Origin of the sequence: Micromonospora peucetia (genome assembly GCF_900091625.1) — a bacterium.
Taxonomy (GTDB): Bacteria; Actinomycetota; Actinomycetes; order Mycobacteriales; family Micromonosporaceae; genus Micromonospora; species Micromonospora peucetia.
On sequence record NZ_FMIC01000002.1, the window covers coordinates 2,796,995 to 2,909,021 of the forward strand.

Here is a 112,027-nt window from a genome sequence, read left to right on the forward strand (position 1 = left end):
GCCGCTCTGGACCCGGGTCGGTGCGCGGGTCGGCAAGCTCGCCGCCCTGGTGGCCGCGTCGCTGATCTTCGCGGTGGGTGCGCTGGCCCTGGTCGCGGCCCCGGTGCTGCCCCCGCTCGCGGTCTACCCCCTGGTCGCGCTGATCGGCGTCGGCTATGCCGGGCAGCAGGTGTTCGCCCTCGCCATGCTTCCGGACTGCATCGCGTACGACACGGCGCGCACCGGCCGGCGGCAGGCGGGCGTCTTCACCGGGGTCTGGACAGCCGGCGAGACCTTCGGGCTGGCCCTCGGGCCGGGCATCTTCGGCCTGGTGCTCCAGCTCAGCGGCTACGTCTCCTCCGACACCGGCACGGCGGCGGCCCAGTCCGACACCGCCCGGCTCGGCATCCTGCTCGGCTTCACCGTCCTGCCCGCCCTCCTGGTGGGCCTGGCGGTCCTCTTCCTCCGCCCCTACGACCTCACTCCGGCCCGCCTCGCCGCCGCCGAGGCCGAGCCCGTTTCCCACCCCGCCGATCATCCGGTTGTGGTGGGGGACGAGGGCCGCTGAACCCCACCAGAAGGGCATCACGACGCCATGATCGACGAGGAAGCTGACCGGCGGGCGCTGCCCGGGAACGGGTTGCCCGCCGAGCGGGTGCTGGCGGAGGTGCGGGCGCTGCGGGCCGCCGACCGGCCCACCCACGGTGGGCGGCTGTTCGCCTACGTCTACGACCCGGCGGTGCCGGGGCTCGACGAGCTGGCCGCCGCCGCGTACGCCGGCAGCGCCCACGTCAACGGGCTCGACCCGACCGCCTTCCCGTCGCTGCTGGCGATGGAGAACGCACTGGTCGGCGCAGCCGCCCGGCTGCTCGGCGGCGGCCCCGGCAGCGCCGCCCCGGACGTCGTCGGCAGCGTCACCAGCGGCGGCACCGAGTCGCTGATCCTGGCCGTGAAGGCCGCCCGGGACGCCCACCCGGAGATCACCGAACCCCGGATCGTGGTGCCGGCCAGCGCGCACGCCGCGTTCGCCAAGGCGGCGCACTACCTGCGGGTCGCGGTGGACCCGGTGCCCGTGTCGGCGCGGACGCTGCGGCCGGCCGCAGCCGACGTGGCCGCCGCCATCGGCCCGGAGACCGTGCTGGTGGTCTGCTCCGCCCCCTCGTACGCGCACGGTGTCGTCGACCCCGTCGCCGAGATCGCTCGGGCGGCGGCCTCGGCCGGGGTGCGCTGTCACGTGGACGCCTGCTTCGGCGGCTGGACCCTGCCGTACCTGCGCCGGCTCGGGGTGGACGTGCCGCCCTTCGACTTCGCCCTCGCCGGGGTCACCTCGATCTCGGTGGACCTGCACAAGTACGCGTACGCCCCGAAGGGCGTGTCGGTCCTGCTGCACCGGGATCCGGCGCTGCGCGCCCCGCAGTACTTCGCATACGCGGACTGGCCCGGCTACACGATGGTGAACCCGGTCATCGCCTCCACCCGCTCCGGCGGCCCGATCGCCGCCGCGTACGCCACCCTGCGGCACCTCGGCGACGACGGGTACCTGCGGCTCGCGGCGGCCACCCGGGACGCCGTGGCCGGCCTGGCCGACGCCGTCCGTACGGTCGACGGGCTGCGGCTGATGGCCGAGCCGGAGTCGACCGTCGTCTGCTTCACCGCCACCGACCCGGGCCTCGACCTCTTCGTCCTGGTCGACGAGCTGGCCGCCCGGGGCTGGCACACCCAGCCCCAACAGTCGTACGCCGACCTGCCGCGCAGCGTGCACCTGACGGTGACGGCCGCGGTGGCGCCCCGGGTGGCCGAGTTCGGCCCGGACCTGGCCGACGCGGTGGCCGCCGCACGGGCGGCCGGGCCGGTCGCGCTCCCCGCCGAACTGCTCGCACTGGCCGGCACGCTGACTCCGGAGGCGCTCACCCCGGACCTGGTCGCCGGCCTCGCCGCCGGGCTGGGTCTGACCATCCCGACCGACGCCGACGCCGCCCCGGCCGACGCCACCGCCCCGGTTGACGCCGGCACCGCCCCGGCCGGGCCGCTGCCGGGGCGGACGGCGGTGGTCAACACGCTGCTCGACGCCGCGCCGCCCGCGCTGCGGGAACGGCTGCTGGTGGAGTTCGTCGGCCTGCTGCAACGCCCCACCTGGTGAGCGGCGGCGTCCACCCCGTCGGGTGGACGCCGCCGCCGGATCACCTGTCCACCCGGACGGCGACGCGGTTGTCCCCGGGGGTCAGGTCCGGCCAGTAGCGATAGTCGGTGCCGTAGTGGACCAGCCAGACCGACAGGCCCGCCTGGAGGCCCTCCGGCCCGAGGCGGAAGCGGAAGGTCCAGCTCCGGCGCTCCCCGGCCGGCACCCCCTCGGTCAGGCACGACGGCCACTCCGGCTGTACGCGGGCCGGCTCGCACCGGTTCCAGTCGCCGCCGTCGGGCGTGCCGAAGGCCTCCATATGTTGGAAGGCGACGCGGTCCGCGTCGAGGGGTCCTCGGTTGATCACGGTCAACGTCACCGTGCCCTGCAACCGGCCCCGCTCGTCCGCCGGTCCGAGGACGAACGGCCCGGCGGAGATCGCGAGGTCGGTGAGGCGGGAGTCCCGGCCCCAGGTGGTCGGACCGCCGGTCTGGGCGAACCGCTCGCCGTCCCAGCCGTACGTCCGCCACTGCTGTCGTGCCCAGTACGCCGGAATGCTGCAACAGGGCTGGATGTCGGCGACCTGGACGCGGACCTTCCCGTCGGCCACGGCGACGGCGCGGACGTTCTCGAAGCCGCCGTCACCCTCCTCGTGTGTCCGGGCCACCCGCCCCAGCGTGACGATCCGCCCGGCGGCGTCCCGGTCGAAGGCGACCACCTGCTTCGCCGACGCCTCGCCGATGCGGCAGCCGAGCAGGGCCAGCGTCTCGGTGGCGCCGTCGGCGTCGACGTCGCCGTGCGTGACGCTGATCAGGTACGGCCGGTCCACCTCCCCGGTGGTGGCCGGCAGCAGGGTGACCCGCGTGGTGTCGGCGCAGTTGCGGCCGGCCCAGGCCGGCAGGTCGAGCGCGGCGGCGCGCAGCTGTTGCTCGGTGATCCGGCCGTCCGGCGCGGCCGGTGACGACGGCGACCGCGACGTGTCGGGCGAGGGCCCGGGCGACGGGGACCAGGTCGGCTCGGCCGTCGGCGTCAGCGTCGACGGTCCCGGCGGCGGGGCGTCCCGCAGCGCCGCGACGGCGGCGATCGGGGCCACCACCAGCGCGACGGCGACCGCCCCGGTCACGACGGTGGCGCGGCGGCGACGCCGCAGCGTGCGCCGGGCCGCGTCCGGGCCCGGACCGTCGATCCGGTCCGTCACGTCTCCGCGGTACGCGGCGAAGCGCGCCCGCAGCGGGTCCTGCTCAGGCATGACCGACTTCCTCCGGGTTCTCGACGAGCAGGGTGGCCAGGACGACGCGGCCCCGGTGCAGCCACGACTTGACCGTTCCCTCGGCCACCCCCTCCTGGACGGCGATCTGGGCGACGGACATGTCGGCGAGGTAGTGCAGGACGACGGCCCGCCGGTGTTTCTCGGGCAGCGCCGCGAGCGCCCTGTCGATGGCCACCCGGTCCGGCGTCGGGCCCGGCACCTGCGTCTCCACCCGCCGCTGCCGCAGCAGGTGGCCGCGGGCGGTACGCAGCCGACGCCACCGGCTGCGGGCGAGGTTCCAGGCCACCTGTCGGATCCAGGCCACCGGGTCGTCGTAGCGGACCAGCCGGTCCCACCGGGCGAGCGCCCGGCAGAACGCCTCCTGCGCCAGGTCCTGGGCCTGGCCCAGGTCTCCGGTGTACGCGCAGAGCTGCGCGGTCACGCCGCGGAAGTGCGCGTGGTAGAAGTCGTCGAAGGTGATCACCGCCCCGCCCCCGCCGGCCCGTGCGTCGACCGTCGGAGGTGGTTCGTTGGCGCGGGCCCCCATCGTCACTGTCACTGTCCCTCCCCGTTCGAGCCCACCGTGGGTGTCTGACGGCGGTAACACTCCACCGGGCTGCGACCGGTTGCGGCCGGCGCGGTCGTGGATCCGACGGCGGAACGGGCCACCGACGGGTCGGCCGGTGCCGCCGAGGGCTGTGGTTGACTTGGGGCGGTGCTCGGGAAGGGGGCGGTCGTGCAGGTGCCGGGAGTGCTCGGCGAGCCGATCCGGTTCGTGCTGAACTGGGGCCGTCGCTACTCGCTCTGGGTCTTCAACTTCGGCCTGGCCTGCTGCGCGATCGAGTTCATCGCCACCAGCATGGGCCGGCACGACTTCATGCGCCTCGGCGTGATCCCGTTCGCGCACGGGCCCCGGCAGGCCGACCTGATGGTGGTCTCCGGGACGGTCACCGACAAGATGGCCCCCGCGATCAAGCGGCTCTACGACCAGATGCCCGAGCCGAAGTACGTCATCTCGTTCGGCGCGTGCTCCAACTGCGGCGGCCCCTACTGGGATTCGTACTCGGTGACCAAGGGCGTCGACCAGCTCATCCCGGTCGACGTCTACGTGCCCGGCTGCCCGCCCCGGCCCGAGGCGCTGCTGCACGGCATCCTGCGCCTCCAGGAGAAGATCGCCGCCGAGCAGTCCGGGATCGGTGGGGTTCCCCGGCCGGACGCGCTCGCCCCGCCGGTCGACGCCTCGCCGGCCGACGGCAGGTCCACCGGTGCGCTCGCACGCTCGGCGGAGTCGCTGACCGCCCCGCCGGTCCGCCCGCCCACCGCCTGAGCCGCACCGCCCGGTCGGATGACGCCCGGGGTTGGCCGGCGGGGGCTAGCCTGCGCACCATGAACCACTCCGCCGACCAGCGTTCCGCCCACATCGTCGACGTGCTCACCGAGGAGTTCGGTGCGTCGATGGCTCTCGACCCGGCAGCCTTCCGGCGCAAGTTCCGCAAGATGGCCGCGTCGCCGTTCGCCTTCTACCGGGGCAGCGCCTCGCTGTTCTACGCCGACCAGGTCGGCGACTTCGCCGACGACCGGTTCCTCGACGACCGGACCAGCCGGGTGTGGATCCACGGCGACCTGCACGCGGAGAACTTCGGCACCTACATGAACGCCTCCGGGCAGCTCGTGTTCAACGTCAACGACTTCGACGAGGCGTACGTGGGGCCGTTCAGCTGGGACCTGAAGCGGCTGGCGGCCAGCGTGGCGCTGCTCGGCTACGCCAAGGCGCTCTCCGACCGGGCGATCAGCGACCTGGTCGCCGGCTTCGCGCAGTCGTACCTGACCGAACTGCGCGCCATCGCCGCCGGTGGCGACGACGCGATCGGCTCGATCACCCTGGACAACGCCGACGGGGTGCTGCGCCGGGTGCTCCAGCAGGCGCGGCTCAACACCCGGGTCGACCTGCTCGCCCTACAGACCACCATCGACAACTACGAGCGCCGGTTCTCGCTGGGCGACGGCGTCTTCGAGGTCGACGCCGAGACCCGGCAGCGGGTGTGCGCCGCGTTCGAGGAGTACCTCGGCACGCTGCCGGTCTCCGGCGCCCAGGTGCGTCCGGTGGCCACGCACGTCAAGGACGTGGTGCTGCGCAAGGGGGTGGGCATCGGCTCGGCCGGGCTGCCGTCGTACAACCTGCTGCTGGAGGGGCACACCCAGGCGCTGGAGAACGACGTCGTCATCTACATGAAGCAGGCCCAGGTGCCGGCGGTGGCCCGGCACATCGCCGACGAGTCGATCGCGGGCTACTTCCAGCACCAGGGACACCGCACCGCCGAGTCGCAGCGGGCACTCCAGGCGCACGCCGACCCGTGGCTGGGCTTCACCGAGCTGGACGGCGCCGGCCAGCTCGTCGCCGAGGTCTCCCCGTACGCGGCCGACCTCGACTGGGCCGACGTGAACGAGCCCGAGGAGTTGGCCGGGGTGCTGGCCGACCTGGGCCGGGCGGTCGCCCGGATGCACTCGGTGGCCGACGACGAGTCCAGCCACGACCTGGTGGACTACTCCACCGAGGAGGCGATCGTGGCGGCGGTGGACGCTGACGAGGCGGGCTTCGTGGCGCACCTGGTCGACTTCGCCCACGCGTACGGCGTCCGGGCCCGGCAGGACCACCAGCTCTTCGTCGACCTGTTCCGCAACGGCCGGCTGCCCGGCATCTGAGCGGCGTCAGGAGTCGAACTCCAGCACCACCTTGATGTCGTCCGGCTCGGGGGCGTACGCCCTGGCGTACGCCCCCACCGGCACCCGGCGGGTGATCAGCGAGTCGAGCCACCCCCGGTCGGCGCGGGCCAGCGCCGCCGCGGCGAGATCCCAGTGCCGGCGGTTGGCGTTCACCGAGCCGAAGACCACGTTGTTCTCCAGCACGAGGGAGCGGTTGAGCGCGCCGGCGTCGAGGTCGATGGTCCGCCCGCCGCTGGAGACGCCGGTCAGACAGACGATGCCGGTCGGCGCGGCCTTGTACATCACGTCGAGGACGACGACCGGCGCCCCGGTGCACTCCAGCACCACGTCCGGTTCCAGGTCCAGCTCGCTGACCGGCACGGTGTGGTAGGTCGCCCCGAGCGCCCGGACCAGCTCCGGCTTCGGTCCGGTGGTGTTGCGGTCCAGCACGTGCACGGCGAGTCCGCGCTGCGTGGCGAGCAGCGCGGCCAGCAGGCCGATCGGCCCGGCCCCGGTGACCAGCACGGTCTGCGGCTGCCACTCGGCACGGGCGCCGATGCGCTCGATGTGCTCCCACGCCTTCGCCACCACGCTGGTCGGTTCGAGCAGCATGCCGACCGGGGCGAGGGCCTGGTCCAGCCCCACCGCGAACCGGGGGTGCAGCCGCCAGCGGTCCCGGGCGAAGCCGGGCAGGGCCTTGATGCCGTGCTCGGTGAACCGGCCGTTGCGGCACATGTCCCACTCGCCGACCGCGCAGTTCGGGCAGGGCACCGGGTCCGGATGCCGGACGACGCCCGCCACCAGGTCGCCGGGTTGCAGGGTGCCCGACGGGTCCTCCAACACCCGGCCCAGCGACTCGTGCCCCAGCACCAGCAGGTCCGCGCCGGGCGGCGCCTCGCCGTACCCGCCGGCAATGATCTCGTGGTCGGTGCCGCAGATCCCCACCGCCAGGGCCTCGACCAGGATCGGGCCCTCCTCGGGCGGCGGCTCCGGATGGTCCTCGACCAGCCGCAGGGAGTCGGCGACACCCGGGGTGACAGTCACAGCGCGCACTCCCCCATCCTTCCCCCTGACCCACCCCAGCCCTGACAAAACCGACTAGATCCCCCGGATCGGGCCCATCCCTGCCAGCCTCCCGCCGATCATGCGGTCGTGGTGGGGCCCGGGCTCCACAACTGCGTGATCGACCGGCCAGGGGCGGGGTGGTGTTCGCTTTCGGCGGGGGGTCCGGGGCAGGCCCTAGGATCAGCGGCATGACTCCGGAAGAGGTCGGCCAGCGGATGGTCGCGCTGCTCGCGCCCGCCGAGGTGACCCCGTCGGTCTCCGGCGGCCAGGCGCACGCCCGCGCCACCGTCGACGTACCGCCGGCGAACTGGCCGGACGCGCTCCGCGCCGCCCGCGACGACATCGAGCTGGCCTGCGACTACTTCGACTGGCTCTCCGCCGTCGACGAGCTCGCCGGTGGCTTCGACATCGTGGCGCACCTCTGGTCCACCACCCGCCGGCACGGGCTCCTGCTGCGCACCCGGGTGCCCCGGGAAGCCCCGGCGGTCGCCTCGGTGGTCGACGTCTACCCGGGCGCCGCGTGGCACGAGCGGGAGACGCACGAGATGTTCGGCATCGACTTTCCCGGCCACGGCGGGCTGGCGCCGCTGCTGCTGCCGCCCGAGTTCGAGGGCCACCCGCTGCGCAAGGAGTTCGTGCTCGCCTCCCGGGTGGCCAAGCCCTGGCCGGGCGCCAAGGAACCGGGCGAGTCCGAGGCCGGGGGCGGGCGCCGGCCGATCCGCCCGCCGGGCGTGCCCGCACCGGGGGAGTGGGGGACGACGCCGACGCCGGCCGGCGCGGGTGGGGTCGGCGAGGGGCCGCGCGGCGGCACCCCGGCCCGCCCGGCCCGGGAGCGGCCCGCCCGGTCGGCCCCGGGGGCCCGTCCATCCCGTACCGCCGAGTCCGCCGCCACCGCCGACGGCCCGCCGCCTGCCGGCCCGCCGGCCGACGGCCCGGCGCTGGCCCCTTCGCCGCCCGCCGACTCGCCGGCCGCCACCGCCGACGGCCCTCCGCCCGCCGCCCCGCCGCCCGCCGGCCCGGCATCGGCCCCTCCGTCGCCGGCCGACTCGCCGGCCGACGGCACGGGCCCGGCGCCGCGCGGATCGGCCGCCGACCGGCCGGCACCCGACGACCGCGCCGGCGACGACGGAGGTACGCCCTGATGCCACTGTGGTTGGAGCTGGTCATCCGGGTGGGTGGCGTGCTGGTCGCCTTCCTCACCCTGCCGCTGCTGGTCGGGCAGGCAGAGCACAAGGTGATGGCGCACATGCAGGGCCGGCTCGGCCCGATGTACGCGGGCGGCTTCCACGGCTGGGCCCAACTGGTCGCCGACGGCGTGAAGTTCGTGCAGAAGGAGGACATCACGCCCCGGGAGGCGGACCGGACGGTGTTCCGGCTCGCCCCGGCGGTCGCCCTCGTGCCCTACCTGCTGGTCCTGCTGGTGATCCCGCTCGGCCCGGACGACCTGGTCGGGCAGCCGCTCGACATCGGCCTGTTCTTCGTGCTGGCGGTGATGGGCGTGGGCGTCGTGGCGGTGCTGATGTCGGCGTGGGCGTCGGCCAACAAGTACAGCCTCCTCGGTGGCCTACGCGGGGCGGCCCAACTGCTCGGATACGAGCTGCCGCTGGTGCTGGCCGCCGCATCGGTGGCGATGGCAGCCGGCACACTCAGCCTCTCCGGCATCGTCGAGGCGTGGCAGCCGTGGTGGCTGCTCTGGCAGGCCCCCGCCATGGTCGTCTTCTTCCTCGCCGGGCTCGCCGAGATCCGCCGCCCGCCGTTCGACATGCCGGTCGCCGACTCGGAGCTGGTCTTCGGCTACATGACGGAGTACACGGGCCTACGGTTCGCGTTCTTCCTGCTCGCCGAGTACGTCGGCATCGTGGTGATCGCCGCGCTCACCACCGTGCTCTTCCTCGGCGGCTGGCAGGGCCCGTTCGCCGACGCGCAGCTGGGCTGGCTGTGGACCCTGCTGAAGGTCTTCGCCGTCTCGTTTCTGATCATCTGGATCCGGGTGTCCTACCCCCGCCTGCGCGAGGACCAGCTCCAGCGCCTCTGCTGGCTGGTCCTGGTCCCCGTCTCCCTGGCCCAACTGGTCCTCACCGCCGCCGTCCGCGTAGCCCTCTGAACCCCCCTCCCTCCCCGTCCCTCGCCCTCCCGTCCCCTTGCCCTCCCGTCCCTCACCCCGTCGATCTTGCACTTTCGGCCCCGGCATATCGGAACGAAGCACGCATCTGGTGGGCGCAAAGTGCAAGATCGCGGGGGTGCGGGGTGCGGGGTGTGGGTGCGGGGTGCGGGGTGCGCGGGGCGGGGTGTCAGGGGAGTGGGGTGTGGGTGGGGGCGACGCGTTCGGTGGGTGGGGGTGGCGGGGGCGGGGTGCCGTCGCCGAAGGGGTGGCCGCCGAGGGTCTCCCGGCCGTGCGGGGTGAGCCAGTTCGCCAGGTCGGGGCCGAGCGGGACCACCCCGGTCGGGTTGATGTCGCGGTGCACCTCGTAGTAGTGCCGCTTGATGTGGTCGAAGTCGACCGTGTCACCGAAGCCCGGCGTCTGGAACAGGTCCCGGGCGTACGCCCAGAGCACCGGCATCTCGGTCAGCTTGCTGCGGTTGCACTTGAAGTGGCCGTGGTAGACCGGGTCGAAGCGGACCAGTGTGGTGAACAGCCGTACGTCCGCCTCGGTGACGGTGTCCCCGACCAGGTAGCGCTGCCCGGCCAGCCGCTCGCTGAGCCAGTCCAACCGGTCGAACAGCCGGTGGTACGCCTTCTCGTACGCAGCCTGGTCGCCGGCGAAGCCGCACCGGTAGACGCCGTTGTTGACGTCCCGGAACAGCACCTCGCTCACCTCGTCGATCTCGTCGCGTAGCCGTTCCGGGTAGAGGTCGGGCGCGCCCTCACGGTGGTACGCCGTCCACTCGGTGGACAGGTCGAGGCTCATCCGTCCGAAGTCGTTGGTCACCACCTGCCCGGTCGGCACGTCCACGATCGCCGGCACGGTGATGCCCCGTTCGTAGCCGGGGAACCGGGCGAAGTACGCCTCGGCCAGCCGCTCGATGCCGAGCACCGGGTCGCGCCCGTCCGGGTCGAGGTCGAACGTCCAACTCCGCTTGTCGTGGGTCGGGCCGGCCACCGCCATCGAGATCGCGTCCTCCAGCCCGAGCAGCCGCCGGACGATGATCAGCCGATTCGCCCAGGGGCAGGCGCGGCTGACCGCCAGCCGGTACCGGCCGGGCTCGACCGGCCAGCCGTCGCGGGCGTCTGCGGTGATCCGGGTGGCGATGTAGCGCTGGTCCCGGGTGAACTCGCCGCCCGGTTCGACGTACCTGCCGCCGGTCCGCATCAGCACCTCGTCGCCGCTGGCCGCCGCACCGCTGATCGTGCCCCCGTCCGCCGTGCCGCCTGTCGTGCCGCCCTCGGTCGTGCCGTCCATACCCGCCCCTCCGCCGTCGCTCGTCACCCGTCGCTCGTCCCATCATGGCGGCTCCGCCGGCGTCGAGCGCGCCGAGCGCCGACCTCCGTCGCCCGTCGGAGCCCCTACGGCAGCGGCGGGCCGGGATCGGGCAGGGCGGCCCGGCCGGCGGTTAGGCTGCCGCGATGATCGATGTGGAGGCGGCGGCCCGGCGCTTCATCGCCGACGTGTGGAACGCCCGGCGGGAGGAGTCCGCGTACGAGCTGGTCGGGCCGGAGTGCCCGGGGCTGGGCGGCGAGGGCCCGGAGGCGACGCTGGCGTGGCACCGCGAACGCCGCGCCGCCTTCCCCGACCTGCGTTACAAGATCGTGGACGTGGTGGCCGCCGGGGATCGGGTCGCGGTGCACTGGCGGGCCGCCGGCACCCACGCCGGGCCGTTCGGGCCGGTGCCGCCGACCGGGCAGGTGGTCAGCTATTCGGGGGCGAGTTTCCTGCGCTTCGACGACGCGGGCCGGATCGTCGACGTGTGGAGCTGCAACGAGTTGTTCCAGCTTCTCCAGCAGCTCGGCGTCGAGATGCTCCCACCCGCGGCGGGTGGGATCAGCGGGACCGGAGGGTGATCCTGCTGAGCGGTCGGCCGTCCACTCGCCCGGCCGCGGATAGTCGTCGTGCGGCGCGGCGGTCATGGCGAGCCCTCTCCGGTGCGTCGTTCTACCGTCGCCGACCCCCGGGTGGTGGTCGCGCGCGCCGGGGCTACAGGGCAGGATGGTCGGCATGACCGACCGCAGCGAGCGCAGTGAGCCGGGCGGCGCCGGCGCAGACCGTGGCCTGCCGGGCGCGGGCCTGGTCAAGGGGCTCGCGGTCACGTTGAAGACGATGACCCGCCGCTCGACCACCCAGCAGTACCCGGACGTCGCCCCCGAGTTGCCGCCGCGCTCGCGCGGAGTGATCGCGCTGCTGGAGGAGAACTGCACGGTCTGCATGCTGTGCGCCCGGGAGTGTCCGGACTGGTGCATCTACATCGACTCGCACAAGGAGGAGGTGACGGTGCCCGGCGCCGCCCGCCCCCGCCAGCGCAACGTGCTCGACAAGTTCGACATCGACTTCTCGCTCTGCATGTACTGCGGCATCTGTGTGGAGGTCTGCCCCTTCGACGCGCTGCACTGGTCGCCGGAGTTCGAGTACGCCGAGTACGACCTCAAGGACCTGCTGCACGACAAGGACCACCTCGGGCAGTGGATGGGCACCGTACCGCCGCCGCCCGCGCACGACCCGCACGGTGAGCCGGCGAAGGAGGAGACCGCCGCCGCGCGCAAGGCCGCGGTCCCGGCCGCGCCCGCCGCCCGTCCCGCCGCCCCGCCCGTACGCCCCGAGCCTGAGGCCGGCGCATGACCGCTGCGGACGTGTTGCTGCTGGCCCTCGGCTCGGTGGCGGTCGGTTCGGGGGTGCTGGTGGTGGCGACCCGGCACCTGGTCCGGGCCGGCCTCTACCTGGTGGTCTGCCTCGGCGCGCTGGCCGGGATGTACCTGGTGCTCACGGCCGAGCTGGTGGCCTGGGTGCAGGTGCTGATCTACGTCGGCGCGGTGGTGGTGCTGCTGTTGTTCGCGGTGATGCTCACCCGTGCCCCGATCGGCGCCTCCGACGACCTGGACCGGCCCGGCTGGGCCGCGGCGCTGATCGGCGCCGGCACCGGGCTCGGGCTGGCCGCCCTGCTGGTCGACGCGTACCGCTGGACGGCCGTGGAGTTGCCCGACGCGGGCACCGCGGAACGCCTCGGCGACCAGATCTTCCGCAGCTGGGTGCTGCCCTTCGAGGTGCTCTCGGTGCTGCTGCTGTCCGCCCTGGTCGGTGCCATCGTGCTCTCCCGCCCCGACATCGGCCGGCCGAAGACCGACGGGCCCCACCCAGACGGGCCCCGCACTGACCGGTCCGGCACGGCGGTCGCCGGGGGCGGACCGGGCGACGACGGCGGGCGGTCGCGGTGAGGCCCGTCATCCCGTACGTCACCGCCGCCCTGCTGTTCGGCCTCGGCGTCTACGGCGTACTACGCCGGCGCAACGCGGTGCTGGTGCTGATGGCCGTCGAGTTGATGCTCAACGCGGTCAACCTGATCCTGGTCACCGCCGACACCACCGTGCGCGCGCAACTGCCGCACGGCGGGCAGGTCTTCGCGCTCTTCGTGATCGTGCTGGCCGCCGCCGAGATCGGGGTGGGCCTGGCGATCGTGCTTCAGCTCTACCGGCTGCGGGCCACCGTCGCCGTCGACGAGGTCCCGCTGACCGAGCCCTCGCCGACCGAGCGCCCGGCAGAGCCGGCCGTGGCCGGAGTCGCTTCCCGGGCCGACGCCCGGCCCGGTAACGACGCCCGGCCCGGGTCCGCCGACCGCCCGGAGGGGGAGCGGTGAGCACAACCACCCTGCTCGGCGCGCTGCTGCCGGCCGTACCGCTGGTGGCGGGTCTGCTCGGCCTGCTGCTGCCGCCGGCCCCGCGCTACGCCGACGGGGCCCGGCCCGGTGAAGGCCGGGCCCGGCGGGCGGCGATCACGCTCGGCGTGGCCGGGGCGGCCGGCGCGCTGGCGCTCGCGGTCGCCCTGCTGGTCACCCTCGACCGGCCCGCCGAGGCGTCCACCACCTGGGTGGACCTGGGCGGGCTCACCGTGAGCCTCGGGGTGCGGCTGGACTCCGCCGCCGCGCTGGTCGCCGTCGCGGTGGCCGCGGTGGCCCTGGCCGTTCAGGTCTACTCGGTCGGCTACCTGCGCCGGGGCCCGCACGACGACGTCGACACCGACCATCGCTACCCGCCGTACGCGGCCCAGATCAGCCTCTTCACCGCCGCCATGCTGCTGGTGGTGGTCGCCGGTGACCTGATCCTGCTGCTGGTCGGCTGGGAGGTGATGGGCATCTGCTCCTACCTGCTCATCGCCCACGACCGCCGGCTGCCGGAGGCGCCGGCCGCCGCGACGAAGGCGTTCCTGGTGACCCGGGTCGGCGACGTCGGCTTCCTGCTCGGCATCGCGCTGCTCGGTGTCTCGGCCGGCAGCTTCCGGATCGCCGACGTGCTCGCCCACGACCACGCCACCGGCACGCTGACCGCCGCCTGCCTGCTGCTGCTCGCCGGGGTGGCCGGCAAGAGCGCCCAGTTCCCGCTGCACACCTGGCTGCCGGACGCGATGGCCGGCCCGACGCCGATCTCGGCCCTGATCCACGCCGCCACGATGGTCGCCGCCGGCGTGTACGCGGTGACCCGGCTCTACCCGCTGTTCGAGGCGACCCCGGTGGCACTGGCCGTGCTCGGCGTGATGGCCTCGGTCACCCTGCTGCTCGGCGCGTTCGCCGCCACCGCCCAGGACGACCTCAAGCGCGTGCTGGCCTGGTCGACGGTCTCCCAGATCGGCTACATGACCGGCGCGCTCGCGGTCGGCTCGCCGCCGGCCGCGCTGTTCCACCTGCTCACCCACGCCGCCTTCAAAGCGCTGCTCTTCCTGGCGGCCGGCGCGGTGATCCACGCGGTCGGCACCACGCTGATGTCCAGGATGGGTGGGCTGCGCCGGGGCATGCCGGTCACCTTCTGGTGCACGGTCGTCGGCCTGGGGGCCCTGGCGGGGGTGCCACCGCTGTCGGGCTTCTGGAGCAAGGACGGCGTGCTCACCGTCGCCGGGGACGCCGCGCTGCACGGCACCGGTCCGGCCCCGGCCTGGGTCGGCTGGCTGGTCTGGCTGGCCGGGCTGGTCGGCGTCGCGGTCACCGCCTGGTACGCCACCCGGCTGCTGCTGCGTACCTTCTTCGGCGAGCCGCGGATGCCGCTGGCCCACCCGCACGACCCGCCTGCCGTGATGCGCTGGCCGGTGCTGCTGCTCGCCGTGCCGGCCGCGCTGCTCGGTCTGGCCGGCTTCGACTGGGCCTTCGCCCGCCGGCTGCTGCTCACGCCCACCGCGGGAGCGCCGGCTGGCGAGCACGTCCTGATCCACGTCGGTCCGGAACTGCTGCTGCCGCTGGCGCTGCTGGCCGTCGGGGCGGGGCTGGCCTGGCTCCGCTGGCGGCGGGATCCGGCCGCCGACCCGGCGACCGCGCTGGGTCCGCTACGGCCGGTCTTCGCCGCCGGGTTCCGGCTCGACGACGTCCAGCGTGCCCTGGTCGTACGCCCCACGGTGGCGTTGGCCCGGGTGGCGCGTACCGCCGACGAGGTGGTGGTGGACGGTGCGGTCGAGGGCAGCGGCCGGGCCGCGCTCGGCCTCGGCGGCGGCCTGGCGGCGCTGCACCGCGCGGCGCTGCCGCGCGCGGCCGTCGGCGTGCTGGCCGGGGCGCTGCTGATCGGCCTGGCCGCCGTGCTGATCGGAGGGGCACCGTGAGCGCGAGGAGTGAGCCGGGTTTGCGAGCCCCGCAGTCGCGAACCGAGGTGACGCCGTGAGCGCGAGGAGTGAGCCGGGTTTGCGAGCCCCGCAGTCGCGAACCGAGGTGACGCCGTGAGGTTCGGGGAGTTTCTGCTGGTGGCGGTGCTGGCGTTGCCGGCGCTCGGCGCGCTGGTGGTGGCGGCGACGCCCCGGGACCGGACGGCCCGGGCGGTCGGCACGGTCGTCGCCGCGCTGACCCTGGTGGCCGCCGCGCTGCTCTTCCTCGGCGACCGGTCCTGGTCCACCTACACGGCCGGCACACCGGCGGTACGACCGTGGCACCGGCTCGACCTGCCCTGGGTGCCCGGTCTCGACCTGCGCTTCCACCTCGGGGTGGACGGCATCTCCTGGCCGCTGGTCGTGCTGACCGCCCTGCTCACCCTGCTCTGCTGCGGCTACACGATGTGGAAGGTGCCCGACGGCGGCAGCGGGCGCGCGCTGGTGGCCCTGCTGCTGGTCGTCGAGGTCGGCATCCTCGGCACCTTCCTCGCCCTCGACCTTGTGCTCTTCTTCGTCTTCTTCGAGGTCGTCCTGCTCCCGATGTACGCGATCATCGCCGGCTGGGGCGGCGCGGACCGGCGGCGGGCGGCCCGCAAGTTCGCCCTCTACACGTTGCTCGGCTCGGTGCTGCTGCTGGTCGGCGTCTACGTGGTGGTGGCCGCCGCCGGGACGGCCGACGTGGTGGCGCTCACCGGCGGGACGGGACTGTCCCGGGGCACCCAGCTCGCGGCGTTCACGTTGCTCGCGTTGGCCTTCGCCGTGAAGAGCCCGCTCTGGCCGCTGCACTCCTGGCTGCCCGACGCGCACACCCAGGCGCCCACCGTCGGCAGCGTGGTCCTCGCCGGGGTGCTGCTCAAGATGGGCACGTACGGGCTGATCCGGATCGCGGTCGGGGTGGCCCCGGAGGGCGCCCGCTGGGCCGCCCCGGTGCTCGGCGTGCTGGCCGTGGCGGCGATCCTGGTCGGGTCGCTGGTCTGTCTGGCGCAGCGCGACCTGAAGCGGCTGATCGCGTACTCCAGCGTCGGGCACATGGGCTTCGTGCTGCTCGGGGTCGCCACGCTCACCGCCACCGGCATCCAGGCGGCCCTGATCGGCAACGTCGCGCACGGGGTGATCACCGGCCTGCTCTTCTTCCTCGCCGGCGCGATCAAGGACCGTACGCACACCGGGTCGCTGGACGAGCTGTCCGGGCTGCGGGAGACCGCTCCCCGCCTCGCCGGGCTGCTCGGCTTCGCCGCCGTCGCCTCGCTCGGCCTGCCCGGGCTGGCCGGCTTCTGGGGTGAGGCGTTCGCCGTGGTCGCCGCCGTCGAGGTCGGCGGAGCGCTCTGGACCACCCTGGGCGTGTTGGCCGCGATCGGCGGGGCGCTCACCGCGGCGTACCTCCTGCGGCTGCTGCGCAGGGTCACGCACGGGCGGCCCAGCCCGGCGGTCGGGCGACTCACCCCCGGCCTGGCCGGCGTGGAGCTGGTCGCGTGGGCGCCGCTGGTGCTGCTCGCCCTCGCGGTCGGGCTGGCCCCGACCCTGGTGCTCGGCGTCGCCGAGGCCCCCGTCGACGCACTGGTGGAGGTGCTGCGGTGAGTGAGCCGGGCCGGCGGTACGGACCTTACGGCGCGCAGCGAAGCGGAGTGCCGGCATGAGCGTGGTGCAGAGCGTCGACAACGTGGCGCTGCTCCCGGCGTACCTGGCCGCCGGCACGGCCGTGCTGGTGCTGCTGGCCGACCTGCTGGTGGCCCGTGCCCGGTTCACGCTGGCGGTGGCCGCCGTCGGCGCGACGGGCACGGCGCTCGGCGCGGCCCTGGTCGGCGCCGGGGACGAACGGCGGACGTTCTGCGTCGGCCCCGACTGCTCGTACGTCTTCGGTGGCCGGGCCGCCCTGGTCGCCGTCGTCGTCGCCCTGCTCACCCTCGGCGTGCTCGCGTTGTCCGGCCCGCTGCTGCGGGCGGGGCAGTCACCGACGGGGGAGTACTGCTTCCTGCTCGCCTGCTCGATGACGGGCGGGGTGGTGCTCGGCGCGGCCGGCGACCTGATCACCCTGATCGTGGCGTTGGAGACGCTGACCCTGCCGCTCTACGTCCTCGTCGGGCTGCGCCGGGGCAGCCTGGCCAGCGCCGAGGCGGCCGTCACGTTCTTCGTGGTCAGCGTGGTCGCCACCACGCTGACGCTGCTCGGGGCGGCGCTGCTCTACGCGGCCACCGGCGGGCTGCACCTGGGTCGGATCGGCGCGATCCTCGCCGACCGGCCGGATCTGCTGGACCTGCCGCTCACCACCGCCGCCGTGGCGCTGGTGGTGCTGGGGCTGGCGTTCAAGGTGGCGGCGGTGCCGTTCCACGCCTGGGCGCCGGCCACGTACGACGGAGCGCCGCTGCCGGTGGCGGCGTACCTGTCGACCGCCTCCAAGCTGGGCGGGGTGGTGGCCCTGCTCGCCGTCGTGCAGCACGCGCTGCCGGCCGACGTGACCGGCCCGGTGCTCGCCCTGCTCGCCGTGCTGACGATGACCGTCGGCAACCTGGTGGCGCTGCGCCAGCGGCGTACGGTCCGGCTGCTCGCCTGGTCCTCGGTGGCCCAGGCCGGCTACATCCTCGCCCCGCTCGGTGCGCTGGCGCTGGCCGCCGGACGCACCGCAGACGCCCGCACCGCCGCGTACGCGGCCGCCGTCGCGTACGCCGTCTTCTTCGTGGTGTTGGAGCTGGCGGCCTTCGCGGCCCTGGTGGCGCTGCGCCCGGCGGGCGCGGACGGCGGCACGATCGACGACCTGCGCGGGGCGGCCCGGCGGCACCCGTGGCGAGCGGCGGCGCTCGGGCTGGCGCTGGTCGGGCTCGCCGGCCTGCCGCCGGGCCTGGCCGGTCTCTTCGCCAAGGTGACCGTGGTCCGTTCGCTGCTGGACGGGGGCGCCGGCTGGCTGGCCGTGGTGGTGGCCGTGAACGCGGTGATCGGTCTCGCCTACTACTTGCGCCTCACCGTCACGCTGTGGGCCGCGCCGGCCGACATGTCGACCGGGGGCCTGGCCGAGGGGGCGGGCGGGGACTCCGTGCCGGGCGTCGGGGCCGGCGGCACCGTGGCCGTGGTCCCCGTGCGGGCCCGGACGGTCGGCGTGGTGCTGGCCGTGGCGACGGCGGTGGCGCTGGTGCTGGGCCTCGCCCCGCAGCTCGTGCTCGACGTCGCGGCCCGCTAGGCCGCCGTCCTCACAGCTTCCCGGTGCGCCGCTAGGCCGCCGTCTTCAGGGTTTCCCGGTTTCCGGGGTGACACTCCTAACGGGCACTACGGACATCTCAGGCAACTCTCAGCCATGAGGCGGATGGTTGGCGGGTACCGGGTTGTTGGACCGGTCAGCGGAGCCCGCGTGTATCCGTGCTGCACCGAAGGAGTGATCGTGCACCACAACCGTCTGAAGACCGCCGCGCTGCTCGGCCTGCTCACCTCGCTGATCCTGGCGGTGGGCTACTGGTTCGGCGGCAGTGGCGGCCTGGTCATCGCCGTCGTCATCTCGCTGGTGATGAACGGCGTCACCTATTTCTACTCCGACAAGCTCGCGCTGCGCTCGATGCGGGCGCAACCGGTCAGCGAGGCACAGTTCCCCGAGTTGTACCGGATGGTTCGCGAGCTGGCCACCGAGGCCGGGCAGCCGATGCCTCGTCTCTACGTGAGCCCGACGTCACAGCCCAACGCGTTCGCCACCGGGCGGAACCCGCAGAACGCGGCCGTCTGCGTCACCCAGGGGATCACCGAGATCCTCGACTACCGCGAGTTGCGGGGCGTGATCGGTCACGAGCTGTCGCACGTCTACAACCGGGACATCCTCATCTCCAGCGTGGCGGCCGGTCTGGCCGGCATCATCACCATGCTGGCGAACATCGCCTGGTTCATCCCGCTGGGCGGGGGCGACGACGAGGACCGCCCGAACCCGGCCGTGCTGCTGCTCACCCTCATCCTCGGCCCGATCGCGGCCACCATCATCCAGCTGGCGATCAGCCGTAGCCGGGAGTTCCAGGCGGACGCCTCCGGCGCCAAGCTCACCGGGGACCCGCTGGCCCTGGCCAGTGCCCTGCGGAAGATCCACATGGGTGCCCAGCGCCGGCCGCTGCCGGCCCAGGGACAGCTCACCAGCACCGCCCACCTGATGATCGCCAATCCGTTCAAGGGCGGCGGTGTGGCCGCGCTCTTCTCCACCCACCCCAAGATGGAGGAGCGGGTCGCCCGACTGGAGCGGATGGCCGCGAACAGCGGCCCCGTGCAGTTCCAGCGCTGAGACCCCGACCACGTTCCGCCCGTGCCCGGTCCACCGGGCACGGGCGGAACGCCGTGTGAGCGCGATAACCGTTCCTTCACCCGCCGCACGGCGTTAGGGTCGCAAGGTTCCCCACCCGTTACATCCCTGGAGGTCGACCGTGGCCGGACTGCGCCAGTACCTGGGCGTCTGGCGGATCCCCGGAGCGCCGATGCTGCTGCTCACCGGCATCGTCGGCCGGCTCGGGATCGGCATGACGCCGCTGGCGCTGCTGCTGGTCGTCGAGCAGGTCACCGGCCGTTACTCGCTGGCGGCCGTCGCCGGCGGCATCTACGCCCTCTCCGGCGCCGCGCTCAGCCCCGTGGCCGGCCGGATCGCCGACCGGATCGGCCCCACCCCGGTGCTCGTCGGCACCGCCATCGCCCACCCGTTCGCCCTGCTCGGCCTGCTCTGGTCCGCCCGCTCCGACGCCGGCAGCCTCACGATGATCTTCGTCGCCTCCGGAGTTGCCGGGGCCACCTACCCGCCGCTCACCGCCGCCATCCGGGGCGCCTGGAACGACCTCACCTCCGTGGCGTCCGGCCGGTGGCACCTGCGCAACACCGCTCTCGCCGCCGAGACCACGCTCTTCGAGATCGTCTTCGTGCTCGGTCCACTGCTGGTCGCCGGCTTCATCCTGTTCGCCGACGCCGGGGCCGCCCTGGTCGGTGCGGCCGTGGTGACCCTGTTCGGCACCCTGGCGGTGGCCTTCGGCCGGGTGATGCGCGGCTGGCAGCCGCACCCGACCGGGCACCAGACCCGAGGGCTCGGCCCGCTACGCGTACCCGGCTTCCCGGCGCTGCTGCTCTGCGTGGCCAGCATCGGCATCGCCTTCGGTGCGGCCGGCGTGACCGTGCCCGCCTTCGCGACCGCCTACACCTCCGACGACCCCGACAGCCTCGCCGGCGTGCTGCTGGCCGTCTGGGGCATCGGCAGCGCCGTGGGCGGGTTCTGGTTCGGTGTCCGAAAGCCGGCCCGGAACATGACCCGACAGTTCTCGCTGCTGCTCGGCACGGTGGCCGCCAGCTTCGCCGTCTTCGCGGTGATGCCCACTCCGCTGGCGCTGGGCACCGCCCTGGTGATCGGCGGCGCCACCATCGCGCCCGCGCTCACCCTGGAGAACACCCTGGTCGGCCGGATCTCCCCGACCAGCATGCTGAACGAGGCGTACACCTGGGTGGTGACCATGTCGGTCGGGGCCAGCGCCGCCGGCGGCGCGGTGGCCGGCCTGATCGTCGACCACGGCGGCGGGGTGCCCTGGGCGTTCGTCTTCGCCGGCGCCGCGGTCGCCGTCGGGGCCGGGGTCGCCGCCCTGCCCGCCGGGCCCATCGCCCGCGCGGAGGCCACAGCGGTACGCGCCGAAGAGTTGCTGCCGGCGTGACGTCCCGCTGGCGGGATACCACCCGGTCAGGTTCGTCTTCTTCTCCAACCGGCTGGGCTGCCTGGGCTCCCGGCTGATCAGCGCGATCCTGACGGTGGTCCTACTGCTCGTCTTCTCCCGCTGACCCGTTATCCCGTGCTGGTGTCGGTGTCGGTGTCGGTGTCGGACCGGCCCGGCGGCAGTCGCAGCGCTTCCGGTTGCCGCAGGTGCGCTTGCGGACGACGCGGACGTGGACCGGTCCGAAGGATGGGGCGGTGAAGGTGGCGAACACGGCTGGATGTGAGGCGACGGTTTCGGGGACGCCCTTGCCGCCGACGAGGCCGGCACGCGGGAGCTGGTAGGCGTCGCGTTGGTAGGTGTGGGCGCAGGACGGGCAGACTGTGGCCGCAGGCGGTGTAGACGGCGGCGTCGGGCATGGCGTCGGTATACCGCTGATCGAGAACCCGGCCGGTGTTCTGCTCGACGGTGAGGAGTTGGCCGGCGAGGGGCGGACGGGGCGGGTGCAGCCGGCGGCGGCTCGGACGTGTTCCAGCCAGCCGAAGTAGTCCGGCCGGGTGGCGCGGGTGAAGGCGGGCCGCCGGTTCAGGTCACCAGCCCGGCGATGGCGCCCCCTGCCGGCGGGCGGCCTCGACTAGCCGCACCAGGTACGCCGCCGCCGTCTTTACCTGTCTGGTGTCGCCGGGCAGGATCAGGCTGCCCACGTGGGCACCCCAACCGGGCGAGACGTTGTACTTTGTGCCGTTGATGGTCAGCGCGACGGCTTGGCCCCTCGTGAAGCGGACCGGCGCAACCGTGATGGCGGCCAGCGGCGCGTGGTCAATCAGTTGCCGGTTGCTTCCCAGCAGGCGGAGCACGCCTTGCTCGACAACCACGTAACCGTGTTGGGCCAACGGGAGCAGCCCTCGCCCGATTTGCACCTGATCGAAGACGATGGGTTCGTTCGTCGTCACCGTACTGCGCCCCCTCGGAATGCCATGCCCATGACACCGGCAATACTTGCGATCTTGCCTCATCTTCACAACGGTGCCACCCGACACAGGCGTCGCCACCAGCGCGAAGCATCTGGTGAGACGCGAGTGTCAAGCATCTTCCGTGACAGGACACCGCCGGCTGCCGGCAATGTCGGGCTTCACTTGATGGATTACGGATCGGTGTCAGATGCTGGGTGGACACGTCCGGCTAGACGATCTTCGGTTCAGTTGGTGATGGGCGTGGTAACCCACCAGCCGGGTCTCTCCTCGTGCCAGGTCAGTTGGCCTGTGTAGTTCCAGTGCCTGCGGAGGTGGTCGAGGAGGTCTTGTTGGGCGGTCTCGATGGGTGCGTCTGGTGGTGTGTCGGGTAGGTCGCCGCATCCGATGGCTTCTGGTGTTTCCCAGACCGAGATCCGCCACCGTTCGGGCGTCCGATGGAGCAGGACCTGTTGGACGACCCTGTTCATGACGGAACCCCTGTCTGTTGCCTGTCGCGGCGGTTCGGGTTTGCGGACTTTGAATCTAGCGACGCTCTTGGTGGTGGTGTGGGGCACCTCCATCAGTTCCTGGTCGTCGTCCTGGATGCAGAAGGTGGTGTCGGCGGCTTCGACGGTCAGCGTCGCTCCGGCGTAGCGAATGCCGGCGGCTTGGGAGCCGCGCAGAGCTAGGAAGTCCGCGAACCTGACTGGTGCGGCGACAGTTCGCTGGGGTGTTGACGGCGTTGGTGGGACAGGTCGGTGTGGTGGTGGGCGCCGGGGTGGCATTCCGGATCGGTGTGGACAGTGGCGCTGGTGAGTCGGGGTACGGCGTGGGTGAGTTGGTGTTCGGCGTCAGCGGCGATCTCGTGGGCGGCGACGAGGCTGAGGTGGGTGTCCACGACGAGTTCGGCTTCGGCGTGGAGGCGGTGGCCGATCCAGCGGAGCCGGACCGTGGTGACGTCGCGGACCCCATCGACGGCGCGCAGCGTGGTTTCGGCTTGGTCAACAAGGGCGGGGTCGATGGCGTCCATGAGTCGGCGGTAGACCTCGCGGGCGGCGTCCTTGAGGACGAACGTGATGGCGGCGGCGATGGCCAGGCCAACGACCGGGTCGGCCCAGCGCCAGCCGAGGGCGGCCCCGGTGGCGGCGAGAAGTACGGCGAGGGAGGTATAGCCGTCGGTGCGAGCGTGCAGACCGTCGGCGACCAGGGCGGCGGAGCCGATGCGTCGGCCGACGCGGATGCGGTAGCGGGCGACCAGCTCGTTGCCGATGAAGCCGACGAGGCCGGCGGCGGCCACCCAGGGTAGGTGGGTCACCTCGGCCGGGTGCAGCAGTCGGGCGACAGCGGTCCAGGCGGCGGCGACGGCGGACGCGGCGATGACGGCGACGATGATGATGCCGGCGATGTCTTCGGCGCGGCCGTAGCCGTAGGTGTAGGCGCGCGTAGCGGCACGGCGGCCGAGTATGAAGGCGATTGCCAGAGGTACGGCGGTGAGGGCGTCGGCGACGTTGTGCAGGGTGTCGCCGAGCAGGGCGACTGAGCCGGACAGCACGACGATGACGGCTTGGGCGACGGCGGTGATCCCTAGGCCGACGAGTGAGATCCACAGGGCGCGTAGGCCCTCACGGGAGGACTCCAACGCCGGGTCGATCTTCGCGCGGGAGTCGTGCGAGTGGGGGACGAGCGCGTGGGTCAGTCGATGCCACGAGGCGGCGAGCCGGCCCCCGTGGTGATGCCCGTGATCGTGCGGGTGGTCGTGGTCGTGGTCGTGCCCGCTCGGATGGTCGTCACCGTGACCGTGACCGTGACCGTTCACCGCGTCTCCCAACGTCGCTTATGGCATCGCGGACCGGTATCCCCGAAGGCGGCGATAATATGTGCTCATGTATGCACGCGACAATGGTGCAGGTGCCGGTAACCTGCAACAACGCCTACCTGTCGACAGCCACGTTGAGGCAGCAACCGAGATGTTGCGGATGCTCGCGGACGGCACGCGGCTGCGGTTGATGTGGCTGCTGGTCGACGGGGAGCATGACGTGACGGCGCTGGTGGCGGCGCTGGGAGTGGCGCGGCCGGCGGTGTCACAGCACCTGGGCAAGCTGCGGCTCGCAGGGCTTGTCGCGGTGCGGCGCGACGGCCGACGCGCGTTGTACAGCGCCCGGGGAGGTCACGTGCGTCGGCTGGTGACTGAGGTTATGCATGCCGCGTCACACCGCGTGGCGGGCATCCCCGAACACGACTGACCGCCCGGAGAAGCAGGGCATTACTCGACAAGGCTTGGAGCGGGGGTCGGCGAACCACTCGCGGGTGAACTGGCGGACCGTGTCGACATTGACCGTGTCGCACGCAACTGTGCGGTAGGCGTGCACAGCCTTGACCGTTTCGGTCTGATCCGTGGCGGAGCCACCTGTGACCCGGGCGACCGCCGTGCCTGGTCGTCCAGACGGAGCGCAGAACTCACAGGCCACTGGTGACGACGTCTGCCCAGGTGAGAAGGCGTGGCCGGCCCGATGACCAGGCCGGCCGGGCCTGCCTACCTGTAGTTGGTGAACTGGAGGGCGACGCCGAAGTCCTCGCCCTTGAGCAGCGCGATGACGGCCTGGAGGTCGTCCCTCTTCTTGCCGGTGACCCGAAGCTGGTCGCCCTGGATCTGCGCCTGTACGCCCTTCGGGCCCTCGTCGCGGATCTTTTTGCTGATCGCCTTGGCCTTGTCCGAGTCGATGCCCTGGATCACCTTGCAGTCGACCTTGAAGATCTTGCCGGACGAACGCGGGTCGCCCGCGTCCAGCGACTTCAGCGAGATGTTCCGCTTGACCACCTTCTCCTTGAAGACATCCAGCGCCGCCCGCACCCGCTCCTCGGTCTCCGCCTGGAGGCTGATCGCCTCCTCGCCCGACCAGGAGATCTCGGCGCCGGTGCCCCGGAAGTCGAACCGCGTCGCGAGCTCCTTCTCCGTCTGGCGGAGAGCGTTGTCGACCTCCTGACGGTCGACCTTGCTCACGATGTCGAACGACGGGTTCGCTGCCATGCTCATGCTCCTGCTGTCCGGCGGTCTGTGGTCCTTCGTCCCCCGCTGACCAGCGGTACGACCCACTGACGGTACCCGCTTGCGCCGATGCGGGGGTGAGCCGCTATCCTTGCTTCCGCTGCCGCGTCACGACGCGGTGGGGTGCCCTGGCGGGTTGCCCGAGCGGCCAATGGGAGCGGACTGTAAATCCGTCGCGAAAGCTACAGAGGTTCGAATCCTCTACCCGCCACCAGGCAATGGCAAGGCCTCTGAACTGCGAAAACGCGGATCAGAGGCCTTCGTCGTCTCCGTCTGTTACTGACCCTCGTTGCCCCTGGTCGACTGGCTGATCGGGCACGCAGCGGGCACGAACGGGCGCTGACCGAATCGCAAGTCGCCTCGCCGCTCGTCCGCCGTCCCTACGACCTGCGGCATGCGGCGGCCTCGCTCTGGCTGAATGCCGGCGTCCCGCCGACCGAGGTTGCCCGGCGCCTGGGCCACGGCGTCGCCGTCCTGCTCCGCGTCTACGCCAACTGCATCGACGGGGAGACGACACCATGAACGACAAGATCGGCGACGCCCTCGGATGAGCGTCCATGGTTCAGCCGTTCTCGGGGGTGGTGCCGCCGATCAAGCGTCGAGCCTCAGCGATCACCTCCGCGTCGACCTCCTCAGCCGCCGCGGTTGGGTACTCCTGCCCGTCGTCGACGACGGCCTCGACGTATTCGTAGGTGTTGTCGAGACCGATGAGTTCCCCCGCCAGGGGAGTTCCATCCCAGGTGATGAACCTGGATGCCCAGGACGTGAGGTCCCGGGGTGTGATGGTCTGTGCGAGCAGTTGGCGGGCCATGATCTGGACGGCTTCCTCTTCACCTCCTTGGCTTCCCTCCCGGTAGTAGGTCAGGGAGAGTTCTACGAGTCCGCCTTCGAGCCAACGGCGCAACTCGTCACTCTCGCTGCCTCGGGCCGGCGAGACGCCTGCCAGGATCCGAAGGGTTGGGCTGTCTACGCCTGCAACGAGGCAGTCACAGGCTGCCGCGATCACGTCGGCCGCCGTATTCGATCCGACGCTCCAGAGGATGGCGGCGTCCTGGAGGCGGGTGAGGGCATCCTCGCTGTGCATCGGTACATGGTCCGCTGCCAAAGCCGGCGTTGTCGCCGAGATATCCGCCGCCGGGTGGATGTGTCCAGCGTCCCGCCGACCGAGGGCGCCCGACGCCTCGGCCACGGCGTCGCCGTCCTGCTCCGCATCTACGCCAACTGCATCAACGGGGGAGACGACACTATGAACGACAAGATCGGCGAGGCGTTCGCTTGAGTCGACTGATACTGGGAAACATGGATCATGATGAGGCTCGGGAACTGGCTACGGCTGAGTTCATCAGCCGGATGGGCGCAGGCAAGCCCCGAGGTAGGTTCCGAATCGACGACTGGCAGATCTCCGAGCCGTACGAAGATGAGGTGTGGGGGCTCAACGGAGGCCAGCGCTGCCTCATCATCGACTTCGTTCCACAGGGTGAGGTGGAGGCTCGGGGTCACTTCAAGCTCAGCATGGCGGTTGATCCGGACACTGGCGTAGTCGACATGCTCCGATAGCAGGAGCCGTCGGGCAGCGCGACAAGATCGGCGACGCGCGCGATTGACGCTTGTCTCACTTCCTTCTGATTGCCGATCGGCGCACTCTGGCCCTCGTGAACATCTTCACTGCCCTGGTTGCTGTGGGCATCCACCTGTGGCTTCCGATTTCGATCATGGCCGCCGTGATCGCAGTGACGGTACTGCTGGCTTGGGCTGCTGTTTCTCCGCCCGAGGGCACACCGTTGGAGTGGCTACGCGTAGCGAGACGGACGGTCCGAAGGCGGGAGAAACGCCCGGCGCTCCAACGGCTGCGAAATGGTGCCGCCCAGTCGCCCGTCGACCCGGTGCCGGGAGCGCCCTTCAGCGATGCCCGCGACGTGTGGCCGAGGCCGCCCGACCACTGAGGAACCGCGGATGCGTGGGCGTGGGCAGATGGCGGGCGGCCCGTCGGTCGAGTCGGTCGGGTCGGGAAAAACCGCATCGCCCTGGCTGCCCGGCTGAGATGAAGCTGCCTACTTCGCCGCCTGCATCGGCTGGCCGGTCAAGATGCTGTAGCCGACAGCAATCAAGATCATGACGCCGAGCACTGCGAAAGCTGCGCCAATCACCCGTTCCAGCAGGATGAAGCGCGCTAGACGCTCCTCGTGCGGGACGTCTGGTAGCCAGCGCCATGGCGGAACTCGTCCCAGCACGCTCGCGGTGGCCATCGACCGTCGCACGTGCCACTCCGTCACGCCGCGATAGTTGGTGGCCAGGGCGACGCCTATGAGGCTCACAACAGGGCCGATGATGAACGCCGCCAGGACACGCCATGTCTCCATCAGACCCCCTTCGGCGCGTTCACCGGATCGTAGTCGGAGCTCTCCCCAGGCGGCTGTCCCGAGCAGTGCATGCGCAACCCTGCCGACGACCTCGTCGGGTTCGAGAGCTGGCGTGCGGAGGTGTGGGGCTCACCGCCGCCAGGTCCCTGGTGACGAGCCTGCCCTCGGCACGAGCCGCGTCACGGGGCACCTCGACCTCGGCGTGTCGCCGTGGGGACGAACGCGGTCGCTGGCGCGAACTCGTGCAAGAGCTTTGTCGGTCCCTCGTCAGAGCGCTGGCGTGCTGGCGCAGAACGAGTATGGTGGTCGATGTTCGGTCGAGCCGCATCCTCGGCGCGAGGAGACCGCTTTCCGACCTTCCCCGAATTGCGAGGAAGGTCGCATTCCGCAATGTGCGAAGTGCATGGTGGCCGCTCAGCCCCGTGATCAGGCGTCGGACGGGGGATCCCTGGGCCGAACGGCGGAACGTCACCGACGCTCGGCCCGGCGGTACACGCACCGCTTTTCTGGGTACCTGCTCTGTGGCACGATCGTGGAACCTCCACCATCCCCGTGACACTTCCCCCGCAGGAGCAAACATGTCTCGTCGAAAGCTCGGCCGGCTGCTTGGATCGCTTTTCGCGCTCGCCGCTCTCGCGAGCGGCGTCCTGGTCGGCGACCTCCAGGGTCTCGGTGACCTCCAGACCGCCGACGTCATCTGGAACATGCCCGCGCCTCGCTGAGCAACCACCGCTCGATGATGTGAACCGGCGGGCCGGTAAGGGGGCACGGGATGGCGGGTCGTGGCCCCACCGGCCCCCGCTCGACTGAGTACGCGTGGCTGATCACCGGGCCGTTGGCCCTGATCGCCGTCGTCTGCGCGACGGTGGTCGGCCTGGTCGCGCCGCAGCCGTTCGGCGAATGGTCGCTCGCGCTGCCGCTTCTCGTGGCCATGGTGGGTGCCGGGCTGCCGGTGCTGAACTTCACCGTCCGGCGGCAGTCCCTCGGCGTGACTCTGACCGAGATACCGCTGATCCTCGCGTTCTATCTCGTCGAACCGCTCACCGTCGTCGTGATCTACACGGTCGCGTCGGCCGTGACCCATCTCAGGCACCGGTTCGGCGCGACGAAGTTCTGGTTCAACGTGGGCCGGGCGGCCGCGGGCTCGTCCCTGGCCGTCCTCGTGCTTCAGGCGCTACCGCCAGTCCATGGTGTCGGGCCGGCCACCTGGCTCAAGCTGTTCCTAGCGGCCAGCATGGTGAACCTGCTGAGCATCGCCTCGGTCGCCGGTGTGCACACGTTGTTGCAGGGCTGGCAGGCGGGACGGGGCGCGCTTCGGCAGTCGATGTCCGCGCTCCTGGCGGCGATGATCAACATCGTCATCGGCATGATCGTGCTCATTCTGATCGCGACCACCTGGTGGTCCCTGCTGCTGCTGGGCGCGCTCCTCGCCGCGCTGGCCCTCGTCTACCGGGCGTACGCGCAGTTCTTCCGGCAGCACCGCACCCTCACCGACATGTACGAGCTGAGCCGCGCGGTGAGCGAGAGCGGCGAGTACGGCACGCTGCCCGACGCCCTCCTGGGCCGTGTGCGGGCGCTCATGCAGGCGGAGTACGCCACGCTCTGGCTGCCGGCCCAGGGCAGGCACCCCGAGGTACTGCTGACCGCGCGCAATGACGCCCCCGGTCTGCTCGACTTCGCCAAGACCCCGGCTGTCCTGCGGGAACGGGCCCGGGACGAGGGCCGTACCGTTGCCGTCGGACGTGGACTGACGACCGACGGTGACCTGCGCGCCCCGCTCTCGTCGCACCGGGTCAAGGACGTGATCGTCCTCCCGTTGCGGTCCGGCCAGGCGGTCATCGGGACGCTGGAGGTGGCCAACCGGCTGGGGGACAGCAACCACTTCGTCCGTACCGACGTGCCTCTTCTGGAGACGGTGGCGGCGCACGCGGCGGTGGCCCTGGAGAATTCGCGGCTGGTGGACCGGCTCCGGCACGACGCCAGCCACGACACGCTGACCAGGCTGCCCAACCGGCGGCGGATCACCGGCGCGCTGGAGGAGGCCGTCAAGATCCGGGCACCCGGCGAGGTGGTGGCCCTGCTGCTGTTCGACGTCGACCGGCTGCGCCAGGTCAACGAGTCGCTCGGGCACGCCGCCGGCGACAAGGTCCTGGTCGAGGTGGCCGACCGACTGCGCTCCTGTGCGCCCTCGTCGGCCCTGGTCGGCCGGGCCGGCGGGGACGAGTTCCTGGTGACGCTGCGACTGGAGAGCACCGAGGCGGCGATGGACCTGGCCGCGCAGCTGCGCGAGCAGATCCGCGACGAGATGGTCTTCGACGCGCTCACCCTCGACGTGGACACGGCGGTCGGTGTCGCCGTACACCCGGACCACGGCAGCGACGCCGCCTCCCTGCTGCAGCGGGTGGACCTGGCGGCGACGGCGGCCAAGTCCGTGCCGGGGAGCGTGCAACTGTTCAGTCCGACGCTGGAGTCCCGGTCGCTGCGGCGGCTAGGCCTCGCCGGCGACCTGCGGCGCGCGCTGGACAACGGTGAGCTGGAGGTCTACTTCCAGCCCAAGGTCACGCTGCGGGACCGCCGGCTGGTCGGCGTGGAGTGCCTGGCCCGCTGGGAGCACCCGGCGCACGGCACGGTCGCCCCGGAGGACTTCGTGGCGGTGGCCGAGCACACCGGCCAGCTCGGCCGGTTCACCGAGTTCGTGCTCCGCGAGGGGCTGCGGCGCAGCCGGGACTGGACGCACGCCGGCCAGCCGCTCGCCGTCGCGGTCAACCTCTCCGCCCGTACGCTCACCGACCAGCACTTCCCGGCCCACGTCAAGGAGCTGCTCGACGAGTACGGCGTACCGCCGCAGCGGCTCACGCTGGAGATCAAGGAGGCCGGCGTGCTGGACGGCACCGACCGGCCCATTCCGACCCTGCGGCGGCTGGGTGACCTCGGCGTACGGCTGTCGGTGGACGACTTCGGCACCGGCGACTCGTCCCTGGCCCAGCTGCGCCGGCTGCCGGTGCACGAGGTGAAGGTCGACCGCTCCTTCGTGCAGGGGATGGCGACGGACCCGGGCGACCTGGCGATCGTCAACGCGGTGGTGACGCTCTCCCAGCAGTTCGGCCTGGCTGTGGTCGCCGAGGGCGTGGAGAGCGAGCTGACCCTGGAGCTGCTCCAGGACATCGGCTGCGAGATCGGTCAGGGCTTCCTGTTCAGCCGGCCGTTGCCGTACGAGCGGCTGGAGGCGTGGTTCGGCGCCCAGGTGGATCCGGAGACGATTTCGCCGGGGCAGCTGCCTCGGCTGCGGGTCGTGCCCTGATCTGCGGAAAGGTGCCTGTGGGGGATCCGATTTCACCTCCCCCGCGCGGCCGTGTAATGTATCCCCTGCGCGTCGCCCTCCGGGGAGATCGCGCAGGCCCCCTTAGCTCAGTCGGCAGAGCGTCTCCATGGTAAGGAGAAGGTCTACGGTTCGATTCCGTAAGGGGGCTCAGAGGGTCCGGCTGGACCCGCCACGGCGGTGTAGCTCAGATGGTAGAGCAAGCGGCTCATAATCGCTGTGTCGCCGGTTCAAGTCCGGCCACCGCTACTCTCGTCCACCGGGCCACCTCCCGGCGGTCGGTGGGATGGGCGCCCCAGGCGCCCACTTTGCATGTCCGCGTAGTCAGCGCGTAGGCTGACGCGCCGTAGTTGTTATCCGTAGCGAGGAAGGCACTCCAGCCGTGGCGAAGGCGACCGATGTTCGGCCGAAGATCACTTTGGCGTGTGTGGAGTGCAAGGAGCGCAACTACATCACGCGTAAGAACCGTCGTAACGACCCGGACCGCATCGAGCTGAAGAAGTTCTGCCGGCGGGACGGCAAGCACACGGTCCACCGCGAGACCCGCTGACCAGCGGCCGGCACTGCCGGCCCGGTCCTCTGGCACTTTCGATCGCCGATCCGTATGGATGGCGCGGCTCCGGCCGTCGCTGACCGTGTGGATCGGCGATTGCCGTTTACGTGTAGGTTCGCGGCATGTCCCTGGACCCGTCCTTCGTCGGCCGGACGTATCCGCCGACCGCCCCCTACCAGGTGGGCCGAGAAAAGATCCGCGAGTTCGCCACGGCGATCGGTGCCGCCGATCCGGCCCACCACGACCCGCAGGCCGCCCGTGCGCTCGGCCACTCGGACGTGGTCGCCCCGCCGACCTTCCCCATCGTGCTCACCATGGCTGCCAACCAGCAGATCATCGACGACCCGGCCCTCGGTGTCGACTACAGCCGGGTCGTCCACGGCGACCAGCGCTTCGCCTACACCCGCCCGGTGGTGGCGGGGGACGAGCTGGTCTGCGTCAGCGTCATCGACGCCGTCAGCAGCCGTGGCGGGCACGGCTTCCTGACCACCCGCACCGAGGTCGCCACCCCGGCCGGCGAGCCGGTGGTGACCGTCTGGTCGAAGCTCGTCGTACGCGGGGAGGGCTGAGATGGAGCTGCCAGTCAGGACGTTCCGGGTGACGCGCGCGGACCTGGTCCGCTACGCCGGCGCTTCGGGGGACTTCAACCCGATCCACTGGAGCGACCGGACCGCCACGAAGGTGGGCCTGCCGGGCGTGATCGCCCACGGCATGTTCACCATGGCGCTGGTCGGCCGCGCGGTGGCGGAGTGGGCCGGGGCGCCCGACGCGATCGTCGACTACAACGTCCGCTTCGCCCGGCCGGTGGTCGTCCCGGACGACGACGAGGGCACCGAGATCGAGGTCACGGCGGTGGTCCGGGAGGGCACGGAGGAGGGACTGACCAGGCTCGACGTGACCGCCACCTGCCGGGGGGAAAAGGTGCTGTCGCAGGCTCGGGCGACCGTCCGGAAAGCCCGCTGACCAGGCTCCCGACGCGCGAGGGGCAGACCGGTTGGGAAAGTCGTGCCGCTACCCGTACACTGGTCCGCCGTGGGGCAAGTAACCCCTGCACGGTCGTGCACGACCGGGCAGGATGAGCATTGCCGCACAGGGGTGTAGCTCAATTGGCAGAGCAGCGGTCTCCAAAACCGCAGGCTGCAGGTTCAAGTCCTGTCACCCCTGCGCCTCAGGCCTGACCGTTCCCGTGGGTCGCGCCGCCGTACGGCGGCGTCCGGCCCGTGGTGGTGGCATCGGCGGGGTGGCTCCGAGGCATTCGGGCCCTCTCGGCTGATCCGCCGGCCGCGGCCCGTCGCGGGACGGTTGGGTCCGGCCGGCGTGACCAAACGCCGCGCACGCCCTACAGCGTGTGAACCGACATCCCGCGACGGAGGGCGAAGTGGCCGACAAGAAGCGGCGCGGCGAGGACGCCGGCGACGATCGTCTGCACGACGAGGTCGTCGACGACGTGGCCGACGACGACGCCACCGACTCCGACGCCGAGGAGCCGGTTTCCCGGGGCGGCACCGCGACGCGATCGCGGGCGAAGGCGGATTCGGCGGACAGCCGTCCGAAGACCAAGGCGGATACCGACCGCGTGGGCTTCTTCGGGCGCATCGCCCGATTCATCCGCGAGGTCGTGGCGGAGCTGCGTAAGGTCATCTGGCCGACCCGCAAGGAGCTGCTGACCTACACGGCCGTGGTGGTCGTCTTCGTCGCGGTGATGCTGACGATCGTGGCCGGCCTTGACTTCGCCTTCGCGAAGGGCGTGCTGTGGGTCTTCGGCAACCCCAGCTGACCGGCCGACTGAGCCGATAGTGACGGAAGTGAGCGAGCGTGCCTGAGTACGACGAGACCGCCGAGACCACGGACGAGCAGTCCACGGTGGCGACGGCGGCTGATGACGAGTCGGTCGAGGCCGCCAGCGAGCCGGAGTTCCCCACCACCGAGCCCGCGCCGGACGAGGAGTACGACCCGGTCGCCGAGCTGCGGCAGAAGCTGCGCTACGCGCCGGGCGACTGGTACGTGGTGCACTCGTACGCCGGCTACGAGAACAAGGTCAAGACCAACCTCGAGACTCGGATCACGAGCCTCGACATGGAGGACTACATCTACCAGGTCGAGGTGCCGACCCGGGAAGAGGTGGAGGTCAAGAACGGGAAGCGGTCGCAGGTCCAGGCCAAGGTCTTCCCGGGTTACATCCTGGTTCGGATGGAGCTGACCGCCGAGTCCTACTCCTGCGTGCGTAACACGCCGGGCGTCACCGGCTTCGTGGGCGCGACGGACCGGGCCGACCGCCCGGCTCCGCTCTCCCTCGACGAGGTGCTGAAGTGGCTGGCGCCGACCGTCGAGACCGAGCAGAAGAAGGCCAAGCCCGAGATCAAGGTCCTCGACTTCGAGGTCGGCGACTCGGTCACCGTCACCGACGGCGCCTTCGCCTCGCTGCCGGCGACGATCAGTGAGATCAACGCCGATCAGCAGAAGCTCAAGGTGCTGGTGTCGATCTTCGGCCGCGAGACGCCGGTCGAGCTGAACTTCAACCAGGTCGCCAAGATCTGACGTCCGGATCGCCGGCGGTGGGCAGCGGCCCGCCGCCGGCGTACCCGTTGCGCCCTCCCGCCCGACCTCGGCGCAGGCGGCGGCGGGTCGCTGCGCTACTCTAGACCGTCGCCGCTGTCGCATCGCGCTGACCGTGCGCGCTCGCAGCCGGCACCTTTCCCAGTTTCAAGCCCCAGGAAGTGACATGCCTCCGAAGAAGAAGCTCGTCAAGACGTTCACGCTTCAGCTGAAGGCCGGTCAGGCCACGCCGGCGCCGCCGGTCGGCCCCGCGCTCGGTCAGCACGGCGTGAACATCATGGAGTTCTGCAAGTCCTACAACGCGCAGACCGAGTCCCAGCGGGGCGACATCGTCCCCGCCGAGATCAGCGTCTACGAGGACCGCAGCTTCACCTTCGTCCTGAAGACCCCGCCCGCCGCCCGGCTGCTGCTCAAGGCCGCCGGAGTGGACAAGGGCTCGGGCGTCCCGCAGAAGGACAAGGTGGGCTCCGTGTCGCAGGCCCAGCTGCGTGAGATCGCCGAGAAGAAGATGGTCGACCTCAACGCCAACGACGTCGACCAGGCCGCGAAGATCATCGCCGGCACCGCCCGGTCGATGGGCATCGTCGTCAACGACTGACCTCGGTCAGCACTCACCCGGACAGTTCGTGGGAGGGCGCGCGAGCACCGCGGCCCGCCATAGACCACAGGAGTACGCAGAACATGCAGCGCAGCAAGAGCTACCGCAAGGCCGCCGAGGTCATCGACCGGTCGAAGCTCTACACCCCCGCCGAGGCCGTGAAGCTGGCCAAGGACACCACCTCCGCCAAGTTCGACGCCACGGTCGAGGTCGCCATGCGCCTCGGCGTCGACCCCCGCAAGGCGGACCAGATGGTCCGTGGCGTGGTCAACCTGCCGCACGGCACCGGCAAGACCGCCCGCGTGATCGTCTTCGCCGCCGGCGCGAAGGCCGAGGAGGCCGTCGCCGCCGGTGCGGACGAGGTGGGCACCGACGAGCTGGTCGCCCGGATCCAGGGTGGTTGGCTCGACTTCGACGCGGCGATCGCCACGCCGGACCAGATGGCCAAGATCGGCCGGATCGCGCGGATCCTGGGCCCGCGCGGTCTCATGCCGAACCCGAAGACCGGCACGGTGACCATGGACGTCACCAAGGCCGTCTCGGACATCAAGGGTGGCAAGATCACCTTCCGGGTGGACAAGCACTCCAACCTGCACCTGATCATCGGCAAGGCCTCGTTCTCCGAGACCCAGCTGGTCGACAACTACGCGGCGGTCCTCGACGAGGTCCTGCGGGCCAAGCCGTCCGCCGCGAAGGGCAAGTACCTCAAGAAGGTCACCCTCACCACCACCATGGGCCCGGGCGTCCCGGTCGACCCCAACGTGGTGAAGAACCTGCAGGAGGGCTCGGCCGAGGCCTGAGCATCCGTACCCCGTGACGGGGCGTCGCCACATCGTGGCGGCGCCCCGTTCCGTGTCGGTTGTGGCATGCTCGGCCGATGCGCCTGGAGAACGTCTGGCTGCGTTACCGACGGCGGGGCCCGTGGGTGCTGCGGGCGGCCGGGGTGCGGGTCGGCCCCGGCGAGGTGGTCGTCGTGCTCGGCCGCAACGGCGCGGGCAAGTCGACCCTGCTCCAGGTGGCGGCCGGGGTGCTGCGGCCGAGCCGGGGGCGGGTCACCGGTCGACCCCGGCACGTCGGCTGGGTCCCGGAGCGCTTTCCGGCCGACCAGCCCTTCACCGTCGAGCGCTACCTGACCGCCATGGGACGTGTCGCCGGCCTCGACCCGGCTGCTGCCGGCCGCGCGGTCGACCACTGGACCTCCCGGCTGGGCCTGTCCGGGTTCCGCCGGGTCCGGTTGCCGGAACTGTCCAAGGGCACTGCCCAGAAGGTCGGCCTGGCCCAGGCGGTGCTGCGTCCGCCCGGCCTGCTGGTGCTCGACGAGCCGTGGGAGGGCCTCGACGCCGTGACCCGGGACCTGGTGCCCGCGGTGATCGACGAGGTGGCGGCGGCGGGCGGGTCGGTGCTGGTCAGCGACCACCGCGGCGAGATCGGCCGGTTGTCCGGAGCCCGCCGGTGGACGGTGGCGGACGGCACGGTCACCGCCAGCGCCCCGTCGGCCGACCCGGCGCTGGCGGTGGTCGAGATCGCGGTCCCGGCGGCACGGGTCGACGGCACCGTCGCCCGGCTGCGCGCCGACGGCCACCAGATCCTTCGCGTACGCCCGCCTGCCCCGGTCGGCGTGGTCGCCCCCGACGACGCCGGGAGGCCGCCGACGGGGGCCGTGGACGCCGGCGTGGCGCCCGTGGCCCGGGCACCGGAGGCCACCGGCGGGATCACCGGCGGACCGCGGTGACCGCGCTGCTCCGGCTGCGGCTGGCGGGCTTCCTGCGTACCGGACGGGCCCTGGCCCCGCTGCTCGCCGGCCTGGTGGCCCTCAGCGTCCTCTACGGCGGCGGCCGGGCACAGCCGGGGGAGGCCTACGGCGTCTCGGCGGTGGTGCTCTTCCCGGTGCTGGCCTGGCAGACCAAGGTGTTGCTGGACGTCGAGCCGGACGTGCAGCGCCGGCTGGCCCAGGCGCTGGTCGGGGCGCGCCGGGAGCGCCTGGCCGGGCTGCTCGCGGCCGGCGTGGCGGGGCTCGGCACGGTGGCCGTCGCGCTGGTCCTCCCGTGGCTCGTCGGCGGAATCGCCGGCTCTGTGGAGCCGGGCGCCCGGTCGGTGCCGGTGGGCATCGCCGTCGGGCTGTGGGCGCACCTGCTGGTCGTACCCGCCGCGGTGGCGCTCGGGGCGTTGGCCAGCCGTGCCTCGACGGGTGGCGCCGGTTACGGCGTCGCGGTGCTCGCCCTCGGCGGGGTCGGGGCGGTCGTCCTCGGCCTGAGCGACTCGGTGGCGCCCTGGCTGGCACCGCCGGTCATGGCGACCGCGCGGGCCGCCGCCGGCGACCTGGCCGCGTCGACGGTCGTCCTGCTCACCGCCTGGGCCGCCGTCTGGAGCGCGACGGCCGGCGCCGCATACCTGTGGCGGCGCCGCTTCCGGCCCTGACGGCCGCCGCTTCCGGTCCGGCCGTCCGGTCCGGACGGCCGGCACGGCTGGGGGACTCCGGCCCTTCGTGACGGGGGAGTGACCTGGCACACCAGGGGGCGATTTGGTGGTCGCGGCCCCCTCGCGTAACCTTGGCCGCGAAGTTCCACCCAGAGACCGCTGGTCACCGTGCTCCGGCACGGTCGAAGGTTCCGCGATGACGGGCGACCCGCGCAGGGCGGTAAGCGAAAATCGGTACTGAGCATGGTCCGCCGACTGTGCCGAGTGCCAGCCCTCGCCCCGCGCGCCCTGCGCCGGGGCTTTCTCGTTTCTCGTGGCGCCTCCGCCCCCGTCGAAAGCTTCGGCTGACGACGGTGACCGGCCTCGAGTAACGAGAGAGGAGGGACATGGCGGACAAGCCGATCCGGGCCGACAAGGCCACGGCCGTCGTTGAGCTGACCGAGAGCTTCCGCAACGCGGGCGCCACGGTGCTTACCGAGTACCGCGGTCTGACGGTTTCCCAGCTCACCCAGCTGCGGCGCTCGCTTGGCAAGGAGACCAGCTACACGGTCGCGAAGAACACGCTCGCGAAGCGTGCCGCGACCGACGCTGGCATCTCCGGCCTCGACGAGATGTTCACCGGTCCTACCGCGCTGACTTTCGTTTCGGGCGACGTCGTCGAGGCGGCGAAGGGCCTTCGCGACTTCGCGAAGGCCAACCCGAAGCTCGTCATCAAGGGCGGTGTCTTCGAGGGCCGGGCCATTACCGCGGCCGAGGTCACGAAGCTCGCCGACCTGGAGTCCCGCGAGGTGCTGCTGGCCAAGCTGGCCGGCGCGATGAAGGGCAACCTGAGCAAGGCCGCGGCCCTGTTCCAGGCCCCGCTGTCGAAGACCGCCCGTCTGGCGGCCGCTCTGCAGGACAAGCGCGAGAAGGAGGGCGCCGAGGCGGCCTGAGGCCCCGCGGCGCACCCAGTTCTTACCTAACAGATTCAGGAAAGGACGCCAGACATGGCGAAGCTCAGCACCGACGAGCTGCTCGACGCGTTCAAGGAGATGACGCTGATCGAGCTCTCCGAGTTCGTGAAGCAGTTCGAGGAGACCTTCGAGGTCACCGCCGCGGCTCCGGTCGCCGTCGCCGGCGCTGCCGGCCCGGCCGGCCCGGCAGCCCCGGCCGAGGAGGAGAAGGACTCGTTCGACGTCATCCTCGAGGCTGACGGCGGCAAGAAGATCCAGGTCATCAAGGTCGTGCGCGAGCTGACCGGCCTGGGCCTCAAGGAGGCCAAGGACCTGGTCGAGGCCGCTCCGAAGGCCGTTCTCGAGAACGCCAACAAGGAGACCGCCGACAAGGCCAAGGCCAAGCTCGAGGGCGAAGGCGCCAAGGTCACCCTCAAGTGACCTGACGTACCACCAGACGCGTGTCCGGCTCAGGTGAGCCCGGGACAGACCGCGTCACGGCGGGCGGTGATCCGACAGTGGATTGCCGCCCGCCGTCTTGGTGGACCCGGCGACAGCGCGGTGAGCAGGGCGTCGACGCTCCGCACCGGACGGCGGCCGGGGCCCGGCGGTAGGAAAGACGCGGCGACCCGGATGCCGGCCCTTGACGCAACCCCGGGCCGACAGGCACGCTGACACGAGCAAGACCTTCCGCGCTTGCAACGGCCACCACTTGGGTAATGGCAGCGGCGGCACCATCGGCCGCTGCACCCGAGCGGCCCGGCAGGAACGTCGCGTTCCGAGCGGCCCGGTGAGACCCTGGTTTCAGGGATCCCGAGGCACGTTCCGCGACGACCTGCGGGTTGGGCTGGACAGCGGTTAGCCTCTCGGCTACACTGCTAGTTTGCGCTGCCTTCCGACTTGACCCCTGCTCGGAAATGTCCGTTTACGGATATTTCCGGTGGGGTCATTGGAGTGCACGCGTACCAGCCGTTCTGCAGCACCGGTCCTCGGAAGGACGCATCTTGGCAGCTTCCCGCCCTGCGAAGACCAGTCGTACGTCGAGCGCATTCGCTCCCCGCCGAGTTTCATTCGGCAGGATCACCGAACACCTCGAGGTCCCCAACCTCCTCGCCATCCAGAACGAGTCCTTCGACTGGCTCGTCGGCAACGAGGGTTGGCAGGGCCGGTCGGCGGACGACCCGCACGCACGCTCGGGTCTCGCGGAGATCCTCGACGAGATCAGTCCCATTGAGGACTTCTCCGGCACCATGTCGCTCTCCTTCTCGGCTCCGCGCTTCGACGAGGTCAAGGCCTCGATCGAGGAGTGCAAGGAGAAGGACCTGACCTACTGCGCGCCGCTGTTCGTGACCGCGGAGTTCACCAACAACACCACCGGCGAGATCAAGAGCCAGACGGTGTTCATGGGTGACTTCCCGATGATGACGCCGAAGGGCACCTTCATCATCAACGGCACCGAGCGCGTCGTGGTCAGCCAGCTCGTCCGGTCCCCCGGCGTCTACTTCGACAAGCAGCCGGACAAGACCTCCGACCGCGACCTCACCAGCGTCAAGGTCATTCCCAGCCGGGGCGCCTGGCTGGAGTTCGACATCGACAAGCGCGACACGGTCGGCGTCCGCATCGACCGCAAGCGCCGGCAGGCCGTCACCGTCCTGCTCAAGGCCGTCGGTTGGTCGGCCGAGCGGATCCGCGAGCGGTTCGGCTGGTCCGAGCTGATGATGACCACGCTCGAGAAGGACCACATCGCCGGCGCGGACGAGGCGTTGCTAGACATCTACCGGAAGCTCCGCCCTGGCGAGCCGCCGACCCGCGAGAACGCCCAGACCCTGCTCGACAACCTCTTCTTCAACCCGAAGCGGTACGACGTCGCCAAGGTCGGTCGTTACAAGTTCAACAAGAAGCTCGAGGTGGGAGTGCCGATCACCACCGGCACCCTGACCGAGGACGACATCGTCGCCACCGTGGAGTACCTCTGCCGGCTGCACGCCGGTGAGGACGGCTACGAGGCCGACGACATCGACCACTTCGGCAACCGGCGCCTGCGTACCGTGGGTGAGCTGATCCAGAACCAGGTCCGGGTCGGTCTGTCCCGGATGGAGCGCGTCGTCCGCGAGCGGATGACCACCCAGGACGTCGAGGCGATCACGCCGCAGACCCTGATCAACATCCGCCCGGTGGTGGCGGCGATCAAGGAGTTCTTCGGCACCTCGCAGCTGTCCCAGTTCATGGACCAGACCAACCCGCTGGCGGGCCTGACCCACCGGCGCCGGCTGAGCGCGCTCGGCCCGGGTGGTCTGTCCCGGGAGCGGGCCGGCTTCGAGGTCCGCGACGTGCACCCGTCCCACTACGGCCGGATGTGCCCGATCGAGACGCCGGAAGGCCCGAACATCGGCCTGATCGGCGCGCTGTCCACCTTTGCCCGGGTCAACCCGTTCGGCTTCATCGAGACGCCGTACCGGAAGGTCGTCGACGGTCGGGTCACCGACCAGATCGACTACCTGACCGCGGACGAGGAGGACCGGTTCGTCAAGGCCCAGGCCAACGCGCCGCTCAAGGCCGACGGCACCTTCGCCGAGGACCGGGTCCTGTGTCGCCGTAAGGGCGGCGAGACCGAGGACGTGGTCCCCAGCGCCGTCGACTACATGGACGTCTCGCCGCGGCAGATGACCTCGGTCGCGACCGCGATGATCCCGTTCCTCGAGCACGACGACGCCAACCGGGCACTGATGGGCGCGAACATGCAGCGCCAGGCCGTGCCGCTGGTCAAGGCCGAGTCGCCGCTGGTCGGCACCGGCATGGAGTACCGCGCCGCAGTCGACGCCGGTGACGTGGTCGTCGCCGAGGTCGGCGGCGTCATCGAGGACCTCTGCGCCGACTACATCACCATCCACCAGGACGACGGCCACCGCCGCACGTACCTGCTGCACAAGTTCCGCCGCTCCAACGCCGGCTCCTGCGTCAACCAGAAGCCGGTCGTCTTCGAGGGCGACCGGGTCGAGGCCGGCCAGGTCATCGCCGACGGTCCGTGCACGGACGAGGGCGAGATGGCGCTCGGGCGCAACCTGCTCGTGGCGTTCATGTGCTGGGAGGGCCACAACTACGAGGACGCGATCATCCTGTCGCAGCGCCTCGTGCAGCAGGACGTGCTCACCTCGATCCACATCGAGGAGCACGAGGTCGACGCCCGGGACACCAAGCTCGGCCCGGAGGAGATCACCCGCGACATCCCGAACGTCAGCGAGGAAATGCTCGCCGACCTCGACGAGCGCGGCATCATCCGGATCGGGGCCGAGGTCGTCCCCGGTGACATCCTGGTCGGCAAGGTCACGCCCAAGGGCGAGACCGAGCTGACCCCGGAGGAGCGGCTGCTCCGCGCGATCTTCGGTGAGAAGGCGCGCGAGGTGCGGGACACCTCGCTGAAGGTGCCGCACGGCGAGACCGGCACGGTCATCGGCGTGCGTACCTTCTCCCGTGAGGACGGCGACGAGCTGCCGCCGGGCGTCAACGAGCTGGTCCGGGTCTACGTCGCCCAGAAGCGGAAGATCCAGGACGGTGACAAGCTCGCCGGCCGGCACGGCAACAAGGGCGTCATCTCCAAGATCCTGCCGATCGAGGACATGCCGTTCCTGGAGGACGGCACGCCGGTCGACATCGTGCTCAACCCGCTGGGTGTGCCGTCCCGGATGAACATCGGCCAGGTGCTGGAGACGCACCTCGGCTGGGTGGCGAAGACGGGCTGGAGCGTCGACGGCGACGACACCGACTGGAAGCGCCAGCTGCGCTCCATCGAGGCGCACGAGTCGGAGCCGGACACCAACGTGGCCACGCCGGTCTTCGACGGTGCCCGCGAGGAGGAGATCTCCGGCCTGCTGGCGTCGACCCTGCCCAACCGGGACGGCAACCAGCTGATCGGTTCCAGCGGCAAGGCGCAGCTGTTCGACGGCCGCTCCGGTGAGCCGCTGCCGGACCCGATCGCGGTCGGCTACATCTACATCCTGAAGCTCAACCACCTGGTCGACGACAAGATCCACGCTCGGTCGACCGGCCCGTACTCGATGATCACGCAGCAGCCGCTGGGTGGTAAGGCGCAGTTCGGTGGTCAGCGCTTCGGCGAGATGGAGTGCTGGGCGATGCAGGCGTACGGCGCCGCGTACGCCCTGCAGGAGCTGCTGACGATCAAGTCCGACGACGTCCTCGGCCGGGTCAAGGTCTACGAGGCCATCGTCAAGGGCGAGAACATCCCGGAGCCGGGCATCCCGGAGTCGTTCAAGGTGCTGCTCAAGGAGCTGCAGTCGCTGTGCCTCAACGTCGAGGTGCTGTCCAGCGACGGCGTGGCCCTGGAGATGCGTGAGACCGACGACGAGGTGTTCCGCGCCGCTGAGGAGCTGGGCATCGACCTGTCCCGGCGCGAGCCGAGCTCGGTCGAAGAGGTCTGAGGTGAGCGGTCGGGAGCCGGCTCGCCGGCTCCCGACCCCACCCACTAGCTAGCAGTACAGACGACGACATAGGGGACATAGTGCTCGACGTCAACTTCTTCGACGAGCTGCGCATCGGCCTCGCCACCGCCGACGACATCCGTCAGTGGTCGCACGGTGAGGTCAAGAAGCCTGAGACGATCAACTACCGCACCCTGAAGCCGGAAAAGGACGGGCTCTTCTGCGAGAAGATCTTCGGTCCGCAGCGGGACTGGGAGTGCTACTGCGGTAAGTACAAGCGGGTCCGGTTCAAGGGCATCATCTGCGAGCGCTGCGGTGTCGAGGTGACCCGGTCGAAGGTCCGGCGTGAGCGGATGGGGCACATCGAGCTCGCCGCGCCGGTGACCCACATCTGGTACTTCAAGGGCGTGCCGAGCCGGCTGGGCTACCTGCTGGATCTCGCCCCCAAGGACCTCGAAAAGATCATTTACTTCGCCTCGTACGTCGTGACCAGCGTGGACGCCGAGTCGCGTCACCGTGACCTCTCGACGATCGAGAACGAGATCCTGGCCGAGAAGCGGCAGGCCGAGAACAGCCGCGACTCGGAGATCGAGAAGCGGGCCACCAAGCTCGAGGCCGACCTGGCCGAGCTGGAGGCCGAGGGTGCCAAGGCGGACGTCCGGCGCAAGGTCAAGGAGGGCGGAGAGCGCGAGATGCGCCAGATCCGCGACCGGGCCCAGCGCGAGATCGACCGCCTGGACGAGGTGCTGGACACCTTCCGCAAGCTGGACTCGAAGCAGCTCGTCACCGACGAACTGCTCTACCGCGAGCTGCGGGACCGGTTCGGCGAGTACTTCACCGGCGGCATGGGCGCCGAGGCCATCAAGGCGCTGGTCCAGAACATGGACCTCGACGCCGAGGCCGAGAACCTGCGCGAGACCATCCGCTCCGGCAAGGGTCAGCGGAAGATCCGGGCGCTCAAGCGGCTCAAGGTCGTCGCGGCGTTCCTGAACACCCGCAACTCGCCGCTCGGCATGGTGCTCGACTGCGTGCCGGTCATCCCGCCGGACCTGCGCCCGATGGTGCAGCTCGACGGTGGCCGCTTCGCGACGTCCGACCTGAACGACCTGTACCGCCGTGTGATCAACCGGAACAACCGTCTCAAGCGGCTGATCGACCTCGGCGCGCCCGAGATCATCGTCAACAACGAGAAGCGGATGCTCCAGGAGGCCGTCGACGCGCTGTTCGACAACGGCCGCCGCGGCCGGCCGGTCACCGGGCCGGGCAACCGCCCGCTGAAGTCGCTGTCCGACATGCTCAAGGGCAAGCAGGGCCGGTTCCGGCAGAACCTGCTGGGCAAGCGCGTCGACTACTCGGGCCGTTCGGTCATCGTGGTCGGCCCGAAGCTCAAGCTGCACCAGTGCGGCCTGCCCAAGCAGATGGCGCTGGAGCTGTTCAAGCCGTTCGTGATGAAGCGGCTGGTCGACCTCAACCACGCGCAGAACATCAAGTCCGCCAAGCGGATGGTCGAGCGGCAGCGGCCGGTCGTGTGGGACGTGCTGGAAGAGGTCATCGGCGAGCACCCGGTCCTGCTGAACCGGGCGCCGACCCTGCACCGCCTGGGCATCCAGGCCTTCGAGCCGCAGCTGGTCGAGGGCAAGGCCATCCAGATCCACCCGCTGGTCTGCACCGCGTTCAACGCCGACTTCGACGGTGACCAGATGGCGGTGCACGTGCCGCTGTCCGCCGAGGCCCAGGCCGAGGCGCGGATCCTGATGCTGTCGTCGAACAACATCCTCAAGCCGGCCGACGGCAAGCCCGTCACCATGCCCACCCAGGACATGGTGATCGGCCTCTACCACCTCACCCACCGCACCGAGGGCGAGAAGGGCGAGGGGCGGCCGTTCAGCTCGGACGCCGAGGCGCGGATGGCGTACGACAACGGCGAGCTGCACCTGCAGGCCCCGGTGAAGATCCGTCTGCGTGGCGTGGTCGAGGTCGACAACGGCGCCGGCGCCGAGCCGTGGACCGCCCCGGAGGGCTGGGTCGAGGGCGAGCCGCTGACCGTGGAGACCACCCTGGGCCGGGTGCTGTTCAACGAGACGCTGCCGCAGGGCTACCGCTTCGTGAACTACGAGATCCGCAAGGGTCAGCTCTCCGCGATCGTCAACGACCTCGCCGAGCGCTTCCCCAAGGTGGCGCTGGCCGCCACCCTGGACGGGCTCAAGGAGGCCGGCTTCCACTGGGCCACCTGGTCCGGCGTGACGATCGGCATGGAGGACGTCATCGCCCCGCCGCGCAAGCGGGAGATCCTGGAGCGGTACGAGAAGGAAGCCGACCAGATCGACAAGCAGTACCAGCGCGGTCTGATGACCCCGGAGGAGCGTCGCGGCGAGCTCATCCAGATCTGGACCAAGGCGACCAACGAGGTCGCCAAGGAGATGGACACCGCGCTGCCGCAGGAGAACCCGCTGTGGAAGATGATCCACTCGGGTGCCCGCGGTAACCTCCTCCAGCTCCGGCAGATCGCGGCGATCCGTGGTCTGGTGGCCAACCCGAAGGGCGAGATCATCCCGCGGCCGATCAAGGCCAGCTACCGGGAGGGTCTGTCCGTGCTGGAGTACTTCATCTCCACGCACGGTGCCCGTAAGGGTCTCGCGGACACCGCTCTGCGTACCGCCGACTCGGGTTACCTGACCCGGCGTCTGGTGGACGTCTCGCAGGACGTCATCATCCGCGAGGAGGACTGCGGCACCGACCGCGCGATCCCGATGCAGATCGGTGAGCGGCTCGACGGCAAGTTGGCCGTGCACGAGCACGCCGAGACCAGCGTGCACGCGCGGACGCTGGCCGACGACATCAAGGGGCCGGACGGCGTCGTCGTCGCCGAGCGGGGTCAGGACATCAACTCCATCCTGGTCGACAAGATCGTCGCCGCCGGGACGGAGACGGTGCGGGTGCGCAGCGTGCTCACCTGCGAGTCGAAGCTGGGCGTCTGCGGTGCGTGCTACGGCCGCTCGCTGCCGACCGGCAAGACCGTGGACGTCGGCGAGGCGGTCGGCATCATCGCCGCCCAGTCGATCGGTGAGCCGGGCACGCAGCTGACGATGCGTACCTTCCACACCGGTGGTGTCGCGGGTGAGGACATCACCCAGGGTCTGCCGCGTGTCCAGGAGATCTTCGAGGCCCGGGTCCCGAAGGGTAAGGCGCCCATCGCCGACACCCCGGGCCGGATCCGGATCGAGGACGGCGAGCGCTCGCGGAAGATCATCGTGGTGCCGGACGACGGCAGCGAGGAGATCGTCTACGACAAGATCTCCAAGCGGGTCCGGCTGCGGACCCACGACGGCGGTCACGTCGAGGTCGGCGAGAAGCTCACCGAGGGCACCATCGACCCGCACGAGCTGCTGCGCATCCTCGGCCCGCGCGCGGTCCAGGTCCACCTGACCCAGGAGGTCCAGGAGGTCTACCGCTCGCAGGGTGTGCTCATCCACGACAAGCACATCGAGATCATCATCCGCCAGATGCTCAAGCGGGTGACGGTCATCGACTCCGGCTCGACCGAGTTCCTGCCGGGCGTGCTGGTCGACCGGGCGCTGTTCGAGTCGGAGAACCGCCGGCTCGTCTCGGAGGGCGGCGAGCCCGCCGCCGGCCGTCCGGTGCTGATGGGTATCACCAAGGCCTCGCTGGCCACCGACTCCTGGCTCTCGGCGGCCTCCTTCCAGGAGACCACCCGGGTGCTGACCGACGCGGCGATCAACTCGCGCAGCGACTCGCTCGTCGGCCTCAAGGAGAACGTGATCATCGGCAAGCTCATCCCGGCCGGTACGGGCATCAGCAAGTACCGCAACGTCCGGGTCGAGCCGACCGAGGAGGCGAAGGCCAAGGTCTACTCGATGACCGGCTACCCGGAGACCGACTACGGCTTCGGACCGGCCAGCGGCCAGGCGGTTCCGCTGGACGACTTCGACTTCGGGTCGTACCGCTAGGCAGCACGAATCGACGAGGCCCCCGGCACCCGCCGGGGGCCTCGCCGTGTCCCAGGGCCGGGGTGGCCCGTGCGGGCGTCGCGGCGGACCGGGCCGGGGCATGATGGGGGCATGACGACCGCACCCGGGCAGGCGCCCGTCGCCCAGCCGGGGCTGCCCCGCCATCCGCTCGACCCGGATCCGGCCCGGGCCACCAAGGCGCGGGCGGTCTTCGCACTGGGCCTGATCGGCGCGTTGACCGGCCTGTTCGTTGGCGGCGTGGTGCCGGCCACGCTGGCGCTCCAGCTCGCCCGCCAGGCACGCCGGGAGGCGTACGCATCGGGAGGGTTCCTGACCGGCGCGGCCTGGCTGCGCCGGGGGGAGCGGCTGGCTTGGACGGGCCTCGTGCTGGTCACCGTCAGCGTGGTGGTCGCGGTGGTGTTCGGGGTGGTCCGGCTCGCTGACACACCCTACGGGCAGGACTTCGCACCGAACGTGGACTGACCGCCGCCGCAGGGCACGGTCGCGCCGGACGCCGGCCCTCCGGCCGGCGGCGGTAGCCTGGCCCGGATGTCCGTCGCGTGGCGGTGGACGCCGAGACGTCGACAGGAGGACCCGTGACGGAACCGGCGCGCCACCCGGGCAGCGATCCCGCGGCGCCCCTCGCCGCGAATCCGGATGCCGCCCCGCCCGGCGGGACGCAGTGGGCGCGACCCGACGGGGGCTCCGGCGCCCCGCCCGGCGCGCCGGGGTACCCGCCGTCGGCGTCGCACTGGGGCGCTTCGTACCCGGCTCGGGATCCGGGCCTGGCGCCGCACTGGGGCACCTCGCCCGCGGGAGCGGGCCCGTCCCCGGCTGCGGGCCGGGGGCCGGCCCCGGTGCCCCCGCCGCCGCGCGAGGCCGTCCGGCCGCCGAAGCGGGTCGACCCGGTCGGGGGCACGCCGTTCGGCGTGGTGCAGCTCGACGTGCCGCCGGTCACCTCCGGCCTGGCCGTGGGTTCCCTGGTGGCCGGGATCGCCTCGACGCTGGTCGCGATGCTGGTGATCTGTCTCGGGGCGGTCAGCGGCATGGGTGGCGCCTGGGCGGCCGGCGCCTTCACGCTGCTGGGCGTCCTGGCCGGCACGGGCGCCGTCGTCGCCGGGTTGCTGGGGTTGCGGCAGATCCGACGTCCGGCGGCGCCGCCGGCGGTCCGGTTCACCGGTCGGGGCCTGGCGGTGGCCGGGGTCAGCTGTGGCGGGGCGGGGCTGCTGCTCAGCCTGCTCGGCCTGGGGCTGGCGTTGTTGCTGGCGCTCCGGTGACGGCTGCGCCCGGCCGTGGGGCGTGACCGTCGCCGTGACGGGGCCGACGGGCCGGTCAGTGGGGAAGCCGGTACACTCGGGTCCGTAGGTGCCCATCATGGGTGGGCTCGGGCCCGGTAGGTGCCCACCACGGGCAAGTAGGCGCGACGGGTTCGATCGGCGGGCGGTGGACGCCCCGCCAGCCGCTCCGTTTTGACCTGTGCGGTTGTGGTAGGTACTCTTTCCCCTTGTGCCCGGGCATGCCCGGGCAACTCGTGCGTGCGCTGGATCCGGTAAGCCGGAGATCGCGTGGGAGCACGACAAAGCCAAATATCCGGCGCGCGGCCTGCCGTGCGTCGGTGCAAGACCCGTCGGCACGCGCGAGCGTCGTCGCCGGGACCGTGAGCTGGGCGACACGCCCGACCGCGGGTGCCGGGACCACCGCGAGGTGGCCCTGGCCGGAATGTAGGGGAGTCGGCCAACAGGTCGGCTACAGCAGACGGTGCGGCCGCCACCAGGCGGTCGAAGGGAGCGGAGAAACCCGGTGCCCACGATCCAGCAGCTGGTCCGAAAGGGCCGCCAGGCGAAGACGAGTAAGACCAAGACCCCGGCGCTGAAGGGTTCCCCTCAGCGGCGCGGCGTGTGCACCCGCGTGTACACCACCACCCCGAAGAAGCCGAACTCGGCACTGCGCAAGGTCGCTCGTGTCAAGCTCAGCAGCCAGATCGAGGTGACCGCCTACATCCCGGGCGTCGGCCACAACCTGCAGGAGCACTCGATCGTGCTCGTCCGCGGCGGCCGTGTGAAGGACCTCCCCGGCGTGCGTTACAAGATCGTCCGCGGTTCGCTGGACACCCAGGGTGTCCGCAACCGCAAGCAGGCGCGCAGCCGTTACGGCGCGAAGAAGGAGAAGAGCTGACATGCCGCGTAAGGGACCCGCTCCGCGGAATCCGCTGGTCGCTGACCCGGTGTACAACTCGCCGCTGGTCACCCAGTTGGTGAACAAGATTCTCCTGCGCGGTAAGCGTCAGCTCGCCGAGCGCATCGTCTACGCCGCCCTCGAAGGCTGCCGGGAGAAGTCCGGCACCGACCCGGTCGTCACCCTCAAGCGGGCGATGGACAACGTCAAGCCGACCCTCGAGGTACGCAGCCGTCGTGTCGGTGGCGCCACCTACCAGGTTCCGGTCGAGGTCCGCCCCTCCCGGGCGACCACCCTGGGCCTGCGCTGGCTGGTCACCTACTCCCGCGCCCGGCGCGAGAAGACCATGATCGAGCGGCTGATGAACGAGCTGCTGGACGCGAGCAACGGTCTCGGTGCCGCCGTCAAGCGGCGCGAGGACACGCACAAGATGGCCGAGTCCAACAAGGCCTTCGCGCACTACCGCTGGTAACACCCTGGTTCCGGCGCCCTCGCGGCGCCGGAACCGCCACCAGTTGTGTCGGGACGACGATAAGTAGGGATTGAAGTGGCCGCCGCAGACGCGCTCGCCAACGTACGCAACATCGGCATCATGGCGCACATCGATGCCGGTAAGACCACGACCACCGAGCGGATCCTGTTCTACACCGGCATCACGTACAAGATCGGTGAGGTCCACGAGGGCGGCGCCGTCATGGACTGGATGGAGCAGGAGCAGGAGCGTGGCATCACCATCACCTCCGCTGCCACCAAGTGTGAGTGGAAGGGCCACACGATCCAGATCATCGACACGCCCGGCCACGTCGACTTCACGGTCGAGGTCGAGCGGTCGTTGCGGGTGCTGGACGGTGCGGTCGCTGTCTACGACGGTGTCGCCGGCGTGGAGCCCCAGACGGAGAACGTCTGGCGCCAGGCCGACAAGTACAACGTCCCTCGGATGTGCTTCGTCAACAAGCTCGACCGGACCGGTGCCGACTTCTTCCGCTGCGTGCAGATGATGATCGACCGGCTCAACGCCACCCCGCTGGTGCTCCAGATCCCGATCGGCGCCGAGTCCGACTTCATCGGCGTGGTCGACCTGGTCGAGATGCGGGCCCTCACCTGGCGCGGGGAGACCCAGAAGGGTGACGACTACGCGATCGAGGAGATCCCGGCAGATCTCGCCGACTCCGCCGTGGAGTGGCGCGAGAAGCTGGTGGAGACCCTCGCCGACGTCGACGACGCGGTGATGGAGAAGTACCTGGAGGGCGAGGAGATCTCCGTCGAGGAGATCAAGGCCGCCATCCGTCGGTCCACCATCGCCGGCAAGGCCAACCCGGTCCTCACCGGCACGGCCTTCAAGAACAAGGGCATCCAGCCGATGCTGGACGCGGTCGTCGCGTACCTGCCGTCGCCGCTGGACATCCCGGCGATCGAGGGTCTGGCCACCGACGGCGAGACCCCGCTGCTGCGTAAGCCGTCTGCCGCTGAGCCGTTCTCCGGCCTGGCCTTCAAGATCCAGACGGACAAGCACCTCGGCAAGCTCACCTACGTCCGGATCTACTCCGGCACGCTCGAGTCCGGCTCCCAGGTGGTCAACTCCACCAAGGACCGCAAGGAGCGGATCGGCAAGATCTACCAGATGCACGCCAACAAGCGGGAAGAGCGCGGCTCGGCCCAGGCTGGCGACATCATCGCGGTACAGGGTCTGAAGCAGACCACCACGGGTGACACCCTGTGCGACCCGGCGAAGCCGGTCATCCTGGAGTCGATGACCTTCCCGGAGCCGGTCATCGAGGTCGCCATCGAGCCGAAGACCAAGGCCGACCAGGAGAAGCTCAGCACCGCCATCCAGCGGCTGGCCGAGGAGGACCCGACCTTCCGCGTCAAGCTGGACGACCAGACCGGTCAGACGGTCATCTCCGGCATGGGCGAGCTGCACCTGGACATCCTGGTCGACCGGATGCGCCGCGAGTTCAACGTCGAGGCCAACATCGGCAAGCCGCAGGTGGCGTACCGCGAGACCATCCGCCGCAAGGTGGACAAGGTCGAGTACACCCACAAGAAGCAGACCGGTGGTTCCGGCCAGTACGCTCGGGTGATCATCAGCCTGGAGCCGCTGCCGCTCGGCAACGACGCCCCGACCTACGAGTTCGCCAACGCGGTGACCGGTGGCCGCATCCCCCGGGAGTTCATCCCGTCGGTGGACGCGGGCGCGCAGGACGCCATGCAGTACGGCATCCTCGCCGGCTTCCCGCTGGTGGGTGTCAAGCTCACCCTGCTGGACGGCCAGTACCACGAGGTCGACTCGTCGGAAATGGCATTCAAGATCGCCGGCTCGATGGTGATGAAGGAGGCGGCCCGCAAGGCCGACCCCGCACTGCTCGAGCCGATGATGGCTGTTGAGGTCACCACCCCTGAGGAGAACATGGGTGACGTCATCGGCGACATCAACTCCCGTCGTGGCATCATCCAGGCGATGGAGGAGCGCAGCGGCGCCCGCGTCGTCCGGGCTCTGGTGCCGTTGTCGGAGATGTTCGGCTACGTCGGCGACCTGCGGTCAAAGACTCAGGGCCGGGCTAGCTACAGCATGCAGTTCGACTCCTACGCCGAGGTTCCGTCCTCGGTCGCGAAGGAGATCATCGCCAAGGCGACGGGTGAGTGACCCTCACCTGAAGTGATCGATGATCCGAGGCTGGTCGCGGGAGGGTGTTCCCGCTCGCGGCCACCTCGGTCGGGATGTGTGAGACCGGGCCTGTAGGCTTCATCGCCGCAGAACCCACCAAAGCTCTCCGGCCGCAGGCCGGAAAGGCTGTCGACAGAGTCCTAAGCGCCGACCGGCGCGCCGGGGCGAACGAACCAAGAAGTCCACAGGAGGACCCAGTGGCGAAGGCTAAGTTCGAGCGGACTAAGCCGCACGTCAACATCGGCACCATTGGTCACATCGACCACGGTAAGACGACGCTGACGGCGGCCATCACCAAGGTCCTGCACGACCAGTACCCGGACCTGAACCCGTACACGCCGTTCGACGAGATCGACAAGGCGCCGGAGGAGAAGGCCCGCGGCATCACGATCTCGATCGCACACGTCGAGTACCAGACCGAGTCGCGGCACTACGCGCACGTCGACTGCCCCGGTCACGCCGACTACATCAAGAACATGATCACCGGTGCCGCCCAGATGGACGGCGCGATCCTGGTGGTCGCGGCGACCGACGGCCCGATGCCGCAGACCCGCGAGCACGTGCTGCTGGCCCGTCAGGTCGGCGTGCCGTACATCGTCGTGGCGCTCAACAAGAGCGACATGGTCGACGACGAGGAGCTCCTGGAGCTCGTCGAGCTCGAGGTCCGTGAGCTGCTCTCGTCGCAGGAGTACCCGGGTGACGACCTGCCGGTCGTCCAGGTCTCCGCGCTGAGGGCGCTCGAGGGCGACCCGGTCTGGACCGAGAAGCTGCTCGAGCTGATGAACGCGGTCGACACCGCGATTCCGCAGCCGGAGCGCGAGACCGAGAAGCCGTTCCTCATGCCCGTCGAGGACGTGTTCACGATCACCGGTCGTGGCACCGTCGTCACCGGTCGTGTCGAGCGTGGCGTGCTGCTCCCGAACGAGGACGTCGAGGTTGTCGGCATCCGCGAGAAGGGCTTCAAGACCAAGGTCACCGCGATCGAGATGTTCCGGAAGACCCTGGACGACGCCCGCGCAGGCGAGAACGTCGGCCTCCTGCTGCGTGGTACCAAGCGCGAGGACGTCGAGCGCGGCATGGTGGTCATCAAGCCGGGCACCACGACCCCGCACACGGAGTTCGAGGCGACGGTCTACATCCTCTCCAAGGAGGAGGGCGGCCGGCACACCCCGTTCTTCCAGAACTACCGCCCGCAGTTCTACTTCCGGACCACGGACGTCACCGGCGTCGTCACGCTGCCTGAGGGCACCGAGATGGTCATGCCGGGCGACAACACCACGATGACGGTGAAGCTGATCCAGCCCATCGCCATGGACGAGAACCTCAAGTTCGCGATCCGTGAGGGTGGCCGCACCGTCGGCGCCGGGTTCGTCACCAAGATCATCAAGTGAGCTAGGTAACCCCGATTAGACCCGCCGCCGGTCGTGCGGCATACTAGTCAGGTTGCGTAACGACAGTTCGCTGCCCGCGTTCGGCTTTCGCTGAACCTCCGGGCGGGAGGACAGTCGAGCGTGGGGTGGTTGACGGCCCGTCCGTCAACCACCCTCGCACGGCGTTCAGGTCGCGGTAGTGCGATCGACGCCTTGACCCACCGTGCGGTCAGAGTCGCTCCGGAGTCCCGGGGCGGAGTCTGGCCCGAGGGCGCGACACGCCCGACCGCGGGGGTCGGCGAAGTGGGCCTGTGCCAGCCGGCACAGGCGCCCGCAACACAGCGGCATCGAGAGAAGGAACAGAAGCCACCATGGCGGGACAGAAGATCCGCATCCGGCTCAAGGCCTATGACCACGAGGTCGTCGACTCCTCGGCTCGGAAGATCGTCGAGACGGTGACGCGTACCGGGGCGCAGGTCGCGGGCCCGGTGCCGCTGCCCACGGAGATCAACCGTTTCTGCGTTATCCGCTCGCCGCACAAGTACAAGGACTCGCGCGAGCACTTCGAGATGCGCACGCACAAGCGGCTGATCGACATCATCGACCCGACCCCGAAGACGGTCGACTCGCTCATGCGCCTCGACCTGCCGGCTGGCGTCGACATCGAGATCAAGCTGTAGGGACCGGACAAATGGACAGGCAAGTCAAGGGGATCCTGGGCGCCAAGCTCGGCATGACCCAGGTCTGGGACAACAACCGTGTTGTCCCGGTGACCGTGGTCGAGGCCGGCCCGTGCGTCATCAGCCAGGTTCGTAGCGCCGAGAAGGACGGTTACTCCGCGGTCCAGCTCGCGTACGGCACGATCGACCCGCGCAAGGTCAAGAAGCCGATCAGCGGGCACTACGCGAAGGCCGACGTCGCGCCGCGCCGGCACATCGTCGAGCTGCGCACCGGCGACGCGGCGGACTACTCACTCGGCCAGGAGATCACGGTCGAGGAGTTCCCGGCCGGCGTCTCCATCGACGTGACCGGCAAGACCAAGGGCAAGGGCTACGCCGGCCCGATGAAGCGGCACGGCTTCCACGGTCTGCGCGCCAGCCACGGTGTCGAGCGCAAGCACCGCTCGCCCGGCTCCATCGGCGCCTGCGCCACCCCGGGTCGTGTCTTCAAGGGCACCCGGATGGCCGGCCGGATGGGTGGCGTGCGCTACACCGTTCAGAACCTGACCGTCCAGGCGGTCGACACCGAGAAGAACCTCCTGCTCGTCCGTGGCGCCATTCCCGGCCCCAAGGGCGCGCTGGTCCTGGTCCGTACCGCGGCCAAGACCAAGGCGAAGAAGGGCGGTGCGGCCAAGTGACCACCGTTGACGTCCTCACCGTCGAAGGCTCCAAGAGCGGCTCCGTCGAGCTGCCCGCCGACATCTTCGACGTCCAGGCCAACCTCGCGCTGATGCACCAGGTCGTGGTGGCTCAGCTCGCGGCGGCCCGGCAGGGCACGCACAAGGTCAAGACCCGCGGCGAGGTCGCCGGTGGCGGCAAGAAGCCGTACAAGCAGAAGGGCACCGGTCGCGCCCGTCAGGGCTCGATCCGCGCGCCGCAGTTCGCCGGCGGTGGCGTCGTGCACGGCCCCGTGCCGCGCGACTACAGCCAGCGGACCCCGAAGAAGATGAAGGCCGCCGCCCTGCGTGGCGCCCTCTCCGACCGGGCCCGCGCCGGGCAGGTGCACGTCGTCGAGGCGTTCGTCTCGGGCGAGAAGCCGTCGACCAAGGCCGCTCTGGCCACGCTGGTGAAGCTGACCGAGGCCCGCCGGGTCCTGGTCGTGCTGAGCAGCACCGACGAGCTGAACTGGGTGTCGCTGCGCAACGAGCCGCGGGTGCACCTGATCGAGGCCGGCCAGCTCAACACGTACGACGTGCTGGTGGCCGACGACGTGGTCTTCACCAAGGACGCCCTGGACGAGTTCCTGGGTGTTCCCGCCGAGACCACCGAGGAGGGTGGCAAGTGAGCACGATCGCCGACCCGCGCGACATCATCGTGGCGCCGGTCGTCTCGGAGAAGAGCTACAGCGAGCTGAACCGTAACTGGTACACCTTCCTGGTGCACCCGGACGCGAACAAGACCGAGATCAAGATCGCGATCCAGCAGATCTTCGACGTCCGCGTCCTGACGGTCAACACGCTCAACCGCCAGGGCAAGCGCAAGCGCACCAAGACCGGCTTCGGTCAGCGCAAGGCCACCAAGCGGGCGATCGTCAAGCTGGCTGACGGTGACCGTATCGAGGCCTTCGGCGGCCCGGTCAGCTGAGGGGTGTAGACAATGGCTATCCGTAAGTACAAGCCGACGACGCCGGGCCGGCGTGGCTCCAGCGTCGCCGACTTCGCTGAGATCACCCGGTCGACGCCCGAGAAGTCGCTGCTGGCTCCGCTGCCGAAGAAGGGCGGGCGTAACGCCCACGGCCGGATCACCGCGCGGCACCACGGTGGCGGTCACAAGCGCCAGTACCGTCTGATCGACTTCAAGCGGGTCGACAAGGACGGCGTACCGGCGAAGGTCGCCCACATCGAGTACGACCCGAACCGCACCGCGCGCATCGCGCTGTTGCACTACGCCGACGGCGAGAAGCGCTACATCCTCGCGCCGAAGGACATGAAGCAGGGCGACCGCGTCGAGTCGGGTCCGGGCGCGGACATCAAGCCGGGCAACAACCTGCCGCTGCGCAACATCCCGGTCGGCACCACGATCCACAACGTGGAGCTGCGTCCGGGTGGCGGGGCCAAGCTGGCCCGCTCGGCCGGTGTCGGCATCCAGCTGCTCGGCCGTGAGGGTGTGTACGCGACCCTGCGCATGCCGTCCGGCGAGATCCGGCGGGTCGACGTCCGCTGCCGCGCGAGCATCGGCGAGATCGGCAACGCCGACCAGTCGAACATCAACTGGGGCAAGGCCGGCCGGATGCGGTGGAAGGGCAAGCGCCCGACCGTCCGTGGTGTCGCGATGAACCCGGTCGACCACCCGCACGGTGGTGGTGAGGGTAAGACCTCCGGTGGTCGCCACCCGGTCAACCCGCAGGGTAAGCCTGAGGGCCGCACCCGTCGTAAGGGCCAGCCGAGTGACCGGCTGATCGTCCGCCGCCGCTACGCCACGCGTAAGCGCGGCTGAGGGAGATAAGACATGCCTCGCAGCCTGAAGAAGGGCCCGTTCGTCGACGACCACCTGCTCAAGAAGGTGGAGACGCAGAACGACAAGGGCTCGAAGAACGTCATCAAGACCTGGTCGCGGCGCTCGACGATCATCCCGGACATGCTGGGTCACACGATCGCCGTGCACGACGGACGCAAGCACGTCCCGGTGTTCGTGACCGAGGCGATGGTCGGGCACAAGCTCGGCGAGTTCGCGCTGACCCGCACGTTCAAGGGTCACGAGAAGGACGACCGGAAGAGCCGTCGGCGCTGACGCCGCGGGCATACGGATAGAGGAACAAGGGGTTACAGCGATGCCAGGAAAGGGCGACGCTCCGGTGCTTCCGGGCGCGCGGGCGGTTGCGCGGCATGTGCGCATCTCGCCGATGAAGGCGCGCCGGGTGGTCAACCTCGTCCGCGGCCTGCCCGCGAAGGAGGCGCTCACGGTGCTGCAGTTCGCGCCGCAGGCTGCGAGCGAGCAGGTGTACAAGGTGCTCGCGAGCGCGATTGCCAACGCGGAGAACAACGAGCGGCTGGACCCCGACGCGCTGCTCGTCAGCGAGGCGTTCGTCGACGAGGGCCCGACCATGAAGCGGTTCCAGCCGCGGGCGCAGGGCCGGGCCTACCGGATCCGCAAGCGCACCTGCCACATCACCGTCGCGGTCGAGGCGGTGGCGCCGGCCGCGCCGAAGAAGGCGGCCGCGAAGAAGGCGGCCCCGGCGAAGCAGGCGGAGCCGGCCGAGACGGCCGAGACGCAGAGCAAGACGGAGGGCGCCGAGTAATGGGTCAGAAGGTTCACCCGCACGGGTTCCGGCTCGGCATCTCGACCGACTGGAAGTCCCGCTGGTTCGCGGACAAGCTCTACAAGGACTACATCGGCGAGGATGTCAAGATCCGCCGCATGATGTCCAAGGGCCTCGAGCGCGCCGGCATTTCCAAGGTCGACATCGAGCGCACCCGGGATCGGGTCCGCGTCGACATCCACACCGCCCGGCCGGGCATCGTCATCGGCCGTAAGGGTGCGGAGGCCGACCGGATCCGCGGCGAGCTCGAGAAGCTGACCGGCAAGCAGGTCCAGCTGAACATCATCGAGGTGAAGAACCCCGAGTCGGACGCGCAGCTCGTCGCACAGGGTGTGGCCGAGCAGCTCTCCAGCCGGGTCAGCTTCCGTCGGGCGATGCGCAAGGCCATGCAGTCCGCGATGAAGAACCCGGTCTGCAAGGGCATCCGGGTTCAGGTCTCGGGTCGTCTCGGCGGTGCCGAGATGAGCCGGACCGAGTTCTACCGCGAGGGCCGGGTCCCGCTGCACACGCTTCGGGCCAACATCGAGTACGGCTTCTTCGAGGCCCGTACGAGCTTCGGCCGGATCGGCGTGAAGGTCTGGATCTACAAGGGCGACGCGGTGCCGGGTCGGGAGACTCCGGCCGAGGCTCCGTCGCGCCCGCGCCGTGACCGTGGCGACCGCCCCGAGCGGCCGCGTCGTGGCCGGTCCGGCTCGTCCGGAACGACCGCCGGCGGGACCGAGGCCGGCAGGGCCGCTGCCGCGACGACCATCGCGCAGCAGGCCGAGACGCCGAGTGGTGACGCGGTGGATCCCGCCGCCGTTGCCGCCGCGGCAGAAACGCAGCAGGAGGGCTGACAGATGCTGATGCCGCGCAAGCCCCCGAAGGGCTTCCGCAAGCCGCACCACCCGGACCGCAGTGGCGCGTCCAAGGGTGGTAACCGGGTGGTGTTCGGCGAGTTCGGGATCCAGGCTCTCGAGCCGGCGTACGTGACGAACCGCCAGATCGAGGCGGCGCGTATCGCTATGACCCGCCACATCAAGCGTGGTGGCAAGGTCTGGATCACGATCTTCCCGGACCAGGCCCTCACCAAGAAGCCGGCCGAGACCCGGATGGGTTCCGGTAAGGGTTCGCCCGAGTGGTGGGTCGCCAACGTCAAGCCGGGGCGGGTCCTCTTCGAGATGTCCTTCCCCAACGAGCAGATCGCGCGAGAGGCTATGCGTCGCGCAATCCACAAGCTCCCGATGAAGTGCCGCATTGTTACGCGCGAAGTGGGTGAATCCTGATGGCAGCGGGCGTTAAGGCCTCCGAGCTGCGTGAGCTCTCCGAGGAGGAGCTGGTCACGAAGTTGCGCGAGGCCAAGGCGGAGCTGTTCAACCTCCGCGTGCAGGCCGCGACCGGCCAGCTGGACAACAACCGGCGGCTGCAGGTCATCCGTCGGGAGATCGCCCGGATCTACACGATCATGCGTGAGCGCGAGCTGGGTCTCTCGGCCGCGCCGACTGAGGTGACTGCATCATGAGCGAGAACACCACCGCCGCCGCGCGGGCCCGCCGTAAGGTGCGTGAGGGCCTCGTGGTCAGCGACAAGATGGAAAAGACCGTCGTGGTCGAGGTCGAGGACCGGGTCAAGCATGCGCTGTACGGCAAGATCATGCGCCGTACCCGCAAGTTGAAGGTGCACGACGAGCAGAACGCCGCCGGCATCGGCGACCGGGTCATGATCATGGAGACCCGGCCGCTTTCCGCCACGAAGCGTTGGCGGATCGTGGAGATCCTGGAAAAGGCCAAGTAGCGAAGGCTCGAGCTCGCCCGGCGTCAGTCGGGCGCGGGTTCCGCCAGGCTCCGGCCGCTGTGCGTGGCCGGAGAACCGGCAGACATAGGAGATAGACGTGATTCAGCAGGAGTCGCGACTGCGCGTCGCCGACAACACGGGTGCCCGGGAGATCCTGTGCATCCGGGTTCTCGGTGGCTCCGGTCGGCGCTACGCGAGCATCGGCGACGTCATCGTGGCCACCGTCAAGGACGCGATCCCGGGTGCCGGTGTGAAGAAGGGCGACGTCATCAAGGCTGTCGTCGTTCGCACCGCCAAGGAGAGGCGGCGGCCGGACGGTTCGTACATCCGCTTCGACGAGAACGCCGCCGTCATCATCAAGGACGGCGGGGACCCGCGCGGTACCCGTATCTTCGGCCCGGTGGGTCGGGAGCTGCGGGACAAGCGGTTCATGAAGATCATCTCTCTCGCGCCGGAGGTGTTGTGACCGTGAAGGTCAAGAAGGGCGACACGGTCGTCGTCATCGCCGGCAAGGACAAGGGTGCCAAGGGCAAGGTCATCGTGGCCTACCCGCGGCAGGACAAGGTCCTGGTCGAGGGCGTGAACCGGGTCAAGAAGCACACCCGTATCAGCACCACCCAGCGTGGCGCCAAGACCGGTGGCATCGTCACCCAGGAGGCCCCGATCCACGTCTCGAACGTGCAGGTCCTGGACTCCGACGGCAAGCCGACCCGGGTCGGTTACCGGATCGACGACAACGGCCAGAAGGTCCGCATCGCGCGTAGCACCGGTAAGGACCTGTGATGACCACGGCTACCGAAGCCAAGACCATGCCGCGCCTCAAGGAGCGGTACCGCAACGAGATCGTGGCCCAGCTGCAGGAGCAGCACAGCTTCGGCAACCCCATGCAGGTGCCGCGGCTGGTCAAGATCGTCGTCAACATGGGTGTCGGCGAGGCAGCCCGGGACGCCAAGCTGATCGACGGCGCCGTCCGGGACCTGGCCACCATCACCGGCCAGAAGCCGCAGGTGCGGCGGGCGACCAAGTCCATCGCGCAGTTCAAGCTCCGCGAGGGCATGCCGATCGGCGCGAAGGTGACCCTCCGCGGCGACCGGATGTGGGAGTTCCTGGACCGGCTGCTGTCGATCGCGCTGCCGCGTATCCGCGACTTCCGCGGCCTGGACGGGCGCAAGCTCGACGGGCACGGCAACTACACGTTCGGTCTGACCGAGCAGTCGGTGTTCCACGAGATCGACCAGGACAGGATCGATCGGCAGCGGGGCATGGACATCACGGTGGTCACGACCGCCACGACCGACGACGAGGGCCGGGCGCTGCTCAAGTTCCTGGGCTTCCCGTTCAAGGAGAACTGAGATGGCCAAGAAGGCGCTGATCATCAAGGCGGCCGCGAAGCCGAAGTTCTCGGTTCGCGCGTACACCCGCTGCCAGCGGTGCGGGCGTCCCAAGGCGGTCTACCGCAAGTTCGGTCTCTGCCGGGTCTGCATCCGGGAGATGGCCCACCGCGGTGAGCTGCCGGGCGTGTCCAAGGCTTCCTGGTAAGGGCAACCGCGTCCCGGCCGCCGGGCCGGGACCCCTTGCACCGATCACGTATTGCTCTTCGCCGTAGGCCCGGGGCGTCAAGCCCCGGGAACCCCGGCGAGAAAGGCTGACGAAATCCATGACGATGACCGACCCGATCGCAGACATGCTCACGCGTCTGCGTAACGCCAACCAGGCGTACCACGATCAGGTGACGATGCCCTACTCGAAGATCAAGGCGAACATCGCCGAGGTCCTCAAGGCCGAGGGCTACATCGCCACCTGGTCGGTCGAGGAGCCCGAGGAGGGCGCCGTCGGCAAGCGACTGGTCGTCGAGCTGAAGTACGGCCAGAACCGGGAGCGGAGCCTGGCCGGCATCAAGCGCGTGTCCAAGCCCGGTCTGCGGGTTTACGCCAAGTCGGACGGGCTCCCGCGGGTGCTCGGCGGGCTGGGCGTGGCGATCATTTCGACGTCCCAGGGGCTGCTCACCGACCGGCAGGCCCGCAAGCGGAGCGTTGGCGGGGAAGTCCTCGCCTTCGTCTGGTAACGGGAGACAGGTAGAAATGTCGCGTATTGGACGTAAGTCGATCCCGGTGCCAGCCGGCGTCGACATCACGATCGACGGGCAGACCGTCAAGGTCAAGGGCCCGAAGGGCGAGCTCTCGCACACCCTGGCCGAGCCGATCACGGTCGACCGGGCCGAGGACGGGCAGCTGAACGTCAACCGCCCGAACGACGAGCGCAAGGCCAAGGAACTGCACGGCCTCAGCCGTACCCTGGTCGCCAACATGATCGTCGGCGTCACCGAGGGCTACCGCAAGAGCCTGGAGATCGCCGGCACCGGTTACCGCGTGACCGCCAAGGGCAAGGACCTGGAGTTCGCGCTCGGGTTCTCGCACCCGGTGTTCGTGCCGGCGCCGGACGGCATCACCTTCACGGTGGAGAAGCCGACGGTGTTCCACGTGGCCGGCATCGACAAGCAGCTTGTCGGTGAGGTCGCCGCCAACATCCGGAAGATCCGCCCGCCGGAGCCCTACAAGGGCAAGGGCGTGAAGTACCAGGGCGAGGTCATCCGCCGCAAGGCTGGAAAGGCAGGTAAGAAGTGAGCGCCACGCTGCTCAAGCGCCGCCGCGGCGTTGCCGCCAAGCGTGCCGTCGGGCGTGCGCGCCGGCACTTCCGGGTCCGCAAGAACGTCAGCGGCACCGCCGAGCGGCCCCGCCTCGTGGTCACCCGCTCCCTGCGGCACATCGTCGCCCAGATCGTGGACGACACCAAGGGTCACACCCTGGCGTCGGCCTCGACCCTGGACGCCACGCTGCGGGGCACGGAGGGCGCCAAGAGCGCCCTGGCCGGCAAGGTCGGCACCCTGCTCGCCGAGCGGGCCAAGGCCGCCGGTGTGTCCAAGGTCGTCTTCGACCGTGGTGGCAACCGGTACGCGGGGCGGGTCGCCGCGCTTGCCGATGCCGCCCGCGAAGCCGGGCTCGAGTTCTAGAAACCCCGTCACGAGAGAGAAGGAAGGCTGCTGATGCCAGGTCAACAGCGCCGTGGCGGCGGGTCCGGTGGCAACGAGGGTGGTCGCCGCGACAACCGCCGTGAGGGCGGCCGTGGAAACGCGCCCGTCGAGAAGACCCCGCACCTTGAGCGGGTCGTCGCGATCAACCGCGTCGCCAAGGTCGTGAAGGGTGGTCGTCGCTTCAGCTTCACCGCCCTCGTGATCGTGGGCGACGGCGACGGCACCGTCGGTGTGGGCTATGGAAAGGCCAAGGAGGTGCCCGCGGCGATCGCCAAGGGTGTCGAGGAGGCCAAGAAGCACTTCTTCAAGGTGCCGCGGATCGCCTCCTCCATCCCGCACCCGGTGACGGGTGAGGCGGCGGCCGGTGTGGTGCTGCTCAAGCCGGCTTCCGCCGGTACGGGTGTCATCGCCGGTGGTCCGGTGCGTGCCGTGCTGGAGTGCGCGGGTATCCACGACGTGCTCTCCAAGAGCCTCGGTTCGTCGAACCCGATCAACATCGTGCACGCCACCGTGGCGGCGCTGAAGGGGCTCGAGTCCCCCGAGGCCGTCGCCGCCCGCCGTGGCCTGCCGGTCGAGGACGTCGCGCCGGCCGCCATGCTGGCGTCGCGGGCGGGGGTGGCATCCTGATGGCTCGCCTGAAGGTCACCCAGGTCCGGTCCGGGATCGGGACCAAGCAGAACCAGCGTGACTCGCTGCGTTCGCTCGGTCTCAAGCGGATCAACGACGTGGTGGTCAAGGAGGACCGTCCGGAGATCCGCGGCATGATCTTCACGGTCAACCACCTCGTGAAGGTCGAGGAGGTCGAGTAATGACGATCAAGGTTCACCACCTGCGCCCGGCGCCCGGTGCCAAGACCGCGAAGACCCGTGTGGGTCGCGGTGAGGGCTCCAAGGGCAAGACCGCCGGTCGCGGTACCAAGGGCTCCAAGGCCCGCAAGAACATCTCGGCGGCGTTCGAGGGTGGGCAGATGCCCATCCACATGCGCCTGCCGAAGATGAAGGGCTTCAAGAACAAGTTCAAGGTGGTCTTCCAGGTGGTCAACCTGGACCGGCTCGCCGAGCTGTTCCCGAACGGTGGTCAGGTCGGTCCGCTGGAGCTGGTCGAGTCCGGCGCGGTCCGCAAGGGTCACCCGGTCAAGGTCCTCGGCACCGGGGACCTCGGCGGGATCACCCTCCAGGTGTCGGCGCACGCGTTCAGCGCGTCGGCCAAGGAGAAGATCGCCGCCGCCGGTGGCTCCGTCACCGAGCTGTAAGGGCTGTACTACCCATGGCGCCCGCTCAGTTGTCTGCAACTGGGCGGGCGCCATGGTCTGCCTGGCATGTGTGCGCCGGGTAACATCGGATTCGGTTTATGTAGCCGGGCACATCTGCCCGGACCGGGATCGGACTGTTAGAGTCCCTTCCCAGCCACGGATATCGGGCGCTCGCCCGGCACCCACCCCGAACCGCCAGGGATCACCGGCGGCCCGCCTCGCGCAGGAGGAAGAAGTTGCTGTCCGCCTTTCTCAGTGCGTTCCGTACGCCTGACCTGCGCAAGAAGCTGCTGTTCACAGTAGGCATCATTGCGGTCTACCGGCTTGGGGCAACGCTGCCCAGCCCGGGCGTCTCGTACGGCAACGTCCAGAAGTGCCTTGACACCCTGCAGGACGGCTCCACAGGGGTCCTGAACCTGCTCAACCTCTTCTCCGGCGGAGCGCTGCTGCAGCTCTCGGTCTTCGCGCTGGGCATCATGCCCTACATCACCGCGTCGATCATCCTGCAGCTGCTGACCGTGGTGATTCCCCGGCTGGAGCAGCTCCGCAAGGAGGGCCAGTCCGGCCAGGCGAAGATCACCCAGTACACCCGCTACCTGACCCTGGGCCTGGGTGTCCTCCAGGCGTCGGCGTTCGTGGCGCTGGCCCGCTCCGGGCAGCTCTTCAACAACCAGTGCGACCAGTTCCCGATCATCCCCGTGGGGACCGGGATCCCGGACTGGATGACGCTGTCCCTCCTCGTCATGACGATGACCGCCGGCACGGGTGTGGTGATGTGGCTCGGCGAGCTGATCACCGACCGGGGCGTCGGCAACGGCATGTCGGTCCTGATCTTCACCTCGATCGCCGCCCGGCTCCCCAGCGAGGGCTGGCAGATCAAGCAGACCGGTGGCTGGGGCAAGTTCCTGCTCGTCATCGCGCTGGTCCTGGTGGTCATCACTGCGGTCACCTTCATCGAGCAGGCGCAGCGCCGGATCCCGGTGCAGTACGCCAAGCGCATGATCGGCCGGCGGATGTACGGCGGCACCTCGACCTACATCCCGCTGAAGGTCAACCAGGCGGGTGTCATCCCGGTCATCTTCGGCTCGTCGCTGCTCTACCTGCCCCAGTTGGCGCTGCAGTTCTTCGACCAGAACGACCCGGGCAAGACCCAGGCGTGGATCCAGAACAACCTGGTCGACCCGACCAGCCCGATCTACATCGTGGTCTACTTCCTGCTGATCATCTTCTTCACGTACTTCTACGTCTCGATCACGTTCAACCCGACCGAGGTCGCGGACAACATGAAGAAGTACGGCGGCTTCGTGCCGGGCATCCGCCCCGGCAAGCCGACCGCCGACTACCTCGACTTCATCCTCAGCCGGATCACCCTGCCGGGCGCCCTCTACCTGGGCATCATCTCGATCCTGCCGAACTTCTTCTTCATCTGGCTGGACAAGCAGCAGTACCTGAACTTCCCGTTCGGCGGCACCGCTGTCCTGATCATGGTTGGCGTCGGTCTGGAGACCACCAAGCAGATCGAAAGCCAACTGATGCAGCGGAACTACGAAGGGTTCCTGCGGTAGATGAGACTCGTTCTGGTTGGCCCGCCGGGCGCGGGCAAGGGCACGCAGGCCGAGTTCATCGCCGCGCACCTCTCGGTCCCGAAGATCTCGACCGGCGACATCTTCCGGTCGAACGTCTCGCAGGGCACCCCGCTGGGCGTCGAGGCGAAGCGCTACATGGACGCCGGTGAGCTGGTGCCCGACGAGGTCACCATCAACATGGTGCGGGACCGGCTCGCCGAGCCGGACGCCTCCGAGGGCTTCCTGCTCGACGGCTTCCCACGCACCACGCCGCAGGCCGCCGCGCTCGACAAGCTCCTGGCCGACCTGGGCACCGCGCTGGACCTGGTGCTTGAGTTGGTCGTCGACGACGACGAGGTGATCCGGCGGCTCTCCGGTCGGCGTACCTGCCGGGGCTGCGGCAAGATCTGGCACGTCGAGTTCGACGCCACCTCCCGCGAGGGCATCTGCGACCGGTGCGGCGCCGAACTGTTCCAGCGCGACGACGACAAGCCGGAGACCATCGCCACCCGCCTGCGGGAGTACGCGGACAAAACCGCGCCGCTGGTCGACTACTACGGCGCCCAGGGCAAGCTGGTGGGCATCGACGCCACCGGCCCGGTGGAGGACGTCACCGTCCGCGCCATCGACGCCCTGCGGTCGTACGGCGGCTGACGTCCCGCCGGGTTCCCGGCGGATAGAGTGCGAAGAGCGGGGTACGTCCGACGTGCCCTGCTCTTCGGCTTCGGCAACGAAAGGTATCGGCTCCATGCGTCGTCCCCAGCTGGACATCCAGCTGAAGACCCCTGACCAGATCGAGAAGATGCGGGCCGCCGGGCTGGTGGTCGCCGAGGCGCTGCGTCGGATGCGGGAGGCGGTAGCCCCCGGGGTCAGCACCGCCGACCTGGACGCCATCGCCGAGTCGACCATCCGCGAGGCCGGCGCGGCCCCCTCCTTCAAGGGCTACCACGGCTTTCCCGCGTCGATCTGCTCGTCCGTCAACGAGCAGGTCGTGCACGCCATCCCGTCGGCACAGCAGGTGCTCCGCGACGGCGACATGATCTCCATCGACTGCGGTGCGGTGCTGGACGGCTGGCACGGCGACGCCGCCATCACGGTCGCCGTGGGCGAGGTCGACGCGGCGCTGCTGAAGATGGCCGCGGTGGCCGAGGAAGCCATGTGGGCGGGTATCGCCGCGGCGGCCCGGGGCGGGGCGAGCGGCAAGGGCCGGCTCACCGACATCTCGCACGCGGTGGAGGACACGGTCCGCAAGGGCGGCCGGTACGGCATCGTCGACGGCTACGGCGGGCACGGCATCGGCACCGAGATGCACCAGGATCCGCACGTGCTCAACCACGGACGGCCGGGCAAGGGTCCCCGCCTGGTGCCGGGCATGGCGCTGGCGATCGAGCCGATGATCACGGCGGGCTCGCCCCGCACGGTCGAGCTTTCCGACGGCTGGACCGTGGTCACCCGGGACCGGTCGATGGCGGTGCACGTCGAGCACACGATGGCGTTGCTCCCGGACGGCGTCTGGGTGCTGACCGCGCCGGACGGCGGCCGGGCCCGACTCGGCGAGCTGGTCACCTCCCGCCAGTCGGCGGACTCGTCGGCCCGCTGAGCACTTGACCGCCGACCCCCTGGACCGCCGCTTCCCGGCCCGCTGAGCACTTGACCGCCGACCCCCTGGACCGCCGCTTCCCGGCCCGCTGAGCCTGGCCGCCGACGTCCGGACCGCCGACGCCCTGGGTGCCGGTTCCCGGCAAGCTGTGGCCCTGGCTGCCGGCCCCTGAGGCACCCGGCTCCTGGCGCGCTGTGACCCTGGCGGCCGACCCTGGAATGCCGGTCCTCCTACCCGTTGAGTTCCCGAACTCCGGCCCCCCGAGGCCCGGATTTCGACGCCCCCCGACGCCGCCTCGCCGACGGCCCGCACCTCGGCCGTGGGCCGCCCGTTACCTTTTTGATTGTCCCCAGCCGCCGGTCTGTCGAGGTCGACCAACCGCCGCTCACCTTTGTCGCAGTCCACCTCGCCGCCCGGTTCTCAGGTTGATCAAGAGGTTTGCGTCAGGATTCGGGGCTGGCCGGGACGCAAACCTCTTGATCAACGCCAGCGGGCGGGGGAGGGGGCGGCCCGGAGGGCGGGGGCCTTGGGCGGGTGCCGGTCCGGCGGGGCGGGGCGGACGCGAAAGGCCGGTGTTGGTGGGGTGGTGGCATGCTTACGGGCATGGAGGGACGCGACGGGATGCGGGCCGCCGACGCGGACCGTCAGGCGGTGGCGGAACGGCTGCGGGTGGCCGTTGACGAGGGCCGGCTGGACCTGCACGAATACGACGAACGGTTGCAGCGGGTGTACGCCTCGCGTACGTACGGCGAGTTGGACGCGCTGGTGACCGACCTGCCGGGGCCGGCCGCCCCGGCGGTTTCGGAGCTCGCCAAGCCGGCGGGCGTCGTCCCGCCGCCGTCGGAGCTCGCCCAGTCGGCGAACTCGTCGGCGACCGCCCGGTGGTTGGCCGAAGTCTGGCTTCCGTACCTGCGGGCGGTCGCGATCGTGGTGACCATCTGGGCGGTGACCTCCGTGCTCGCCACGGATCTGCTCTACTTCTGGCCTGCCTGGGTGGCCGGGCCGTGGGGCGCGGTACTTCTGGTGCGTACGGCCGCCGGGCTCACCGGCGGGGAGCCGCGACGGTGGGCGGTGAAGCAGGACCGGCGGCGTGAGCGCCGACTGGCGAAGCGGGCGCGGAAGCGGGAACTGGCCGCCGCCGACGACGAGAAGCGCCAGCGGCGGGCCCTGCCGGCCACGGAGGAGCGCCGGCCCCGGGACTGGGAGCTGGCCGCCGGTGAGCAGCAGGCGCGGGAACGGGAGCCGGTTGCCGCTGACGTGGACCGGCAGGAGCGGGAGTCGGTTGCCGCTGACGTGGACCGGACCCCGGAGCGGGAGTTGGCGGCTGGGGTGGAGCATCGGACCCCGGAGCGGGAGCTGCCGGCCGCCGAGCGGGAACACCGGCGCGGCGGGGCCGACGCCGAGGTCTGATTGGCCCGTTCTGTCCGATCCGCCGCGCGGATTCGTGGCCGGTTTGGCGGCGGCCCGCAGGCGGGCGTACACTTTCAGATCGGCGCACAGCGTCCACTCCGGCATGCCCGCCCTGCGCTTCGGTGGGAGTCGGAGCCGCGGCTGGCGCGGGCAAGCTGATCTTGATCGGCGGCCCGTGTAAGACGTTGTGAGCCGTCCGGAGTAACCGACGTCAGGACAGCGGAGTACATGCCGAAAAAAGACGGAGCCATCGAGATCGAGGGTCGGGTCATCGAGCCCCTGCCGAACGCCATGTTCCGGGTGGAGCTCGCGAACGGCCACAAGGTGCTGGCTCACATCAGCGGCAAGATGCGGCAGCACTACATCCGCATCCTGCCGGAGGACCGGGTCGTCGTCGAACTCTCGCCGTACGACCTGACCCGCGGGCGCATCGTCTACCGCTACAAGTAAGCCTGACGGCGGCCGGGACGTCCCCGTGTCCGTCTTCGACGTCCGGTGTCGCGCCTCGGCGCATCGTCGGGCCAGATGGGAAGTAAGGCAACCGTGAAGGTCAAGCCGAGCGTCAAGAGGATCTGCAACAAGTGCCGGGTCATCCGCCGGCACGGCCGGGTCATGGTCATCTGCACCGACCCGCGCCACAAGCAGCGCCAGGGCTGAACCCGTTCCGACCAGCCGTGTGACGACGGTCGGTCGAGACAGGTCCGGGCCGCAGATCCAGGCAACGAATCACATGCTCGTCCCAGCCACGAGTGGTGCGCGTCGCGTACCCCTGCGTGGTTGACCCCCGGTCGGAGGCCGGGGCCCGCTCGGGCAACGGCCGTTCCCGGTCGCCGGCGCACCACGCCGGAGGCGGAACGGTCGGTAGCGGGGTGGGACGGGTCCACACCTCCGCCACAACACCACGAGGAGTACGCCCGCACATGGCACGTCTAGCCGGCGTGGATCTCCCCCGCGAAAAGCGGATGGAGATCGCGCTCACCTACATCTTCGGCGTGGGTCGTACCCGCGCCCTGGAGACGCTCGCCGCCACCGGCATCTCGCCGGACAAGCGCGCTCGGGACCTCACGGATGAGGAGCTGGTCCAGCTCCGCAACCACATCGAGGGCAACTACAAGGTTGAAGGCGACCTGCGCCGCGAGGTCGCCGCTGACATCCGCCGCAAGGTCGAGATCGGCTGCTACGCCGGCATCCGGCACCGCCGGGGTCTGCCCGTGCGTGGACAGCGGACCAAGACCAACGCACGGACCCGCAAGGGCCCGAAGCGGACCGTCGCCGGCAAGAAGAAGCCCGGCAAGAAGTAGTTCTTAACCGGATGACGGGCGCGGCCTCCGCCGAAGTAGGCCAGGCCGCAACCTGTTCCGGAAAGTCAACTAGGAGCGCACAGACTTATGCCACCGAAGGCTCGTGCCGGAGCCGCCGTCAAGAAGGTCCGGCGCAAGGAACGCAAGAACGTCGCCCACGGGCAGGCGCACATCAAGAGCACCTTCAACAACACCATCGTGTCCATCACGGACCCGACCGGTGCGGTCATCTCCTGGGCCTCCGCCGGCCAGGTCGGTTTCAAGGGCTCGCGCAAGTCGACCCCGTTCGCCGCACAGCTGGCCGCCGAGGCCGCCGCGCGTCGGGCGATGGAGCACGGCATGCGCAAGGTCGACGTGTTCGTCAAGGGCCCCGGCTCCGGCCGGGAGACCGCGATCCGTTCGCTGCAGGCCGTCGGGCTGGAGGTCGGCCAGATCGCCGACGTCACCCCGCAGCCGCACAACGGATGCCGTCCGCCGAAGCGTCGCCGGGTCTGAGAGGTAGAGAGAGATGGCTCGTTACACCGGTGCTGACTGCCGCCGTTGCCGGCGGGAGAAGATGAAGCTGTTCCTCAAGGGCAGCAAGTGCGATGGCCCGAAGTGCCCGTTCGAGTCCCGGCCGTTCCCGCCCGGACAGCACGGCCGCGGCCGCACCAAGGAGACGGAGTACCTGCTCCAGCTCCGCGAGAAGCAGAAGGCCCGTCGCGTCTACGGCGTGCTGGAGAAGCAGTTCCGCGGCTACTACGAGGAGGCCGTGGGCAAGCAGGCCAAGACCGGTGAGGTCCTCCTGCAGATCCTCGAGTCGCGGCTGGACAACGTCGTTTACCGGGCCGGCTACGCGCACTCGCGTGACATGGCCCGCCAGCTGGTCAAGCACGGCCACTTCATGGTGAATGGCAAGAAGGTCGACATCCCGTCGTACCGCGTCAAGGAGCACGACATCGTCGAGGTGCGGGGGAAGAGCAAGGAGCTGACCCCGTTCATCGTCGCGCAGGCTCAGGCTGGTTCGCGGACGGTGCCGGCCTGGCTCGAGGCCATCCCCAGCCAGATGAAGATCCTGGTGCACTCGCTCCCGGCCCGGCAGGTCATCGACACGCAGGTCCAGGAACAGCTGATCGTCGAGCTCTACTCCAAGTAGTCGGAGCTCGTTGCGGTGGCCCGCCCTTCCGGGGCGGGCCACCGGAACAGTTTGTCGTGGGCGTCATATAGCGGGCGCCCCGGAAGAGAAGAGAAGACATGCTCATCAGCCAGCGACCGACTCTCTCCGAGGAGTCGATCAACGAGACCCGGTCCCGGTTCACCATCGAGCCGCTGGAGCCGGGCTTCGGCTACACCCTGGGCAACTCGCTGCGGCGTACGCTGCTGTCGTCGATCCCGGGTGCGGCGGTCACCTCGATCAAGATCGACGGCGTGCTGCACGAGTTCACCACGATCCCCGGTGTCAAGGAGGACGTGGTCGAGCTCGTCATGAACATCAAGGAGCTCTGCGTCAGCTCCGAGCACGACGAGCCGGTCAGCATGTACCTGCGCAAGCAGGGCCCGGGCGACGTGACGGCGGGCGACATCCAGCCGCCGGCCGGCGTCTCGGTGCACAACCCGGACCTGAAGCTCGCCACTCTCAACGGCAAGGGCCGGCTCGACATGGAGCTGACCGTCGAGCGGGGTCGCGGCTACGTCACGGCGGCGCAGAACAAGCAGGCCGGTGCCGAGATCGGCCGGATCCCGGTCGACTCGATCTACTCGCCGGTGCTGAAGGTGACGTACCGCGTCGAGGCGACCCGGGTCGAGCAGCGGACCGACTTCGACCGGCTGATCATCGACGTCGAGACCAAGCCGTCGATGGGCCCGCGTACCGCGCTGGCCTCCGCCGGCTCGACGCTGGTGGAGCTGTTCGGTCTGGCCCGGGAGCTGGACGAGACCGCCGAGGGCATCGACATCGGGCCGTCCCCGCAGGACGCCCAGCTCGCGGCGGACCTGGCGCTGCCGATCGAGGAGCTGGACCTGACCGTCCGCTCCTACAACTGCCTCAAGCGCGAGGGCATCAACTCCGTTGGTGAGCTCATCGGGCGTACCGAGGCCGACCTCCTCGACATCCGCAACTTCGGTCAGAAGTCGATCGACGAGGTCAAGATGAAGCTCGCCGGGATGGGTCTGGGGCTGAAGGACTCGGCCCCGAACTTCGATCCGGCGCACGTCGTGGACACGTTCGGCGAGGCCGACTACGACACCGACGACTATCGCGAGACCGAGCAGCTCTAGTCCGCGCTGCCGCCACACCTGAGGAGCACCAAGCATGCCCACGCCCACCAAGGGCCCCCGCCTCGGCGGCAGCCCCTCCCACGAGCGGCTGATGCTGGCCAACCTGGCCACCGCGCTGTTCCAGCACGGCAAGATCCAGACCACCGAGACGAAGGCCCGGCGGCTGCGTCCGCTGGCCGAGCAGCTCATCACCAAGGCCAAGCGCGGCGACCTGGCGTCCCGCCGGCGGGTGCTCGGCGTCGTCAAGGACAAGGACGTGGTCTACTCCCTGTTCGACCAGATCGCGCCCCGGTACGCCAACCGCAACGGTGGCTACACCCGGATCGTGAAGACCGGTCCGCGCAAGGGTGACAACGCGCCGATGGCGATCATCGAGCTGGTCGAGGAGCTTCAGGTCGCCGAGCCGAAGGCGAACAAGAAGACCGCCGCCCGCAAGGCCGCGCAGCAGGACAAGGTCGAGGCGCTCGCCCCGGCCGAGGAGGCCCCGAAGTCGGACTCGGGCGACCAGGACTCCGAGCCGCCCGCGTCGGCGTCCGGCGACACCGCCGCCGCCCGCGAGGACAGCGACGAGGCCGGCGAGAACGACAAGGCCGGCGAGAACGACAAGGCCTGATCCAGGCCACCGTCGGGCCCGGCACCCCTCGTGGGGTGCCGGGCCCGACCCCGTGAGGCGGAGGTACGAGTGGACGAGCGCACCCGGCTGCGGCTGGACGTCGCGTACGACGGGTCGAACTTCTCCGGCTGGGCCGCCCAGCCGACCCGGCGCACGGTGGCCGGGGTGCTCGTGGAGAACCTCGACCTGGTCCTCGGCGCGGGCACGGCGACGGGGCTGACCGTGGCGGGCCGCACCGACGCCGGGGTGCACGCCACCGGGCAGGTCTGCCACGTCGACCTGCCGACCGCCGTGTGGCGGGAGCACGAGGGGCGGCTGCTGCGCCGGCTGGCCCGGCTGCTCCCCACCGATGTCCGGGTGCGGGCGATGGCCGAGGTGCCGGCGGACTTCGACGCCCGGTTCTCGGCCACCTTCCGCCGCTACGAGTACCAGGTCACCGACGCGCGCTGGGGCGCCGAACCGCTGCGTCGGCACGAGATCCTGGCCTGGCCGAAGCCGCTGGACCTGGCCGCGTTGAACGCCGCCGCGGCGGGGCTGGTGGGGGAGCACGACTTCGCCGCGTACTGCCGGCGCAAGGAGAACGCCACCACCCTGCGCGAGGTGACCCGGCTGGACTGGCGGCGGGACCCGGACGGGATCCTCGTGGCCACCGTGCAGGCCGACGCGTTCTGCCAGGCGATGGTGCGCAGCCTGGTCGGCGCGATGCTGGTCGCCGGGGACGGGCGCAGGCCGGTCGAGTGGCCGGGCAGCCTGCTGGCCGGCCGGGAGCGTTCCAGTGAGGTCACCGTGGCACCGGCGCACGGGCTCACCCTGGTCGCCGTCGGCTACCCGGAAGATCCGGCCGAGTACGCCCGCCGAGCCGAGGCCACCCGCCGGCTGCGCGTACCCGTGGAGGGCTGACCGGGCTTGCTTCTGGCCGCCGGCTGCCGGATCCTCGGGCCGGGCTCTCGCTCGCCAGAGCATCGTCGACGTCAAGGAGTGGACGCCGTGCAGGAACCTCGCCGTGGCCGGGACCTCGGCATCGTCGTCGGGACGATGCCCACGGGACCTTTGAACGCCGTCACCGACGTGTCCGGCGTACGGGTCGGCCACACCACGCTGGTCTACGGTGACAGCATCCGCAGCGGGGTGACGGCGATCGTCCCGGAGCAGTTGACCGACCGCCGGTCGCTGCCGGCGGGGCTGTTCGTGGGCAACGGGCACGGCAAGATGGTCGGTTCGACCCAGGTGACCGAGTTGGGGGAGATCGAGACTCCCGTGGTGCTGACCGCGACGCTGTCGACGTTCCGGGCCGCGGACGCGCTCGTCACGTACATGCTCCGGCAGCCGGGCCGGGAGGCGGCCGAGTCGCTGAACCCGGTGGTGGCGGAGACCAACGACGGGTTCCTGTCCGACATCCGGGCGCGGCCGGTGCGGGCGGAGCACGTCCTCGGCGCGCTGGAGGAGGCTCGCGGCGGACTGCCCGCGGAGGGCGCCGTCGGGGCCGGTACCGGCACGACGGCCCTCGGTTTCAAGGCCGGTATCGGGACGTCCTCGCGGCTCGCCACGACATCCAGCGGCCCGGTCACCGTCGGTGTGCTGGTGCAGGCCAACTTCTCGGGCGTGCTACAGGTGTCGGGAGTGCCGGTCCGGCCCGAGCAGGTGGGCGTGCCGACCCTCTCGTTTCCGGATCGGCCGGAGCAGCCGGGAAACTCCTGCGTCATCGTGGTCGCCACGGACGGCCGTCTCGACGCGCGGCAGTTGGGCCGGGTCGCCCGCCGGGCCATCTTCGCGATGGCGCGGGTCGGTTCGGACTTCGCCGGCGGCAGCGGCGACTACGCCCTGGCGTTCTCCACGGCCGACCCGGCGACACCGACGGCGCCGGAGTCCGACCTGGAGCCGATCTTCGCGGCGGTGCTGGAGGCCGTGGAGGAGGCACTGCTGAACTCGCTGTTCATGGCGCGCACCACCGTCGGCGTCAAGGGCCGCGTCAAGTACGCGGTCCCGCACGACCGGATGCTCGACCTGCTGCGGGAGCACCGGGTCGAACTCCGGACCTGAGAGGTCGTCGACGATACACGCGACGGGTGCGCGGTCGTGGCCCGCGCACCCGTTCCCCGTCGTGATCCGGTCACTCGCCCCCGCCCTGCGTGCCGGTCTCACCCGGACCCTCGTCGGTCGGCTGGCCGGCCGTCCCGCCGTCCGCCCGGCGTTCCAGCACCCCCCGGTTGAGGTGTAGCTCGATCATGTCGAAGAGGATCTCGCGGGCCTTCGTGTCGCCGGACCTGATCGCCTCGCCGTCGTTGCGGGCGACCACCGCGTACGCGAGGTAGTGGCCCCGCACCTGCCAGCCGACGCGGGCCGGCGCGGTGGCGATGGCGGCGCTGTCCTCGTCGGCCGCCATGCCCCGAAACCGGCCCTCCCGCTCGTCGAGTAGCAGCCGGATCCGGTCCCGGGCGCGTTCGGCGTTGGCCCGGTCGGTCAGGTTGAACAACCCGGTGGTGACGAGGTGGGCGCCGTCGGATGTCCGCAGCGTGGCGCGGACCACCTGGGTACAGCCGAGGCGGACCAGCAGGTCGGCGACCTCACCGGTGGCCGCCACCGCACAGCTTGCGCTGGACTGGGTCTTCAGCACCCGGTAGGCGGGCTCCCCGTCGGTGACGACGAGTTGCTTGCCGGGGAAGAGTTCCTTGGCGGTCAGCGGCGCCTGGTCGGTGTCCCGGGAGTCGAGGGGCTGCGCCTCGACCTCGGCGGACTCGCCAACCTGGGGTTGGGTGGTGGGGGTTGCCTGTGGGGTCCTGTTGCGCTCGGCCAGCAGGGCGGCGGCCCCGAGGCCGCAGAGCGCGAGCAGCACGAGCACGGCCGCGCCGCCGACCACGACCTGCCAGAGCCGACCGCCCCCGCCCCGCTGCGCCCGCCCGCCCGACAGCGGCTCGGCCGGCGACAGCAGCTCGGCCGACGGCGGTGCCGGCTGGGCCGGCGACTGTGGCTCGGCTTGCGACTGCGCCTCGGTCGGGGGTGGCGGTGGCGGCTGGGCCTCGGCTTGCGAGGGCGGCTGGACCGGGGGCGGCGGTGGCGGCTGGGCCGGCGGTGGCGGTTGGGCTGGCGACTGCGCCTCGGCGGGCGGCCGCAGGTGGGCGGACGGCGGTGGCGGCACCTGTGCCGCGGCGCGGACCGGCTCCGGGGCGGCGGAGGGAAGCACGACCCGGTTGGCCCGGGGCAGCGACGGCGTCGGGAAGCGGGACGGGGAGGGGCCGGCCGGGGGAGGCGGACCGGCACCGAGCACCGACCGGTCGGACCCGGTTTCCGGGTCCATGAATGCGTCCTCATCGGACTCGTACCGATACACCATGCCGCCCAGAGTAGGAGGCGTTGTCCCTTTAGGTGTGAATAATGGGAAATTGCGCGCGGGATGGTTTCGTGTCGTGCTGAGCGCGCCGCACCTCCGCACCGCCGCACCTCCGCACCGCCGCACCGCCGCGCCGGGGCCCGCCACACCGTCGGGTCCAGCTCGTGCCGCCGTCGTGCCGGACACGCGCGGCTGCCGTGCCGGGCGCGTGCCGCCGTGCCGGGCGGCGGTGCGAGAATTGCCGGCGTGACCGGGGACCACTACTTCACCGCCGAGCCTTCGACCGCCGCCAAGCCGCGCGAGGTCGAGTTCTCCGTCGCCGGCCGCGACTACACCCTGGCCTCCTCCGCCGGCGTCTTCTCCGCCGCCCGCCTCGACGCCGGCAGTGCGGTGCTGCTGCGCAAGGCCGAACTGCCGGCCGCCGGGACCACCGGCGCCCTGCTCGACCTCGGCTGCGGCTTCGGGCCGATCACCTGTGTGCTCGCCACCTCGGCGCCCGCGGCGACCGTGTGGGCCGTCGACGTCAACGAACGGGCCCGGGAACTCACCGCGGCCAACGCGGCGCGGGTCGACGCGGCCGACCGGGTGCGGGTCGCCGCGCCGGACGACGTACCCGCCGACCTGACCTTCGCCCAGATCTGGTCCAACCCGCCGATCCGGGTCGGCAAGGACGAGCTGCACCAACTCCTGCTGCGGTGGCTGCCCCGGCTCGCCCCGGACGGTGTTGCCTGGCTGGTGGTGGCCCGCTACCTCGGTGGAGACTCGTTGCAGCGCTGGCTGGTCGAGTTGGGCTGGCAGGTGGACCGGCACGCCAGCCAGAAGGGCTACCGGGTGCTGCGGGTCACCCGGTAAATGATTGGGCCGCCCGGCCCGCGCTCGGGCAGGATGCCGACGTGGGATACGTGGACGTGGCAGCGGTCGGATACATCCTCCCCGACGGCCGGGAGCTCTTCTCCGACGTGTCGTTCCGGGTCGGGGAGGGCGCCAAGGTGGCCCTGGTCGGGCCGAACGGCGCGGGCAAGACGACGCTGCTGCGGATGGTCGCCGGCGACCTGCCGGTGAAGACCGGCGCGCTCGCGCGGGCCGGCGGGCTGGGCGTGATGCGCCAGTTCATCGGAATGATCGGCGACGAATCCACGCTGGCCGACCTGGCGCTGTCGCTGGCCCCGCCGGCGCTGCGCGACGCCGGCCGCCGGCTGGTCGAGACCGAGGGGGCGATGCGTGCCGCCGAGGTCCGCGGCAAGTACAGCACCGCCGCCGGCAAGGCCCAGCTGGCGTACGCGGACGCGCTCGCGGCCTGGGGCGAGGTCGGCGGGTACGACGTCGAGGTGCTCTTCGACACCGTCGCCACCATCGTGCTCGGCCTGCCCTGGGAGAGCGCCAGGGAACGGCCCGTCCGGACGCTCTCCGGCGGCCAGCAGAAGCGCTTCGCCCTCGAACTGCTGCTGCGCGGCCCCGACGAGGTGCTGCTCCTCGACGAGCCGGACAACTTCCTCGACGTGCCCGGCAAACGCTGGCTGGAGGGGCGGCTGCGCGAGTCGACCAAGTCGGTGCTCTACGTCTCACACGACCGGGAGTTACTCGCCCGCACCGCCGACCGGGTGGTCGCCGTGGAGGGCGGCAGCGCCTGGGTCCACCCGGGCGGCTTCGCGAGCTGGCACGAGGCGCGGGTGGCCCGGCACGCCCGCCTCGACGAGCTGCGCAAACGGTGGGACGAGGAGCACCAGAAGCTGCGCGAGCTGATGCTGATGTACAAGCAGAAGGCCGCGTACAACTCGGACATGGCGTCCCGGTACCAGTCGGCGCAGACCAGGCTGCGTAAGTTCGAGGAGGTCGGGCCGCCGCCCGTACCGCCGAAGGACCAGGACATCCGGATGCGGCTGACCGGCGGGCGGACCGGCAAGCGCGCGGTGGTCTGCGAGCAGCTGGAGCTCGACGGCCTGACCTTCCCGTTCGACCTGGAGATCTGGTACGGCGACCGGGTCGCGGTGCTCGGCGCCAACGGCACGGGCAAGTCGCACTTCCTGCGACTGCTCGCCCGGGGCGGCACCGACCCCGACCCGGCCAACGGCCCGGTCGACGGCGCCGCCGCGCTTGCGCCGGTGGTGCACGACGGGGTGGCCCGGCTCGGCGCGCGGGTGCGCCCCGGACACTTCTCGCAGACCCACGACCGGCCGGAGCTGATGGCGAAGACCCTCGTCGAGGCCCTCTGGCGGGGCGACGAGCACCGGGCCGGCATGGACCGACACGCCGCGATGGCGGCGCTGAGCCGGTACGAGCTGGCAGGGCAGGGCGACCAGCGCTTCGGCACCCTCTCCGGCGGGCAGCAGGCGCGGTTCCTGGTGCTGCTGCTGGAACTGTCCGGCGCGACGCTGCTGCTGCTCGACGAGCCCACCGACAACCTCGACCTGGCCTCCGCGGAGGCGCTGGAGGCCGGGCTGACCGCGTTCGAGGGGACCGTGGTGGCGGTGACCCACGACCGCTGGTTCACCCGCTCCTTCGACCGGTTCGTGCTCTTCCGGGGCGACAACGAGGTGGTGGAGACCCCCGAGCCGGTCTGGGACGTGGGGTGATCCCCGCCGACCTGGCCGACCGCCTCTGCGCTGTCGGCGGGGTCGTCGCCGTCGCGCTCGGCGGCAGCCGGGCCCGGGGCGAGCACCGGCCCGACTCCGACTGGGACCTCGGCCTCTACTACCGGGGCGAGCTGGACGTGCCGGGGCTGCGCGCCGTCGCCGCGGCGGTCGCCGACGGGGAGGTCGAGTTGACCCCGCCCGGCGGCTGGGGGCCCTGGGTCGACGGCGGCGGATGGCTGCGCGTCGGCGGGGCGGCGGTCGACTGGATCTACCGTGACCTCGACCGGGTGCACCGGATCTGGGCCGACTGCCGGGCCGGCCGGTACGAGGTCGGCGTGCAGGCCGGGCACCCGCTCGGCTTCTACTCGTCCGCCTACGTCGGCGAGGTGGCGCTCTGCCGCGTGCTCGGCGACCCGAGCGGTGAGCTGACCGCGCTGCGGGAGGAGACCCGCGCGTACCCGCCGGCCCTGGCCGAGGCCCTGACGGCCGGCGGGTGGGAGGCCCGGTTCCTGCTCGACGGCGCGGCCAAGGCCGTCGTGGCCGGCGACAGCGGGTACGTTGCCGGCTGCCTGTTCCGGGTGGTCGGCGTACTCGCCCAGGTGCTGCACGCCCGGGCCGGGCGGTGGCTGGTCAACGAGAAGGGCATGATCGCCTCCGCCGGGCGGCTGCCGGGCGCGCCGCCCGACTTCGCCCGGCGGGCGCAGGCGTTGCTCGGCGCGGTCGGGAACACGCCGGAGGAGTTGGCCGACACGCTCACCGCCGCCCGTCGGCTCGTCGCCGACGTGCCCGGCTGACGGGTGCCCGGCTGACGGGTGCTCGGCTCACGGTGCCCGACTGACGGGGTGCGCGGCGGGAGCCGGGGCGGGCGCCGGCCGGGCGGCATAGGGTGGATCTCGTGACTCAAATGACCTATCGCCGGTTGGGCGACTCCGGGCTTGTGGTGTCCGTGGTCGGCATTGGCTGCAACAACTTCGGCCGAAAGCTCGACCTCGACGGCACCCGGGCGGTGGTCGACGCCGCGCTGGACGCCGGGATCAACTTCTTCGACACCGCCGACATCTATGGCGAGCCGCAGGGCGGCTCCGAGGAACTGCTGGGCCAGGCGCTCAAGGGCCGGCGCGACGACGTGGTGGTGACCACCAAGTTCGGCATGGACATGCACGGCATGAACGGCCCCGACTTCGGTGCCCGGGGCGCGCGCCGCTACATCGCCCGGGCGGTCGAGGCGTCGCTGCGCCGGCTCGGCACCGACCACATCGACCTGTATCAGATGCACGAGCCCGACCCGGGCACCCCGATCGACGAGACGCTCGCCGCACTCGACGATCTCGTCCGCGCCGGCAAGGTGCGCTACCTGGGCAACTCCAACTTCGCCGGCTGGCAGATCGCCGACGCGGACTGGGTGGCCTCGTCGAACGGCCGGTCCCGGTTCATCAGCGCGCAGAACCACTACAACCTGCTGGAGCGCGGCGTCGAGGCCGAGGTGGTGCTGGCGTGCGAGCGGTTCGGCCTCGGGTTGCTGCCGTTCTTCCCGCTGGCCAACGGGCTGCTCACCGGCAAGTACAAGCGGGCCGAGGCCCCGCCGGCCGGCAGCCGCCTCGCCGGCGGCGGTCGGTACGCCCAGCGACTCGCCGCCGCCGACTGGGACACCATCGAGGCGATCGAGGCGTACGCCGCCGAGCGCGGGCTGTCGATGCTCCAGGTGGCGATCGGCGGACTGGCCGCCCAACCGGCGGTGACCTCGGTGATCGCCGGCGCCACCACGCCCGAGCAGGTGCGCTCCAACGCACGGGCGGGCACCTGGCAGCCCACCGACGAGGACCTGGACGCCCTGCGCGCCATCCTCTGAGCCACGTCGACGCCCGGCCATCCGCGCCCGGCCATCCGCGCCCGGCCATCCGCGCCCGGCCATCCGCGCCCGGCCATCCGCGCCCGGCCATCCGCGCCCGGCCATCCGCGCCCGGCCATCCGCGCCCGGCCGTCCCCGCCCGCCCGCGCCCGCCCGCCCGCGCCCGCCCAGCCCCTGGCCGGGCCGGGCGGGGCTGCCCGTCCTGCCGTGCGTCTTGGCGGCGATGGGTGGAACACCACGTACCTCTCCGACCTCGGGAGACAGACCTGGTGTTCCACCCGTCGCCGTCGCTCGTGCACAGGAGGGCGCTCGGCGGGCGTGTGGCGGTCGGGGGTGGGTGACCCTGCCGGAGCGGAGGCTCGGCGGGGGCGGGGTGGGGGTGCGGCGGGGGTGCGGCGGGGCGGGATGTCAGGGCTGTCACCTTGGGTCAGTGAGAGCCCTGAGGTTCCGCTCGTCGGCGCGTTCGCGGAGGGCGGCGGTGACGAGGCGTACCGTGCGGTCCCGGTGCCGGAGCACGTCGTCGGCGGTGAAACGGAGGACGATCCAGCCGGCCGCGCGGAGCGCGTTCAGCCGGGCGACGTCCTGTCGGAAGTGGGCGCGTTCCCGGTGGTGGTCGCCGTCGTACTCGACCGCGACGCGCAGGACCGGCCACGCCAGGTCGACCCGGCCGACGAACCGTCCCCGGGCGTCGAGCACATCGTGCTGCGGCGTGGGCGGGGGCAGCCCGGCGTCGAGCAGGAGCAGCCGCAACCGGGTCTCCATCGGAGACTCACTCAGGGGCTCGGCCAGCGCGAGCACCTCCCGCAGCAGCGGCAGCCCGGGCCAACGACGACGAGCATCGGCGTACGCCCGCAGGGCCGGCAGCCTGACGATCCGGCGGTGCAGCAGCGCGTCGACGGCCACCAGAGCCTCGGCGCGCGGCGCCTGTCGCCCGAGGTCGAACGCCGTCCGCAGTGGCGTGGTGACCGGTAGGCCGGCGAAGCCGGTCAGATCGCCTTCTGGTAGGTGCGAGCGGGTGACGGAGAGCCGCGGGTGCGGGCGCAGCCTCGCCGCGCGAGGAAGAAGGACACTGACTGCCGCGTCGCGGGCCAGCAGGTCAACGCCCCACAGGTAGGCGGCACTCGGTCCGGCGATCGCGGCACCGGGGGGCAGGAGCAGGGCCACCGCATCGCACCAGAGTCGATGGTCCGGTGCGAGCAGCGCGTCCTGGTGCACGTACACGTCGGGCAGCAGGCGTTGCCAGGCCGAACCGCGCAGCATGGCGCGGGTCAGGATGCCGTCCGCGATCGCGGCGCTGGCCCGGAACGGCACGAAGGCCAGGCGGGGCGGTACCCGGGCGGCGAAGGGCATCCGGACAGCATGGGGGGACGGGAGGCACACCCGCCGCCCCGACCGTCGAGATCGGGCGGACGGTGTGAAATCCGTGTCCGGGCCCTTGGCGGATCGGGCGGACGGTGTGAAATCCGCGTCCCGACCTTGGCGGATCCGGCGATCCGTCGTACGGTGAAACCCGCAAGTGACCCACGGGAGCCCGGTACACCGGGCTGAGAGGGGGGCTTTGAGCCCCCGACCGTCGAACCTGATCCGGGTAATGCCGGCGCAGGGAGGAGTGTTGCCGTGCCGTCCCTCGGGCGACTGCATCTGATCACCGACACCCGACCCGGGCGGGATCCGCTCACCGTGCTGCGGGCCGCCCTTGCGGTGGCCCGCGCGGAACTGGTCGTGCAGGTCCGGGTGACCGACGACGCCACCGACCGGGAGGCGTACGACCTGGCCCGCCGGGTCGTGGCGCTCTGCGCCCGGTACGACGCCACCTGCCTGGTGAACGACCGGCTGCACGTGGCGTTGGCGGTGGGTGCCGCCGGTGGGCACGTCGGTGCGGACGACCTGCCGGTCGGGGCCGCCCGCCGGGTGCTCGGCGCGACCGCCGTACTCGGCGCCACCGCCCGCGATCCGGGGACGGCCGTCGAGGCGGTCGCCGCCGGGGCCAGCTATCTGGGTGTGGGCCCATGCCACGCCACCAGCACCAAGACGGGACTGCCGGCGCCGATCGGCCCGGCCGGGGTACGCGCCGTCGCCGACGCCGTGGACGTGCCGGTCGTCGCGATCGGCGGGGTGACCGCCGCGAAGGTGCCCGCGCTGGTGGCCGCCGGGGCGTACGGGGTGGCGGTGGTGGGGGCGGTCTCCGGGGCGGCCGATCCGGCCCGGGCGACGGCGGAACTGCTGGGAGCGCTGGGGTGCTGAGCCGACCGGACGTCGCCGTGGTGGGGGCGGGACCGGTCGGGCTGGCGATCGCCTGGCGCTGCGCGACGCGCGGACTGCGGGTCGTCGTGCACGACCCGGCTCCGGGTTCCGGCGCGTCCCACGTTGCCGCCGGGATGCTCGCCCCGGTCGCCGAGGCGTACTTCGGTGAGCACGAGCTGACCGGGCTGCTGACCGCCTCCGCCGCCCGCTGGCCGGCCTTCGCCGCCGAGCTGACCGCCGCCACGGGCGTGGACGTCGGCTACCGGACCGAGGGCACCCTGATGGTCGGGCTCACCACCGACGACCTGGCCGAGGCGCGCCGGCTGTGGGCGTACCAGCAGCGGATCGGACTGCCGGTGACGCCGCTGCGCCCGTCGGCGCTGCGGGACCGCGAGCCGGCGCTGGCCCCCCGGGTGCGCGGTGGCGCGCTCGCCGCCACCGATCACCAGGTCGACCCGCGGCGGCTGGTGCCGGCGCTGCGCACGGCCGCCGAACGGGCCGGCGCCACGCTGGTGCCCGCCGCCGTGCGCCGGCTGTCCGACGTGGAGGCCGGGGTCACGGTGGTCGCGGCCGGCTGCGGCGCGGCAGCCCTGACCGGGCTGCCGGTGCGGCCCGTGAAGGGGCAGTTGGTCCGGCTCCGCGCGCCCGGCGGCGGTGCGCCGGGCTTCCGGCACGTCATCCGGGGGTACGCCGACGGCGAGCACGTCTACCTCGTGCCCCGCTCCGACGGGGAGGTGGTGGTGGGCGCGACCGTCGAGGAGCGCACCGACACCGACGTCTCCGCCGGGGCGGTGCTGCGCCTGCTCCGCGCCGCCGTCGACCTGCTGCCCGAGTTGGCCGAGTACGACCTCGTCGAGGCCCTCGCCGGCCTGCGCCCCGGCACCCCCGACAACGCCCCGATCCTCGGCCCGCTGCCCGGCCGGCCCGGCGTGCTCGCCGCGACCGGGCACCACCGGCACGGCATCGTGCTCACCCCGGTCACCGCCGACCTGATCGCCGACCTGATCAGCACGGGCACGGCGGACCCCCTGCTCGCCCCCTTCACCCCGGCCCGTTTCACCCCGGCCACCGCCGCCCGGTCCGGTTCCGGACCGTCCGTACCCGAGGAGGAGCACACGTGGAACTGACGGTGAACGGCGCCGGGCGCAGCCTGCCCGGCGGTTCGACCGTGACGGACCTGGTTCGCGCGGTCACCGACCAGCGGCGTGGCCTCGCCGTCGCGGTCAACGGCGAGGTGGTGCCGCGTACCGGCTGGCCGGCGACCGTGCTGCGGGACGGCGACCGGGTCGAGGTGCTCAGTGCCGCCCAGGGCGGGTGACGCGGTGAGCCTCGACCTGGGTGGCGTGAGCTTCACGTCCCGGCTGGTCCTCGGCACCGGCGGCGCGACGAACCTGCGGGTGCTGGAGGACGCGATCCGGGCCTCCGGGACCGAGCTGGTCACCCTGGCACTGCGCCGGATCGACACCGCCCCCGGCACCGCCGGCGGGCTGCTGGACCTGCTGGACCGCTGCGGCGTGAGGCTGCTGCCGAACACCGCCGGCTGTTACACGGCGGGCGAGGCGGTCAAGGTGGCGCAGCTGGCCCGGGAGGCGTTCGGCACCGACTGGGTGAAGCTGGAGGTGATCGGCGACGAGCGCACGCTGCTGCCCGACGGGGTGGAGTTGCTGCGCGCCGCCGAGGAACTCGTCGGCGACGGGTTCGTGGTGCTGCCGTACACGTCGGACGACCCTGTCCTGGCCCGCCGGCTGGCCGACGTCGGCTGCGCCGCGGTGATGCCGGCCGGGGCGCCGATCGGCTCCGGCCTGGGCGTGTCGAACCCGCACCACATCCGGCTGATCCGGCAGGGCGTCGACGTGCCGGTGATCCTGGACGCCGGCATCGGCACCGCCTCGGATGCCGCGTTGGCCATGGAGCTGGGCTGCGACGCGGTGCTGCTGGCCAGCGCGGTCACCCGCGCCGCCGACCCGGTGGCGATGGCCACCGCGATGCGGTACGCGGTCGAGGCGGGTCGGCTCGCGTACGGGGCGGGTCGAATCGCCCGACGCTTCCACGCCCTCCCCTCCACCCCCGACGAGGGAAGACCCGACCTGTGACCCCCACCCTCCCCTTCTCCCCGTCCCCGTCCCCGTCCCCGTCCCCGTCCCCGTCCCCGGTCCCGGTGGATCTTGGTAGGAAAGGGCCCCCGGAGGGGCCGGATCTCACCAAGATCTCGCGTGGGCCGGTCGGCGTCGTGCTGTTGACCGACCGGTGGCAGGCGCGGCGGTCGTTGGGTGACGTCGTCGCCGGGGCCGTCGCCGGGGGAGTGCGGTGGGTGGTGCTGCGGGAGCGGGACCTGCCCCGGGCCGAGCGCGCCGCCCTCGCCGCAGACCTGCGTGCGATCCTCGCCGAGGCGGGCGGCACCCTGATCGTCGCCGGCCCCGACCCGCTCGGCGGCGACGCCGTCCACCTGCCGTCGGCCGGCCCGTATCCGCCGCCGCGCCTCGCCCTGGTCGGCCGCTCCTGCCACGACCGGGCCGAACTGGCCAGGCTCACCACGGAGGACTACGCCACCCTCTCGCCCGTCTACCCGACCAGCACCAAACCCGGCTACGGCCCGCCGCTGCGCCCGGACGGGCTGAGTGAGCTGATCCGGCACAGTCCGGTGCCGGTCCTCGCGCTCGGCGGAGTGGAGAGCCCGGACCAGGTGGGTGCCTGCGTCGAGGCGGGAGCCGTCGGCGTGGCGGTGCTCGGCGCGATCATGCGCGCCGCCGACCCGACCGAGGTCGCCGCCACGCTCACCGCCAGCTTCCGGCCGGCGGTCTCCCCGAAGCCGCGCAGCCCGCACGAACACGCGGAGGTCTCCGGGACGGGGCTGCGGCCGACCGTGCCCACGGAGGGACCAAGCCTGACCGCCCGGAGTGGGCACGGTCGGCCGCAGCCCCCGACGCCGATCAGGGAGAACGCACGGTGACGCCGAGAACAGTCCTCACCATCGCCGGATCGGACTCCGGCGCGGGAGCTGGCATCCAGGCCGACCTGAAGGTCTTCGCGGCCCTCGGCGCGTACGGCACCAGCGTGATCACCGCGGTGACCGCGCAGAACACCAGAGGCGTCGACGCCGTGCTGCCGCTGCCGCCCGGCACCGTCACCGAGCAGCTCGACAGCGTGCTCGTCGACTTCACCGTCCGCGCCGTCAAGACGGGCGTGCTCGGCACCCCGGCGGTCGCCGACGCGGTGGCCGCCGTGGCGAAGGACGGCCGACTGCCGCACCTCGTCGTCGACCCGGTGCTCGTCGCCACCAGCGGGCATCGGCTGGGCGTGGTCGCCGCCGTCGAGCGGCTGCTGCCGTACGCCAGGGTGGCGACGCCGAACTGCGCGGAGGCCGCGGCCATCACCGGACGCCCGGTGACCACGGTCGAGGAGATGGTGGCCGCCGCCGAGGCGCTGGCGGCCGGCGGGCCGGAGCACGTGGTGGTGACCGGCGGCGACGTGGACGCGGACGGCGAGGCGGTCGACGTGCTGCACGGCGGCGGCGTCACCACCCTGCTCCGCGCACCCCGGGTCGACACCCGGCACAACCACGGCACCGGGTGCTCGTTCTCGGCGGCGGTCGCCGTCCGGCTGGCGTTCGGCGACCCCGTGCCGACGGCGGTCGCCGCCGCCAAGGAGTACGTCCTCCGTGCGCTGACCGGGGCACGGGACTGGGAGCTGGGCGCCGGACGCGGTCCGCTGGACCACTTCGGCTGGTCCGCCTGATCATCAGGGAGGCTGTCATGCAGGCACGTCGCAAGGTGTACGTGGAAGGGTCCCGGCCGGACGTCCGGGTGCCGTTCGCCGAGGTGGAGCTGACCGGTGACAATCCGCCGCTCCGGCTCTACGACACCTCCGGACCCGGCTCCGATCCGGAGGTCGGGCTGCCAGCACTGCGTGGACCGTGGATCGCCCAGCGTGGCGACGTCGTCCCGGCCCGGGGCGCGGGCACCCCGCTCGTGGGCGTGGACGGGAAACGTCCCACCCAGCTCGCGTACGCGCGGGCCGGCGTCGTCACGCCGGAAATGGAGTTCGTGGCGATCCGGGAGGGGATGGCGCCGGAGTTCGTCCGGGACGAGATCGCCGCCGGGCGGGCCGTGCTGCCGCTCAACGTCAACCATCCGGAGTGCGAGCCGGCGATCATCGGCAGGGCGTTCCTGGTGAAGGTGAACGCCAACATCGGCACCTCGGCGGTCACCTCGTCGGTCGCCGAGGAGGTGGAGAAGCTGACCTGGGCCACCCGGTGGGGCGCGGACACCGTGATGGACCTGTCGACCGGCAGGCGGATCCACGAGACCCGCGAGGCGATCGTGCGGAACTCGCCGGTGCCGATCGGCACCGTGCCGATCTACCAGGCGCTGGAGAAGGTCGGCGGTGACCCGGTGAAGCTGAGCTGGGAGGTGTTCCGGGAGACCGTCGTCGAGCAGGCCGAGCAGGGCGTCGACTACATGACGGTGCACGCCGGGGTGCTGCTGCCGTACGTGCCGCTGGCCGTGGACCGGGTCACCGGGATCGTGTCGCGGGGCGGTTCGATCATGGCGGCCTGGTGCCTGGCGCACCACGAGGAGAACTTCCTCTACACGAACTTCGCCGAGCTGTGCTCGCTGCTCGCGCGGTACGACGTGACGTTCTCGCTCGGCGACGGGCTGCGTCCCGGCTCGATCGCGGACGCCAACGATGAGGCGCAGTTCGCGGAGCTGCGTACTCTCGGCGAGCTGACGAAGGTCGCCTGGGAGCACGACGTCCAGGTGATGATCGAGGGCCCGGGGCACGTTCCCATGCACAAGATTAAGGAGAACGTGGACCTCCAGCAGGAGTGGTGCCACGAGGCGCCGTTCTACACCCTCGGCCCGTTGACCACGGACATCGCCCCCGCGTACGACCACATCACGTCGGCGATCGGCGCCGCGATGATCGGCATGTTCGGCACCGCGATGCTCTGCTACGTGACGCCGAAGGAACACCTGGGGCTGCCGGACCGCGACGACGTCAAGGCCGGCGTGATCGCGTACAAGATCGCGGCGCACGCGGCCGACCTGGCCAAGGGGCATCCGGGCGCGCAGGCGTGGGACGACGCGCTGTCCAGGGCGCGGTTCGAGTTCCGCTGGTCCGACCAGTTCAACCTCTCGTTGGACCCTGAGACCGCACGGTCGTACCACGACGCGACGCTGCCGGCGGAGCCGGCGAAGACCGCCCACTTCTGCTCGATGTGCGGGCCGAAGTTCTGCTCCATGAGGATCAGCCAGGAGCTGAAGGAGTACGCGGCCCGCGGCATGAAGGACAAGTCGGAGGAGTTCCTCTCCTCGGGCGGCCGGGTCTACCTGCCGCTCGCCTGAGCCGCGCGGCTGCCCACCCGGGCCGACGGGCACGCGGGCCGACGTCCGCTCAAACCCCGGTCGACGGTCGCCGGCCCCGGTCGGCCGGGGCTGGGCCGTCGTGTCCGGGGCGGTCAGTCGCGCTGGTGGCGGCCGGTGGAGCGCAACGACCGCCGGCCGCTCTCCTGCTCGGGCTCGTTGTCCGGGACCGGCTTGCTCAGGCCGCTCACCCAGTCCACGTATTCCTCGTCCTGCTCCGGCAGCGGCTCGGATTCCCGGTCGGCGGGGGCGTCCTCGGCCCGGGCCCGGTTGCGGCGGAACAGCCCCAGCCGGTTCCGGGCCCGTCCGGCGGGCTGCTCGGCCTCGGCGGGCGACGTCGGGCCGGCCGACGGCGCCTCCGCACCGGCGGACTGGGTGCCGTTCTCCGGCGTGGCCTCGACCGGCGTCGGGACGGGCCCGCCCTGTCGCGCGGTGGCGAGGGCCTCCCAGCTCGCGGCCCGGGCCAGGTCGGGCATCGGGGCCCGGTGGCGGGGCCGGGGCGCCGGCCCGGGCGCGGGATCTGTGGCTGGCTGAGCTGCCCTGGCGGCTGAGCCGTCCGGGACCTGGGGCGGAGCCGGCCACGCCGGGGCGGGCGGCCGGGCGGGCCGGGACGCGGCGTCGGAATCCGGCTCGACGGCCCGGCCGGGCGTCGGCTCGCCGGCGGCCTCGAAGTGCGGCACGGCGCGGCGGCCGTTGTGGTCCGACTCCGCCGCGCCGGAATCCGATCCGGCCGTGGCTCCGAACCCGGTCCCGGTCGGGCCGGTCGTGCTTGCTGTCGTCGTGCCGGTCCCGGTCCCGGTCGTGCCTGTCGCGGCGGTCGTCGTGCCGGCCTCGACAGTCGGCACGCCGGCCGGGGCTGCTGGCGTGGTCGCGCGGCGCGTCGCCGGGGATGCCTGGTCGACCGCTGTCGCTGCCGGCGCGGTCGTCCCGGTCGCGGGGGCGTCCACGGTGACGGGCATCGGGTCCGCTCCCTCCGGCGCCACGGTGACGGCGGGCTGGCGTGTCGACCGGGGCTTGCGGGGGCGGCGGGGCTTGGGCGTGCTCGGGACGGCCTGCTCTGCGGCCACGACCTCGGCCCGCTCTGCGGGCTTCGGCCCTTCGACCGCCTGCCCTGCCGGGGTCACCCCTTCGGCCGGCTGTCCGGCGGGCGCCGCCGCCTCGACCGGCTGTCCGGCGGGCGCCGCCGCCTCGACCGGCTGTCCGGCGGGCGCCGTTTCCCCGGCGAGCCGATCGACGGTTGTCGCCGCCTCGGCCGGTGGCGCCTCGGCGGCATCCCGGGCGGCCGGGCTGGTCGAGACGGCCGGGGCTGTCGGGATGCGGTCGTCGATGCTGTTTCGGGTGGCGGCGGGTTCCGGTTCGGCCGGGCCGCCGAGCGCGGGCGGGTTGTCGGAAACCCGGACCGGCGACCCGGTCGCCCACTGCGGATCCGCGTCCGTCCGGGCGTCGGCGGCGCGAGCCGGGGTGGTTCCGCCCGCAGCCGGCCAGTCCCAGTGCGGGGGGATGGCCTGGGGCGCCGAGCCGTCGTCGGTGGGGGCGGCGATCCCGTCGGAGCCCGCACCGCCGGCCTGGTCGGCGACGACCAGGCCGGCGCTGGCCAGGTCGACCGTCTCCGGCTCGTCGCCGCCGGTGGACGCCTGGCTCCGTGGCAGGGCGGGACCGGTGGGCAGCGGACGGAGAATGTCCGTCGGTGGGATTGCCCCGGTGGTGGCGGTGCGTGTGACGAGCGGCCAGCGCAGCAGTGCGGCTGCGGCCGACCCGAGCGCGCCGGCGGCCACCGCGAGCAGCGCCGCGTAGTACGGCGTGAGCTGGTAGCGGTCGGCCGTGTCGCCCGGGCCTGCGGTCAGGTAGGCGAACGCGACCAGGACCGGGCCTGCCACCCCTGTCGCGCCGCTGACCAGCGGCGGATGCCCGCGCCACCGGGCCAGGCCGCCCGTGGCCGCGCCGGTCAGCAGTGCCACCAGCGGCAGGACCACCAGGGCCAGCCGCTGCGCTGTCCCGGCGTCGAGCGACGCCGGCTCCAGCGCCCCGAGTCGTACGGTGTCCAGCGGCCCGGTCGAGACCAGCGACGGCGCCACCGAGACCAGGGCCAACAGCCAGACAGCGCCCGCGACCGCAGCCATGTTCCATCCCACCGGCGGCTGGAGCAGCACGGTGAGCGCGGCGCCCGCGCCAGCCAGCGCGCCGAGGACCGCGCAGATGCCGACGGCCCAGACCGGGTCCACCGAGACGAGGTCGGCGGCCCGGGCGGGCTGCATGCAGAGCGGCGCGACGACGGTGGCACCCAGCGCGGCGGCCCCGGCGACGGCGAGCCGGCGTCCGGTGCCGGCCAGCCCTCCGTCCCGACGGGCCAGGCGCTCGGTGAGCACCGCGCCCACCACGGCGGCGTTCGCCGCGAACCAGCCCGCCCAGACGAGCTGGGCCGGCCACTGGTTGACGGTGGTGCCGGTGAAGGTGCCGGTGAGCCGGACGATGCCGAAGCCGAAGGCGATGCCGAGCTGACCGGCACCGGCCAGCAGGCTCACCCCGAGCGCGGTGAGCAGCAGTCTGCCCCAGGTCCGAAAGGCCATGTCCGGCACGTTACGCACCTGTTGACCAGGCCGCCACCGGCGCGCCGCGAGCCGGGGCCGACCCGCCGGCCAGCGGTTACCTCAGTTCGACCAGCCGGGCCAGGTAGGTGGTGTCGCCCACGTTGGTGAATATGTGCACCGAGCTCCGGCTGCGTGTCGGTCAGCGGGTTCCGGAGAGTTGGGGGAGCACCTCGCCGGCGATGAGTTCCAGATGGTCGAGGTCGGCGATGTCGATCAGCCGCAGGTGCACCCGGGTGGTGCCGATCGCGGCGAACTCGCCGATCCGGTCGACGAGCTGCGCGGGCGAGCCGACCACCGGGTCCTCCGGCGGTAGTGAGCTCTTGACATGCAGCGGTGCGGCACGCCGGTGCGCCTCGGCGTCGGTGCGGCCGATCGCCACCACGATTCCGGCGGAGAGCGTCAGCGGGGCACGTCCCGACTCGGCCCGGCCGGCCCGGTCGCAGGCCTCCCGCACCCGCTCGTACGCGGCGGCGGTCTCCGTGACGGTCTTGAACGGTGTGTTGAACTCGTCGGCGTACCGGGCGGCGAGTTCGGGGGTGCGCTTCGGGCCACGGCCACCGACGATGACCGGCGGGCCGGGCAGCTGCACCGGCTTCGGCAGCGCCGGGGCGTCCACCAGCCGGTAGTGGTCGCCGGTGAAGCTGTACGTCTCGCCCGGCGGCGTCCGCCACAGCCCGGTGAGGATCTCCAACTGCTCGGCCAGCCGGTCGAAGCGTTCGCCGACGCCGGGGAACGGGATGCCGTAGGAGGTGTGCTCCCGCTCGTACCAGCCGGCGCCGATGCCCAGCTCGACCCGGCCGCCGCTCATCTGGTCGACCTGGGCCACCATCACCGCCAGCGGGCCGGGCAGCCGGAAGGTGGCCGAGGTGACCAGCGTGCCGAGCCGGATCCGGCTGGTCTCCCGGGCCAGCGCGGCCAGCGTCAGCCAGGCGTCGGTCGGGCCGGGAAGCCCGGCCTCGTCGCCCAAGGCCTGGTAGTGGTCGGCGCGGAGGAAGCCCTCGAAGCCGCCGTCCTCGACCAGCCGGGCGAAGCGGAGCTGGTCGTCGTAGCTGGCGCCCCGGTGCGGCTCCGTGAACACGGACACCCGCATGCTCACCGTCCCTCCGCTCCGACCGTCGCCGGCAGGTCCCGCTCCATGAGGAGTTCGTGCAGGTCGGCGCTGACCCGTGCGACGTCCGCCAGGTGCGCGTTGCGGCCGAGGGTGCGCGGCCGGGGGATGTGCACGTCGACCACCTTGCGGATCCGGCCGGGCCGAGGGCTGAGCACGACCACCCGGTCGGCCAGCAGCACCGCCTCGTCGATCGAGTGGGTGACGAAGACGACGGTGGCCCCGGACGTCATGTGCACACGTTGCAGCTCGCCGGAGAGTTCCTCGCGGGTGAGCGCGTCGAGCGCGGAGAACGGCTCGTCCATCAGCATCACCCGGGGCTCGCTGATCAGCGACCGGCACAGCGAGACCCGCTGCTGCATGCCGCCGGAGAGCTCGTGGGGCAGTCGCTTCTCGAAGCCGCCCAGCCCGGCGAGGTCCAGCAGTTGCCGGGCCCGGTCGCGGTGCCTGGCCCGCTTCCAGCCGAACATCTCCACCGGGAGCAGGACGTTGTCCAGGACCGTGCGCCAGGGGAGCAGGGCCGGTCGCTGGAAGAGCATCGCGATGTCCCGGCGTGGCTTGGTGATCGGCGTACCGGCCACGGTGATGCGGCCCTCGCTCACCGGGAGCAGGCCGGCGATCAGCCGCAGCAGGGTGGACTTGCCGCAGCCGGAGCGGCCCAGCACGGCGACGAACTCGCCCGCCGTGACGTTGAGATCGATGCCGCGCAGCGCCTCGACGCGACCGCTGCGGCCGTCGAAGGTGCGGGACACCCCGGAAAGCTCGATCATCTCCGGCGGCCTCCTGAGTCGACGATCAGTAGTGGCGGCCCAGGGTAACCGGCTCGTGTGGATGGGTGGTCGTCCGGGGTGGACGCGAGTTTTTTTCCATAACGAAACCCGGTAGGTCTGGCATTACGAAGGGTGGTTTCTCGTACGCTGTGCGCTCGAACAGTCCCCTCACGATGGTGGATGCCGGCTTCACCCCCCGCCGGCCCGCCAGACAACCCCTCCGGCGGCGGCGCGCGCCGCTCCGGTCGGAAAGGACATGGTGCACTGATGAGAAGGCTGACCCGTACGGTCGCTGCCGCTGCGCTGGCCACCGCCCTCGCCCTGGTCTCCGGGTGCAGCGGCGACTCGGACTCCGGCGCCGACGCCAAGGGCGGCAGCGGCGGGGCGTTGGAGAAGGTGACCTACCTCACCTCGTTCGGCAACTTCGGCCGTGACTCCTACGCCTGGGTCGCGAAGGAGAAGGGCTTCTTCAAGGATGCCGGGTTCGACGTCGACATCAAGCCGGGGCAGGGCACCGGGGCGGTGATCCAGCAGGTCGTCGCCGGCAAGGCCCAGTTCGGCCCGATCGACCTCACCGGCGGTCTGCTCCAGCTCGGCGGCGGCCAGGCCAAGGACTTCGTCGCGGTCGCGGCGATCCAGCAGCGCACCATGGCCGCCATCGCCACCGTCGAGGGCAAGGGCATCGCGTCGCCGAAGGACCTGGAGGGCAGGAAGCTCGCCGACACCGAGAGTTCCGTCGTCCGCAACCTCTTCCCGACGTACGCCCGGATGGCCGGCGTGGACGCCAGCAAGGTGACCTGGGTCAACGGCCAGGCCCAGGACCTGATGGGCATGCTCGGCTCCGGCACGGTGGACGGCATCGGCCAGTTCGTCGTCGGCCAGCCCACCATCGAGACGGTGACCAAGAAGAAGGCCGTCATGCTGCCGTACAGCAACGTGATGCAGGACCTCTACGGCAACGTGCTGATCACCTCCTCCAAGCTCGCCAAGGACAAGCCGGAGATGGTCAAGCGGTTCACCGCGGCCCTGATGAAGGGCCTGGACTACGCGCTGACCAATCCGCAGGAGGCGGGTGACCTGCTGAAGAAGAACGTCGACGCCGCGAACCCCACGGCAGCCGCCAACGAGCTCCAGCTCATGGCCGGCTACGTGCGCTCCAGCAACTCCGGCACCCAGCTCGGCACCCTGGACAGCGGCCGGGTCGCCAAGAGCATCGCGATCCTGCAGGGTGCCGGCGCGCTCAAGGAGAACATCACCCCCGACCAGATCATCGATTTCAGCCTCGCGCCGAAGGCCTGATCGAAGCCGACCGTGCCACGGGGGTGCGGTCCACCGGGGACGAACCCGGGGGGCCGCACCCTCGTCGCGTGCCGGCGCCGGCCGGCAGGAGAGGAGGACCCGTGACGGAGACGACCGGTATCCGGTCCGGCCACACCGGGACGGAGCGGGCGGGTGACGGTGCGTCCCACCCGGCGCCCGAGCGCCGATCCGCCGTACGCCCGGCGGCCGTCGGCCTGCCGCTGCTCGGCGCGGTGATCACGCTGGCCGTCTGGTGGCTGGTGACGTCGGGGCTGGAACTGGTGCACCCGGTGTCCCTGCCCCCGCCGCAGGCGGTGTGGCAGGCGCTGACCGCGGGAATCGACGTGCTGATGCCGGCGCTGGGGGTGACCACCATGATGACGGTGGTCGGCTTCCTGCTGTCGACGGTCGCCGGGGTGCTGATCGGGATGGCGCTGGCCGCGTCCCGGCGCGTCGAGCGGATGTTCGCGCCGCTGCTGGTGGCGGTCAACGCGGTGCCGAAGATCGCCCTCGGTCCGCTGCTGGTGGTCTCGGTCGGCTGGGGTTCGAAGCCGATCCTGACCATGGTGTTCCTGTTGTGTTTCTTCCCGATCGTGCTGTCCACGGCGACCGGCCTCACCACCACCCCGGCCGACCTGGCCGAGCTGGCCCGGTCGCTGAACGCCTCGTGGTGGCAGGCGTTCCGCAAGGTGCGCTTCCCCGCCGCGCTGCCGCAGATCTTCATCGGGCTGAAGGTGGCGATGCCGTTGGCCGCGATCGGCGCGGTGATCGGGGAGTTCTACTCCGACAAGCAGGGGCTGGGCTACCAGATCCTGCAGTACAACGGCATCGGGGACACTGCGACGGCCTGGGCGGCGATCGTGCTGATCGCGCTGATGAGCATCCTGCTCTACAGCGCACTGTCCCTGGTCGAGCGCCTCGCCCTGCCGTGGGTCCGCGCCACCACGTCGGCCCGGTGATCCGTCAGGCCGACCGAGGGTGTGGCCCGCCGCGTGCGGCGGGCCACACCGCCCCTCAACTCGCGAGGCGCCACCGCCCGTTGCGCGCGACCAAGGTGGTGAGGGCCTGCGGCATCAGGCCGGAGTGGTTGTCCGGGGTCATCCGGATCGGCCCGGAGAGGCCGTCCATCTGGATCGTCTCCAGCACGTTTCGGACCCCCTCGCGGTCGACCTGGCCGGCCTCGCCGCCCGCGCGCAGCTCGGCGTCTGCGATGAGCTGCACCGCGTCGGCCGCGAACGAGGAGGAGCCGTTGTATCCGCCGAAACGGGCGGTGTAGTCCTGGAACCACTGCCGGCGGGCCGCCTTCGCCGGGGTGGTGGCGATGACGTCGTCGATCACCATCGTCTGGGTGAAGACCATCGTCGTGCGCTCGGTCGCCCCCGACGCGGCGCCGAGGAAGAGGTCGCCGGCCGCCGCCGCATCGAAGAAGAGGCCGCCCCCGAACTTGGCCTGCTTGGCGGCGGTGGCGGCGAGGGTTGCCTGCTCCGCCGGGGTCCAGACGACCAGCGCGGCCGGCTTCTCCTCGACCAGGTCCCGGACCTGCCGGCCGATTTCGGTGTCGGTGGTGCGCACTGCCTCCTCGCGCAGCACCTTGATGCCGGCCTTCGCGAACTCGGCGCGCAGTGCGGTCAGCCCTTCACGGCCGTAGGCGTCGTCGCTGTGCAGCACGCCCGCCTTGCGGACGCCCTTGCGGCGCATCTCCGAGGCGAGGGCGGCGGCGCTGTCGGCCGCGTTCGGGGAGAGCTTGAACACGTACCGCCGGTCGGCGACCGGACTGGAGACAGCACCGGACGGGGCGAGCGCAATGGTGGGAATTCGCTTCTCGTTGATGGTACGCACGGCGCCGACGGCGCATTCGTTGCAGCCGCCCATGATGATCGCACTGACTTGGGAATCAGCGCTGAAGTCGCCGATGTTTCGCAGCGACTCGCTCGCGTCCGACCGGTTGTCCTTCACCCGCAGCTCGACCCGACGGCCGTTCAGCGCGCCGGAGGAGTTCAGCTGCTCGACCTTCAGCTCCAGCGCCCGCTGGTACGCCATGCCGACGGGGGCCGCCGCGCCGGAGAGCTCAAGGTCCGCGGCGATGATGATGGGACTGGTGTCCTGCTCGTCCGCGCCGAGCTGGCAGCCGGTGAGCGTGGTGGCCAGCACGGCCGATGCGAGCGCCGCGGCGGTCGCGGAGCGGATGGGGCTCAACTCAGTCCTCCAGATGCGGCCCGGGCACTGCCCGGTCACCGCCGGGTTGTCCGTCCTCAGTAGAGGAACGGGATCGGTCTGCCGTACGGTGTGCGCGAAGCCTGCAAAACATTGCCAACGCCGGGGCCCTGCGGTCAAGCCGAGCGCCGGAAGCGTTTCGGGACGCGTATCCCACATGGTGGTGCAACGGGAAGTTTGCAAACGCTTACTAATACGACACGGATGACCACCCTGGAGTTACATGCCCTGTTCACGGGCATGGAGAATTGAAGGTATTAGTTGACCGGATCACGGGATGCGTGCCCTCCAACCGTTTCCTACCCCGCTGCGACTTCCCAAACAGGATCACTTCTGATGAAATCGCGGCCGTGCCGCGTGTGGCGCAGTCCGCTGCACCGGGCACGAGTCGGCGGGGCAGGCATGGAAGAAACGACGGAGGCGATGTCGTGAGCACCGGACCGACGACCCTGCCCGCGAGTGGCGACACCGACCAGCCGAAGCGGCGTCGGCTGCCCCGGCTCCGCGACGTGCGGATCCGCTCCAAGCTGGCGCTGATCCTGGTCGTGCCGGTCGCCGCGGTGCTCGCGTTGGCCACGGTCCGGCTCGTCACCGTCGGCGAGAACACCTTCGACGCCAACCAGGCGCGGGCGTTGACCGCGCTCTCCGTCGACGTCTCCGCGCTGACACAGGACCTGCACGCCGAGCGGATGGCCGCCGCCACCTTCCTGTCCACGTCGCAGCAGAAGGCCGACGCCTACAACCTGCGGGTGCGCAGCACCGACGCGCGGGTCGAGGCGTACCGGGCGGAGCGCGGCCAGATCGGCGACGTGCCGACCGCCGTACGCGACCGGCTGTCAGCCATCGACGAACACCTGAAGACGCTCGCCGTCACCCGGCAGAAGGTGCTGGACCGCCAGCAGATGGCGGTCGCCGAGGCGGCGCTGCGCTACGGGGTCATCATCACCGACCTGGTCGCGTACGGCGACGGGCTGGCCCAGTTGCCCGGCGACGAGCGGCTCGGCGACGCCCGTCGGGCTGTCGCCGCGTTCGCCCGCGCCAAGGCGGCCGTCGCCGAGGAACAGGCGGTCGCCTACACCGCGCTCGTCGCCGGCCAGCTCGACCAGGAGCAGTTCTCCTCCTTCGTAGCCACGCTGACCGGCCAGCAGGAGGCGCTGGTCGCCTTCTCCCTGGCCGCCGACCCGACCCAGCGCGCCCTGGTCGACAGCACCGTCTCCGGTGACGCGGTCACCCTCGCCGACCGGGTGGCCGCCGACATCACCCGCTCGGTCGGGCAGGAGCCGCTGGTGTCCGCCCAGGACGCCACCGCCGCCATCGGCGCCGTCAACGACCTGATGCGGTGGGCCGAGATCCGGCTCCAGGACCGGCTGCTCAGCCAGGCCGACCAGGCCCGGTCGGACGTCATCCGGCAGGCCATCATCGAGACGGCGCTGGTGCTGCTGACCCTCATCGTCGCGGTGACCCTCGCCGTGGTGCTGGCCCGCTCGCTCAACCACTCGCTGCGCCGGCTGCGGGAGGGCGCCCTCTCGGTGGCCAACCACGACCTGCCGGACGCGGTCAAGCGGTTGCAGAACGTCGGCAACGTCGGTGACGGCGGCGTCGAGGAGATCGTCCGGCAGGTACGCGACCCGATCCAGCTCAACAATCGCGACGAGGTCGGCCAGGTGGCGCTCGCCTTCAACGTCGTGCACCGCGAGGCGGTCCGCGTGGCGGCCGAGCAGGCCGCGCTGCGTACCAGCGTCTCGGCGATGTTCCTCAACCTGGCCCGGCGCAGTCAGACCCTGGTCGACCGCATGATCGGCGAGCTGGACGCGATCGAACGCGGCGAGGAGGACCCGAAGCGGCTCGCACAGCTCTTCGAGCTGGACCACCTGGCCACCCGGATGCGCCGCAACGACGAGAACCTGCTGGTCCTGGCCGGCGCCGACTCGGCCGTGCCGCGACGCGACGACGCGCTGCTGGTCGACGTGCTGCGGGCCGCGCAGTCCGAGGTGGAGCTCTACAACCGGATCGAGTTCGGCACCGTCGACACCGACATCTCGGTCGCCGCGCACGCGGTCAACGACGTGGTCCGGCTCGTCGCCGAACTGCTCGACAACGCCACCCGCTTCTCGCCGCCGACCACCACGGTGGTCGCCGACGGCCGGCGGATCCGGGACTACGTCCTCATCCAGGTCGAGGACCGGGGCCTCGGCCTGACCGACGACCAGCTCGACTCGCTCAACCGGCGACTGGCCGCCCCGCCGAGCGTCGATGTCGCGGCGTTCCGGCTGATGGGTCTGGCCGTGGTCAGCCGGCTGGCCTCCCGCTACAGCATCCGGGTGGAGCTGCGCCGCAACGTGGAGGGCGGCACGGTCGCCCAGGTGACGCTCCCCGCCGCGACGGTGGTGCTGCCGCCCGTGCACAGCCGGGACCAGCAGATCACCCGGCCCCGCCAGCCGCTCGCGGTCGAGCAGAGCCCGTTCACCCCGGCCGGCCTCGCCGAGCCGGCCGTCGGCGCGGGGCGTACCGCCTCGGCAACCCTCACCGACTCGTGGCGGTCCGCCGCCCCAGCGCCGTGGCAGGCCCCGGAACAGGCCCGCGACACCACGGCCCCGGTGCAGGCCGGCGGCCTGCCGGCGGCGCAGCCGGCCGCTCCGGCGGCGCCCCCGGCCCAGCCGACCTTCGCCGGCGGCTTCTCCGTCGGCACGCCGACCGTCGCGTACCCCACGGTCGACCCGCTGCCCAAGCGTGTCCCCGGCGGAGACGACCCGGCACCGGTCCTGCCGATCGGCCCGATCGCCGGCTCGTCGGCCACCACCGGCATGTCGGCGGGCCTGGCCGGGGCCACCCGGCCGACCGGCTTCGGCACCGACCAGAGCGCCGGTCGCGGCCTCGGTGCCAACCTGGCCGCCACGGCCCCGCCGGCCCCCACCGCGCCGATCACCCCGCGCCCCGAGTTGCCGGCCGAGGCGCCGATCTTCCGGGAGATGGAGGCGGTGTGGTTCCGGTCACACGGCAACGACGCCACGGCCATCTTCACCCGTCCGGACTTCAGCCAGTCGGCCGCGGCCCAGCAGGCCGCCGGAGCACCGACCGCCGGGATGCCGGCCGCGGCCCGGCCGGCGCCGGAGGAGCCCCGCGGGCCACGACTGCCCACGCGTACGCCGGGCAGCACCCCCACCCCGCCGGCCGCGCAACCGGCACCGCCGGCGTACACCCCGCCGGCCGCGACCCGACCCACCATGACACCTCTCACCACACCTGCCATGACACCTGCCACCACACCTCCCGCGACGCCGGTCGCGGACCCACCCTCGACGACGCCCGCGGCCGACGTGGACGCCTGGCGGACGGCCGCCGACGAGGGCTGGTCCCGGGCCAGCCGGGCGGCGGAGCCCGCCACCGCCGGCACCACCCGTTCCGGTCTGCCCAAGCGGCAGCCGCAGGCACAACTCGTGCCGGGCGGGATCGAACCCCGGAGCGGTCGTGACCGCAGCCGGCGTACCCCGGACGAAGTTCGGGGCCTGTTGTCGGCCTACCACCGCGGCGTGCAGCGCGGCCGGGCGGCCGGGACGGACCAGGACAGCACCTCGACCAAGGAGACGAGTCGATGAACAGGCCAGCGGCCATGCAGGACATGAGTTGGTTGCTCACCAACTTCGCCGACAGCGTGGCGGGAATCGCCCACGTGGTGGCGGTGTCCGCCGACGGGCTGCTGCTCGCCTCCTCCCGGGATCTGCCCGGGGACCGGGCGGACCAGCTCGCGGCGATCACTTCAGGCGTGGTCAGCCTGACCGAGGGCGCCGCCCGGATGTTCAGCGCCGGCGGCGTGCTTCAGACGGTGATCGAGATGGACAGTGGCTACCTGTTCCTGATGTCGATCAGCGACGGCTCGTCGATGGCCGTCCTGGCAGCCCGCAGCTGCGACGTCGGTCAGGTGGGTTACGAGATGGCACTGCTGGTGGAGCGGGTCGGTGCGGCGCTGGTGCCGCTGCCCCGGGACGCGGTGCGGTCCTAGCCGGCTCGACGCGCGGCCCGCGCGTCGACAGGAACGAGAAGACCGGTGCCCGGCCAGGGGCTCGGCCGGGAGAGGAGGTGATCGTCGATGGACCAACGGCGCGTGGACCCACGTGGTGCGCTGGTACGGCCGTACGCGGTCACCCGCGGCCGGACCGAGGCCCGAATGGACATCGCCCTGGAGGCGGTGCTGACAGCCAGCCCGACCCAGGCCGCGGAGGCCCGCTTCGCGGGGCACGACAAGCACCGCATCGCCACCGTGTGCGAGGGCCGGGCGCAGTCGCTGGCCGAGATCTCCGCGTACACCCGGATGCCGTTGGGCGTCACCCGGGTGCTGGTGGCCGACATGGTGGCCGAGAGCCTGCTGACGCTACACACTGCCGCTCCCGCCGAGGGGTTCGAGGAGCGGATGGAAATCCTTGGAAGGGTGCTAAGTGGACTTCGCAGGCTATGACCCCGCCGGGGCCCGCCAGAACCGGGGAATCATCTCCGCGAAGATCGTGGTCGCGGGTGGCTTCGGCGTGGGCAAGACGACCCTGGTCGGTGCGATCTCGGAGATCACCCCGCTCAGGACCGAGGCGGTGATGACCGCGGCCGGTGTCGGCATCGACGACCCGTCCAAGGTGCCGGGTAAGCAGACCACCACGGTCGCCATGGACTTCGGCCGGATCACCATGGCCGAGGACCTGATCCTGTACCTCTTCGGCACACCGGGCCAGACCCGGTTCTGGTTCATGTGGGACGAGATCATCAAAGGTGCGGTCGGCGCGGCCGTACTGGTGGACACCCGCCGGATCACCGACGCCTTCGCCCCGCTCGACTACTTCGAGAACCGCAGACTGCCGTACGTCGTGGCGTTGAACCGCTTCGACGGCGCGCCGCAGTACGAGCTGGAGGAGGTCCGCGAGGCGTTGGCCATCTCGCCGGACGTGCCGCTGGTGCTGACCGACGCCCGGCACCGGGACGCGGTCAAGCAGGTGCTGGTGACCGTGGTGGAGCACGCCATGATCCGCCTTGAGGCCGAGCAGGGCCGGGGCTACCCGACGCCGGTCGGCTGAGCGGGACGGTAACCGCCTCCGGGTCGCGTCAGTCGACCCGGAGGCGGTAGCCGCGCTTGACGACGGTCTGCACCACCCGGGGGGCGCGCAACCCGGCGCGCAGCCGGGCCACCGCCATCTCCACGGCGTGCTCGTCGGCACCGCGCGGCAGCGTCCGCAGCAGGACGGTCCGGGACAGCACCCGACCCGGTGAGCCGCACAGCGCCCGCAGCACCACCATCGGCGCCGGCGCGAGCGGACGCAGCACGCCGTCGACCACGGCGGCGTGCCCGCGCAACGTGAGCAGGTGACCGGCGGCCTTCAGGGTGACCGTGCGGCGCGGCAACTCGTCGACGAGGGTCCGGACCAGGGCACCCAGGCAGGCACTGGCCGGCGCGGTGACCGGCACCCCGCGCCGCAGCAGCGGCTCCGCGGTGACCGCGCCCACGCAACTGGCGAGCACGTCGCCCCGGAAGGCGTCCAGCACCGCGTCGGAGCGGTCCCCGGCGGCGCGCAGCAGCGCCTCGGCGGCGGGGGCCGAGGTGAAGGTGACCGCGTCGACCAGCCGGCCGGCGACCAGGTCGATCAGCCGGTGCATCGGGGCCGGGTCGGTCGGCGGCGCCCAGCCCTCGGCCGCCTCCAGCCAGCCGCGCATCCCGATGCCGGTGTTGGCCATGAGGACGTCCGGTGGCCGGTCCAGACAGGCCCGGGTGGCCTCCCGCAGGTCGGTGTCGTCGGCCAGTGGCACGATCCGCAGGACCGGGGCGACCACCACCCGGGCACCTCGCCGTTGGAGCAGCGCGGCGAGTTCGTCGCGCCGGCGGTCGGCGGTCACCCCGATGGTGAAGCCGGCCAGTTCGTCGCGCACTCACCCCTCCTGTCGCAGCAGCACCTCGACCGGGCCGTCCCGGCAGCGCACCCGGTTGTCGATGGCGAACCGCCGTCGGTGGTGCGGAAGAGGGCCACCCGCACGCCGTCGACGAGCGCGGTTCCCCGGCGGGTACGCCGCCACGGTCCGGTTGTCGCTTGTGCACGGTCTGTCATGTCGGCAAAGCGTGCCGGCGGGCGGTTTCCGGTCCAGGTCCCGCTTGTTTCGGTCCTGTCAAGAGCCGCTCACACCGCACGGGGGCATCGGGCCCGGATCGCGGCGTTTACAATTTGGGAAAACGGTCCTGATATATGGGAGGCGCGATGGACGTGGCCGAGGTCTTCGACGCGGTGGCCGGCAGCTACGACGACGCCCGCCGGCGCCTGGTGCCCTGCTTCGACGCCTTCTACGGCACCGCCGTCGAGGTGGCCGCGCCGCCGCTACGGGCCGCGCTCGCCGCTGGGCGTACCCCCGAGGTGCTGGACCTGGGCGCGGGCACCGGCCTGCTGTCGCTGCTGCTCGCGGCGGCGGTGCCGGGGGTGCGGCTGACCCTGGTCGACGCCGCGCCGGCCATGCTCGCCGTCGCCGCCGACCACCTGCGTGCCCGCGGGGTGACCCACCGGACGGTCCTGGCCGACCTGGCCGACCCGCTGCCGGCCGGTCGGTACGACGCGGTGGTCAGCGCGCTGGCCGTGCACCACCTCGACGACACCGGCAAGCGCGAGCTCTACTGGCGGGTGCCGGCGGCGCTGGCGCCCGGCGGCGTCTTCGTCAACGCCGAGCAGGTCGCCGGCCCCACCCCCGCCCTGGACCGGCGTTACCACCAGGTGTGGCTGGCGCAGGTCGCCGCGCTGGGCTCCGACGCCGACGAGATCGCCGCCGCCGAGGGGCGGATGGCGTACGACCGGCCGGCGCCGACCGCCGCGCAGTGCCGCTGGCTGGCCGAGGCCGGGCTGGTCGACGTCGACTGCTTCTTCAAGCAGTGGCGGTTTGCCGTGTTCGGCGGCCGGCGCGAATAGCCGGTCCCGACGGGATGACTGCTGGTCATACCGCTGGGTAGTCTGCACGGCATGACTGCCAAGGTGACCCTGTCGTTCTCGGACGAGACGATCGAGGAGGCCCGGCGGTTCGCCAAACGCGAAGGGCTATCCCTGTCGGCGTGGATGGACCAGGCGGCCCGGGAGAAGGCGCTGCGCGAGGTCTTCACCGCGCACGCCGCCGCCGTCAGCCGGGCCGGGCTCGACCTCGAATCGGCCGCCCTCGCCGACGCCCGCGAGGTCGGCATGGTCGACGACGTGCTCTTCGGCGGGCGCCCGCGTGCTGCGTAGGGGTGAGGTCTGGCGCATCGACGGCGCCCGGGAACGGCTCGGACTGGTGGTCAGCTCCGACGTCTACAACTCCACCGACGTACCGATCGTGATCGTGGCCGAGGTGGTCGAGGAGGCGCTGCTGCGCGACTCACCCCTGGCGGTGCCGATGGGCGCGTACGTGGTGATGCCCGACCGGATCTCCTCGCCGATGAAGAAGTGGTTCACCGAGTGCGTGGACGTCGCCGACACCGAGACGATGCTCAGGGTCGGCCGGGCGCTGCGCATCCTGCAGGAGCTCTGACACCTCACCGGCGACGTGTGAGCGCCGTCATGTACCGTCACAGGTCGGCGGGGCGACACCCCCGTTTTGACCTGCCGACGGGGCGGCCGGTATCGTTGCCTGCTGTTGTACGACATCCAGAGGCGTGCCGCCTGAGGTACGCTTGGTCGTTCGTGCGCGCCCGGTAACCTCGGCGCGCGACCCCAGACCGACGACGAGACAAGGTATACCTGTGCGTACGTACAGCCCGAAGCCGGGTGAGATCGAGCGTCAGTGGCACGTCATCGACGCCTCTGATGTCGTGCTGGGCCGCCTGGCCACCCACGCCGCCACGCTGCTGCGCGGCAAGCACAAGCCGACTTTCGCGCCGCACGTCGACACGGGCGACTTCGTCGTCGTCGTGAACGCGGGCAAGGTCGCGCTGACCGGCAACAAGCGCCACACCAAGGTCGCCTACCGCCACTCCGGCTACCCGGGTGGTCTGAAGCAGGTCGGCTACGACGAGCTGCTCACCAAGCGTCCCGAGCGGGCCATCGAGCTGGCCGTCAAGGGCATGCTCCCGCACAACAAGCTCGGCCGTCAGCTCATCAAGAAGCTGAAGGTCTACGCCGGTGCAGAGCACCCGCACGGCGCGCAGCAGCCGATGCCGTTCGAGATCAAGCAGATCGCGCAGTGAGCGCGGGCGAAGGAAACAGCATGACCGAGATCACCGAGACCGAGGTCGCCCCCGAGGCCACCGAGGCGCCGGCGCCCGTCGCCCGCGCGCCGCGTGGTGACCGCCCGATCCAGACCGTGGGTCGGCGCAAGGAGGCCATCGTCCGGGTTCGCATCATCCCCGGCAGCGGCAAGATCACCTGCAACGGGCGCGACCTCGAGGCCTACTTCCCGAGCAAGGTGCACCAGCAGCTGATCAAGGACCCGCTGGTCACCGCCGAGAAGCCGGAGGCGTTCGACGTCATCGCCAACCTGCGTGGCGGCGGCACCACCGGTCAGGCCGGCGCGCTCCGGCTCGCCATCGCCCGGGCCCTGATCGTCAGCGAGCCGGACGACCGTCCGGCGCTGAAGAAGGCCGGCTTCCTCACCCGGGACGCCCGGGTCAAGGAAAGCAAGAAGTACGGCCTCAAGAAGGCCCGTAAGGCTCCCCAGTACTCGAAGCGCTGATCTTCAGCGGCACGTTGTACTTCTGACGAACGGCCGGGTTCACCTCCCCTGTACGGGAGGTGGCCCGGCCGTTCGCCTTTTCCTGGACCGTTTCATCGGAGGTTTACGGGTATGGGCCGGTTGTTCGGCACGGACGGCGTACGCGGGCGGGCGAACGCGGATCTCACGCCTGAGTTGGCGCTCGCGGTGGCGGTCGCCGCCGCGCACACACTCGCCGAGTCGGACCGGAGCCATCCCCCGCTGGCCGTGGTCGGGCGGGACACCCGGGCCAGCGGCGAGATGCTGGAGGCCGCCGTGGTCGCCGGGCTCACCAGCGCCGGCGCCAACGTGGTCCGGGTGGGCGTGCTGCCCACCCCGGCCGTGGCGTTCCTCACCGCCGAGGCCAAGGCCGACCTCGGCGTGATGCTCTCCGCCTCGCACAACCCGATGCCCGACAACGGGATCAAGCTCTTCGCCGCCGGTGGGCACAAACTGCCGGACGAGATCGAGATGCGGATCGAGGCGGCCGTCGAGGCGAACGCCACGACCGCCTGGAAGCGGCCGGTCGGCGCCGGCGTCGGCCGTGTGCACGACCTGCTCGACGGTGCCGACCACTACGTGCAGCACCTGATCGGCACCGTGCCGCACCGCCTCGACGGGCTCAAGGTCGTGGTCGACTGCGCGAACGGCGCGGCGGCCGAGGTGGCGCCGGTGGCGTACCGGGAGGCCGGGGCCGAGGTCGTCGCCATCTACGCCGAGCCGGACGGCCTCAACATCAACGACGAGTGCGGCTCCAACCACATCGAGGCCCTACGGGCCGCCGTGGTCGAGCACGGCGCGCACCTGGGCATCGCCCACGACGGCGACGCCGACCGCTGCGTCGCGGTGACCGCCGACGGCGACGAGGTCGACGGCGACCAGCTGATGGCGATCCTCGCGCTCGCCATGCGGGAGGCCGGCACGCTCACCGACGACACCCTGGTCGCGACCGTGATGAGCAACCTGGGCCTGCGCCTGGCGATGTCCCGCGAGGGCATCCGGCTGATCGAGACCAAGGTCGGCGACCGGTACGTGCTGGAGGAGTTGCGGGCGTCCGGGCTGGCGCTGGGCGGGGAGCAGAGCGGGCACATCGTCATGCCGGCGTACGCCACGACGGGCGACGGCGTGCTGACCGGGCTGCACCTGATGGCCCGGATGGCGTCGACCGGGAAGTCCCTGGCGGAGCTGGCCGGCGTGATCACCCGGCTGCCGCAGGTGCTGATCAACGTCCCCGTCGGCGACCGTACGGTCGGTGCCGCCGCGCCCTCCGTCCGCGCCGAGGTGGAGCGGGCCGAGGCGGAGCTGGGCGAGACCGGCCGGGTGCTGCTGCGCCCGTCCGGCACCGAGCCGCTGGTCCGCGTGATGGTCGAGGCCGCCACCGAGCAGGTCGCCCGCGAGGTCGCCGAGCGCATCGCCGAGCAGGTCCGCACCGCCAGCCCGACCGGCTGACCTCCCGCTTCGGCCCGGGCCCGCCATCTGCGGGCCCGGGCCGTCGCCTTTCCCGGGCGGTCAGGAACCGGCCTGAGCCATCCGCCAGGGGCGGGTCCCGGCCGGCCGGTCTACAGGCGCAGGCCTGCGGCGCGCTGGAGGGTGGCCGCCGGGTCCTCGCCGTCCGTGAGGTCCACGTCCTCGACGATCCGCCCGTCGCCGAGGCGGATCAGCCGGTCGCACCGGGCAGCTATCGCCCGCTCGTGGGTGGCGAGCAGGATCGTCATGCCGTGCCGGTCCCGCAGGTTCAGCAGCAGGTCGAGGATCTGCCCGCCGGTGGCCGAGTCTAGGTTGCCGGTCGGTTCGTCGGCGAGCAGCAGCCCGGGGGAGCCCATCAGGGCCCGGGCGATCGCCACCCGCTGCTGCTGACCGCCGGAGAGCTGGGCCGGCAGGGCCCGCTCCCGCCCGGTCAGGCCCACCGCGTCGAGCAGCTCCCGGGCCCGGGCCGCGTGGTCGGCCCGCCCCCGGCGCGGCAGCACCGGTGCGATCACGTTGTCCAGCACGGTCAGCGCGGGCAGCAGGTGATAGCGCTGGAAGACGAAGCCCACCCGCTGCCGGTACCGGGTCAGGGCGGACCGGCCGAGCCCGGTGATCTCCAGGTCGTCCACCGTGACGGTCCCGGCGTCGACCTGCTCGATCGCGCCGATCATGTGCAGCAGCGTCGACTTGCCCGAGCCGCTGGCGCCGGTCAGCGCCACCACCGCCCCGGGCGGAATCTCCAGGGACACGTCGTCGATCGCGGTCACCTGCTGCGGGCCGGCCCCGAACCGCCGGACCAGCCCGGCGACCCGGACCGTGCTGCCCACCGTCGTCGTCTCCATCGTCACTCCTCCGCGAGCAGTCGTGCGGTCGGCAGCCGGCGCAGCAGCGCGGCGGGGACCAGGGCGGCCATCGAGGTGACCAGGACACCGGCTACCGCCACCAGCGCGGCGACCGTGACCAACGTGCCGGGCAGGGCGCCGACCAGCCAGGCCGCCCCGGTCAACCCGAGGCCGGCGCCGGTGACCGCGCCGAGCAGTCCGAGGGCCAGCCCCTCGTACCCGATCAGGCGACCCAGCGCCCCGTCGCTCCAACCCACCGCGCGCAGGGTGGCCAGCTCGGCGGCCCGGTCCCGGATGTTCAGGTAGAGCACGTCGGCAACCGCGGCGGCACCGAGCAGCACCGTCGCGACGGCGGCCATGGTGTCCGCGCCGCGCACGCTCAGCGACACCGTGTCGCCGAGCAGGCTGCCGACGATGGCACCTCGGAACGCGTACCCGGCGGCGGCGACCAGGGTCAGCGCGGCCACCCCGATGGCCAGGGCGCCGGCCCCGAGCAGGGTGCGGCCGGGCGTGCGGGCCAGGTTGGCCAGGGCCAGGCCGACCAGGGTGCGCGGTCGGCGTACCCAGCGAGCCGTGGCCACCGCCGGGCGCAGCGCGGCGGCCGGGTGGGCGCGCGCGGCCCGCAGAGCCGGCGTCAGGCCCGCGACCAGCGCCAGCAGCAGCGCCACCGGTACGGCCAGCAGCGCCCGCCGCCATCCCACGTCGATGCCGAGCGCGGCTCCGAGCGGGACGGCCAGCGCCAGCGCGAGCAGCCCGGCAGCCAGCCCGAGGGCGGCGACCTCGCCGAGTATCAGCGTCCCGATCCGTCGGGCCGGCCAGCCCAGGCAGGCGAGCACCGCCAGCTCGGACCGGCGGTCCCGGACGGCGGCGGCGACCGCGTTGCCGAGGAAGAGCGCGCAGACCACCAGCACCAGCACGAAGAGCACGACGCTCTTGCGGTCCACCGCCTTCGTGATCACCGAGGCGACCCCGAGCGCCGACCAGTTCTCGGTCAGCCGCAGCGCCGGCCGGCCGAACGACCCGGCGGGCAGCTCCACGGCCTGCGGGGCCGGGGACGAGCCGAGCGTGATGTCGACGTCGAGCCCGGTGACCTGGGCGATCCGCTCGGCGACCAGCCGGACCTGTTCGGCGGCATGCTCGCTGTAGCCGTCCACGTCGGCGACCCGCACCCGGATGGCGCTGATCGGGGCTTTCGCCTGCGGACTGCCGCCGTCCGTCAGTAACTCCGGCACGATGGTCAGGGTGGTCAGCAGCAGCGGCGGGGCGGCGAGATAGCCGGCGGGATTGCCGCTCGGCTCCAGCGGCTGCCCGCCCAGCGCGTCCCGGCTGGCGGCGTCGGCGCCGGCGGCCCGCGGCGGCTCGTACGTCTCCAGCGGCACCTTGCCCAGGTCGCTGAATCCGGTCAGCTTCTGCGGGTCGAAGACCCCCACCGCCCGCCATTCGCGCCAGAGGGGTTCCTTGGGGGTCGACTTCTTCAGCGACAGCTCGCGCAGCGGGCGGGCACCGACGTCCTCCGTCAGCCAGGGACGCGGGTACGGGTTGAAATCCTGGTGCCCACCGTAGACCTCGGGGGCGGCCGGCGGGAGCGGACGGACCCGCAGGGTGCCGTCGGGGAGCCGGTCGTACTCCGGGGTCCCGGCCTGCACGATGTCCTGAAGCTGGCCGAAGCAGCAACCGGTCGGGGAGAGGCCCTCGGCCAACCGGGAACGCCAGCCGGAGACGACGTCGGCGCTGGCGTCCCCGGCGGGGATCGCCGGCCCCCGCCGCAGCTCCCGCTCCAGATCGGCCAACGGCATGCCACCCGGGCGCGCGGCGGGCAGCCGTGTGGCGCCGACGCGCAGCTCCTCGTCGAGGAAGGGACGGCTGGTCGTGAGGACCGGGACGGTGTGGTGGCCCCTCCTGCTTCCCTCGATGACCGAGTCGTCGGGACGGAGCGCCCGCCCCTCGACCACCGTCCCGGCCAGGCCGACGAGTCGGTCCTCGGCGGCCGGGTCCACCGCGGCCAGCAGGAAGGGCACGGTCAGGTCGTACCGGATCCGGAGCCGGTCCGAGGTGGTCACGTAACCCGGCCCGTGACCCTCGCCGTCGGCGAGGACATTGACGTGGGCCTCGAACCGGCCGTCGGGCAGCAGCCGCACAGGCATCACCGCCCAGTCCTCCCGCTCCGAGTAGGCGCCCGGGCTGCCCATGGCGTACCGCGGGTTGCAGATCGATTGGGTCCGGCCGTCGGGCAGGACCTCGCGCGGGGAGGGGCCGCACGTTTCGTCCCAGGGGTAGCTCCGGCCGTCGGTGTAGGGGGTGGCGTCGGAGCTGGAGACCCCGTCGTTGCTGGCGTGGATGATCGGGTGCTTGGTGACGTACAGGTACCGGGCACGGCCCGGGGCGGTGGAGAGGCCGCGCTCGGCGACGAAGCGCGGGTCGATCCGGATGACCTGCCGGTCGAGCGAGCGGTCGACGGCGTCGGTCAGGTCCATCGCGGTGGTGACGGGAGCGGTCGAGTAGCCGAGCATGGCGATGGGGGCGGCGACGTCCACCCCGGTGACCGCCTGCACCTGGTCGTACTGCGCGGTGGTGATGCCGCCGAAGAGGCCGGAGAGGTAGTTGGGCTGGACCAGCCGACGTTCGGCCTCCAGCGGAGTGCGCGCGCCCTTCGGGCGGACCAGGATGTCGTACGCGGCGTCGGTGTTCCGTTCGACGGTGCCGGTGACGTCGAGGCGGGAGGTGGTGGTGGCCCCGGTCAGGACGACGAAACCGGTGGTCGCCACCAGCACGCCGACCAGCAGGGCCACCGACCGCCCCGCACGGCCGCGAAGTTGTCGCCAGATGAAACTGAGCATGTCGCGCCTCCCCGTGTGCTGAGCACACTCTGCGCGATACATTGTGACAATGCAAGACCCGAACCCGGAGGTGACATGGCGATCCAGCACGCCGTCCTGGCCCTGCTCGCCGGCGGCCCCAGCTACGGCTACGAGCTCAAGGGCGCCTTCGAGGAGGCGGTCGGCCCACAGTGGGGGCCGCTCAACATCGGGCACCTCTACCAGATTCTCGACCGGCTCTCCCGGGACGGCCTGGTGGTGGCCGAACGGCATCCCCAGCCCGTCAAGCCCGACCGGGTGGTCTACGAGATCACCCCGGACGGCCGAGCCGAGCTGGACCGCTGGCTCGCCGAGCCCAGCCCACGCAGCGGTGGGTTCCGGGACGACTTCTTCCTCAAGGTGACCGCCGCAGCCCGATCCGGCGAGCCGGCCACGGTGCGGGCGGTGCTCAGCAACCAACGTGGTCACCTGATGCGGGAGCTGCGCAACCTCGACGGGCTGCGCCGCCGGACCGATGATCCGGTGGTCGGCCTGCTGCTCTCGGCGGCGAGTCGGCACGTCGAGGCTGATCTGGCCTTCGTCGACGACGCCGAGGGGGTGCTGCTCGCCGACGGCGGCGCGGTGCTCGCCAGGCTTCGGACGCCCCGCGCCGAGGGGACGACGTCGGAGCGGGGTACCGGCCCGACCCAGGCGGCCGGTTGACGGTCAGACGTGCCTGTCAATCACCGGGTGTTCGTCACAGCCGGCGCAGCCGGGTGACGGCTTCGGCCAGCACCTCGGGGCGTTTGCAGAAGGCGAAGCGGACGAGACGCCGGCCGGCCTCCGGGTCGTCGTAGAAGACCTGGGTCGGTACGGCCACCACGCCGCACCGCTCCGGCAGCGACCGGCAGAACTCGATCCCGTCGACGCCGCCGAGCGGCCCGATGTCGGCGGTGACGAAGTAGGTGCCCTCAGGCGTCAGCACCCCGAAGCCGGCGTCGGTGAGGCCCGCGACCAGCTGGTCCCGGCGGGCCTGCATGTCCCGGCGGAACTCCGCGAAGTAGTCGTCCGGCAGGGCCAGCGCCACCGCGACCGCCGGCTGGAGCGGCGCGGCGTTGACGAAGGTGAGGAACTGCTTCACCCGCAGCACCGCCGAGACCAGCGCCGCGGGGCCACTGACCCAGCCGACCTTCCAGCCCGTGCAGGAGAACGTCTTGCCGGCCGAGGAGATCCGCAGCGTCCGCTCGCGCATCCCGGGCAGGGTCGCCAGCGGCAGGTGGCCGGTGGCGGCGTCGGTGAAGACCAGGTGCTCGTACACCTCGTCGGTCACCGCGTACGCGTCGTGCTCCTGGCACAGCTCGGCGATCAGCGCCAGCTCGTCGGGGGTGAACACCTTGCCGGTCGGGTTGTGCGGGGAGTTGAGCAGCACGAGCCGGGTGCGCGGGCCGAACGCGGCGCGCAGGGCGGCCGGGTCGAAGGCGTACCGGCCGTCGGCGGCGGGACGCAGCGTGACCGGGCGCCGGACCGCGCCGGCCAGCGCCACCGAGGCGGCGTACGAGTCGTAGTACGGCTCGAAGCAGACCACCTCGTCGCCCGGCTCGCAGAGGCCGAGGATCGCCGCCGCGATGGCCTCGGTGGCGCCCGCCGTCACCACGATCTCGCCGTCCGGGTCGTACTCCAGCCCCCAGAACCGGCGCTGGTGCGCGGCCACCGCCGCGCGCAGCGTCGGGATGCCCGGGCCCGGCGGGTACTGGTTCTGCCCGGTGCGCAGCGCCTCCGCCGCGGCGGCCAGCATCTCCGGCGGCCCGTCGTTGTCCGGGAAACCCTGACCGAGGTTGATCGCGCCGGTGCGGGCGGCGAGGGCGGACATCTCGGCGAAGATGGTCGTCCCGAACGGACGCATCCGGGCCACCAGCGGATCCACGTCGGCGGTCGTCACGCCCGCCAGCCTACGGACTCCTGGCGCGGCTTCAACCCCTGCGAGGGCGGCAGCCGACCGCCCGGAAGCATCGCCGGCATCCCCCTGCGTCGGACGGAGGTATGTCACGTAAGGTGTCGGTTCCGCTCCGTATCGCTCAAGTTCGGTGATCGATTACCCGACTTTCGCGCACGCGCGTTGAGCGGAACTAGGTTAGGCTGCGAGACATGTGTGGAATCGTGGGTTACGCCGGCGCGCGCCCGGCGCTCGGCATCGTGCTCGACGGACTGCGGCGGCTGGAGTACCGCGGCTACGACTCGGCCGGCGTCGCCATCGTCTGCGACGACGTGCTGTTGACCGAGAAGAAGGCCGGCAAGCTGGCCAACCTGGAGAAGGTGCTCTCCGAGCGGGCCGCCGAGGATCCCACGTCCTGCGCGGCCAGCCCGATCGGCATCGGGGACGGCACCACCGGCATCGGGCACACCCGCTGGGCCACCCACGGCGGTCCGACCGACCGCAACGCCCACCCGCACCTCGCCCCCGACGGCCGCGTCGCCGTGATCCACAACGGCATCATCGAGAACTTCGCGAGGCTGCGCGCCGAGCTGGAGGCCGACGGCGTCCAGTTCACCAGCGACACCGACACCGAGTGCGCCGCGCACCTGCTCTCCGCCGCGCTGGCCGACCTGCGCGCCGCCGGTCACCCCGACGGGCCGCAGCTGCTCGCCGCCGGCATGCGGGTGGTCTGCCAGCGGCTGGAGGGCGCGTTCACGCTGCTCGCCGTCGACGCCGCCGTGCCCGGCGCGGTGGTCGGCGCCCGGCGCAACTCGCCGCTGGTGGTCGGGCGGGGCGACGGGGAGAACTACCTCGCCAGCGACGTGGCGGCGTTCATCGAGCACACCCGGGAAGCGGTGGAGCTCGGCCAGGACCAGATCGTCCTCATCACCGGCGACACCATCGAGATCACCGACTTCGCCGGCCAGCCCGCCAGCGGCAAGGACTTCCACATCGACTGGGACTCCTCCGCCGCCGAGAAGGGCGGCTACGACTGGTTCATGCTCAAGGAGATCGAGGAGCAGCCGCAGGCCATCGCCGACACGCTGCTCGGCCGGCTCACCGAGTCCGGCGAGATCATGCTCGACGAGGTCCGCCTCAGCGACCAGGACCTGCGCGACGTCGACAAGATCTTCATCGTCGCCTGTGGCACCGCGTACCACTCCGGTCTGGTCGCCAAGTACGCCATCGAACACTGGACGAGGATCCCGTGCGAGGTGGAGCTGGCCAGCGAGTTCCGCTACCGCGACCCGGTCCTCGACCGGTCCACGCTGATCGTGGTGATCTCGCAGTCCGGCGAGACGATGGACACCCTGATGGCGCTGCGGCACGCCAAGGAGCAGAAGGCCCGCGTCCTGGCCATCTGCAACACCAACGGCTCGACCATCCCCCGGGAGTCCGACGCCGTCCTCTACACCCACGGCGGGCCGGAGATCGCCGTCGCGTCCACCAAGGCGTTCCTCACCCAGCTCGTCGCCTGTTACCTGATCGGCCTGCACCTGGCCCAGGTGCGCGGCATCAAGTTCGCCGACGAGGTGGCCGCCGTCGTCGCCCAGCTCCAGGAGATGCCGGGCAAGCTGCGCGAGCTGCTGGAGCGGATCGAGCCCGTCCGCGAGCTGGCCCGCGACCTGAAGACCGAGCCGACCGTGCTCTTCATCGGCCGGCATGTGGGCTACCCGGTGGCCCTGGAGGGCGCGCTCAAGCTCAAGGAGCTGGCCTACATGCACGCCGAGGGATTCGCCGCCGGTGAGTTGAAGCACGGCCCGATCGCGCTGATCGACAAGGGCACCCCGGTGATCTGCATCGTGCCGTCCCCGGTCGGCCGGGGCATGCTGCACGACAAGGTGGTCTCCAACATCCAGGAGGTGCGGGCGCGCGGCGCCCGGACCATCGTCATCGCGGAGGAGGGCGACGAGGCGGTCGTCCGCTATGCCGACCACCTGATCCGCGTGCCGCGTACGCCGACGCTGCTCGCGCCGCTGGTCACCACCGTGCCGTTGCAGGTCCTGGCGGCCGAGATCGCCGCCGCCCGGGGGCACGACGTGGACCAGCCCCGGAACCTGGCCAAGTCGGTCACCGTCGAGTAGTCGTACCGCCCCGCGACGGGCCCCGTCCACCGCACCGGTGGGCGGGGCTCGACCACGTTCGCGGTCAGCGGCCGAGCACCACCCGGGCCATCCCGTCGAGGGCCGGGTTGTCGGCCGCCCAGTAGCCGGTGTGGCCGTGCCGGCCGCTGGGGAAGGTGCGCCCGCCGAAGCCCGGGTGGGACGGATCCTGCCCGAACCACA

At 71.5% G+C, this 112,027-nt stretch carries 118 protein-coding genes, 4 tRNA genes, 2 pseudogenes and 1 riboswitch (2 of these 125 cut by a window edge); of the genes and pseudogenes, 103 read left to right on the plus strand and 21 right to left on the minus strand.

The window, feature by feature from the left end; genetic code table 11:
- Positions 1–547 carry the end of an MFS transporter gene (locus tag GA0070608_RS13110; protein ID WP_091627557.1) on the plus strand. The gene continues 869 nt to the left of window position 1, outside the view, so only the last 547 of its 1,416 coding nucleotides appear in the window; its start codon lies off the left edge, out of view; its stop codon occupies positions 545–547.
- Positions 548–574: 27 nt separating this feature from the next.
- Positions 575–2,119, plus strand: coding sequence for a pyridoxal phosphate-dependent decarboxylase family protein (locus GA0070608_RS13115; RefSeq protein WP_091627560.1), 1,545 nt, complete (start codon positions 575–577; stop codon positions 2,117–2,119).
- 40 nt (positions 2,120–2,159) lie between these two features.
- Here GA0070608_RS13115 and GA0070608_RS13120 read toward each other — a convergent pair whose 3' ends face one another.
- Together GA0070608_RS13120 and GA0070608_RS13125 are read right to left on the minus strand one after the other, a co-directional pair.
- Positions 2,160–3,347 (minus strand): hypothetical protein, encoded by a 1,188-nt coding sequence (locus GA0070608_RS13120; RefSeq protein WP_091627563.1) that lies wholly within the window; start codon positions 3,345–3,347, stop codon positions 2,160–2,162.
- Positions 3,340–3,906 carry a SigE family RNA polymerase sigma factor gene (locus GA0070608_RS13125; RefSeq protein WP_245715780.1) on the minus strand — a complete coding sequence of 189 codons (567 nt, stop codon included), beginning with the start codon at positions 3,904–3,906 and terminating at the stop codon, positions 3,340–3,342. Before GA0070608_RS13125 ends, GA0070608_RS13120 begins: the two co-directional genes overlap by 8 nt.
- Before the next feature lie 177 nt (positions 3,907–4,083).
- Between GA0070608_RS13125 and GA0070608_RS13130 the strand changes: the two genes are divergently transcribed.
- Positions 4,084–4,674, plus strand: coding sequence for an NADH-quinone oxidoreductase subunit B (locus GA0070608_RS13130; RefSeq protein ID WP_091635003.1), 591 nt, complete (start codon positions 4,084–4,086; stop codon positions 4,672–4,674).
- 59 nt (positions 4,675–4,733) lie between these two features.
- Entirely contained in the window at positions 4,734–6,050 is a 1,317-nt protein-coding gene (locus GA0070608_RS13135; protein WP_091627571.1) for a DUF2252 domain-containing protein, read from the plus strand.
- Between the two features lie 6 nt (positions 6,051–6,056).
- On the opposite strand, the gene GA0070608_RS13140 is transcribed toward GA0070608_RS13135, so the two are convergent.
- Complete coding sequence (locus GA0070608_RS13140; protein WP_091627575.1) at positions 6,057–7,103, minus strand: glucose 1-dehydrogenase; 1,047 nt, start codon at positions 7,101–7,103, stop codon at positions 6,057–6,059.
- Positions 7,104–7,303: 200 nt separating this feature from the next.
- Here GA0070608_RS13140 and GA0070608_RS13145 point away from each other — a divergent pair.
- Both GA0070608_RS13145 and nuoH read left to right on the plus strand, forming a co-directional pair.
- Positions 7,304–7,900: pseudogene (locus GA0070608_RS13145) on the plus strand (NADH-quinone oxidoreductase subunit C); the annotation flags it as partial.
- A gap of 356 nt (positions 7,901–8,256) precedes the next feature.
- Positions 8,257–9,219 carry an NADH-quinone oxidoreductase subunit NuoH gene (nuoH, locus tag GA0070608_RS13150; RefSeq protein WP_091627578.1) on the plus strand — a complete coding sequence of 321 codons (963 nt, stop codon included), beginning with the start codon at positions 8,257–8,259 and terminating at the stop codon, positions 9,217–9,219.
- 187 nt (positions 9,220–9,406) lie between these two features.
- Here nuoH and GA0070608_RS13155 read toward each other — a convergent pair whose 3' ends face one another.
- Positions 9,407–10,426 carry a glutathione S-transferase family protein gene (locus tag GA0070608_RS13155; protein ID WP_091635007.1) on the minus strand — a complete coding sequence of 340 codons (1,020 nt, stop codon included), beginning with the start codon at positions 10,424–10,426 and terminating at the stop codon, positions 9,407–9,409.
- A gap of 254 nt (positions 10,427–10,680) precedes the next feature.
- Between GA0070608_RS13155 and GA0070608_RS13160 the strand changes: the two genes are divergently transcribed.
- From GA0070608_RS13160 to GA0070608_RS13200, 9 genes are all read left to right on the plus strand, one after another.
- Positions 10,681–11,115: an ester cyclase gene (locus GA0070608_RS13160; protein WP_091627581.1), complete on the plus strand. Its 435-nt coding sequence runs from the start codon at positions 10,681–10,683 to the stop codon at positions 11,113–11,115.
- Between the two features lie 145 nt (positions 11,116–11,260).
- Positions 11,261–11,887: a NuoI/complex I 23 kDa subunit family protein gene (locus tag GA0070608_RS13165; RefSeq protein WP_091627585.1), complete on the plus strand. Its 627-nt coding sequence runs from the start codon at positions 11,261–11,263 to the stop codon at positions 11,885–11,887.
- Positions 11,884–12,480 (plus strand): NADH-quinone oxidoreductase subunit J family protein, encoded by a 597-nt coding sequence (locus GA0070608_RS13170; RefSeq protein WP_091627588.1) that lies wholly within the window; start codon positions 11,884–11,886, stop codon positions 12,478–12,480. Before GA0070608_RS13165 ends, GA0070608_RS13170 begins: the two co-directional genes overlap by 4 nt.
- Positions 12,477–12,899, plus strand: coding sequence for an NADH-quinone oxidoreductase subunit NuoK (gene nuoK / locus GA0070608_RS13175; protein ID WP_245715781.1), 423 nt, complete (start codon positions 12,477–12,479; stop codon positions 12,897–12,899). The genes GA0070608_RS13170 and nuoK overlap by 4 nt, the downstream gene beginning before the upstream one ends.
- On the plus strand, positions 12,896–14,842 hold the full coding sequence (locus tag GA0070608_RS13180) for an NADH-quinone oxidoreductase subunit 5 family protein (RefSeq protein WP_091627591.1): 1,947 nt from the start codon (positions 12,896–12,898) through the stop codon (positions 14,840–14,842). Before nuoK ends, GA0070608_RS13180 begins: the two co-directional genes overlap by 4 nt.
- A 114-nt stretch (positions 14,843–14,956) precedes the next feature.
- The gene (locus GA0070608_RS13185; RefSeq protein ID WP_091627594.1) at positions 14,957–16,462 is read left to right on the plus strand and encodes a complex I subunit 4 family protein; all 1,506 of its coding nucleotides are present in this window, start codon (positions 14,957–14,959) and stop codon (positions 16,460–16,462) included.
- Positions 16,463–16,517: 55 nt separating this feature from the next.
- On the plus strand, positions 16,518–18,056 hold the full coding sequence (locus GA0070608_RS13190; protein ID WP_091627597.1) for an NADH-quinone oxidoreductase subunit N: 1,539 nt from the start codon (positions 16,518–16,520) through the stop codon (positions 18,054–18,056).
- A 198-nt stretch (positions 18,057–18,254) separates the two neighbouring features.
- Positions 18,255–19,130 carry a zinc metalloprotease HtpX gene (htpX, locus tag GA0070608_RS13195; protein ID WP_091635010.1) on the plus strand — a complete coding sequence of 292 codons (876 nt, stop codon included), beginning with the start codon at positions 18,255–18,257 and terminating at the stop codon, positions 19,128–19,130.
- A gap of 139 nt (positions 19,131–19,269) precedes the next feature.
- Entirely contained in the window at positions 19,270–20,529 is a 1,260-nt protein-coding gene (locus GA0070608_RS13200) for an MFS transporter (RefSeq protein WP_091627600.1), read from the plus strand.
- A gap of 100 nt (positions 20,530–20,629) precedes the next feature.
- Here GA0070608_RS13200 and GA0070608_RS33405 read toward each other — a convergent pair whose 3' ends face one another.
- Together GA0070608_RS33405 and GA0070608_RS13210 are read right to left on the minus strand one after the other, a co-directional pair.
- The gene (locus GA0070608_RS33405) at positions 20,630–21,115 is read right to left on the minus strand and encodes a replication initiator (RefSeq protein ID WP_411970826.1); all 486 of its coding nucleotides are present in this window, start codon (positions 21,113–21,115) and stop codon (positions 20,630–20,632) included.
- Position 21,116: 1 nt separating this feature from the next.
- Positions 21,117–21,479, minus strand: a complete 363-nt coding sequence (locus GA0070608_RS13210; protein ID WP_091627603.1) for a hypothetical protein — start codon at positions 21,477–21,479, stop codon at positions 21,117–21,119.
- Between the two features lie 455 nt (positions 21,480–21,934).
- Between GA0070608_RS13210 and GA0070608_RS33015 the strand changes: the two genes are divergently transcribed.
- The gene (locus GA0070608_RS33015; protein WP_218107511.1) at positions 21,935–22,168 is read left to right on the plus strand and encodes a hypothetical protein; all 234 of its coding nucleotides are present in this window, start codon (positions 21,935–21,937) and stop codon (positions 22,166–22,168) included.
- On the opposite strand, the gene GA0070608_RS13215 is transcribed toward GA0070608_RS33015, so the two are convergent.
- Entirely contained in the window at positions 22,165–23,295 is a 1,131-nt protein-coding gene (locus tag GA0070608_RS13215; RefSeq protein WP_091627605.1) for a cation diffusion facilitator family transporter, read from the minus strand. The genes GA0070608_RS33015 and GA0070608_RS13215 overlap by 4 nt on opposite strands.
- Positions 23,296–23,362: 67 nt before the next feature.
- On the opposite strand from GA0070608_RS13215, the gene GA0070608_RS13220 reads away from it, so the two are divergent.
- Positions 23,363–23,722, plus strand: a complete 360-nt coding sequence (locus GA0070608_RS13220) for an ArsR/SmtB family transcription factor (RefSeq protein ID WP_091635013.1) — start codon at positions 23,363–23,365, stop codon at positions 23,720–23,722.
- Positions 23,723–24,012: 290 nt separating this feature from the next.
- Here the strand turns inward: GA0070608_RS13220 and GA0070608_RS13225 are convergent, their stop codons facing one another.
- Positions 24,013–24,507 (minus strand): YajQ family cyclic di-GMP-binding protein, encoded by a 495-nt coding sequence (locus GA0070608_RS13225; protein ID WP_091627608.1) that lies wholly within the window; start codon positions 24,505–24,507, stop codon positions 24,013–24,015.
- A 148-nt stretch (positions 24,508–24,655) separates the two neighbouring features.
- Between GA0070608_RS13225 and GA0070608_RS13230 the strand changes: the two genes are divergently transcribed.
- Positions 24,656–24,739 (plus strand) — tRNA-Tyr (locus tag GA0070608_RS13230).
- 348 nt (positions 24,740–25,087) lie between these two features.
- Here the strand turns inward: GA0070608_RS13230 and GA0070608_RS13240 are convergent.
- Positions 25,088–25,609, minus strand: a complete 522-nt coding sequence (locus tag GA0070608_RS13240; protein ID WP_091627613.1) for a hypothetical protein — start codon at positions 25,607–25,609, stop codon at positions 25,088–25,090.
- A 54-nt stretch (positions 25,610–25,663) separates the two neighbouring features.
- Between GA0070608_RS13240 and GA0070608_RS32615 the strand changes: the two genes are divergently transcribed.
- Positions 25,664–25,804 (plus strand): hypothetical protein, encoded by a 141-nt coding sequence (locus GA0070608_RS32615; protein WP_176733715.1) that lies wholly within the window; start codon positions 25,664–25,666, stop codon positions 25,802–25,804.
- Between the two features lie 20 nt (positions 25,805–25,824).
- Positions 25,825–26,082, plus strand: coding sequence for a hypothetical protein (locus GA0070608_RS13245; protein WP_091627618.1), 258 nt, complete (start codon positions 25,825–25,827; stop codon positions 26,080–26,082).
- 494 nt (positions 26,083–26,576) lie between these two features.
- Here GA0070608_RS13245 and GA0070608_RS13250 read toward each other — a convergent pair whose 3' ends face one another.
- Positions 26,577–26,885 (minus strand): hypothetical protein, encoded by a 309-nt coding sequence (locus GA0070608_RS13250; RefSeq protein ID WP_091627622.1) that lies wholly within the window; start codon positions 26,883–26,885, stop codon positions 26,577–26,579.
- Between the two features lie 578 nt (positions 26,886–27,463).
- Between GA0070608_RS13250 and GA0070608_RS32620 the strand changes: the two genes are divergently transcribed.
- From GA0070608_RS32620 to GA0070608_RS13535, 58 genes and pseudogenes are all read left to right on the plus strand, one after another.
- Complete coding sequence (locus GA0070608_RS32620; RefSeq protein ID WP_176733716.1) at positions 27,464–27,607, plus strand: hypothetical protein; 144 nt, start codon at positions 27,464–27,466, stop codon at positions 27,605–27,607.
- 50 nt (positions 27,608–27,657) lie between these two features.
- Entirely contained in the window at positions 27,658–30,186 is a 2,529-nt protein-coding gene (locus GA0070608_RS13255) for a putative bifunctional diguanylate cyclase/phosphodiesterase (protein ID WP_091627627.1), read from the plus strand.
- Positions 30,187–30,282: 96 nt separating this feature from the next.
- Positions 30,283–30,355: transfer RNA gene (locus tag GA0070608_RS13260), tRNA-Thr, on the plus strand.
- 25 nt (positions 30,356–30,380) lie between these two features.
- Positions 30,381–30,453, plus strand: a tRNA-Met gene (locus GA0070608_RS13265).
- Between the two features lie 133 nt (positions 30,454–30,586).
- Entirely contained in the window at positions 30,587–30,754 is a 168-nt protein-coding gene (rpmG, locus tag GA0070608_RS13270; protein ID WP_091627630.1) for a 50S ribosomal protein L33, read from the plus strand.
- A 125-nt stretch (positions 30,755–30,879) separates the two neighbouring features.
- Positions 30,880–31,326, plus strand: coding sequence for a MaoC family dehydratase N-terminal domain-containing protein (locus tag GA0070608_RS13275; protein ID WP_091627632.1), 447 nt, complete (start codon positions 30,880–30,882; stop codon positions 31,324–31,326).
- A gap of 1 nt (position 31,327) precedes the next feature.
- Positions 31,328–31,720: a MaoC family dehydratase gene (locus tag GA0070608_RS13280; protein WP_091627635.1), complete on the plus strand. Its 393-nt coding sequence runs from the start codon at positions 31,328–31,330 to the stop codon at positions 31,718–31,720.
- Positions 31,721–31,848: 128 nt separating this feature from the next.
- Positions 31,849–31,921 (plus strand) — tRNA-Trp (locus GA0070608_RS13285).
- Positions 31,922–32,135: 214 nt separating this feature from the next.
- Positions 32,136–32,534, plus strand: a complete 399-nt coding sequence (secE, locus tag GA0070608_RS13290) for a preprotein translocase subunit SecE (protein WP_091627640.1) — start codon at positions 32,136–32,138, stop codon at positions 32,532–32,534.
- Between the two features lie 38 nt (positions 32,535–32,572).
- Positions 32,573–33,295, plus strand: coding sequence for a transcription termination/antitermination protein NusG (nusG, locus tag GA0070608_RS13295; protein ID WP_091627645.1), 723 nt, complete (start codon positions 32,573–32,575; stop codon positions 33,293–33,295).
- A gap of 184 nt (positions 33,296–33,479) precedes the next feature.
- Positions 33,480–33,911 carry a 50S ribosomal protein L11 gene (gene rplK, locus GA0070608_RS13300; RefSeq protein WP_091627648.1) on the plus strand — a complete coding sequence of 144 codons (432 nt, stop codon included), beginning with the start codon at positions 33,480–33,482 and terminating at the stop codon, positions 33,909–33,911.
- A gap of 83 nt (positions 33,912–33,994) precedes the next feature.
- The gene (gene rplA / locus GA0070608_RS13305) at positions 33,995–34,711 is read left to right on the plus strand and encodes a 50S ribosomal protein L1 (RefSeq protein ID WP_091627651.1); all 717 of its coding nucleotides are present in this window, start codon (positions 33,995–33,997) and stop codon (positions 34,709–34,711) included.
- A 77-nt stretch (positions 34,712–34,788) separates the two neighbouring features.
- Positions 34,789–35,643 carry an ATP-binding cassette domain-containing protein gene (locus GA0070608_RS13310; RefSeq protein WP_091627655.1) on the plus strand — a complete coding sequence of 285 codons (855 nt, stop codon included), beginning with the start codon at positions 34,789–34,791 and terminating at the stop codon, positions 35,641–35,643.
- On the plus strand, positions 35,640–36,329 hold the full coding sequence (locus tag GA0070608_RS13315) for a hypothetical protein (protein ID WP_091627658.1): 690 nt from the start codon (positions 35,640–35,642) through the stop codon (positions 36,327–36,329). The genes GA0070608_RS13310 and GA0070608_RS13315 overlap by 4 nt, the downstream gene beginning before the upstream one ends.
- Positions 36,330–36,715: 386 nt before the next feature.
- On the plus strand, positions 36,716–37,261 hold the full coding sequence (gene rplJ, locus GA0070608_RS13320; protein ID WP_091627661.1) for a 50S ribosomal protein L10: 546 nt from the start codon (positions 36,716–36,718) through the stop codon (positions 37,259–37,261).
- Positions 37,262–37,315: 54 nt separating this feature from the next.
- Entirely contained in the window at positions 37,316–37,702 is a 387-nt protein-coding gene (gene rplL, locus GA0070608_RS13325) for a 50S ribosomal protein L7/L12 (protein WP_091627666.1), read from the plus strand.
- A 563-nt stretch (positions 37,703–38,265) separates the two neighbouring features.
- The gene (gene rpoB / locus GA0070608_RS13330) at positions 38,266–41,697 is read left to right on the plus strand and encodes a DNA-directed RNA polymerase subunit beta (RefSeq protein ID WP_091627669.1); all 3,432 of its coding nucleotides are present in this window, start codon (positions 38,266–38,268) and stop codon (positions 41,695–41,697) included.
- A gap of 80 nt (positions 41,698–41,777) precedes the next feature.
- Positions 41,778–45,665 carry a DNA-directed RNA polymerase subunit beta' gene (locus GA0070608_RS13335; protein WP_091627674.1) on the plus strand — a complete coding sequence of 1,296 codons (3,888 nt, stop codon included), beginning with the start codon at positions 41,778–41,780 and terminating at the stop codon, positions 45,663–45,665.
- Positions 45,666–45,776: 111 nt separating this feature from the next.
- The gene (locus tag GA0070608_RS13340) at positions 45,777–46,148 is read left to right on the plus strand and encodes a hypothetical protein (RefSeq protein ID WP_091627677.1); all 372 of its coding nucleotides are present in this window, start codon (positions 45,777–45,779) and stop codon (positions 46,146–46,148) included.
- 374 nt (positions 46,149–46,522) lie between these two features.
- Positions 46,523–46,942, plus strand: coding sequence for a hypothetical protein (locus GA0070608_RS13345; protein ID WP_091627682.1), 420 nt, complete (start codon positions 46,523–46,525; stop codon positions 46,940–46,942).
- Positions 46,943–47,465: 523 nt separating this feature from the next.
- Positions 47,466–47,840: a 30S ribosomal protein S12 gene (gene rpsL / locus GA0070608_RS13350; protein WP_014440718.1), complete on the plus strand. Its 375-nt coding sequence runs from the start codon at positions 47,466–47,468 to the stop codon at positions 47,838–47,840.
- A gap of 1 nt (position 47,841) precedes the next feature.
- Entirely contained in the window at positions 47,842–48,312 is a 471-nt protein-coding gene (gene rpsG, locus GA0070608_RS13355; protein WP_091627686.1) for a 30S ribosomal protein S7, read from the plus strand.
- A gap of 75 nt (positions 48,313–48,387) precedes the next feature.
- A complete protein-coding gene (fusA, locus tag GA0070608_RS13360; RefSeq protein WP_091627689.1) occupies positions 48,388–50,484 on the plus strand; it encodes an elongation factor G in 2,097 nt (698 codons plus the stop codon).
- Positions 50,485–50,702: 218 nt separating this feature from the next.
- Positions 50,703–51,896, plus strand: coding sequence for an elongation factor Tu (tuf, locus tag GA0070608_RS13365; protein WP_091627692.1), 1,194 nt, complete (start codon positions 50,703–50,705; stop codon positions 51,894–51,896).
- 350 nt (positions 51,897–52,246) lie between these two features.
- A complete protein-coding gene (gene rpsJ / locus GA0070608_RS13370; protein WP_007073037.1) occupies positions 52,247–52,555 on the plus strand; it encodes a 30S ribosomal protein S10 in 309 nt (102 codons plus the stop codon).
- An 11-nt stretch (positions 52,556–52,566) separates the two neighbouring features.
- Positions 52,567–53,232 carry a 50S ribosomal protein L3 gene (gene rplC, locus GA0070608_RS13375; RefSeq protein WP_091627695.1) on the plus strand — a complete coding sequence of 222 codons (666 nt, stop codon included), beginning with the start codon at positions 52,567–52,569 and terminating at the stop codon, positions 53,230–53,232.
- A complete protein-coding gene (gene rplD / locus GA0070608_RS13380) occupies positions 53,229–53,879 on the plus strand; it encodes a 50S ribosomal protein L4 (RefSeq protein WP_091627698.1) in 651 nt (216 codons plus the stop codon). Before rplC ends, rplD begins: the two co-directional genes overlap by 4 nt.
- Positions 53,876–54,178 (plus strand): 50S ribosomal protein L23, encoded by a 303-nt coding sequence (rplW, locus tag GA0070608_RS13385; RefSeq protein WP_088998352.1) that lies wholly within the window; start codon positions 53,876–53,878, stop codon positions 54,176–54,178. Before rplD ends, rplW begins: the two co-directional genes overlap by 4 nt.
- Before the next feature lie 12 nt (positions 54,179–54,190).
- A complete protein-coding gene (gene rplB, locus GA0070608_RS13390) occupies positions 54,191–55,030 on the plus strand; it encodes a 50S ribosomal protein L2 (protein ID WP_091627702.1) in 840 nt (279 codons plus the stop codon).
- A gap of 12 nt (positions 55,031–55,042) precedes the next feature.
- Complete coding sequence (rpsS, locus tag GA0070608_RS13395) at positions 55,043–55,324, plus strand: 30S ribosomal protein S19 (RefSeq protein WP_091627706.1); 282 nt, start codon at positions 55,043–55,045, stop codon at positions 55,322–55,324.
- A 40-nt stretch (positions 55,325–55,364) separates the two neighbouring features.
- Positions 55,365–55,832 carry a 50S ribosomal protein L22 gene (rplV, locus tag GA0070608_RS13400; RefSeq protein ID WP_091627711.1) on the plus strand — a complete coding sequence of 156 codons (468 nt, stop codon included), beginning with the start codon at positions 55,365–55,367 and terminating at the stop codon, positions 55,830–55,832.
- Positions 55,832–56,689, plus strand: a complete 858-nt coding sequence (rpsC, locus tag GA0070608_RS13405) for a 30S ribosomal protein S3 (RefSeq protein ID WP_088998355.1) — start codon at positions 55,832–55,834, stop codon at positions 56,687–56,689. Before rplV ends, rpsC begins: the two co-directional genes overlap by 1 nt.
- Before the next feature lie 3 nt (positions 56,690–56,692).
- Entirely contained in the window at positions 56,693–57,118 is a 426-nt protein-coding gene (rplP, locus tag GA0070608_RS13410) for a 50S ribosomal protein L16 (RefSeq protein WP_091627714.1), read from the plus strand.
- Positions 57,118–57,354 (plus strand): 50S ribosomal protein L29, encoded by a 237-nt coding sequence (rpmC, locus tag GA0070608_RS13415; protein WP_007073028.1) that lies wholly within the window; start codon positions 57,118–57,120, stop codon positions 57,352–57,354. Before rplP ends, rpmC begins: the two co-directional genes overlap by 1 nt.
- Complete coding sequence (gene rpsQ / locus GA0070608_RS13420) at positions 57,351–57,626, plus strand: 30S ribosomal protein S17 (RefSeq protein WP_091627719.1); 276 nt, start codon at positions 57,351–57,353, stop codon at positions 57,624–57,626. Before rpmC ends, rpsQ begins: the two co-directional genes overlap by 4 nt.
- Before the next feature lie 97 nt (positions 57,627–57,723).
- Positions 57,724–58,092, plus strand: a complete 369-nt coding sequence (gene rplN / locus GA0070608_RS13425) for a 50S ribosomal protein L14 (RefSeq protein ID WP_091627723.1) — start codon at positions 57,724–57,726, stop codon at positions 58,090–58,092.
- Complete coding sequence (gene rplX, locus GA0070608_RS13430; RefSeq protein WP_176733717.1) at positions 58,089–58,409, plus strand: 50S ribosomal protein L24; 321 nt, start codon at positions 58,089–58,091, stop codon at positions 58,407–58,409. The genes rplN and rplX overlap by 4 nt, the downstream gene beginning before the upstream one ends.
- Positions 58,409–58,978: a 50S ribosomal protein L5 gene (gene rplE, locus GA0070608_RS13435; protein ID WP_091627727.1), complete on the plus strand. Its 570-nt coding sequence runs from the start codon at positions 58,409–58,411 to the stop codon at positions 58,976–58,978. The genes rplX and rplE overlap by 1 nt, the downstream gene beginning before the upstream one ends.
- 1 nt (position 58,979) lies before the next feature.
- Positions 58,980–59,165 carry a type Z 30S ribosomal protein S14 gene (locus tag GA0070608_RS13440; protein WP_007465272.1) on the plus strand — a complete coding sequence of 62 codons (186 nt, stop codon included), beginning with the start codon at positions 58,980–58,982 and terminating at the stop codon, positions 59,163–59,165.
- Positions 59,166–59,283: 118 nt separating this feature from the next.
- Positions 59,284–59,691 carry a 30S ribosomal protein S8 gene (rpsH, locus tag GA0070608_RS13445; RefSeq protein ID WP_073828943.1) on the plus strand — a complete coding sequence of 136 codons (408 nt, stop codon included), beginning with the start codon at positions 59,284–59,286 and terminating at the stop codon, positions 59,689–59,691.
- 16 nt (positions 59,692–59,707) lie between these two features.
- On the plus strand, positions 59,708–60,250 hold the full coding sequence (gene rplF / locus GA0070608_RS13450) for a 50S ribosomal protein L6 (RefSeq protein ID WP_091627731.1): 543 nt from the start codon (positions 59,708–59,710) through the stop codon (positions 60,248–60,250).
- A complete protein-coding gene (gene rplR / locus GA0070608_RS13455; protein ID WP_091627735.1) occupies positions 60,247–60,636 on the plus strand; it encodes a 50S ribosomal protein L18 in 390 nt (129 codons plus the stop codon). Before rplF ends, rplR begins: the two co-directional genes overlap by 4 nt.
- A gap of 33 nt (positions 60,637–60,669) precedes the next feature.
- Entirely contained in the window at positions 60,670–61,284 is a 615-nt protein-coding gene (gene rpsE, locus GA0070608_RS13460) for a 30S ribosomal protein S5 (RefSeq protein WP_007073019.1), read from the plus strand.
- A complete protein-coding gene (gene rpmD, locus GA0070608_RS13465; protein ID WP_074314584.1) occupies positions 61,284–61,466 on the plus strand; it encodes a 50S ribosomal protein L30 in 183 nt (60 codons plus the stop codon). The genes rpsE and rpmD overlap by 1 nt, the downstream gene beginning before the upstream one ends.
- Positions 61,466–61,909, plus strand: a complete 444-nt coding sequence (rplO, locus tag GA0070608_RS13470) for a 50S ribosomal protein L15 (RefSeq protein WP_091627738.1) — start codon at positions 61,466–61,468, stop codon at positions 61,907–61,909. The genes rpmD and rplO overlap by 1 nt, the downstream gene beginning before the upstream one ends.
- A 236-nt stretch (positions 61,910–62,145) precedes the next feature.
- Positions 62,146–63,474, plus strand: coding sequence for a preprotein translocase subunit SecY (gene secY, locus GA0070608_RS13475; RefSeq protein WP_091627742.1), 1,329 nt, complete (start codon positions 62,146–62,148; stop codon positions 63,472–63,474).
- Positions 63,475–64,128 (plus strand): adenylate kinase, encoded by a 654-nt coding sequence (locus GA0070608_RS13480; RefSeq protein ID WP_091627746.1) that lies wholly within the window; start codon positions 63,475–63,477, stop codon positions 64,126–64,128.
- A 94-nt stretch (positions 64,129–64,222) separates the two neighbouring features.
- Positions 64,223–65,074, plus strand: coding sequence for a type I methionyl aminopeptidase (gene map, locus GA0070608_RS13485; RefSeq protein ID WP_091627750.1), 852 nt, complete (start codon positions 64,223–64,225; stop codon positions 65,072–65,074).
- Positions 65,075–65,677: 603 nt separating this feature from the next.
- A pseudogene (locus tag GA0070608_RS33415) lies at positions 65,678–66,176 on the plus strand (DUF1707 SHOCT-like domain-containing protein); the annotation flags it as partial.
- A 536-nt stretch (positions 66,177–66,712) separates the two neighbouring features.
- The gene (gene infA, locus GA0070608_RS13495) at positions 66,713–66,934 is read left to right on the plus strand and encodes a translation initiation factor IF-1 (protein WP_007073013.1); all 222 of its coding nucleotides are present in this window, start codon (positions 66,713–66,715) and stop codon (positions 66,932–66,934) included.
- 93 nt (positions 66,935–67,027) lie between these two features.
- Positions 67,028–67,141, plus strand: coding sequence for a 50S ribosomal protein L36 (gene rpmJ, locus GA0070608_RS13500; protein ID WP_012184307.1), 114 nt, complete (start codon positions 67,028–67,030; stop codon positions 67,139–67,141).
- Positions 67,142–67,404: 263 nt separating this feature from the next.
- Entirely contained in the window at positions 67,405–67,785 is a 381-nt protein-coding gene (gene rpsM / locus GA0070608_RS13505; protein ID WP_089012515.1) for a 30S ribosomal protein S13, read from the plus strand.
- An 87-nt stretch (positions 67,786–67,872) separates the two neighbouring features.
- The gene (gene rpsK / locus GA0070608_RS13510; protein WP_030329919.1) at positions 67,873–68,280 is read left to right on the plus strand and encodes a 30S ribosomal protein S11; all 408 of its coding nucleotides are present in this window, start codon (positions 67,873–67,875) and stop codon (positions 68,278–68,280) included.
- A gap of 13 nt (positions 68,281–68,293) precedes the next feature.
- The gene (gene rpsD / locus GA0070608_RS13515; RefSeq protein WP_091627755.1) at positions 68,294–68,920 is read left to right on the plus strand and encodes a 30S ribosomal protein S4; all 627 of its coding nucleotides are present in this window, start codon (positions 68,294–68,296) and stop codon (positions 68,918–68,920) included.
- A 98-nt stretch (positions 68,921–69,018) separates the two neighbouring features.
- Positions 69,019–70,041 carry a DNA-directed RNA polymerase subunit alpha gene (locus GA0070608_RS13520; protein WP_091079335.1) on the plus strand — a complete coding sequence of 341 codons (1,023 nt, stop codon included), beginning with the start codon at positions 69,019–69,021 and terminating at the stop codon, positions 70,039–70,041.
- Between the two features lie 34 nt (positions 70,042–70,075).
- Complete coding sequence (rplQ, locus tag GA0070608_RS13525) at positions 70,076–70,654, plus strand: 50S ribosomal protein L17 (protein ID WP_091627758.1); 579 nt, start codon at positions 70,076–70,078, stop codon at positions 70,652–70,654.
- A gap of 69 nt (positions 70,655–70,723) precedes the next feature.
- Entirely contained in the window at positions 70,724–71,554 is an 831-nt protein-coding gene (gene truA / locus GA0070608_RS13530; protein WP_091627760.1) for a tRNA pseudouridine(38-40) synthase TruA, read from the plus strand.
- Between the two features lie 87 nt (positions 71,555–71,641).
- Positions 71,642–72,694, plus strand: coding sequence for a P1 family peptidase (locus GA0070608_RS13535; protein ID WP_245715782.1), 1,053 nt, complete (start codon positions 71,642–71,644; stop codon positions 72,692–72,694).
- A 70-nt stretch (positions 72,695–72,764) separates the two neighbouring features.
- Here the strand turns inward: GA0070608_RS13535 and GA0070608_RS32010 are convergent, their stop codons facing one another.
- The gene (locus tag GA0070608_RS32010; protein ID WP_141719463.1) at positions 72,765–73,985 is read right to left on the minus strand and encodes a hypothetical protein; all 1,221 of its coding nucleotides are present in this window, start codon (positions 73,983–73,985) and stop codon (positions 72,765–72,767) included.
- Positions 73,986–74,228: 243 nt separating this feature from the next.
- Between GA0070608_RS32010 and GA0070608_RS13550 the strand changes: the two genes are divergently transcribed.
- From GA0070608_RS13550 to GA0070608_RS13565, 4 genes are all read left to right on the plus strand, one after another.
- Positions 74,229–74,834 (plus strand): class I SAM-dependent methyltransferase, encoded by a 606-nt coding sequence (locus GA0070608_RS13550; RefSeq protein WP_091627766.1) that lies wholly within the window; start codon positions 74,229–74,231, stop codon positions 74,832–74,834.
- Between the two features lie 41 nt (positions 74,835–74,875).
- Positions 74,876–76,555 carry an ABC-F family ATP-binding cassette domain-containing protein gene (locus GA0070608_RS13555; RefSeq protein WP_091627769.1) on the plus strand — a complete coding sequence of 560 codons (1,680 nt, stop codon included), beginning with the start codon at positions 74,876–74,878 and terminating at the stop codon, positions 76,553–76,555.
- Complete coding sequence (locus GA0070608_RS13560; protein WP_091627771.1) at positions 76,552–77,349, plus strand: nucleotidyltransferase domain-containing protein; 798 nt, start codon at positions 76,552–76,554, stop codon at positions 77,347–77,349. The genes GA0070608_RS13555 and GA0070608_RS13560 overlap by 4 nt, the downstream gene beginning before the upstream one ends.
- A 92-nt stretch (positions 77,350–77,441) precedes the next feature.
- Positions 77,442–78,404, plus strand: coding sequence for an aldo/keto reductase (locus GA0070608_RS13565; protein WP_176733718.1), 963 nt, complete (start codon positions 77,442–77,444; stop codon positions 78,402–78,404).
- Positions 78,405–78,821: 417 nt separating this feature from the next.
- Here GA0070608_RS13565 and GA0070608_RS13570 read toward each other — a convergent pair whose 3' ends face one another.
- Positions 78,822–79,754, minus strand: coding sequence for a DUF559 domain-containing protein (locus GA0070608_RS13570; RefSeq protein ID WP_091627776.1), 933 nt, complete (start codon positions 79,752–79,754; stop codon positions 78,822–78,824).
- 163 nt (positions 79,755–79,917) lie between these two features.
- A riboswitch (TPP riboswitch) is annotated at positions 79,918–80,027 on the plus strand.
- Between GA0070608_RS13570 and thiE the strand changes: the two genes are divergently transcribed.
- From thiE to thiC, 7 genes are all read left to right on the plus strand, one after another.
- Positions 80,022–80,648 (plus strand): thiamine phosphate synthase, encoded by a 627-nt coding sequence (gene thiE, locus GA0070608_RS13575; RefSeq protein WP_091627778.1) that lies wholly within the window; start codon positions 80,022–80,024, stop codon positions 80,646–80,648. It overlaps the preceding riboswitch by 6 nt.
- Complete coding sequence (gene thiO, locus GA0070608_RS13580; protein WP_091627780.1) at positions 80,642–81,775, plus strand: glycine oxidase ThiO; 1,134 nt, start codon at positions 80,642–80,644, stop codon at positions 81,773–81,775. Before thiE ends, thiO begins: the two co-directional genes overlap by 7 nt.
- A complete protein-coding gene (gene thiS, locus GA0070608_RS13585; RefSeq protein ID WP_091627782.1) occupies positions 81,766–81,966 on the plus strand; it encodes a sulfur carrier protein ThiS in 201 nt (66 codons plus the stop codon). The genes thiO and thiS overlap by 10 nt, the downstream gene beginning before the upstream one ends.
- Positions 81,967–81,970: 4 nt before the next feature.
- Positions 81,971–82,741, plus strand: a complete 771-nt coding sequence (locus GA0070608_RS13590; protein ID WP_091635024.1) for a thiazole synthase — start codon at positions 81,971–81,973, stop codon at positions 82,739–82,741.
- Positions 82,742–82,854: 113 nt separating this feature from the next.
- On the plus strand, positions 82,855–83,598 hold the full coding sequence (locus GA0070608_RS13595; protein WP_091635028.1) for a thiamine phosphate synthase: 744 nt from the start codon (positions 82,855–82,857) through the stop codon (positions 83,596–83,598).
- Entirely contained in the window at positions 83,595–84,383 is a 789-nt protein-coding gene (gene thiD, locus GA0070608_RS13600; RefSeq protein ID WP_091627785.1) for a bifunctional hydroxymethylpyrimidine kinase/phosphomethylpyrimidine kinase, read from the plus strand. Before GA0070608_RS13595 ends, thiD begins: the two co-directional genes overlap by 4 nt.
- Before the next feature lie 17 nt (positions 84,384–84,400).
- Complete coding sequence (gene thiC, locus GA0070608_RS13605; RefSeq protein WP_091627787.1) at positions 84,401–85,993, plus strand: phosphomethylpyrimidine synthase ThiC; 1,593 nt, start codon at positions 84,401–84,403, stop codon at positions 85,991–85,993.
- Positions 85,994–86,106: 113 nt separating this feature from the next.
- Here thiC and GA0070608_RS13610 read toward each other — a convergent pair whose 3' ends face one another.
- The 3 genes from GA0070608_RS13610 to GA0070608_RS13620 all read right to left on the minus strand — a co-directional run bounded on the left by GA0070608_RS13610 (position 86,107) and on the right by GA0070608_RS13620 (position 90,477).
- Entirely contained in the window at positions 86,107–88,578 is a 2,472-nt protein-coding gene (locus GA0070608_RS13610) for a hypothetical protein (RefSeq protein ID WP_091635031.1), read from the minus strand.
- 160 nt (positions 88,579–88,738) lie between these two features.
- The gene (locus GA0070608_RS13615) at positions 88,739–89,689 is read right to left on the minus strand and encodes an LLM class F420-dependent oxidoreductase (protein WP_091627790.1); all 951 of its coding nucleotides are present in this window, start codon (positions 89,687–89,689) and stop codon (positions 88,739–88,741) included.
- A gap of 2 nt (positions 89,690–89,691) precedes the next feature.
- Entirely contained in the window at positions 89,692–90,477 is a 786-nt protein-coding gene (locus GA0070608_RS13620; protein WP_091627793.1) for an ABC transporter ATP-binding protein, read from the minus strand.
- A 267-nt stretch (positions 90,478–90,744) separates the two neighbouring features.
- Between GA0070608_RS13620 and GA0070608_RS13625 the strand changes: the two genes are divergently transcribed.
- Positions 90,745–91,776 carry an ABC transporter substrate-binding protein gene (locus GA0070608_RS13625; RefSeq protein WP_091627796.1) on the plus strand — a complete coding sequence of 344 codons (1,032 nt, stop codon included), beginning with the start codon at positions 90,745–90,747 and terminating at the stop codon, positions 91,774–91,776.
- Between the two features lie 119 nt (positions 91,777–91,895).
- The gene (locus GA0070608_RS13630; protein ID WP_091635034.1) at positions 91,896–92,735 is read left to right on the plus strand and encodes an ABC transporter permease; all 840 of its coding nucleotides are present in this window, start codon (positions 91,896–91,898) and stop codon (positions 92,733–92,735) included.
- Between the two features lie 55 nt (positions 92,736–92,790).
- Here GA0070608_RS13630 and GA0070608_RS13635 read toward each other — a convergent pair whose 3' ends face one another.
- Positions 92,791–93,972 (minus strand): ABC transporter substrate-binding protein, encoded by a 1,182-nt coding sequence (locus GA0070608_RS13635; protein ID WP_091627799.1) that lies wholly within the window; start codon positions 93,970–93,972, stop codon positions 92,791–92,793.
- 446 nt (positions 93,973–94,418) lie between these two features.
- Between GA0070608_RS13635 and GA0070608_RS13640 the strand changes: the two genes are divergently transcribed.
- From GA0070608_RS13640 to GA0070608_RS13655, 4 genes are all read left to right on the plus strand, one after another.
- Complete coding sequence (locus GA0070608_RS13640; RefSeq protein WP_091627801.1) at positions 94,419–97,586, plus strand: sensor histidine kinase; 3,168 nt, start codon at positions 94,419–94,421, stop codon at positions 97,584–97,586.
- Positions 97,583–97,990: a roadblock/LC7 domain-containing protein gene (locus GA0070608_RS13645; protein ID WP_091627803.1), complete on the plus strand. Its 408-nt coding sequence runs from the start codon at positions 97,583–97,585 to the stop codon at positions 97,988–97,990. Before GA0070608_RS13640 ends, GA0070608_RS13645 begins: the two co-directional genes overlap by 4 nt.
- A gap of 87 nt (positions 97,991–98,077) precedes the next feature.
- Positions 98,078–98,443 carry a DUF742 domain-containing protein gene (locus GA0070608_RS13650; protein WP_091627805.1) on the plus strand — a complete coding sequence of 122 codons (366 nt, stop codon included), beginning with the start codon at positions 98,078–98,080 and terminating at the stop codon, positions 98,441–98,443.
- A complete protein-coding gene (locus GA0070608_RS13655; protein WP_091627807.1) occupies positions 98,424–99,047 on the plus strand; it encodes a GTP-binding protein in 624 nt (207 codons plus the stop codon). Before GA0070608_RS13650 ends, GA0070608_RS13655 begins: the two co-directional genes overlap by 20 nt.
- 28 nt (positions 99,048–99,075) lie before the next feature.
- On the opposite strand, the gene GA0070608_RS13660 is transcribed toward GA0070608_RS13655, so the two are convergent.
- Entirely contained in the window at positions 99,076–99,894 is an 819-nt protein-coding gene (locus GA0070608_RS13660) for a uroporphyrinogen-III synthase (RefSeq protein WP_091627809.1), read from the minus strand.
- 323 nt (positions 99,895–100,217) lie between these two features.
- Here GA0070608_RS13660 and GA0070608_RS13665 point away from each other — a divergent pair, with 323 nt between their 5' ends.
- The 6 genes from GA0070608_RS13665 to glmM all read left to right on the plus strand — a co-directional run bounded on the left by GA0070608_RS13665 (position 100,218) and on the right by glmM (position 104,112).
- Complete coding sequence (locus GA0070608_RS13665; protein ID WP_091627811.1) at positions 100,218–100,913, plus strand: class I SAM-dependent methyltransferase; 696 nt, start codon at positions 100,218–100,220, stop codon at positions 100,911–100,913.
- Between the two features lie 51 nt (positions 100,914–100,964).
- The gene (locus tag GA0070608_RS13670) at positions 100,965–101,222 is read left to right on the plus strand and encodes a DUF6364 family protein (protein ID WP_091627813.1); all 258 of its coding nucleotides are present in this window, start codon (positions 100,965–100,967) and stop codon (positions 101,220–101,222) included.
- Positions 101,212–101,505 carry a type II toxin-antitoxin system PemK/MazF family toxin gene (locus GA0070608_RS13675; protein ID WP_091627816.1) on the plus strand — a complete coding sequence of 98 codons (294 nt, stop codon included), beginning with the start codon at positions 101,212–101,214 and terminating at the stop codon, positions 101,503–101,505. The genes GA0070608_RS13670 and GA0070608_RS13675 overlap by 11 nt, the downstream gene beginning before the upstream one ends.
- A gap of 211 nt (positions 101,506–101,716) precedes the next feature.
- The gene (rplM, locus tag GA0070608_RS13680) at positions 101,717–102,160 is read left to right on the plus strand and encodes a 50S ribosomal protein L13 (RefSeq protein ID WP_091627819.1); all 444 of its coding nucleotides are present in this window, start codon (positions 101,717–101,719) and stop codon (positions 102,158–102,160) included.
- Between the two features lie 20 nt (positions 102,161–102,180).
- The gene (gene rpsI, locus GA0070608_RS13685; protein WP_091627821.1) at positions 102,181–102,645 is read left to right on the plus strand and encodes a 30S ribosomal protein S9; all 465 of its coding nucleotides are present in this window, start codon (positions 102,181–102,183) and stop codon (positions 102,643–102,645) included.
- A gap of 111 nt (positions 102,646–102,756) precedes the next feature.
- Entirely contained in the window at positions 102,757–104,112 is a 1,356-nt protein-coding gene (gene glmM / locus GA0070608_RS13690) for a phosphoglucosamine mutase (RefSeq protein WP_091627823.1), read from the plus strand.
- Between the two features lie 110 nt (positions 104,113–104,222).
- Here glmM and GA0070608_RS13695 read toward each other — a convergent pair whose 3' ends face one another.
- Both GA0070608_RS13695 and GA0070608_RS13700 read right to left on the minus strand, forming a co-directional pair.
- Positions 104,223–104,972, minus strand: coding sequence for an ABC transporter ATP-binding protein (locus GA0070608_RS13695; protein WP_091627826.1), 750 nt, complete (start codon positions 104,970–104,972; stop codon positions 104,223–104,225).
- Positions 104,973–104,974: 2 nt separating this feature from the next.
- Positions 104,975–107,809, minus strand: a complete 2,835-nt coding sequence (locus GA0070608_RS13700) for an FtsX-like permease family protein (RefSeq protein WP_091627829.1) — start codon at positions 107,807–107,809, stop codon at positions 104,975–104,977.
- Between the two features lie 75 nt (positions 107,810–107,884).
- Here GA0070608_RS13700 and GA0070608_RS13705 point away from each other — a divergent pair, with 75 nt between their 5' ends.
- Positions 107,885–108,490, plus strand: a complete 606-nt coding sequence (locus GA0070608_RS13705; RefSeq protein ID WP_091627831.1) for a PadR family transcriptional regulator — start codon at positions 107,885–107,887, stop codon at positions 108,488–108,490.
- A 34-nt stretch (positions 108,491–108,524) separates the two neighbouring features.
- Here the strand turns inward: GA0070608_RS13705 and GA0070608_RS13710 are convergent, their stop codons facing one another.
- Complete coding sequence (locus GA0070608_RS13710; protein ID WP_091627833.1) at positions 108,525–109,706, minus strand: pyridoxal phosphate-dependent aminotransferase; 1,182 nt, start codon at positions 109,704–109,706, stop codon at positions 108,525–108,527.
- 206 nt (positions 109,707–109,912) lie between these two features.
- Between GA0070608_RS13710 and glmS the strand changes: the two genes are divergently transcribed.
- Positions 109,913–111,826: a glutamine--fructose-6-phosphate transaminase (isomerizing) gene (glmS, locus tag GA0070608_RS13715; protein WP_091627836.1), complete on the plus strand. Its 1,914-nt coding sequence runs from the start codon at positions 109,913–109,915 to the stop codon at positions 111,824–111,826.
- 64 nt (positions 111,827–111,890) lie between these two features.
- Here glmS and GA0070608_RS13720 read toward each other — a convergent pair whose 3' ends face one another.
- On the minus strand, positions 111,891–112,027 hold the 3' portion of the coding sequence (locus GA0070608_RS13720; RefSeq protein ID WP_091627839.1) for an alpha/beta hydrolase. The gene runs 1,567 nt beyond the window's last position; the window shows 137 of its 1,704 coding nt (coding positions 1,568–1,704); its start codon lies off the right edge, out of view — the gene reads right to left on this strand; it ends in the stop codon at positions 111,891–111,893.

Bases quoted from the DNA above. Each gene is read 5' to 3' on its own strand.
- GA0070608_RS13115 (WP_091627560.1), top strand. From the start codon at position 575: ATGATCGACGAGGAAGCTGACCGGCGGGCGCTGCCCGGGAACGGGTTG.
- GA0070608_RS13120 (WP_091627563.1), bottom strand. From the start codon at position 3,347: ATGCCTGAGCAGGACCCGCTGCGGGCGCGCTTCGCCGCGTACCGCGGA.
- GA0070608_RS13135 (WP_091627571.1), top strand. From the start codon at position 4,734: ATGAACCACTCCGCCGACCAGCGTTCCGCCCACATCGTCGACGTGCTC.
- nuoH (WP_091627578.1), top strand. From the start codon at position 8,257: ATGCCACTGTGGTTGGAGCTGGTCATCCGGGTGGGTGGCGTGCTGGTC.
- GA0070608_RS13155 (WP_091635007.1), bottom strand. From the start codon at position 10,426: ATGCGGACCGGCGGCAGGTACGTCGAACCGGGCGGCGAGTTCACCCGG.
- GA0070608_RS13160 (WP_091627581.1), top strand. From the start codon at position 10,681: ATGATCGATGTGGAGGCGGCGGCCCGGCGCTTCATCGCCGACGTGTGG.
- GA0070608_RS13165 (WP_091627585.1), top strand. From the start codon at position 11,261: ATGGTCGGCATGACCGACCGCAGCGAGCGCAGTGAGCCGGGCGGCGCC.
- GA0070608_RS13170 (WP_091627588.1), top strand. From the start codon at position 11,884: ATGACCGCTGCGGACGTGTTGCTGCTGGCCCTCGGCTCGGTGGCGGTC.
- GA0070608_RS13190 (WP_091627597.1), top strand. From the start codon at position 16,518: ATGAGCGTGGTGCAGAGCGTCGACAACGTGGCGCTGCTCCCGGCGTAC.
- GA0070608_RS33015 (WP_218107511.1), top strand. From the start codon at position 21,935: ATGGAGCAGGACCTGTTGGACGACCCTGTTCATGACGGAACCCCTGTC.
- GA0070608_RS13220 (WP_091635013.1), top strand. From the start codon at position 23,363: ATGTATGCACGCGACAATGGTGCAGGTGCCGGTAACCTGCAACAACGC.
- GA0070608_RS13225 (WP_091627608.1), bottom strand. From the start codon at position 24,507: ATGGCAGCGAACCCGTCGTTCGACATCGTGAGCAAGGTCGACCGTCAG.
- GA0070608_RS13240 (WP_091627613.1), bottom strand. From the start codon at position 25,609: ATGCACAGCGAGGATGCCCTCACCCGCCTCCAGGACGCCGCCATCCTC.
- GA0070608_RS13245 (WP_091627618.1), top strand. From the start codon at position 25,825: ATGGATCATGATGAGGCTCGGGAACTGGCTACGGCTGAGTTCATCAGC.
- GA0070608_RS13250 (WP_091627622.1), bottom strand. From the start codon at position 26,885: ATGGAGACATGGCGTGTCCTGGCGGCGTTCATCATCGGCCCTGTTGTG.
- GA0070608_RS32620 (WP_176733716.1), top strand. From the start codon at position 27,464: ATGTCTCGTCGAAAGCTCGGCCGGCTGCTTGGATCGCTTTTCGCGCTC.
- GA0070608_RS13255 (WP_091627627.1), top strand. From the start codon at position 27,658: ATGGCGGGTCGTGGCCCCACCGGCCCCCGCTCGACTGAGTACGCGTGG.
- GA0070608_RS13275 (WP_091627632.1), top strand. From the start codon at position 30,880: ATGTCCCTGGACCCGTCCTTCGTCGGCCGGACGTATCCGCCGACCGCC.
- GA0070608_RS13280 (WP_091627635.1), top strand. From the start codon at position 31,328: ATGGAGCTGCCAGTCAGGACGTTCCGGGTGACGCGCGCGGACCTGGTC.
- rplK (WP_091627648.1), top strand. From the start codon at position 33,480: ATGCCTCCGAAGAAGAAGCTCGTCAAGACGTTCACGCTTCAGCTGAAG.
- rplA (WP_091627651.1), top strand. From the start codon at position 33,995: ATGCAGCGCAGCAAGAGCTACCGCAAGGCCGCCGAGGTCATCGACCGG.
- GA0070608_RS13310 (WP_091627655.1), top strand. From the start codon at position 34,789: ATGCGCCTGGAGAACGTCTGGCTGCGTTACCGACGGCGGGGCCCGTGG.
- rplJ (WP_091627661.1), top strand. From the start codon at position 36,716: ATGGCGGACAAGCCGATCCGGGCCGACAAGGCCACGGCCGTCGTTGAG.
- rplL (WP_091627666.1), top strand. From the start codon at position 37,316: ATGGCGAAGCTCAGCACCGACGAGCTGCTCGACGCGTTCAAGGAGATG.
- GA0070608_RS13340 (WP_091627677.1), top strand. From the start codon at position 45,777: ATGACGACCGCACCCGGGCAGGCGCCCGTCGCCCAGCCGGGGCTGCCC.
- rpsG (WP_091627686.1), top strand. From the start codon at position 47,842: ATGCCGCGTAAGGGACCCGCTCCGCGGAATCCGCTGGTCGCTGACCCG.
- rpsJ (WP_007073037.1), top strand. From the start codon at position 52,247: ATGGCGGGACAGAAGATCCGCATCCGGCTCAAGGCCTATGACCACGAG.
- rplC (WP_091627695.1), top strand. From the start codon at position 52,567: ATGGACAGGCAAGTCAAGGGGATCCTGGGCGCCAAGCTCGGCATGACC.
- rplB (WP_091627702.1), top strand. From the start codon at position 54,191: ATGGCTATCCGTAAGTACAAGCCGACGACGCCGGGCCGGCGTGGCTCC.
- rpsS (WP_091627706.1), top strand. From the start codon at position 55,043: ATGCCTCGCAGCCTGAAGAAGGGCCCGTTCGTCGACGACCACCTGCTC.
- rplV (WP_091627711.1), top strand. From the start codon at position 55,365: ATGCCAGGAAAGGGCGACGCTCCGGTGCTTCCGGGCGCGCGGGCGGTT.
- rpsC (WP_088998355.1), top strand. From the start codon at position 55,832: ATGGGTCAGAAGGTTCACCCGCACGGGTTCCGGCTCGGCATCTCGACC.
- rplP (WP_091627714.1), top strand. From the start codon at position 56,693: ATGCTGATGCCGCGCAAGCCCCCGAAGGGCTTCCGCAAGCCGCACCAC.
- rpmC (WP_007073028.1), top strand. From the start codon at position 57,118: ATGGCAGCGGGCGTTAAGGCCTCCGAGCTGCGTGAGCTCTCCGAGGAG.
- rpsQ (WP_091627719.1), top strand. From the start codon at position 57,351: ATGAGCGAGAACACCACCGCCGCCGCGCGGGCCCGCCGTAAGGTGCGT.
- rplE (WP_091627727.1), top strand. From the start codon at position 58,409: ATGACCACGGCTACCGAAGCCAAGACCATGCCGCGCCTCAAGGAGCGG.
- GA0070608_RS13440 (WP_007465272.1), top strand. From the start codon at position 58,980: ATGGCCAAGAAGGCGCTGATCATCAAGGCGGCCGCGAAGCCGAAGTTC.
- rpsH (WP_073828943.1), top strand. From the start codon at position 59,284: ATGACGATGACCGACCCGATCGCAGACATGCTCACGCGTCTGCGTAAC.
- rplF (WP_091627731.1), top strand. From the start codon at position 59,708: ATGTCGCGTATTGGACGTAAGTCGATCCCGGTGCCAGCCGGCGTCGAC.
- rpsE (WP_007073019.1), top strand. From the start codon at position 60,670: ATGCCAGGTCAACAGCGCCGTGGCGGCGGGTCCGGTGGCAACGAGGGT.
- rpmD (WP_074314584.1), top strand. From the start codon at position 61,284: ATGGCTCGCCTGAAGGTCACCCAGGTCCGGTCCGGGATCGGGACCAAG.
- rplO (WP_091627738.1), top strand. From the start codon at position 61,466: ATGACGATCAAGGTTCACCACCTGCGCCCGGCGCCCGGTGCCAAGACC.
- GA0070608_RS13480 (WP_091627746.1), top strand. From the start codon at position 63,475: ATGAGACTCGTTCTGGTTGGCCCGCCGGGCGCGGGCAAGGGCACGCAG.
- map (WP_091627750.1), top strand. From the start codon at position 64,223: ATGCGTCGTCCCCAGCTGGACATCCAGCTGAAGACCCCTGACCAGATC.
- infA (WP_007073013.1), top strand. From the start codon at position 66,713: ATGCCGAAAAAAGACGGAGCCATCGAGATCGAGGGTCGGGTCATCGAG.
- rpsM (WP_089012515.1), top strand. From the start codon at position 67,405: ATGGCACGTCTAGCCGGCGTGGATCTCCCCCGCGAAAAGCGGATGGAG.
- rpsK (WP_030329919.1), top strand. From the start codon at position 67,873: ATGCCACCGAAGGCTCGTGCCGGAGCCGCCGTCAAGAAGGTCCGGCGC.
- rpsD (WP_091627755.1), top strand. From the start codon at position 68,294: ATGGCTCGTTACACCGGTGCTGACTGCCGCCGTTGCCGGCGGGAGAAG.
- GA0070608_RS13520 (WP_091079335.1), top strand. From the start codon at position 69,019: ATGCTCATCAGCCAGCGACCGACTCTCTCCGAGGAGTCGATCAACGAG.
- rplQ (WP_091627758.1), top strand. From the start codon at position 70,076: ATGCCCACGCCCACCAAGGGCCCCCGCCTCGGCGGCAGCCCCTCCCAC.
- GA0070608_RS32010 (WP_141719463.1), bottom strand. From the start codon at position 73,985: ATGGTGTATCGGTACGAGTCCGATGAGGACGCATTCATGGACCCGGAA.
- GA0070608_RS13570 (WP_091627776.1), bottom strand. From the start codon at position 79,754: ATGCCCTTCGCCGCCCGGGTACCGCCCCGCCTGGCCTTCGTGCCGTTC.
- thiC (WP_091627787.1), top strand. From the start codon at position 84,401: ATGCAGGCACGTCGCAAGGTGTACGTGGAAGGGTCCCGGCCGGACGTC.
- GA0070608_RS13610 (WP_091635031.1), bottom strand. From the start codon at position 88,578: ATGGCCTTTCGGACCTGGGGCAGACTGCTGCTCACCGCGCTCGGGGTG.
- GA0070608_RS13615 (WP_091627790.1), bottom strand. From the start codon at position 89,689: ATGCGGGTGTCCGTGTTCACGGAGCCGCACCGGGGCGCCAGCTACGAC.
- GA0070608_RS13620 (WP_091627793.1), bottom strand. From the start codon at position 90,477: ATGATCGAGCTTTCCGGGGTGTCCCGCACCTTCGACGGCCGCAGCGGT.
- GA0070608_RS13625 (WP_091627796.1), top strand. From the start codon at position 90,745: ATGAGAAGGCTGACCCGTACGGTCGCTGCCGCTGCGCTGGCCACCGCC.
- GA0070608_RS13645 (WP_091627803.1), top strand. From the start codon at position 97,583: ATGAACAGGCCAGCGGCCATGCAGGACATGAGTTGGTTGCTCACCAAC.
- GA0070608_RS13650 (WP_091627805.1), top strand. From the start codon at position 98,078: ATGGACCAACGGCGCGTGGACCCACGTGGTGCGCTGGTACGGCCGTAC.
- GA0070608_RS13665 (WP_091627811.1), top strand. From the start codon at position 100,218: ATGGACGTGGCCGAGGTCTTCGACGCGGTGGCCGGCAGCTACGACGAC.
- GA0070608_RS13670 (WP_091627813.1), top strand. From the start codon at position 100,965: ATGACTGCCAAGGTGACCCTGTCGTTCTCGGACGAGACGATCGAGGAG.
- rpsI (WP_091627821.1), top strand. From the start codon at position 102,181: ATGACCGAGATCACCGAGACCGAGGTCGCCCCCGAGGCCACCGAGGCG.
- glmM (WP_091627823.1), top strand. From the start codon at position 102,757: ATGGGCCGGTTGTTCGGCACGGACGGCGTACGCGGGCGGGCGAACGCG.
- GA0070608_RS13695 (WP_091627826.1), bottom strand. From the start codon at position 104,972: ATGGAGACGACGACGGTGGGCAGCACGGTCCGGGTCGCCGGGCTGGTC.
- GA0070608_RS13700 (WP_091627829.1), bottom strand. From the start codon at position 107,809: ATGCTCAGTTTCATCTGGCGACAACTTCGCGGCCGTGCGGGGCGGTCG.
- GA0070608_RS13705 (WP_091627831.1), top strand. From the start codon at position 107,885: ATGGCGATCCAGCACGCCGTCCTGGCCCTGCTCGCCGGCGGCCCCAGC.
- glmS (WP_091627836.1), top strand. From the start codon at position 109,913: ATGTGTGGAATCGTGGGTTACGCCGGCGCGCGCCCGGCGCTCGGCATC.